General features: G+C 52.9%; 93 protein-coding genes, 3 tRNA genes and 1 other RNA gene. 76 read left to right on the top strand and 21 right to left on the bottom strand.

Annotation, left to right across the window (positions count from 1 at the left end):
• Both hisS and ABQ298_03290 read left to right on the top strand, forming a co-directional pair.
• Positions 1 to 1,357, top strand: a 1,357-nt coding sequence (gene hisS, locus ABQ298_03295; protein MEQ9823387.1) for a histidine--tRNA ligase, incomplete at its 5' end; no start/stop codon positions are given.
• Positions 1,347 to 2,042, top strand: coding sequence for a 3'-5' exonuclease (locus tag ABQ298_03290; GenBank protein MEQ9823386.1), 696 nt, complete (start codon positions 1,347 to 1,349; stop codon positions 2,040 to 2,042). The genes hisS and ABQ298_03290, both read left to right, overlap by 11 nt.
• 75 nt (positions 2,043 to 2,117) lie before the next feature.
• On the opposite strand, the gene ABQ298_03285 is transcribed toward ABQ298_03290, so the two are convergent.
• Positions 2,118 to 2,720 carry a hypothetical protein gene (locus ABQ298_03285; GenBank protein MEQ9823385.1) on the bottom strand — a complete coding sequence of 201 codons (603 nt, stop codon included), beginning with the start codon at positions 2,718 to 2,720 and terminating at the stop codon, positions 2,118 to 2,120.
• Between the two features lie 200 nt (positions 2,721 to 2,920).
• On the opposite strand from ABQ298_03285, the gene rpsL reads away from it, so the two are divergent.
• The 31 genes from rpsL (at position 2,921) to ABQ298_03130 (ending at position 21,696) form a co-directional block, all read left to right on the top strand.
• On the top strand, positions 2,921 to 3,301 hold the full coding sequence (gene rpsL, locus ABQ298_03280) for a 30S ribosomal protein S12 (GenBank protein MEQ9823384.1): 381 nt from the start codon (positions 2,921 to 2,923) through the stop codon (positions 3,299 to 3,301).
• A gap of 37 nt (positions 3,302 to 3,338) precedes the next feature.
• On the top strand, positions 3,339 to 3,812 hold the full coding sequence (gene rpsG, locus ABQ298_03275; GenBank protein MEQ9823383.1) for a 30S ribosomal protein S7: 474 nt from the start codon (positions 3,339 to 3,341) through the stop codon (positions 3,810 to 3,812).
• 48 nt (positions 3,813 to 3,860) lie between these two features.
• On the top strand, positions 3,861 to 6,002 hold the full coding sequence (gene fusA / locus ABQ298_03270) for an elongation factor G (protein MEQ9823382.1): 2,142 nt from the start codon (positions 3,861 to 3,863) through the stop codon (positions 6,000 to 6,002).
• A 31-nt stretch (positions 6,003 to 6,033) separates the two neighbouring features.
• The gene (rpsJ, locus tag ABQ298_03265) at positions 6,034 to 6,342 is read left to right on the top strand and encodes a 30S ribosomal protein S10 (GenBank protein ID MEQ9823381.1); all 309 of its coding nucleotides are present in this window, start codon (positions 6,034 to 6,036) and stop codon (positions 6,340 to 6,342) included.
• A 216-nt stretch (positions 6,343 to 6,558) separates the two neighbouring features.
• On the top strand, positions 6,559 to 7,206 hold the full coding sequence (gene rplC / locus ABQ298_03260) for a 50S ribosomal protein L3 (GenBank protein ID MEQ9823380.1): 648 nt from the start codon (positions 6,559 to 6,561) through the stop codon (positions 7,204 to 7,206).
• Positions 7,207 to 7,225: 19 nt separating this feature from the next.
• Entirely contained in the window at positions 7,226 to 7,861 is a 636-nt protein-coding gene (rplD, locus tag ABQ298_03255) for a 50S ribosomal protein L4 (GenBank protein ID MEQ9823379.1), read from the top strand.
• Complete coding sequence (rplW, locus tag ABQ298_03250; GenBank protein ID MEQ9823378.1) at positions 7,858 to 8,148, top strand: 50S ribosomal protein L23; 291 nt, start codon at positions 7,858 to 7,860, stop codon at positions 8,146 to 8,148. The genes rplD and rplW overlap by 4 nt, the downstream gene beginning before the upstream one ends.
• A 22-nt stretch (positions 8,149 to 8,170) precedes the next feature.
• A complete protein-coding gene (gene rplB, locus ABQ298_03245; protein ID MEQ9823377.1) occupies positions 8,171 to 9,013 on the top strand; it encodes a 50S ribosomal protein L2 in 843 nt (280 codons plus the stop codon).
• Positions 9,014 to 9,034: 21 nt separating this feature from the next.
• On the top strand, positions 9,035 to 9,304 hold the full coding sequence (rpsS, locus tag ABQ298_03240) for a 30S ribosomal protein S19 (GenBank protein ID MEQ9823376.1): 270 nt from the start codon (positions 9,035 to 9,037) through the stop codon (positions 9,302 to 9,304).
• 179 nt (positions 9,305 to 9,483) lie between these two features.
• Positions 9,484 to 9,816, top strand: a complete 333-nt coding sequence (gene rplV, locus ABQ298_03235; GenBank protein MEQ9823375.1) for a 50S ribosomal protein L22 — start codon at positions 9,484 to 9,486, stop codon at positions 9,814 to 9,816.
• Positions 9,817 to 9,831: 15 nt separating this feature from the next.
• The gene (gene rpsC, locus ABQ298_03230) at positions 9,832 to 10,470 is read left to right on the top strand and encodes a 30S ribosomal protein S3 (protein MEQ9823374.1); all 639 of its coding nucleotides are present in this window, start codon (positions 9,832 to 9,834) and stop codon (positions 10,468 to 10,470) included.
• Positions 10,471 to 10,494: 24 nt separating this feature from the next.
• Complete coding sequence (gene rplP / locus ABQ298_03225; protein MEQ9823373.1) at positions 10,495 to 10,911, top strand: 50S ribosomal protein L16; 417 nt, start codon at positions 10,495 to 10,497, stop codon at positions 10,909 to 10,911.
• A 24-nt stretch (positions 10,912 to 10,935) separates the two neighbouring features.
• Positions 10,936 to 11,145, top strand: a complete 210-nt coding sequence (rpmC, locus tag ABQ298_03220) for a 50S ribosomal protein L29 (protein MEQ9823372.1) — start codon at positions 10,936 to 10,938, stop codon at positions 11,143 to 11,145.
• Positions 11,146 to 11,156: 11 nt separating this feature from the next.
• Entirely contained in the window at positions 11,157 to 11,423 is a 267-nt protein-coding gene (gene rpsQ / locus ABQ298_03215; GenBank protein MEQ9823371.1) for a 30S ribosomal protein S17, read from the top strand.
• A gap of 26 nt (positions 11,424 to 11,449) precedes the next feature.
• Complete coding sequence (rplN, locus tag ABQ298_03210; GenBank protein MEQ9823370.1) at positions 11,450 to 11,812, top strand: 50S ribosomal protein L14; 363 nt, start codon at positions 11,450 to 11,452, stop codon at positions 11,810 to 11,812.
• 1 nt (position 11,813) lies between these two features.
• Entirely contained in the window at positions 11,814 to 12,068 is a 255-nt protein-coding gene (gene rplX / locus ABQ298_03205) for a 50S ribosomal protein L24 (GenBank protein MEQ9823369.1), read from the top strand.
• Between the two features lie 5 nt (positions 12,069 to 12,073).
• Complete coding sequence (gene rplE, locus ABQ298_03200; protein MEQ9823368.1) at positions 12,074 to 12,643, top strand: 50S ribosomal protein L5; 570 nt, start codon at positions 12,074 to 12,076, stop codon at positions 12,641 to 12,643.
• Between the two features lie 15 nt (positions 12,644 to 12,658).
• Entirely contained in the window at positions 12,659 to 12,964 is a 306-nt protein-coding gene (gene rpsN / locus ABQ298_03195) for a 30S ribosomal protein S14 (GenBank protein MEQ9823367.1), read from the top strand.
• 43 nt (positions 12,965 to 13,007) lie between these two features.
• A complete protein-coding gene (gene rpsH / locus ABQ298_03190; GenBank protein ID MEQ9823366.1) occupies positions 13,008 to 13,409 on the top strand; it encodes a 30S ribosomal protein S8 in 402 nt (133 codons plus the stop codon).
• A 4-nt stretch (positions 13,410 to 13,413) separates the two neighbouring features.
• Positions 13,414 to 13,950 (top strand): 50S ribosomal protein L6, encoded by a 537-nt coding sequence (gene rplF / locus ABQ298_03185; protein ID MEQ9823365.1) that lies wholly within the window; start codon positions 13,414 to 13,416, stop codon positions 13,948 to 13,950.
• Between the two features lie 13 nt (positions 13,951 to 13,963).
• Positions 13,964 to 14,326 (top strand): 50S ribosomal protein L18, encoded by a 363-nt coding sequence (gene rplR, locus ABQ298_03180; GenBank protein MEQ9823364.1) that lies wholly within the window; start codon positions 13,964 to 13,966, stop codon positions 14,324 to 14,326.
• Positions 14,327 to 14,331: 5 nt separating this feature from the next.
• A complete protein-coding gene (rpsE, locus tag ABQ298_03175) occupies positions 14,332 to 14,847 on the top strand; it encodes a 30S ribosomal protein S5 (GenBank protein ID MEQ9823363.1) in 516 nt (171 codons plus the stop codon).
• Between the two features lie 44 nt (positions 14,848 to 14,891).
• Complete coding sequence (gene rplO / locus ABQ298_03170; GenBank protein ID MEQ9823362.1) at positions 14,892 to 15,365, top strand: 50S ribosomal protein L15; 474 nt, start codon at positions 14,892 to 14,894, stop codon at positions 15,363 to 15,365.
• Between the two features lie 12 nt (positions 15,366 to 15,377).
• Entirely contained in the window at positions 15,378 to 16,883 is a 1,506-nt protein-coding gene (secY, locus tag ABQ298_03165; GenBank protein MEQ9823361.1) for a preprotein translocase subunit SecY, read from the top strand.
• A gap of 9 nt (positions 16,884 to 16,892) precedes the next feature.
• Positions 16,893 to 17,705 carry a type I methionyl aminopeptidase gene (gene map / locus ABQ298_03160; protein ID MEQ9823360.1) on the top strand — a complete coding sequence of 271 codons (813 nt, stop codon included), beginning with the start codon at positions 16,893 to 16,895 and terminating at the stop codon, positions 17,703 to 17,705.
• A gap of 48 nt (positions 17,706 to 17,753) precedes the next feature.
• Complete coding sequence (gene rpsM, locus ABQ298_03155) at positions 17,754 to 18,128, top strand: 30S ribosomal protein S13 (GenBank protein ID MEQ9823359.1); 375 nt, start codon at positions 17,754 to 17,756, stop codon at positions 18,126 to 18,128.
• A gap of 13 nt (positions 18,129 to 18,141) precedes the next feature.
• Positions 18,142 to 18,696 (top strand): 30S ribosomal protein S11, encoded by a 555-nt coding sequence (gene rpsK, locus ABQ298_03150; protein MEQ9823358.1) that lies wholly within the window; start codon positions 18,142 to 18,144, stop codon positions 18,694 to 18,696.
• 49 nt (positions 18,697 to 18,745) lie between these two features.
• Positions 18,746 to 19,354 (top strand): 30S ribosomal protein S4, encoded by a 609-nt coding sequence (gene rpsD / locus ABQ298_03145; protein ID MEQ9823357.1) that lies wholly within the window; start codon positions 18,746 to 18,748, stop codon positions 19,352 to 19,354.
• Between the two features lie 27 nt (positions 19,355 to 19,381).
• Entirely contained in the window at positions 19,382 to 20,380 is a 999-nt protein-coding gene (locus ABQ298_03140) for a DNA-directed RNA polymerase subunit alpha (protein ID MEQ9823356.1), read from the top strand.
• 35 nt (positions 20,381 to 20,415) lie between these two features.
• The gene (gene rplQ, locus ABQ298_03135; protein MEQ9823355.1) at positions 20,416 to 20,946 is read left to right on the top strand and encodes a 50S ribosomal protein L17; all 531 of its coding nucleotides are present in this window, start codon (positions 20,416 to 20,418) and stop codon (positions 20,944 to 20,946) included.
• 21 nt (positions 20,947 to 20,967) lie between these two features.
• Positions 20,968 to 21,696, top strand: coding sequence for a glycosyltransferase family 2 protein (locus ABQ298_03130; GenBank protein MEQ9823354.1), 729 nt, complete (start codon positions 20,968 to 20,970; stop codon positions 21,694 to 21,696).
• A gap of 53 nt (positions 21,697 to 21,749) precedes the next feature.
• On the opposite strand, the gene ABQ298_03125 is transcribed toward ABQ298_03130, so the two are convergent.
• The 3 genes from ABQ298_03125 to ABQ298_03115 form a co-directional block, all read right to left on the bottom strand.
• Positions 21,750 to 22,790, bottom strand: a complete 1,041-nt coding sequence (locus ABQ298_03125) for a glycosyltransferase (protein MEQ9823353.1) — start codon at positions 22,788 to 22,790, stop codon at positions 21,750 to 21,752.
• A gap of 158 nt (positions 22,791 to 22,948) precedes the next feature.
• Positions 22,949 to 23,746 carry a hypothetical protein gene (locus ABQ298_03120; protein MEQ9823352.1) on the bottom strand — a complete coding sequence of 266 codons (798 nt, stop codon included), beginning with the start codon at positions 23,744 to 23,746 and terminating at the stop codon, positions 22,949 to 22,951.
• A complete protein-coding gene (locus ABQ298_03115; GenBank protein ID MEQ9823351.1) occupies positions 23,743 to 24,489 on the bottom strand; it encodes a class I SAM-dependent methyltransferase in 747 nt (248 codons plus the stop codon). Before ABQ298_03115 ends, ABQ298_03120 begins: the two co-directional genes overlap by 4 nt.
• Positions 24,490 to 24,758: 269 nt before the next feature.
• Between ABQ298_03115 and ABQ298_03110 the strand changes: the two genes are divergently transcribed.
• The 4 genes from ABQ298_03110 to ABQ298_03095 all read left to right on the top strand — a co-directional run bounded on the left by ABQ298_03110 (position 24,759) and on the right by ABQ298_03095 (position 29,141).
• Positions 24,759 to 26,237 carry an FAD-dependent oxidoreductase gene (locus ABQ298_03110; protein ID MEQ9823350.1) on the top strand — a complete coding sequence of 493 codons (1,479 nt, stop codon included), beginning with the start codon at positions 24,759 to 24,761 and terminating at the stop codon, positions 26,235 to 26,237.
• Between the two features lie 132 nt (positions 26,238 to 26,369).
• Positions 26,370 to 27,341 (top strand): FtsH protease activity modulator HflK, encoded by a 972-nt coding sequence (gene hflK, locus ABQ298_03105; GenBank protein ID MEQ9823349.1) that lies wholly within the window; start codon positions 26,370 to 26,372, stop codon positions 27,339 to 27,341.
• Positions 27,342 to 27,360: 19 nt separating this feature from the next.
• A complete protein-coding gene (hflC, locus tag ABQ298_03100) occupies positions 27,361 to 28,326 on the top strand; it encodes a protease modulator HflC (protein MEQ9823348.1) in 966 nt (321 codons plus the stop codon).
• Between the two features lie 89 nt (positions 28,327 to 28,415).
• A complete protein-coding gene (locus tag ABQ298_03095) occupies positions 28,416 to 29,141 on the top strand; it encodes a spermidine synthase (GenBank protein ID MEQ9823347.1) in 726 nt (241 codons plus the stop codon).
• Positions 29,142 to 29,227: 86 nt separating this feature from the next.
• Here ABQ298_03095 and ABQ298_03090 read toward each other — a convergent pair whose 3' ends face one another.
• Together ABQ298_03090 and ABQ298_03085 are read right to left on the bottom strand one after the other, a co-directional pair.
• Complete coding sequence (locus tag ABQ298_03090) at positions 29,228 to 29,743, bottom strand: outer membrane beta-barrel protein (protein ID MEQ9823346.1); 516 nt, start codon at positions 29,741 to 29,743, stop codon at positions 29,228 to 29,230.
• 198 nt (positions 29,744 to 29,941) lie between these two features.
• Positions 29,942 to 31,246, bottom strand: a complete 1,305-nt coding sequence (locus ABQ298_03085; protein MEQ9823345.1) for a DEAD/DEAH box helicase — start codon at positions 31,244 to 31,246, stop codon at positions 29,942 to 29,944.
• Between the two features lie 270 nt (positions 31,247 to 31,516).
• Between ABQ298_03085 and ABQ298_03080 the strand changes: the two genes are divergently transcribed.
• Positions 31,517 to 32,239, top strand: a complete 723-nt coding sequence (locus ABQ298_03080) for a DUF2293 domain-containing protein (protein MEQ9823344.1) — start codon at positions 31,517 to 31,519, stop codon at positions 32,237 to 32,239.
• Here ABQ298_03080 and ABQ298_03075 read toward each other — a convergent pair.
• Positions 32,228 to 33,643, bottom strand: a complete 1,416-nt coding sequence (locus ABQ298_03075) for a nitronate monooxygenase (protein ID MEQ9823343.1) — start codon at positions 33,641 to 33,643, stop codon at positions 32,228 to 32,230. The genes ABQ298_03080 and ABQ298_03075 overlap by 12 nt on opposite strands.
• Before the next feature lie 281 nt (positions 33,644 to 33,924).
• Here ABQ298_03075 and ABQ298_03070 point away from each other — a divergent pair, with 281 nt between their 5' ends.
• The 15 genes from ABQ298_03070 (at position 33,925) to ssrS (ending at position 48,831) form a co-directional block, all read left to right on the top strand.
• Complete coding sequence (locus tag ABQ298_03070) at positions 33,925 to 34,554, top strand: hypothetical protein (protein ID MEQ9823342.1); 630 nt, start codon at positions 33,925 to 33,927, stop codon at positions 34,552 to 34,554.
• A gap of 22 nt (positions 34,555 to 34,576) precedes the next feature.
• Positions 34,577 to 35,410, top strand: coding sequence for a UDP-3-O-acyl-N-acetylglucosamine deacetylase (gene lpxC, locus ABQ298_03065; protein ID MEQ9823341.1), 834 nt, complete (start codon positions 34,577 to 34,579; stop codon positions 35,408 to 35,410).
• 23 nt (positions 35,411 to 35,433) lie between these two features.
• A complete protein-coding gene (gene fabZ, locus ABQ298_03060; protein ID MEQ9823340.1) occupies positions 35,434 to 35,907 on the top strand; it encodes a 3-hydroxyacyl-ACP dehydratase FabZ in 474 nt (157 codons plus the stop codon).
• A 141-nt stretch (positions 35,908 to 36,048) separates the two neighbouring features.
• Positions 36,049 to 36,124: transfer RNA gene (locus ABQ298_03055), tRNA-Thr, on the top strand.
• A 54-nt stretch (positions 36,125 to 36,178) separates the two neighbouring features.
• Positions 36,179 to 37,369, top strand: coding sequence for an elongation factor Tu (tuf, locus tag ABQ298_03050; protein MEQ9823339.1), 1,191 nt, complete (start codon positions 36,179 to 36,181; stop codon positions 37,367 to 37,369).
• 65 nt (positions 37,370 to 37,434) lie between these two features.
• Positions 37,435 to 37,510, top strand: a tRNA-Trp gene (locus ABQ298_03045).
• A 31-nt stretch (positions 37,511 to 37,541) separates the two neighbouring features.
• A complete protein-coding gene (gene secE, locus ABQ298_03040) occupies positions 37,542 to 37,757 on the top strand; it encodes a preprotein translocase subunit SecE (GenBank protein ID MEQ9823338.1) in 216 nt (71 codons plus the stop codon).
• 43 nt (positions 37,758 to 37,800) lie between these two features.
• Positions 37,801 to 38,373, top strand: a complete 573-nt coding sequence (gene nusG / locus ABQ298_03035; GenBank protein MEQ9823337.1) for a transcription termination/antitermination protein NusG — start codon at positions 37,801 to 37,803, stop codon at positions 38,371 to 38,373.
• Between the two features lie 7 nt (positions 38,374 to 38,380).
• A complete protein-coding gene (rplK, locus tag ABQ298_03030; GenBank protein MEQ9823336.1) occupies positions 38,381 to 38,806 on the top strand; it encodes a 50S ribosomal protein L11 in 426 nt (141 codons plus the stop codon).
• 20 nt (positions 38,807 to 38,826) lie between these two features.
• Positions 38,827 to 39,525, top strand: coding sequence for a 50S ribosomal protein L1 (rplA, locus tag ABQ298_03025; protein ID MEQ9823335.1), 699 nt, complete (start codon positions 38,827 to 38,829; stop codon positions 39,523 to 39,525).
• A 33-nt stretch (positions 39,526 to 39,558) separates the two neighbouring features.
• Positions 39,559 to 40,077, top strand: coding sequence for a 50S ribosomal protein L10 (rplJ, locus tag ABQ298_03020; GenBank protein MEQ9823334.1), 519 nt, complete (start codon positions 39,559 to 39,561; stop codon positions 40,075 to 40,077).
• Positions 40,078 to 40,182: 105 nt separating this feature from the next.
• Positions 40,183 to 40,575, top strand: a complete 393-nt coding sequence (rplL, locus tag ABQ298_03015) for a 50S ribosomal protein L7/L12 (GenBank protein MEQ9823333.1) — start codon at positions 40,183 to 40,185, stop codon at positions 40,573 to 40,575.
• 137 nt (positions 40,576 to 40,712) lie between these two features.
• The gene (gene rpoB, locus ABQ298_03010; protein ID MEQ9823332.1) at positions 40,713 to 44,486 is read left to right on the top strand and encodes a DNA-directed RNA polymerase subunit beta; all 3,774 of its coding nucleotides are present in this window, start codon (positions 40,713 to 40,715) and stop codon (positions 44,484 to 44,486) included.
• Between the two features lie 30 nt (positions 44,487 to 44,516).
• Entirely contained in the window at positions 44,517 to 48,632 is a 4,116-nt protein-coding gene (gene rpoC / locus ABQ298_03005; GenBank protein MEQ9823331.1) for a DNA-directed RNA polymerase subunit beta', read from the top strand.
• A 26-nt stretch (positions 48,633 to 48,658) separates the two neighbouring features.
• A non-coding RNA gene (ssrS, locus tag ABQ298_03000) (6S RNA) lies at positions 48,659 to 48,831 on the top strand.
• 31 nt (positions 48,832 to 48,862) lie between these two features.
• Here the strand turns inward: ssrS and ABQ298_02995 are convergent.
• On the bottom strand, positions 48,863 to 49,213 hold the full coding sequence (locus ABQ298_02995; GenBank protein MEQ9823330.1) for a nucleotide pyrophosphohydrolase: 351 nt from the start codon (positions 49,211 to 49,213) through the stop codon (positions 48,863 to 48,865).
• 99 nt (positions 49,214 to 49,312) lie between these two features.
• Here ABQ298_02995 and ABQ298_02990 point away from each other — a divergent pair, with 99 nt between their 5' ends.
• Complete coding sequence (locus tag ABQ298_02990) at positions 49,313 to 51,304, top strand: ATP-binding protein (GenBank protein ID MEQ9823329.1); 1,992 nt, start codon at positions 49,313 to 49,315, stop codon at positions 51,302 to 51,304.
• Here ABQ298_02990 and ABQ298_02985 read toward each other — a convergent pair.
• The 4 genes from ABQ298_02985 to ABQ298_02970 form a co-directional block, all read right to left on the bottom strand.
• Complete coding sequence (locus ABQ298_02985) at positions 51,289 to 52,524, bottom strand: pitrilysin family protein (GenBank protein ID MEQ9823328.1); 1,236 nt, start codon at positions 52,522 to 52,524, stop codon at positions 51,289 to 51,291. The two genes, ABQ298_02990 and ABQ298_02985, sit on opposite strands and share 16 nt — an antisense overlap.
• A 9-nt stretch (positions 52,525 to 52,533) precedes the next feature.
• A complete protein-coding gene (locus ABQ298_02980) occupies positions 52,534 to 53,754 on the bottom strand; it encodes a class I SAM-dependent rRNA methyltransferase (protein ID MEQ9823327.1) in 1,221 nt (406 codons plus the stop codon).
• 139 nt (positions 53,755 to 53,893) lie between these two features.
• Positions 53,894 to 55,144 (bottom strand): permease, encoded by a 1,251-nt coding sequence (locus ABQ298_02975; protein ID MEQ9823326.1) that lies wholly within the window; start codon positions 55,142 to 55,144, stop codon positions 53,894 to 53,896.
• Between the two features lie 60 nt (positions 55,145 to 55,204).
• Entirely contained in the window at positions 55,205 to 55,972 is a 768-nt protein-coding gene (locus ABQ298_02970; GenBank protein MEQ9823325.1) for an IclR family transcriptional regulator, read from the bottom strand.
• Positions 55,973 to 56,102: 130 nt separating this feature from the next.
• On the opposite strand from ABQ298_02970, the gene kduI reads away from it, so the two are divergent.
• Positions 56,103 to 56,933 carry a 5-dehydro-4-deoxy-D-glucuronate isomerase gene (kduI, locus tag ABQ298_02965; GenBank protein MEQ9823324.1) on the top strand — a complete coding sequence of 277 codons (831 nt, stop codon included), beginning with the start codon at positions 56,103 to 56,105 and terminating at the stop codon, positions 56,931 to 56,933.
• 18 nt (positions 56,934 to 56,951) lie between these two features.
• A complete protein-coding gene (locus tag ABQ298_02960) occupies positions 56,952 to 57,722 on the top strand; it encodes an SDR family oxidoreductase (protein ID MEQ9823323.1) in 771 nt (256 codons plus the stop codon).
• Between the two features lie 93 nt (positions 57,723 to 57,815).
• Here ABQ298_02960 and ABQ298_02955 read toward each other — a convergent pair.
• Both ABQ298_02955 and ABQ298_02950 read right to left on the bottom strand, forming a co-directional pair.
• Positions 57,816 to 57,891, bottom strand: a tRNA-Gly gene (locus ABQ298_02955).
• Positions 57,892 to 57,992: 101 nt separating this feature from the next.
• The gene (locus ABQ298_02950; protein ID MEQ9823322.1) at positions 57,993 to 59,384 is read right to left on the bottom strand and encodes a sigma-54 dependent transcriptional regulator; all 1,392 of its coding nucleotides are present in this window, start codon (positions 59,382 to 59,384) and stop codon (positions 57,993 to 57,995) included.
• Between the two features lie 190 nt (positions 59,385 to 59,574).
• On the opposite strand from ABQ298_02950, the gene ABQ298_02945 reads away from it, so the two are divergent.
• Both ABQ298_02945 and ABQ298_02940 read left to right on the top strand, forming a co-directional pair.
• A complete protein-coding gene (locus ABQ298_02945; protein MEQ9823321.1) occupies positions 59,575 to 61,110 on the top strand; it encodes a sialate O-acetylesterase in 1,536 nt (511 codons plus the stop codon).
• A 151-nt stretch (positions 61,111 to 61,261) separates the two neighbouring features.
• The gene (locus ABQ298_02940; protein ID MEQ9823320.1) at positions 61,262 to 62,752 is read left to right on the top strand and encodes a sialate O-acetylesterase; all 1,491 of its coding nucleotides are present in this window, start codon (positions 61,262 to 61,264) and stop codon (positions 62,750 to 62,752) included.
• Positions 62,753 to 62,807: 55 nt separating this feature from the next.
• On the opposite strand, the gene ABQ298_02935 is transcribed toward ABQ298_02940, so the two are convergent.
• From ABQ298_02935 to ABQ298_02925, 3 genes are read right to left on the bottom strand one after another with little or no spacing between them, the layout of a single operon-like run.
• On the bottom strand, positions 62,808 to 63,701 hold the full coding sequence (locus ABQ298_02935; GenBank protein MEQ9823319.1) for a hypothetical protein: 894 nt from the start codon (positions 63,699 to 63,701) through the stop codon (positions 62,808 to 62,810).
• 12 nt (positions 63,702 to 63,713) lie between these two features.
• Complete coding sequence (locus ABQ298_02930) at positions 63,714 to 64,904, bottom strand: ATP-binding protein (GenBank protein ID MEQ9823318.1); 1,191 nt, start codon at positions 64,902 to 64,904, stop codon at positions 63,714 to 63,716.
• 29 nt (positions 64,905 to 64,933) lie between these two features.
• The gene (locus tag ABQ298_02925; protein ID MEQ9823317.1) at positions 64,934 to 65,650 is read right to left on the bottom strand and encodes a phosphopantothenoylcysteine decarboxylase; all 717 of its coding nucleotides are present in this window, start codon (positions 65,648 to 65,650) and stop codon (positions 64,934 to 64,936) included.
• Positions 65,651 to 65,772: 122 nt separating this feature from the next.
• On the opposite strand from ABQ298_02925, the gene ABQ298_02920 reads away from it, so the two are divergent.
• The 8 genes from ABQ298_02920 to rplS all read left to right on the top strand — a co-directional run bounded on the left by ABQ298_02920 (position 65,773) and on the right by rplS (position 73,119).
• Positions 65,773 to 66,468 carry a VC0807 family protein gene (locus ABQ298_02920; GenBank protein MEQ9823316.1) on the top strand — a complete coding sequence of 232 codons (696 nt, stop codon included), beginning with the start codon at positions 65,773 to 65,775 and terminating at the stop codon, positions 66,466 to 66,468.
• A gap of 5 nt (positions 66,469 to 66,473) precedes the next feature.
• Positions 66,474 to 67,688 (top strand): DUF2851 family protein, encoded by a 1,215-nt coding sequence (locus tag ABQ298_02915; protein MEQ9823315.1) that lies wholly within the window; start codon positions 66,474 to 66,476, stop codon positions 67,686 to 67,688.
• A 120-nt stretch (positions 67,689 to 67,808) separates the two neighbouring features.
• Positions 67,809 to 68,831, top strand: a complete 1,023-nt coding sequence (locus ABQ298_02910) for a 3-deoxy-D-arabino-heptulosonate 7-phosphate synthase (protein ID MEQ9823314.1) — start codon at positions 67,809 to 67,811, stop codon at positions 68,829 to 68,831.
• A gap of 136 nt (positions 68,832 to 68,967) precedes the next feature.
• Positions 68,968 to 70,479: a DEAD/DEAH box helicase gene (locus ABQ298_02905; protein ID MEQ9823313.1), complete on the top strand. Its 1,512-nt coding sequence runs from the start codon at positions 68,968 to 68,970 to the stop codon at positions 70,477 to 70,479.
• Positions 70,480 to 70,561: 82 nt separating this feature from the next.
• Positions 70,562 to 71,545: a D-2-hydroxyacid dehydrogenase gene (locus tag ABQ298_02900; GenBank protein MEQ9823312.1), complete on the top strand. Its 984-nt coding sequence runs from the start codon at positions 70,562 to 70,564 to the stop codon at positions 71,543 to 71,545.
• A gap of 134 nt (positions 71,546 to 71,679) precedes the next feature.
• Positions 71,680 to 71,955 (top strand): 30S ribosomal protein S16, encoded by a 276-nt coding sequence (gene rpsP, locus ABQ298_02895; protein MEQ9823311.1) that lies wholly within the window; start codon positions 71,680 to 71,682, stop codon positions 71,953 to 71,955.
• Between the two features lie 73 nt (positions 71,956 to 72,028).
• Complete coding sequence (gene trmD, locus ABQ298_02890; protein MEQ9823310.1) at positions 72,029 to 72,718, top strand: tRNA (guanosine(37)-N1)-methyltransferase TrmD; 690 nt, start codon at positions 72,029 to 72,031, stop codon at positions 72,716 to 72,718.
• Between the two features lie 38 nt (positions 72,719 to 72,756).
• Entirely contained in the window at positions 72,757 to 73,119 is a 363-nt protein-coding gene (rplS, locus tag ABQ298_02885) for a 50S ribosomal protein L19 (protein MEQ9823309.1), read from the top strand.
• A 76-nt stretch (positions 73,120 to 73,195) separates the two neighbouring features.
• Here the strand turns inward: rplS and ABQ298_02880 are convergent, their stop codons facing one another.
• From ABQ298_02880 to ABQ298_02865, 4 genes are all read right to left on the bottom strand, one after another.
• The gene (locus ABQ298_02880; protein ID MEQ9823308.1) at positions 73,196 to 74,704 is read right to left on the bottom strand and encodes a methyl-accepting chemotaxis protein; all 1,509 of its coding nucleotides are present in this window, start codon (positions 74,702 to 74,704) and stop codon (positions 73,196 to 73,198) included.
• Positions 74,705 to 74,734: 30 nt separating this feature from the next.
• A complete protein-coding gene (locus ABQ298_02875) occupies positions 74,735 to 75,337 on the bottom strand; it encodes a hypothetical protein (protein ID MEQ9823307.1) in 603 nt (200 codons plus the stop codon).
• A 148-nt stretch (positions 75,338 to 75,485) separates the two neighbouring features.
• On the bottom strand, positions 75,486 to 77,111 hold the full coding sequence (locus ABQ298_02870) for an ABC transporter substrate-binding protein (GenBank protein MEQ9823306.1): 1,626 nt from the start codon (positions 77,109 to 77,111) through the stop codon (positions 75,486 to 75,488).
• Between the two features lie 26 nt (positions 77,112 to 77,137).
• Positions 77,138 to 78,205, bottom strand: a complete 1,068-nt coding sequence (locus tag ABQ298_02865; GenBank protein ID MEQ9823305.1) for an ABC transporter ATP-binding protein — start codon at positions 78,203 to 78,205, stop codon at positions 77,138 to 77,140.
• Between the two features lie 111 nt (positions 78,206 to 78,316).
• Here ABQ298_02865 and ABQ298_02860 point away from each other — a divergent pair, with 111 nt between their 5' ends.
• From ABQ298_02860 to ABQ298_02815, 10 genes are all read left to right on the top strand, one after another.
• A complete protein-coding gene (locus ABQ298_02860; GenBank protein ID MEQ9823304.1) occupies positions 78,317 to 78,880 on the top strand; it encodes a phosphoribosyltransferase family protein in 564 nt (187 codons plus the stop codon).
• A gap of 13 nt (positions 78,881 to 78,893) precedes the next feature.
• Positions 78,894 to 79,865: an aspartate carbamoyltransferase catalytic subunit gene (locus tag ABQ298_02855; GenBank protein ID MEQ9823303.1), complete on the top strand. Its 972-nt coding sequence runs from the start codon at positions 78,894 to 78,896 to the stop codon at positions 79,863 to 79,865.
• A 22-nt stretch (positions 79,866 to 79,887) separates the two neighbouring features.
• On the top strand, positions 79,888 to 81,186 hold the full coding sequence (locus ABQ298_02850; protein MEQ9823302.1) for a dihydroorotase: 1,299 nt from the start codon (positions 79,888 to 79,890) through the stop codon (positions 81,184 to 81,186).
• Positions 81,187 to 81,344: 158 nt separating this feature from the next.
• Positions 81,345 to 83,201, top strand: coding sequence for an ABC transporter substrate-binding protein (locus tag ABQ298_02845; GenBank protein ID MEQ9823301.1), 1,857 nt, complete (start codon positions 81,345 to 81,347; stop codon positions 83,199 to 83,201).
• 19 nt (positions 83,202 to 83,220) lie between these two features.
• Positions 83,221 to 84,222: an ABC transporter permease gene (locus tag ABQ298_02840; protein ID MEQ9823300.1), complete on the top strand. Its 1,002-nt coding sequence runs from the start codon at positions 83,221 to 83,223 to the stop codon at positions 84,220 to 84,222.
• A gap of 50 nt (positions 84,223 to 84,272) precedes the next feature.
• On the top strand, positions 84,273 to 85,148 hold the full coding sequence (locus ABQ298_02835) for an ABC transporter permease (protein ID MEQ9823299.1): 876 nt from the start codon (positions 84,273 to 84,275) through the stop codon (positions 85,146 to 85,148).
• The gene (locus tag ABQ298_02830; GenBank protein ID MEQ9823298.1) at positions 85,145 to 86,149 is read left to right on the top strand and encodes an ABC transporter ATP-binding protein; all 1,005 of its coding nucleotides are present in this window, start codon (positions 85,145 to 85,147) and stop codon (positions 86,147 to 86,149) included. The genes ABQ298_02835 and ABQ298_02830 overlap by 4 nt, the downstream gene beginning before the upstream one ends.
• A 16-nt stretch (positions 86,150 to 86,165) precedes the next feature.
• A complete protein-coding gene (locus ABQ298_02825) occupies positions 86,166 to 87,143 on the top strand; it encodes an oligopeptide/dipeptide ABC transporter ATP-binding protein (GenBank protein MEQ9823297.1) in 978 nt (325 codons plus the stop codon).
• A 1,298-nt stretch (positions 87,144 to 88,441) separates the two neighbouring features.
• Positions 88,442 to 88,648: a type II toxin-antitoxin system VapB family antitoxin gene (locus tag ABQ298_02820; protein MEQ9823296.1), complete on the top strand. Its 207-nt coding sequence runs from the start codon at positions 88,442 to 88,444 to the stop codon at positions 88,646 to 88,648.
• Entirely contained in the window at positions 88,645 to 89,040 is a 396-nt protein-coding gene (locus ABQ298_02815) for a PIN domain nuclease (GenBank protein ID MEQ9823295.1), read from the top strand. Before ABQ298_02820 ends, ABQ298_02815 begins: the two co-directional genes overlap by 4 nt.
• Positions 89,041 to 89,459: the final 419 nt, after the last annotated feature.

Raw genomic sequence — 89,459 nt, 5'->3', positions numbered from 1 at the left:
AGGTTTTTACGCCTTGGGTATGTTTGAGACCCTGCCTGGTTTTCGTGAATTTTACCCGGATGCATTTGCCGTTCGCCGTGCGCTGTTTGAATCATGGCGCCGGACACTCCAACTTTGTGGTTTTGAGGAGTATGAAGGGGCAGTGCTTGAACCGCTTGAGCTGTATGTCGAGAAATCCGGCGAGGAGATTGTTGATCAGTTGTTCCACTTCACGGACAAAGGCGGGCGCAAGGTGGCAATGCGTCCCGAGATGACGCCGACGCTGGCCCGAATGGTGGGCAGTCGGGCCAATGCGCTTCGCCGCCCGGTAAAGTGGTTCAACATCGGCGATCACTTTCGCTATGAGCGCATGCAGAAGGGAAGAACGCGCAGTTTCACCCAGCTCAACGTGGACATTCTCGGAGAGAGTGGGGTAAAGGCGGATGTGGAATCGATTTCGACGCTCGTGTCGGTGTGCCGTCGGCTGGGCTTGAAGTCAGACCAGTTTGTGATTCGTGTCAGTGATCGGGACTTGTGGTTGATGGCGCTCAGTGCGCTCGGTGTCACTGAAGCTGCGCAGACCGGAGTGTTGGCCGTGATCGACAAGGTGGAGCGCAGCACGGATGAGCAGACGTTGGAATCCCTGCGCAATGCCGTGGGGCCGGATGTCGATGCTGAGGTGATACTCACCGCGCTTCGCAGATTGTTTGCGTTAAAGGATCTCGCTTCCATGCATCAGTTTTTTGGAACCTTGCAGGATGTGGGTCCAGAGCTGAGCGAGCGCATACACCAACGTTTGTCCACCTGGCGGGAATTGATCGATGGCTTGCAATCGCTCGGGAGTTGGGACTGTTGCGAGGTCGATCTGCGCATCGTCAGAGGACTTGCCTATTATACCGGGTTTGTATTTGAGGCTTTCGAGAAGGGCCGCAGTTCCCGCGCATTGGCAGGGGGTGGCCGCTACGATCACCTCATTCAAAAACTGGGCGGTCCGGATTTTCCTGCTGTGGGCTGGGCGATGGGAGATGTTACGATGATGGACTGCCTGAACTATCACAGCCTTGCTCCGAAACTGGAATCACCTGCAAGGGTGTTTGCCGCAATGGAAGAGCAGACCACTCGTGAAGCCATGTCGGATGTTGGACGACTGCGGGATGCTGGGGTTGGAGTGAGCTATTCCTACAAAAAAGCTGGGTTTGGCAAACAGTTCAAGGAGGCAAATCAGTTGGGCTGTAACTGGCTGCTGATTTATGGCGGGGACGAGGTTTCCGCTGGAGAAGTCTTGGTGAAGGACCTTGCAACGGGGACCGAACAGCGTGTTGCGCGCGATCATTTGATTCGCTTTTTCAGGGAGCGGGGCATCGGTGATGCCAAGTGACAGGACAGACGATGCATACCGGGAGGCATCCGCCCATGCTCCAGGGGGCACAGCGGTGTATGTTGTGGATTTTGAAGGCAGTTTAAAGACGGGAGTGGTCGAGTTTGGGGTGGTTTGTCTGGAACAGGGATCGATGATCTCGACAGAAACCGGAATGTGCCGCCCGGAACGAACCCAGGATCCCCGCGATGTGTTGTTGCATGGACTACGCGATGAGATGTTGCGGAAGCAACCCGCATTTGAAGCCTATCGCGAGCAGTTTCATGATTACCGTCGCCGTGGTGTGCTTGCTGCCCACCATGCGGTTGTGGAAAATGGGTTTCTCGCAAAGTATTGGCACACGGTACCTGCGGGGGGTGCAGACGGCCACGCCTATCCCAGTCTGGGTTCCTGGGGGCCGTGGATCGACTCTCGTTTGGTGTGCCAGCGCTGCTACCGGGGACTGCCGAACTACGGGCTGATGTCGCTTATTCGACAGTTTTCGCTGCAGGCACCACTGGATGATCTGGCCGCGACGCACTGTCCTCCAGATCGACGAAAGCCTCACTGTGCGTTGTACGATGCCCTGGCATCCGCCCTGCTGTTACTTCGTGTTCAGCAGCATGCCGGACTGGGTTTGCGGGACTGGGTGAGGCTATCGCAATCCGGCGGGGAACCTGATTGTGCACAGCAGGAGTGGTTTTGAACGAAGGCGAAGAATGCGCGCAGAAAAACACTCAAGCCAGTGAGCGGTTTCCTGCGCATCCAGAATCCTGAAGCATCAATAGCGACGAATACGCTCCACAGACTTGATGGAGGTCTTTCCGTTCATGCGAATGTTAACCAGTTTGGGGTCATTGCTTTCGGTTTGAAAAACAAAATTCCACATGCCATCCCGGACCACATCATTCGAACCCGTCACCAGTGTGGCATTGAGGCAATAATAGTTCTTTTTGTCCTGCTTCTGTAACAGTTGAACCGCAGTTGAAAGCGCGGATTCCACTGAAATCGGGGGAGTGACGGTTTCAGGCCATGGGTGATCCAGCTTGATGTTGAATTCTTTGACCTTCTGAACGGACACCCGGCCATCCATGCGGACGGCGGTTGAATAGTTGTTGCCCAGTTCGGTCGAGAATCCGATCAGCCAGTAACCCATGTCTGTGTTTCCCCCTTCACCGTTGAGCAAAGTGGCATTGACGCAGTAGAGCGGGTCGAGTTCGAGGGATGCCACCTGAGTGCGACCCAGGTGAAGGGCTTCGGCCAGTGAGACCGGAGGTTCGAGTTTATCGGGCCAGATGTTTACGGCCTGCAGCGCGACAGCACTGAGTGAAATCAGCACGGCGCAGAGGAGAGAGCGAGTCAGGTTCAGTTTCATTCCATTCATACTGGGTTGAGCTTAAATTGGATTGCATTCGTTTGTAAATACGATACCTCTTCGGATTCTTTCAAAACAGGGAGCAAATCAATGACGAGAACCTGCAGGCTTTGTTCAATATTGTGTCAGAATCAAAAATTATGCTTGCAAATGGCGTATCAAATTTTAACTTCAGCTCCTTTTTACTCGAAACATAACGGTAATAACTAATGCCCACAATCAATCAGCTTGTAAATCGTCCAAGACGTCTCATCAAAGCGAAATCCAAGTCACCTGCTTTGAAGGCGAATCCATTTCGTCGTGGGGTTTGTGTTCAGGTGATGACGCGCACTCCCAAGAAGCCGAACTCCGCTATCCGCAAAGTTGCCAAGGTTCGTCTGACCACCGGAATCGAAGTCATTGCCTACATTCCCGATGAGGGGCATTCCCTGCAGGAACACAGTATCGTGCTGGTACGCGGTGGACGTGTGAAAGACCTTCCGGGGGTTCGTTACCACATTGTTCGAGGGACCTTGGACTGTCAGGGTGTTGAAAAACGCCGCCGCAGCCGTTCCAAGTACGGTGTAAAGCGCCCAAAGGCAGCTTCCTGATGACGGGCAACGTGTAAATTCCAACTTTTTTCAAATCATGTCCAGACGTAGACAAGCCGAAAAACGACCCATTCTTCCCGATCCGCGCTATAGCAGCACCTTGGTGTCCAACCTGATCAACATGGTCATGCTCAGCGGGAAAAAATCGATTGCTCAGGGGATTGTGTATGGTGCATTTGAACTCGTGAGTGAGCGCCTTGGAAAGGGCGATCCGATTGATCTGCTCATCGGCGCACTTGAAAACGCGCGTCCCAAGCTCGAGGTGAAGAGCCGTCGAGTGGGAGGTGCTACTTATCAGGTACCGCTTGAAATCCCTTATGAGCGCCAGCAGGGACTCGCGTTTCGCTGGATGGTGACTGCCGCGCGGAATCGCAAGGGGAAGCCCATGCGTGAAGCCCTCGCAGACGAGATTGTGGATGCTTACAATAACACCGGTTCGGTGGTTCGCAAAAAAGAAGAAACGCACAAGATGGCGCAGGCAAACAAAGCGTTTGCGCACTTGCGCTGGTAGTCGGATTGACCGACTTCCTCTTTTTGTTCTTTCCAAGGTTTACCGTTTATGCCCGTAGAGTCTTCATCTCTATCCAGTGCAAATGCCCCCAGACGCAAAACGCCGCTTGAATTTACCCGAAATATTGGGATCGCGGCGCATATCGACGCGGGCAAGACCACGACCACCGAGCGCATGCTTTATTACACGGGTGTGGTGCACAAGCTTGGTGAAGTTCACGAAGGCACAGCGGTTACCGATTGGATGGAACAGGAACGCGAGCGGGGGATTACCATTACCTCCGCTGCCATTTCCTGTGATTGGACTTGTCGGGTAGGTCCATTTGAAGGCATTCGCCATCAGATCAATATCATTGACACTCCGGGGCACGTGGATTTTACCGCCGAGGTAGAGCGATCCCTCAGAGTGCTTGACGGAGCGGTTGCAGTTTTTTGTGCGGTTGCGGGAGTGCAGCCGCAGTCCGAAACTGTCTGGCGGCAGATGGACAAGTATCATGTGCCTCGCATTGCCTTCATCAACAAGATGGATCGCATCGGTGCGGACTTCTATGATGCCATCCGAAGCATGGAAGTGCGACTGAATGCAAACGCGCACCCCTTGTGTTTGCCCATTGGAGCGGAGGATGATTTTCGCGGCATGGTGGATCTCGTGCGCAATGTTGCTTACCTGTATGATGAAACGGATCCGCTGGGTGTGAACTTTGATACGGTTGCAATCCCCGAGTCCATGCGACTGGAGGCTGAGCAGTACCGCGAGGGATTGATTGAGGCGGTTGCGGATCATGATGACGAGCTTGCGCACCTGTATCTGGAAGGACTCGACATTCCGGTTGATGTGTTCATGCGGGCCATTCGCAAGGCGACTGCATCGCTTGCATTTATTGGAGTGATACCCGGTACGGCTTTCAAGAACAAGGGTGTGCAGTTTTTGCTCGATTGCATAGTCGCTTACCTGCCGAGTCCGCTCGACGTTCCGCCAATGCGTGGGGAAGATTCGAATGGCAGGGAAGTTCTGATCTCACCCGATGATCAGGCAAAAGTGGCGGGTCTCGCTTTTAAGCTTTGGAACGACCCTTATGTGGGTAAACTCGTGTTTTTTCGCACCTACTGCGGCAACTTGAAAAAAGGTGCGGTTTTGTGGAATCCGCGCACGGGCAAAACGGAGCGCATCAGCCGCCTGCTGGTGCTGAAGGCCGAGAGCCGCGAAGATGTGGATGAAGTGTTTTCCGGAGACATCTGTGCGCTGGTTGGAGTGCGGGAAGTGGTCACCGGGGATACGCTTGCTGTGAAAGGGCTGGATATTCGCCTTGAGCCTCCCTCCTTTCCAGAGCCAGTCATTTCACTTTCGATTGAACCCAAAACGGTTGCCGATCAGGAAAAAATGGCGATTGGACTGCAGCGATTGGCAGAGGAAGATCCGACTTTTACTGTGAAGACGGATCCGGAAACGGGGCAGACCATCATCGCTGGTATGGGTGAATTGCACCTTGAGATTATTCGAGACCGACTCTTCCGGGAGTTCAAGGTCGGCGCTGACTCGGGACGCCCCATGATCGCCTATCGCGAAACGGTATCTGCCGCCACGCAGAGTGAGGGCAAATTTATCCGCCAATCCGGCGGGAAGGGTCAGTATGGCCATGTGGTGATTGAGATCGAACCGCTTCGCCGTGGGCAAGGCATCGAAATCGACAGTCGCATCAAGGGTGGTGTGATTCCCAAAGAATTTATCAAACCTGCGCTGGATGGTATTCGCGAGGCGGCCAACAATGGTGTGGTAGCCGGTTACCCCGTCGTCGATTTTCGGGTATCCCTGCTGGATGGTTCCTTTCATGAAGTTGACTCCTCTGAAATGGCATTCAAAATGGCGGGAATCTTTGCGGCAAAAGAGGCGTTTAAGAATGCCCAGCCCATACTGCTTGAACCGATGATGAAGGTTGAAGTCAGTACCCCCGAAGAGTTTCAGGGAGACATCATGGGCGACTTGAATCGTCGAAGGGGGCAGATCCAGCACATCGACTCGAAAAAAGGACTGAGCATCATTGAGGCAATGGTTCCTCTGGAAATGATGTTTGGCTACGCGACTGATGTGCGTTCGCTCAGCAAGGGTCGTGCGAGTTATTCGATGGAGCCGTCACACTTTGAGGAGGTTCCATCCGGAATCATCCAGCGTATCATTGATACATCCTACTAATTTATTAACCAAACAACAATAAGGGTTTCAGATGAAACAAGCAAGAATCCGTATCAGACTCAAAGGTTTTGACTATCGCGTGATCGATCAGTCATCGAGTGAAATCGTCGAGACCGCCAAGCGGTCCGGTGCTCGTGTGGCGGGACCGATTCCGTTGCCGACCCGCATCGAAAAATTCACTGTACACCGCTCACCTCACGTGGACAAGAAATCGATGGATCAGTTCGAGATCCGCACGCACAAGCGCATGATCGATATCATCGAACCGACAGCGGCCACCGTGGATGAGCTGAAGAAGCTCAACCTGCCAGCGGGTGTCGATATCACCATCAATGTCTGAGGTTGAGCGGATTTGTGAGCCGGAACCGTGTATCGGAAATCCGGCTTCGGGTCTGCAAAAAATCCAGGAAAGGTAAGTTGAATGTTCGGATCAAAATATTTTCCGAATAGAGCTTGATTTATTTAACGCCGCTGTTTTAATCAGCCGTTTTCACATTTGTTACAAACTAAAGCAGGTCTAATCGAAACGGCTTTCCAAGCCACCTGCCGCTTAGCTATGAACGTAAGTCTATTAGGTACAAAAATAGGTATGACTCAGGTGTTTGACGAAAACAATCGTCTGCACCCTGTCACTGTTGTCCAAGTTGGACCTTGCCCCGTCACGCAGGTGAAGACCGCAGAAAAAGATGGGTATAACGCAGTCCAGATCGGATTTAAGGAACAGAAGGACAGTCGCCTCAATAAGGCGAAGTTGGGTCACCTCTCAAAAGCGAAGCAGAGTGGGTTGGTTCACTTGCAGGAATTTCGCGTTGACGACGCCAGTGGCGTAAACGTGGGTGATGTGCTCACGGCTGAGTCGTTCAAGGCCGGACAGATGATCGATGTCATCGGTACCTCAAAGGGACGTGGTTTTCAGGGCGTTGTGAAGCGCTACAATTTTGGTGGAGGACCCGCCAGTCACGGTTCGATGTTTCACCGACGTGGTGGTTCTTTCGGAATGTGCCAGTGGCCTGGACACATCATCAAGGGAAAAAAGATGCCCGGACACATGGGGGATGTGCGTCGCACCGTTCAGAACCTTCAGGTTGTAAAAGTGCTGCCGGAGAAGAATCTGATTCTGGTTCGCGGTAGTGTTCCTGGTTCAAACGGTTCGTTGGTTACCGTGCGCACAGCAGTGAAGAACCGGAACAAGCAGGTTGCATAAGGGAAGGGAAAGACTCGCTATGAAATTTAAATGTTACACACCGGACGCTTCCAGTTCCTCCGACAAGGAGGTCGCAGAATGGCCTGTTCTTGAGGGAGACAAAGGAGCACACGCCCTTCGTCAGTATGTGCTGGCGGTGCGCAATAATCAGCGCCAGGGAACGGCTTCGACGAAGACTCGTGCGGAAGTCAGCGGCACAGGTAAAAAACCCTTTCGTCAAAAGGGAACGGGTGGTGCCCGTCAGGGATCCCGCCGCACCGTTATCTGGAGAAAAGGTGGCGTTGTGTTTGGGCCCAAGCCCCGCGACTACTCCGAAAAGGTGAACCGCAAGGTGAAACTGCTGGCACTCAAGCGTGCTCTCTTTGAGCGTGCAAGCGACGGACGTATCGACCTGATCGAGAGCCTCCAGACGGATGAGATTAAGACGAAGGTGATGAATCAAATCATCTCGAAAATCGCACCGGATGGTAAGGTATTGCTGATTGACGATACTTTTGATGCCAAAACGGCGCTTTCCGTTCGCAACATTGAACGCGTTGGCATGGTGGATCCGGCAAGTTTGAATCCGTTGGATCTGCTGGCATACCAGCGAATTATCATCACTGAAAAAGGGACCGATTCGTTGATCGCCCGCATCAAAGGAGCCGAATCATGATCAATGCTTCAAAAGTTCTCAAAGAATCGATTGTGACCGAAAAAGCGACCGCGCTTTCGGCGAATAACAATCAGTATTCCTTCGAAGTATATCCCGATGCTGACAAGAAAGACGTCGCTGCTGCAGTTGAACAGCTGTTCAAGGTAGAGGTCGTCCGCGTCAACATCCTCAATACCAAGTCCGTTAAGAAGCGCAGCCGGTACAATCGCAACCAGATGGGCACCAAGCGCGGAATGAAAAAAGCAATCGTCACGCTCAAGCAGGGTAGTGCGATCGAATTGGTCTGATAAGGCATAGGAGATCACAAAAATGGCTTTAATTGAAACAAAACCTGTAACTCCCAGTCAGCGCTTTTACGTGCACAACCGATCTGAGGTTGCAAAGAAGCGCCCGGAGAAAGCACTGACCGAGAGCAATCATCGGAAAAAGGGTCGAAATACCTATGGTCGTATCACTTCCCGTCGTCGCGGAGGTGGGCACAAGCGCCTTTACCGTATCATCGACTTTCGACGTGCACGCCACGATGAAGTTGCAGAGGTGATTGCGATTGAATACGATCCGAATCGTTCTTCCAACATTGCCCTCGTGCAGTATCCTGACGGAGAAAAAGCCTACATTATCGCTGCAGACGGCGTGAAGGTAGGGTCAAAGCTCGTCAGTTCCAACAAGAAGGTAGACGTTGAAGTCGGCAATTGCATGCCGTTGCGCTTCATTCCACCTGCAACCAGGATCCACTGTGTGGAATTGCTCCCAGGCAAGGGCGCCCAGTTGGCGCGATCTGCAGGAAATGCTGCCCAGCTGGTAAACATTGATGGTAAAAAGGCCATCATCAAGCTTCCCTCTGGAGAAGTTCGCATGGTCAATGCAGACTGCAAGGCGACCATCGGAAGTGTTGGCAACAGCCAGCACCAGAATGCAACGATTGGCAAAGCCGGACGCAACCGCTGGCTGGGACGTCGCCCCCGTGTCCGTGGGGTAGCCATGAATCCGGTCGATCACCCGATGGGTGGTGGAGAAGGAAGAACTTCGGGTGGTGGTCATCCGATGTCACCGTGGGGTCAACTGGCAAAGGGATATCCAACCCGCAGCCGCTCCAACCCGAGCAACAGTCAAATTCTGGTCCGTCGCAACGGCCGGAAGTTCAGTCGATAATTTCCGGAAGCATCACGAAATATGTCTAGATCAATCAAAAAAGGATTCTTTGTTGACCCGGGACTGATGAAAAAAGTCCTCGAGGCCCAGGAGACGAACTCTCGCAAACCGATTCAGACCTGGTCCCGGCGTTCGACCATCACTCCGGATTTTGTGGGATTGAACATCAATGTTCACAACGGCCACAAGTTTCTGACCGTGTATGTGACTGAAAACATGGTAGGGCACAAACTCGGTGAGTTTGCACTCACCCGAACCTTCAAGGGTCACAGCCCGCACACTCACAAATAAGGTAACCTCGTGGTTGGGATTGCAACAGCTTGCACTTGCGGGAAATCCGGCGCTGAGCTTCAGCGCACTGGACCTGCCCTGACCGTCGCAAACCATCAACCAAACTACTACGGAACAGGGTTCATCTATGCCTGAGCAAGGCCTGATGAACCATCCTTAACAATAAACTTTGCAGCAAAATGGAAATAAGAGCACTTACCAAGTATTCCCGGATTTCTCCGAAGAAGGCTCGTGAAATCACCCGTGTGATTCAGGGAAGGAATGCATCGGAAGCAGTGGATTTGTTGAAGTTCATTCCTCGCAAATCAGCTCGACTGGTGTCGAAGACCCTGCAGTCTGCGATCGCAAACGCCGAGAACAATGCAAACCTGTCGGCTGATGCGCTGACCATCAAATCCGCGATTGTGAATGAAGGCCCCGCGCTTAAGCGTTTTCGCCCGGCAGCGAGAGGTTCGGCTCATCCATACAAGAAGCGCATGAGTCACATTCAAATCGTTCTTTCTGATTCATAACCCGGAGCATTTCATATGGGACAAAAAGTAAATCCAATTGGTTTCAGGCTTTCAGTACGACGTGACTGGAGATCGCGCTGGTACGCTGGCAAGAAGGAATTTCCTGCTCTGATCGCCGAAGATTACAAGATCCGCAAGTTTCTTGACGGCAAATTGCGTTACGCATCGGTTTCCAACATCATGATCGAGCGGGCCTCGAACCGTGTGCGGGTAAAGATCTTTACGGCTCGTCCCGGATTTGTGATCGGGCGCAAGGGACAGGAACTGGACAAGCTCAAGGAAGAATTGGCAAAGCTCGTCGGACGCGATGTGATCGTGGATGTCCAGGAAGTCAAGAAACCTGAGCTGGTCGCTCAGTTGGTAGCGGCCAATGTAGCTTTACAACTGGAACGACGTATCTCGTTCCGTCGCGCAATGAAGAAAACGGTGCAAACCACCATGGCTTTGGGCGCAGATGGCATTCGTATCCAGTGTTCGGGTCGTCTTGGCGGAGCCGAGATTGCCCGGACTGAACAACAACGGGCGGGTCGTGTTCCACTACACACGCTTCGCGAGAACATCGATTATGGCTTCGCTGAGGCAAAAACCGTTTACGGTATCATTGGCGTGAAGTGCTGGATTTGTTTGCCCAACGAAGACGACAGCAACCAATAATTCCCATTCCAAACTTCTTTTCAAATGGCACTCATACCGAACAGAACCAAATACAGAAAGGTCCACAAGGGTCGCATCCGCGGGAAAGCAAAACGCGGAGATTCGATCGCCTTCGGTGACTTCGCGATCCAGACTCTGGAGCGCGGCAAACTGACTTCTCAGCAAATTGAGGCGGCTCGTATTGCGATCAACCGTCATTTGAAGAGAAAGGGCAAAGTATGGATCCGTGTTTTCCCCCAAAAGCCTGTTACCAAGAAGCCTGCGGAAACCCGCATGGGTAAGGGAAAAGGCAACGTGGAATATTGGGTCGCAGTAGTCCGTCCCGGAAACGTGCTTTATGAAGTATCCGGATGTCCGATCGGGGTTGCCCGCGAAGCCATGCGTCTGGCGGATGCCAAGTTGCCAGTGGCATGCCGCTTCATCAGCAAGGAAGAGGAATAAGACCGACAGAGGAGTACAACACCGATGGCCAAGAAAACAGAACTCAAGGAGCTCAGCATCGCAGAGCTCGAACATAAGATTCGGGAGACCCAGGATGAACTCGTTCACCTTCGCCTGCGCAAGCAGACAGGGCAGGTGGAGCATCCTCACCGTTTGAAAGAGCTTCGCAAACAGATCGCTCGCCTGAACACATACCTGAACCTCAAGAAGCAAGCCGAATCGACAGCGGCCTAACCCAATCGACCATGAGCGAAAGAAACAAGAGAAAACAACTGACAGGTGTGGTCACCTCCCGCAGTGGAGACAAGTCCATCAAGGTCGTCTATTTTTATAAGATTCCGCATGCTCTCTACAAGAAGGAGATCAAGCGCAAGACCGTTGTTCACGCCCACGACGAAAAAAATGAGTGTGCAGTAGGTGACAAGGTTGAAATCATGGAGACCCGTCCGGTCAGCAAGCTGAAGCGCTGGCGAGTGGTTCGCGTCGTCGAAAAGGCACCGATTGTCGGTTAAACACCTGAAAGAGGAGATCGTAGGTTATGATTCAAATGGAAAGTGTTTTGGCGATCGCTGACAACAGTGGTGCCAAGTCGGCAAAGATGATTCGTCGTCTGGGCCAGGCCAAGAAAACAGCGTCTGTCGGAGATGTGATTGTCTGTCACGTTACCGAGCGCGCACCGGATTCGAATGTGAAGAAGGGTGCTGTAGTGAAGGCCGTGGTCGTGCGCACGAAGGCACCGATCAAACGTCAGGATGGCAGTTCACTCCGCTTCGATGAGAATGCGGTCGTGATCATTAACGATGCGGGTAACCCGATTGGAACCCGCATATTTGGACCTGTTGCCCGCGAATTGCGTGCGAAGTTCATGAAGATTATTTCCCTCGCACCGGAGGTGTTGTAAGATGAATAAGAAGATCAAAAGAGGTGAAGAGGTTGTCGTCATCAGCGGTGCGAACAAGGGCCAGCGCGGAAAGATTCTGCAAGTGCTCCCCCGCAAGGATCGCGTCGTGATCGAGGGTGTCAATCTCCGCAAGAAACATGTTAAGGCACGCAGTGCCGAGGAAGAAGGTGGCATTATTGAACGGGAAGCACCGCTTCACAGTTCGAATGTGATGAGTGCAGAGCGTTTTGATGCACGCCAACAGAAGAAGGGATAATTCCAATGAGTAAGGTGAAGTCAGTCCTGAAGTCTCTTTATGAAGAGAAAATCGTACCTGAGTTGATGAAGGCTCACGGGTACAAAAACCTCCACGAGGTGCCCAAGGTGGTGAAGGTGGTGATCAATTCTGGTGTCGGGTCCAAGCAGGACAAACAATACCAGGATGACGCTGTGCGGGATATTGCATTAATCGCCTGTCAGAAGCCGATTGTTACCAAGGCTCGCATCAGTGTTTCCAACTTTAAGTTGCGTGAGGGAATGCCTGTGGGCGTGAAGGTGACGCTGCGTGGCGAAAAAATGTGGAATTTTCTCTACCGCTTTATCAATCTTGCGCTTCCTGCCATTCGTGACTTTCGCGGACTTTCCGCGAAGCTGGATGGAAATGGAAATTACACGATTGGAATTGCGGAGCACACGATTTTTCCGGAAATTTCTGCCGATGCCAAACACATCAATCTGGGTATGGATATCACGATTGTGACCTCTGCCAAGACCGATGCTGAAGGTCGCGAGCTGCTCGCGGCGATCGGGATTCCGTTCCGCAAGAACCAATCACAAACCCAGGCAGCATAACTTCGGAGCAACGCAATGGCTAAAAAATCAAAGATTCAGCACAATCTCAAGCGGGTTCGCCTGATCGAAAAGTACGCCGCGAAGCGGGATGCACTCAAGGCCATCATGGCTGATCCGGATGTTTCGGATGAGGATTTCTATGCGGCACAGCGCAAGTTGACAAAACTGCCGCGCAATTCCAGTCCGATTCGGGCGCGCAACCGTTGCTCGGTAACGGGTCGTCCGCGGGGTTACATCCGCAAGTTTGGATTGTCCCGTCTGACCTTCCGCGAACTGGCGAATGAAGGGAAAATCCCAGGTGTCACCAAGTCATCCTGGTAATCCATACCGTCGAACCGAAAACCCAAAAACAGGAAAACATTCGATGTCCGCACACGATACAATAGGAGATTTTTTGACCGTGCTCCGCAACGGTGCCAAAGCAGGCAAGTCGGAATTGAGCACGTCCCACTCGAACACCCGTGAAGGAATTCTTCGCATTCTGAAGGAACAGGGCTATGTCACCGATTATTCGGTGGAAGCTGCTGAAAACGGAATCAAGCAACTCAAGGTTGTGATGAAGTATAATCAGGCTGGAGTCCCTACGCTGACCGACATTCAACGGGTCAGCAAACCGGGTCGTCGCGCCTACACCAAAGTAACTGAAATCCCCAAGGTTTTGGGCGGCATTGGATATTCGATCCTGTCGACTCCGAAGGGAATTCTCAATGACAGAGAAGCTCGCCGTGAAAACGTTGGTGGCGAAGTGATCTGTAAAGTCTGGTAACAACATGAGCCGAATTGGAAAATTACCCGTTGCGATCCCTGAAAAGGTTAGTTGCAAGATTGAAGGAAATACGGTCACGATCAAAGGCCCCAAGGGCGAACTCACCAAGAGTTTCCACAGCTCGGTTTCCATTTCCGAGAATGAGGGTCAGATCGAGGTGACCCCTCGTGACAGCAGTCGCTTGGCCAAGGCCATGTATGGCACTGCCCGCTCTATTTTGAACGGAATGGTGATCGGTGTGGTTGATGGCTATTCGAAGCAGATTGAAATCTCTGGTGTGGGATTCAAAGCGGAGGTTAAAGGAGACATTCTTGACCTCTCACTGGGATATTCCCACCCGATTCACCACAAGATTCCAGAGGGCGTTGCCGTCACCATGGATGGAAACACCAAGATGAAGATCGAGGGAATCGACAAACAGGTTGTTGGTCAGCTTGCAGCGAGTGTGAAACAGTATTTCCCCATGGAGCCTTACAAGGGCAAGGGTGTTCGCATTGTTGGCGAGTTCGTTCGCCGCAAGGAAGGCAAGAAAACCGCTTAACAGGTAGCAAGTCATGAGTCTCGACCACAAAAAAGTTTTAAAGCAGAAACGCCGCTGGAGAATCCGCAAAAAAGTTCGGGGTACTCCCGAGCGCCCACGCCTCTGCGTGCATTTCAGCAATCAACACATCTATGCACAGTGCATTGATGATACTACTGGCACGACGCTTCTGTATCTCTCTACCCTCGGCAAGGATCTCAAGGAAGAGGGCATCAAGCCGAATGTGGCAGGTGCAGAGAAGCTTGGTAAACTCGTTGCTGAGCAGGCGAAAGCGAAAAACATCGAACTGGTCGTATTTGACCGTGCGGGACGCATCTACCACGGTTGCGTGAAGGCCTTTGCCAATGCAGCCCGTGAAGGCGGCCTCAATTTCTAGTCATTATGAGAAAAGCTCCACAAGTATTTGAAGAATCGGACGACACCCAGATTGAAAAGGTTGTCCACATCAATCGTTGCGCCAAGGTGGTCAAGGGAGGACGTCGCTTCAGTTTTGCGGCTCTGGTTGTGACTGGCGACGGAGCGGGAAGCGTCGGTTACGGATTTGGCAAGGCCAAAGAAGTACCGGAGGCCATCCGCAAGGGCAGCGAGCAGGCAAAAAAGCGCATGCAGAAAATCAACCTCAAGGGTGAAACCATTCCCCACGAGGTGATCGGTGAAGCCGATGGTGGACGCGTTTTGCTGAAGCCTGCTGGCGCAGGTACTGGAGTCATCGCTGGTGGTGGAGTGCGCGCTGTACTCGAGGCTGCTGGTGTGAAGAATGTGCTTTCCAAATCATTGGGTTCGAACAATCAGCTTGCCGTGGTACAGGCAACCCTGGATGGACTCAAGCAGCTTCGTACCTACGAGCAGGTCCGCGAATTGCGCGGCAAGGAGGTCGCTTCTGCTGTCGAGGCTTGACCCTTGCATCCCCTGGCTCTCAACGTTAATCGGAGATCATTATCATGGAATTGAATTCAATCATTCACAGCAACGGTGCAAACCGTCGCAAACGACGTGTCGGATCGGGTGAGGGAAATGGGCACGGAAAAACCTGTGGTCGCGGGCAAAAGGGCAGTAAGGCTCGTTCGGGCTATAGTGTACGTCCGGGCTTTGAAGGTGGCCAGATGCCCCTTTACCTGAAATCACCCCATCGCGGCTTCAACAACTATCGCCACCGCACGAACTTTGAAGTACTCAATGTTCGCGACCTTTCGAAGTATGATGCCTCTGAAACGATCAACCTGAAGGTATTGATCGAAAAGGGACACGCTCCCAAGAGTGCGCGCCATCTCAAGTTACTTTCGATGGGTGAGGTGAAGAGTGCTTACACCGTTGAGGTGACCAAAGCATCCGCAGCAGCGGTCGCAAAAATTGAAAAAGCCGGCGGTAAGGTGATCATTGTATCGCCATCTGACGACGCATCTTCCGAGTCCTAATCTTTCTTCACAATGCTCTCAGCTTTCACCAATTGCCTCAAGATTCCGCAGTTGCGGCAAAAAATCTTCTTCACGATCGCGATGTTGTTCATCGCTCGTGTGGGAGCCAACATTCCCCTGCCTGGTGTGGATCCGACTCCGATCAAGGAGTTTCTCGCCAGTCAGGCTGCCAATTCTGGCGGTGGACTGTTTGGATTGGTGAACATGTTTACCGGTGGTGCCTTGTTCAATGGTGCCATTTTTGCATTGGGAATCATGCCCTACATCAGTGCGTCCATTGCGATGCAGTTGATGGGTGCGATCGTGCCCTCACTGGCTCGACTGCAACAGGAAGGCGAAGTGGGACGGCAAAAGATCGCACAGTATACGCGCTATCTGACCCTGATCATCTGTGTTGTGCAGGGTGCGATGCTGGTGCGTGCGCTTGATGTGAATCCTGGTGTCTTGCTGGGTGCCGACTTCCGCGAATCAATTGTCATCGGAAGTGGTGTGTGGTTTTTTCTCACGTCGGTTCTGTTTTTGACCACGGGCACCATGATCCTGACCTGGTTGGGTGAGCAAATCACCCAAAATGGAGTGGGGAACGGGATTTCACTGCTGATTACCATTGGGATTCTCGCGGATCTGCCACGAGCGATGGTGATGACTTACCAGATGTTTGTGATGCCGGTTGGAGTGGATTCCCCTCAGTGGGGCGTTCCCCATGCGGTGATCATGGTGGTGCTGCTCTTCGCCGTCATCATGGGGGTTGTGGCCATCACCCAGGTGGTGCGCAAGATTCCCGTTCAATATGCCAAGCGCATGGTCGGTAAGAAGGTTTATGGGGGGCAGAGTTCCTTCATGCCGCTGAAGATCAACTATTCCGGCGTCATGCCGATCATTTTCGCAAGTGCGATTCTCATTTTTCCGGCACAGCTTCTGCAGTTGCTGGGAGGGATCAACCAGAATCTTGTCTTTCTGAATGATATTGCTGCTCACCTGACCCAGGGAGAGACATTTTATTACGTGGCGTTTGCAACGTTGATTCTCGGTTTCAGTTATTTCTGGGTTTCGCTGATGTTTAAACCCGTTGAAATTGCTGATAACCTCAAGAAGTCGGGAGGTTTCATTCCCGGTGTGCGTCCTGGTGAACCCACTGCACGGTTTCTTGATTTCATCATGACGCGCCTGACTCTTGCGGGAGCAGTATTTCTGACAGTGATTGCCGTTTTCCCAGACCTGCTTTCCTTCCAGTTTGGCATCCCTTATCTCGTTTCGAGCTTTTTTGGAGGAACTGCCATCCTGATCGTTGTTGGTGTGGCGCTGGACACCATGCGTCAGATTGAAACTTATCTACTGCAGCGTCACTACGATGGCTTCCTGAAAAAGGGACGCATCAAGGGTCGCAGTGCGGCACTCCGCAACCGCCAGCTCATGGAGGCTTCCGATGTTCGGGAATTCTGGAGAGTGTGGCGTCCGTTGATTATTTTGGCGGTAATCCTGTTCCTGTTTGGACTGGTTGCTTCCGTTATCAACTAGGCTTCACGGATGGCTTCTTCTGCATCCAGTCGAACGCTTCGTCGGGAGACGGAGTCGCGGATTCCCATCAAATCTGCTGACGAAATCAAACTGATGCGCGAGACCTGTTCGCGGGCCGCGATTGTTCTTTCCGAGATGGTTCATGCCGCTGAAGTCGGCATGACAACCTATGACCTTGATCGACTCGGCAAACGTGCCATGGATCGATTGGGGGTTGAGAGTGCCTGTTTTGGATACCCTGGGTCCAAAAATCGCTTTCCTTGCTACACTTGCATCTCCATCAATGATGAGGTGGTGCACGGGATTGCATCCTTACACCGGACCATTGAAGACGGTGATGTGGTCAGTCTCGATGTTGTCGTAAAGTACAACGGATACATCGGCGATAATGCCCGAACCATCATCGTTGGAAATACGACTGAAGCAAAACAGCAATTGCTCGAATCCACACAGCACGCCTTGAAGCGTGGAATCGATCAAGCGTTGAAGGGAAATCGAGTCGGTGACATTTCCAATGCGATTCAGCGAACGGTCGAGAAGGCCGGGTACAGCGTCATTCGAGAATTTGTGGGGCACGGGGTCGGCGTCGAAATGCACGAGCATCCGCAGATTCCGAACTATGGTCGTCGAAACACTGGTCCGAAGCTGTTTCCGGGCATGACGCTTGCCATTGAGCCGATGGTGAATATGGGTCGCAAGGAAGTTAGCATTCTCGAAGATGGATGGACCGTTGTTACAAATGATGGTTTGCCCTCCGCTCATTTTGAGCACACAGTTTTAATTTTATCTGATGGAGTAGAAATCTTGACAAATGCAGATTAGTCCGGTTTTCTATCCCTTTTTTTCATATCAACCTGTCTACAATCACGTATGCCAAGAATTTTAGGAGTCGACATTCCCAATAACAAGCGGATCGAATACGCGCTTCGCTACATTTATGGAATTGGGCCAACTCGTGCAGCAAAGCTCGTCAAGGATGCTGAAATTGATCCTGCTACGCGCTCCCACGAATTGAGTGAAGAGCAGCTCAACAAGCTGACTTCTTTGATTACTGAGCAGCGCATGATGGTGGAAGGTGACCTGCGCCGTGAAGTGCTTGGCAATATCAAGCGACTTCAGGCAGTCAAGTGCTACCGGGGAATGCGCCACATCCGTGGACTCCCCTGTCGCGGGCAGAGAACCAGTACAAATGCACGGACTCGCAAGGGAGGTCGCAAGACGGTCGGTGTGGTACGTAAAAAATAACTTTTGAACGAAAATGTCCGAAAAAGATAACAAGGAAGTCGAAGAAAAGGCAGCCGCCGAGGGTGCCGAAGAAGTGGAATCTGCAGAAGCATCGAAGCCCGAGCGTGAACTCACTGCGGACGAGAAGCTTTTTGAATCTCGCAAGGCCGAGAAGGAAACTGCTGCGGATCTGCTAAAGGACGAGGTTGACCTCAAAATCCGTAAGGCAAAGGGCAGCAAGAACGTTACCCATGGAATTTGCCACGTTTTGGCAACGTTCAACAATACCAAGGTTTCGTTTTCGGACATGCAGGGTAATGTCATCTCCTGGTGTTCAGCTGGAAAGTGTAATTTTCGCGGTTCCCGCAAGTCCACTGCCTATGCTTCCCAGGTGGTTACGCAGACAGCGGGACGCGTCGCCATGTCGCATGGCATGAAGGAAGTCATCGTGAAGATCAAGGGACCCGGGATGGGCCGTGACAGTGCTGTCAGAGCGATTCAGGCCCTGGGCTTGACGGTGAACAGCATCATTGATGCAACGCCAGTCCCACATAACGGGTGCCGCCCCAAAAAGCGTCGTCGCGCCTAATTCAGCCACCGGAGCGCTGCAATAGATTTCAACTCAATTTTAGCATACCATGTCGAGATACACTGGACCCACTACCCGCATGAACCGCAAGTTCGGGATGCCAATTTTTGCACCCAACAAAGCGTTCGAACGTCGTTCCTATCCTCCCGGACAACACGGTCCGCGCCTGCGTCGTAAGATGTCCGACTATTCGCTCGGACTGAATGAGAAGCAAAAGCTCCGCTACATGTACGGCCTGACTGAAAAACAGTTTCGCCTGACATTTGATCGTGCGAAGAATAAAAAGGGTGTCACGGGCGATATTTTTATCCAGATGCTCGAGACGCGCCTTGATAATGTGATTTATCGCGCAGGACTCGCACGTTCCCGCCAGGCGGCACGACAGTTTGTCACTCATGGCCACATTCTGGTCAATGGACAAAAAGTCGACATCCCCAGTTTCCAAGTAAGTGCGGGTGATGAAATTGAAGTGCGTGATCGCTCGTCGTCACGGCAACTCGGCACGCGCAATGTGGAAGACAGTCAGTACCGTCCGGTACCACCCTGGCTCGCGCTCAACGCTGACGCGCTGAAAGTTAATGTGAGTCGTCTGCCCAATGCGGACGAGGCTGATGCTTCGATCAACGTTCAGCTGATCGTGGAATTCTATAGCCGATAACCCTCTGTTCCCGATATCCTTATAGTTATGGCCAAACGTCTTGCAAAATTCGAGCTTCCGAAAATCCTTTCAAAGGTTGAGGAAACTGCTTCTGAAACCTACGCTCAGTTCATTGCCGAACCGTTCGAAACCGGTTATGGACATACTCTGGGCAACGCGATTCGTCGGGTGCTTTTGAGTTCCATTGAAGGTGCTGCAATCACGTCGATCAAGATCGATGGTGTTCAACACGAATTCCAGAGCATTGATGGCGTGCTTGAGGATGTAACCGATATCGTTCTCAACCTGAAGAAGGTCCTTGTCTCGTCTGAGAAGAAGGAACCGGTCATGCTGACTTTGGATGTCGAACGGGATGGAGTCATTACGGCTGCAGACATTCAGGAAGTGTCGGGTGTATCGATTCTGAATCCCGAGCAGGTAATTTGTCATCTTGACCGCAAGATGCGCTTTTATGCGGAAATCACGGTTCAGGTGGGTCGTGGATTTGCGACTGGTGAAGACAACAAGGAAGAAGGTCAGGCCATCGGCGTGATCGCTATCGACTCCCTGTTCAGCCCTATCCGTCTGGTGAAATATGCTGTTGAAAATACGCGTGTGGGCCAGATGACCGATTATGACAAATTGCTTCTGGAAGTAACGACGGATGGGCGAATCACTCCTGATGATGCTGTCAAACATGCCGCATCGATCTTGAAACATCACTTGGATGTCTTCGATGAAGTCAGCAACGAAGAAGTCGAGTTTGAGAGTGAAAACAAGGAGATCAGTGAAGAGCAGAACCGTTTGCGCAAACTGCTCAACATGAGTGTGAATGAAATTGAACTTTCAGTTCGTGCTGCAAACTGTCTCAACAATGCGAACATCACGACAGTCGGCGAATTGGCGATGAAGGGTGAGCAGGAAATGCTCAAGTATCGTAACTTCGGGAAAAAGTCTCTCAACGAAATCAAGGCAAAACTTGAGCAGCTTGGCCTTTCACTGGGCATGCAGATAGATGAGCGTTTGCTCGATAAAAAGGGTGAATAACGCACCCGAATCTTTAACCACTTAATTTCAGAACAATGCGTCATAATAAGCATCGTCATATCCTTGGTGTAAAAAAAGAGCACCGTGCTGCTCTGATGGCCAATCTAGCGAGTTCCCTGATCATTCATGGTCGGATCGAAACGACGCTGGCAAAAGCCAAGGCACTCCGTCCTTTTGTTGAGAAAATCATCACGCTCGCAAAAAAGGCAAAAACCAGCGAGAATCGGGCAGCGGCAGTGCACTACCGTCGCCAGGCGATTTCCAAAATCCGCAATAAGGACGCAGTAGCGGTTCTTTTCAATGAAAAGGTGGATGCATTTTTGGAACGCAAAGGTGGATACTCCCGCATCTATAAGTTGGGTCATCGCATCGGTGATGCTGCGGAAATCGCCATCATTGAACTGATTGCAGCGGACGATGAGGGTTACTCCAAGCCGAAGACCAAAAAGCAGGCAAATCAGTCCAAGAAGGAAGAGAAAGCAGAAGTCAAACCGGCTTCCGAAGCACAAGCATCTACTGAAGCTGAAAATGATGCTGAACCGGTAGCAGAAGAGAAACAAGACTAATTCCATCGGGAGCGCGGCGCATTGACTGACGCATCTCAGATTTTAAATCAGGAATGGCGACCGAAACTTTCGGTCGTCATTCCTGTGTACAACGAAGAGCGCACCTTGGCGAGCTTGGTCACTGCCGTAATGGGGTGTGGCACGGAAATCCATGAAATTGTGATTGTGGATGATTGTTCGACGGACTCGACCCGCGATGTGATTGAGAAGTTGGCGCAAAATCCACTTATCCGCCCCTTTTTTCATGAGCGTAACCAGGGAAAGGGTGCTGCGCTGAATACCGCCTTTGCTCAGGTTCGTGGGGATGTCGTTGTCATCCAGGATGCGGATCTTGAATATGATCCGACCGAATACCGCAACCTGCTCAAGCCCATTTTATCGGGCAAAGCTGACGTTGTTTATGGCTCGCGGTTTTTGGGTGGAGGTCCTCACCGAGTGGTTTTTTTCTGGCACATGATTGGGAACAAGTTCCTGACGTTCCTCTCGAACATGTTCACCAATATCAACCTCACGGACATGGAAACTTGTTACAAGATGTTCCGTGTTGATGTCATCCGCGATATCAAAATCGAAGAACCCCGTTTTGGGTTTGAACCGGAAATTACCGCGAAAATTGCGAAGCGAAAGTGCCGCATTTACGAAGTCGGCATTAGCTACTCCGGAAGAACCTACGAGGATGGTAAAAAAATCAACTGGAAGGATGGTGTGCGGGCAATCTACGCGATTGTGAAGTACAACCTCTTTCGTTGAGTGGGCCTCACCAGATCGATGAAAATGGGAGCTTATTGGCGGCCCCTTCAAGTTCAAACAATTGGGGATCTGCCCGCAGCATGATTGATGCGGTTGTATAGTGAAGCAATCTGGGATTCGAAGTAGTCAAAATGATATCGGGATTGCAGAAGGGATTTTGCATTTCTTGCGAGTCTGTTTCGCAACGTTTCGTCACCTGATGCCTGGAGGATCGACTTGGCAAATGAAGCTGAATCGGGTGAACTGAGCAAGGCGACATCTTCATTGAGGATTTGTCGATTGGCGGCATTGTCTGTGGCGATGATGCATCGTTCCGCTTTTAAGTAATCAAGAACTTTCAGTGGAGAATTTCGACCAGAGATTCGTGGTGATAGCAGCAGGTCTGATGCTGCAAGGTAAGCGGGCAGTTCATCGGGGTGAACAAATCCCAAAAACTTAACGCGATCTGAGACTCCCTGTTTCTGCATTTGTTGGGTTCGTTCCTGAATTTCATGCTCCTTCCCTCCGATGATGATCAATACCAGATTGGGGTCACCTTTCAGAGCCAGGCTCATTGCATCAAAGAGTAAATCGATGCCTTGGTAGACCGCAAATGAACCGACATAAGTTGCAAGAATCTGTCCTTGGTGAGCGAGAGAATCCCGCAAAGTTGAAATGGTGGCCGGATCTGGAATGCTGAGGGATGACGGAATATCCGGAATAATCCATGCATCTGCTTCGGGGGCAACTTCATGAACTTGCTGAACCAGCTCATCACCGGTTCCGATGATCGAGTGGGCCTTGCGAATGACAATCTGCTCCCATTGTTGGTAGGCACTCAGGATAAGGTTCTTGAAGAATTTTCCTGATTGCTTGTAGGAACCGGGGTCGGAGTGTTTTTCAAAAACAAGTGGCAAACCAAAAGTGCTAGCGAGAAGATAACCGGGCAGACAGGAATCTTCGACTGCATGAATAACTTTCAGATCTGAATGCTTCGATAGCAGGTGAATTCCGTAGCAGAGATGAATCAGGTCGTAGATGAATTTTGCGATGGACGGCCCAATGGCGTAGTGCTCTCTCACTCCGGGCAAAGGAATGCATCGTAGGATGCTCACGTTTTCTATTTCACGGGTCTTGCCATGAGGAATTGTGAGAAAGCGAACCAACCACCCGGCCCGGGTAAGAGCCATCAGGTCAAACCCGACTCGGATGGGAGATCCTCTCCATTCGAAAAACGGCTGGGAGCAGATAAACAGGACTTCTTTTTTGGAGTTCACTGAGTGGAGTTCTGAGATCGTTTGGCGAGCGTGTGTGCGATCATTCGGTTCATGACTCCCAGGATGGAGTTGGGACGCCGACTGGGTTGTACTACCAGCGTTCCGGTGTGGAATTGTTCCCACAGGCTGGCGGCAGGCGTGTCGGGATTGAGATCCGTTATTCCAAAATACGAACCGACTTTCGTAGATTCACCACTAAAGGGAAGGGGATCAGAGCCGGGGAGAATCACATAACCACTACGCAGTGCTTTGGAAAAGACGGTTCCACCGGAGAAATATCTCGGGCGTAGTGAGGTATCCCCGAGCGCGATTTGTTGGGGTGATGCATGATTGAGCAGGGCCTGCACCACGCGGCGGCGTTTGAACATCCACTTTCCCGGAGCCCACGCTACGACGGGAAGACCCTTTGCGGCTTGAATGGATGCGAACAGTTGCTCGGAATTGAGACCATCAGGTTGGTCAAGATCAACGCCAAGGCAGAGCATCTCGATGCGTTCGGCAGTGACAAACTGGCGACCTGCGATGAGAATCATGGTGTGATCCCTGCAGGATATCTTCAGACTGCGACCAGGTTCCAGTGGAGCTACCTGCCAGGGTGAATTGAGCGTGATGTGTCCGGATTCAAGTTGGTTGAAGACATATTGTCCCTGACGCTCCACGAGGCACATGAGCGTAAGGCATTGGTGGTCATCGACATCAAGCAGTGGTTGGGTTCGGTTACAGAAGGCATGCAAATAGGACTCGATTCCATACTGCGGGTAGAAGTGAACATGAAAGTCGACGATGGCCTTCATTGCACGGGTGATTTTTCGAAACAACTGATAACGGGAGACGCAAAAAGATGGCTCAGTCCGAGCAGACGGCACAAGCCCTCAATCCCTTCAGCGAGGAATTTCATTTTATGTGCGCGATGCAGTGCCATGGGAAACACAAACTGGGCGTAGCGAGAGCGCAGACGGAAGCCCTCTGCTTTGAATGCGTCGATCACTTCCTGCTCCCGGAAGACATGATAGCGTCGTGTATTGCGTTCGACTCCTTTTTTCCAACTGAACAGCCAGTCGTTCAAACAGTTGAAGCTGCGTTGTGTAGGGTAGTCGACAATCACGCGGTGACTGGATACACGGGTTAGTTCGGCAATGAACCCTTTCCAGTCCTCAAGGTGTGTCAACATGCGGTAACTGATCACAATCTCATGCGAGGCATCAGCAAATGGCAATTGAGTAAGGGGGCAAATCTCAAATCGAATGCGATTTGAAGCGAGATAGGATTCGAGTCGACTGGAACAGGATGAATGACTTCCGGTGACCGTGACCTGATGTCCGAGTTCGAGCAACAATTCGATGGATTGACCATGCCCCCCTCCAACGTCGATGACCCTGCACGGTTGGGCTGTCTTGAGGTGGTGTTGGGTGCCTTGATTTTGAATTTTCAGAAACCACTGCCCCACAGATCCATTGAAGCGGGTTGCGTAGTCGTCGCTGGAGGATGCGACATCAGGAGCGATTTCGAAGGGTGATTCTAATGCAAGATTTGACATGACAAACGACGATGCGGGCGTTGGCCCATCGTCTTAAAGCTGTGCATTTGCTGAATTTCGGTCAACGCAATAGTCGCTTGGGTCGATTCCAAAGCGAGAGGGAGCGCCATTGCTGGAGAGACCAATCGGAGGGATGCCAATACCGCTTTGGAGTTGCCAATGCATCGGCAATTCAGAAGCATAAGTGATTTTACGGATTTCACTGCCACGCGTCCCCACCATCATTCAGAAGTCAAACTGTTTTGCGGGCGTATCTATCTCCTATTCTCATGTCCAAAAATGTCGTTATCATTGGAGCGGGTCCCGCCGGTATTACAGCTGCGTACGAACTTGCCAAACGTGGTCATCAAGTGTGCGTGCTGGAATCATCCTCCCAGGTGGGAGGGCTTTCCCGAACCGTTGAACTTTGGAACCAGAAGGTGGATTTGGGGCCTCATCGTTTTTTCAGCAAGGATCCCCGCATCAATGCAGTCTGGCTAGAGGTGCTTGGGCGCGATTATGCGATGGTAAATCGCCTGACCCGAATTTACCACAATGGGGCGTTTTATCATTATCCACTCAAGCCCGTAAATGCGTTATTGACGATGGGACCCTTCAAAGCATTGCAGTGTGTCTTGAGTTACATGGCAACCTGGCTTCGCAAAACCGACTCATCACAGCAGACCTTTGAAGATTGGGTGATCGCCCGCTTTGGACGCAAGCTCTACGAAATGTTCTTCAAAACCTACAGTGAGAAGTTGTGGGGAATCCCTTGTACGAAGCTGGATAAGGATTTTGCGGCACAGCGCATCAAGAAGTTTTCCATGGGAGAGGCCATCAAAAGCGCATTCGGATGGTCCAAGACCAAACACAAGACGTTGGTGGATTGCTTTGCGTATCCGATTGAAGGTTCGGGAATGGTCTATGAGCGCATGGCGACGGCAGTCCGTGCCGCTGGGGGACGAGTCGAACTGGAATGCCCGGTTGCAAAGGTGTGTCTCAAGGGTGATCGGGTATCGGGAGTGGAGTTGCAGAATGGCACCTTCATTCCGGCAGACGAGGTCATTTCCACGATGCCATTGACGCTCATGGTTCGTTCACTGTTCACGCAATTGTCAGAAGATCTCAAGGCTGCTCTGGATGCGTTGCGGTACCGCAATACCATTCTGGTTTATCTCAAAGTTAATCGTGAGGATCTGTTTGCAGATCAGTGGCTCTATTGCCATTCGGAAGGTATTGGGTTTGGAAGGATTACCAACTTTCGAAACTGGGTTCCCGGACTTTATGGTGATGAGAGCGGTACCATTCTTGCGCTGGAATACTGGTGCAATGATGACGATGCGATGTGGTCTGAGTCTCCTGCCATGCTGATCCGGCGTGCGGAGCAGGATTTGCGCAAGACGGGACTGATCGAAGGTGCTGATGTGCTGGATGGAAAAGTAATTCCCATTCCCCGATGCTATCCGATATACGAGATCGGATATTCCGCGCATGTTGAGACAGTCATTCGTCATCTGGAACCCATCACAAATCTGACTCCGATCGGTCGATACGGTTCCTTCAAATACAACAATCAGGATCATAGCATCCTGATGGGTTTGCTTGCTGCTGAGAACATTGATCTCGGCTATCGAAAGCATGACCTTTGGTCCGTAAATACCGATTATGATGATTATCAGGAGCAATGTGTGATCAACGAAACCGGACTGGTCTTTGACAATGCTGCCACCCGGGATACAACGACGGGATCGCCCACGTTGTCGCAATAAAAGCAGTATTTCGGAACTGGGTGAAAATGCGCTTCGTTTCAAGTGACGAGTTCGATTGTTTCGATATCGATTGCAATCGTTGAGGTCCAGTTTAGCGTAGGGCCATGCGTTATAACCCTCAGTCTGATTATCATGTCTAAAGAAATTGTCATACCAATCAACCCCAAGGCCCAGATCACACGGGTAGCATCCATTGTGCTGGGGCTGGCACTGGTGTATGGGGTATACTCTTCCTTTTACACCGTGCAGTCGGAAGAGCAGGCGGTCGTGTTGCGATTTGGGAAATTTCACACCATTGCGGATCCGGGTCTGCATTTCAAAATCCCGTTTGGAATCGACAGGGCCTATCCCATTGCGACTCGAAGACAGCATCGGGAGGAGTTTGGCTATCGCACCCGAAATGTGCAGCAGAGTGGACCTACCCGCTATGATTCACAGAGTTACCTTGCCGAATCCCTGATGGTGACGGGTGATCTCAATGCTGCGGAAGTCGAATGGAGTGTGCAGTATCGAATCGAGGATCCCAAGGCATTTCTGTTCAACGTTCGTCAACCGGTGACTACCATGCGCGATGCGTCCGAGTCGGTCATGCGACAGGTTGTGGGAGACCGCACAGTCGATGAAATCATCACCGTAGGTCGCCAGAGCATGCAGGCGCGTGCCCAGGAACGTTTGCAGATGCTCATGGATGAGTATGGTATGGGAATCAGCATTGATCAGGTTGTGCTTCAAAGCGTCAGTCCTCCTGCCCAGGTTGCCCCATCGTTCAACGCGGTCAATGAATCGCAGCAGCAGCGGGAGCGTCTCATCAACGAGGCGAAGTCCCAGTACAACCAGGCAGTTCCGCGCGCACGGGGGCAGGCGGAGCAGCAGATTGAAGAAGCGCGAGGTTACGCTACTGAGCGAGTGAACCGAAGCAAGGGAGACGTCAACCGCTTTAACGCCATGCTCGAAGAGTATCTCAAAGCACCGGATGTTACGCAGCGACGAATGTATCTCGAAACCATGCAGCGCTTGCTCCCCGAGATGGGTCGAAAGATTATCGTGGACCAGGAGGCCCAATCGGTCCTGCCCTTGCTCCAGCTTGGAGAAAACAATCCCTGAATCTTGACCCCTATTTGATATGAACCGATTTTTAAACACCCTCATCGCTGCCGTTGTTGTACTCGTTTTGGGCATCATCGTGCTTTCGCAGAGTCTGTACATCGTGAACGAAACCGAACAGGCGATCATCACCCAGTTCGGCGAAATTCAGGGTGAACCTGTGACCGAGGCGGGACTGCATTGGCGCACCCCGTTCATCCACAAAGTGAATAAACTGGATCGACGTGTGCTTTCCTGGGACGGAGAAAGCAGCGAATTACCAACCAAGGATAAGTTGTTCATCCGCATTGATTCTTATGCACGCTGGAGAATTTCCGATCCGAAGCAGTTCTTCTTGCGCTTGCGCAACGAATCTACCGCGCTTTCGCGATTGGATGACCTGCTCGACAGTGCGGCGCGTGAAGCGATCGCAAACCACGTTTTGCTTGAAATCGTTCGTTCAGAAAACCGGGAGGCGCGACTGGATGAGCAGATGAAACAGTTGGATTCCGACGTGATCGGCAAACTCGAAGACATTTCTGTGGGGCGTGATCAGATCGAGCGTATGATTGTTGCAAGTGCCCAGCCGACGCTCACAGGTCTCGGTATTGAGCTATTGGATCTGCGCATCAAGCGATTGAATTACAATGAAAACGTTCAGCGACAGATTTTTCAGCGCATGATCAGTGAACGCGAACAAATCGCAGCCCGCTTTCGAAGTGAAGGTGAAGGTGAAGCCGCCCGTATTCTTGGACAGCGTGACCGTGAGTTGCGCAACATTCAGTCCGAAGCCTACCGACAAGTTCAGGAAATCATGGGTGCTGCAGATGCGGAGGCCTCTGCCATCTATGCACAAGCGTATGGAAGTGGTGAGGATGTGGAAGCGTATTACGAGTTCATCAAGAGTATGGAAACCTTGGAGGCAACGCTTTCGAAGGATACCATGATCATTCTTTCGACGGACAGTGATCTCTTCCGGTTTCTCAAGGGTTTGAAACAGCCCTGAGGGCTATTTCAATATCTCCACCGATCCTTTGGGGGCTGCGAAGGCGAAGTTGCGCACGCAGCCCCTTTTTTCATCCAGTATTCAGCGAAATGGCAATCTTGTATCGAGGGCTTGATTATGTTCCGACACCACTTGGTGATTTGATGTTGCGCTGGCGACAGTCGCCACAGTTGCCGGGGATTGACATCTACGAGGTCAAGTTGGGCGAGCACTTTCTGATGTCGAGTTTGTTTCATGAGGCGGAGACCCAATTGGCCGAATTGTCACTGTCGAAGGTTTCAGAATCTTTGGGCAAGCTGGACGTTGTTGTGGGAGGACTCGGGTTGGGGTATACCGCAGCTGCAGCACTTGAAAGTGGTAGGGTGGATCGCTTGGTTGTAATCGAAATGCTTGAACCCGTGATTGCGTGGCACCAGCGTGCTTGGGTTCCTCTGGGTGAACAGTTGTGTGGTGATCCCAGGTGCAATCTGCGACAGGCTGATTTTTTTGCATGCGTGCTTGATCCGAACGTCGAGTGGTTCCCTGGAGAACCTTCACGTCGTGTGCACGCGGTATTGCTGGATATCGACCATTCACCCCGTCATTGGTTGCACCCATGCAATGCATCATTTTACAGCGAACAGGGGCTGACTGCGATGCGCAAACACATCCTGCCCGGAGGTGTGTTCGGACTATGGGCAGATGGAGAGACTGACGAAGCATTCACGGCCCGGCTTGGTGCAGTATTCCAGACGGTGGAGGCCCATTGTATTGAGTTTGAAAATCCGGTTACGGGAGGAATTTCAAGGGGGAGTGTTTACGTGGCTGGCTGCTGATACAATACTACCACTACTGTAAAAAAAAGCAGCAACGTCGCGAGAAACGCAACGTTGCTGCAATAGAACATGATGAGGGAGCAGGATCAGAATACAAACTGCATGCCAACTCCAAACTCGAGGTCGTTGTCGGCCCCAACGGTTTCTCCACGGATTTTGATGTCACTTGCATCGATGAAGCGCAATCCGCCAATCGCGCTCAACTGTTCAGTGAGTCGCATTCCAAGTCCTCCGAATACCTGCCAGGCAAATCCATCTCCATCACCCTCAAAACCTGCAAATTCAACTTCGATCTTTACACTGCCTAGACCTGCTCCCGCATAGGCAAAGAAGGTGTCGTCGATATCGATTTCACCGCGGTAATTGATCATGCGGGGCAGCATGTCGACTTCGTAGATTCCAAAGTCTGCGGAACTCACTCCAATTTCCCCCTCGATGGAGTGACGGATGCCTGCGTATTCTCCAATTTGGTAGCCCACTCTGGCAGAAAACAGGGGTTCCTTCGCATCCGAAAGATACCCGACTGAACCGCCGACATAGAGCGATGCTTGGGCGAGTGTCGCAGATGCGAACAATGCGATGAACAGGATCGTTTTTTTCATAGGTAACAGAACTAATGTGTAGTGTGTTTAGATTATAGACCAATCTCGCCGGATGGGGGAGCAGCAAGGCACGGCCCTGCTCATCCGGAAGCGCGTGAGTCAAGCAAATCCCGATCAGCTTTGCAACCGATATTTCGTGCACAGTCCGATGCAATTTGGTTGTCGGAATGCTGTTTGAAAAGGGAGGTTTTGTCGGGCTTACGCCGTGCGGTAGCCTCCACGTTGAAATCGGCGTTGTGGGGAGCGTCCTCGTGAGGAAGGTTGCCTTCCATTTCGCTTCGCCCGATTCCCGGAAGCAGCGGTCTGTCCGCGATGCTTGCCTGCTCGTCCCGACTGATACTCCTGGACAAGGGATTCGTCGTGATAGGGCTGTTCGTCATCGATGCGAATGGATTGCTGGATCAGGCGTTCAATTTGGGAAAGTTCCTTGAACTCCTCTTCGCAACAGAAGGAAAGGGCGCGACCGCTCTTTCCAGCCCGGGCAGTGCGTCCGATACGGTGCACGTATGCCTCGGGTTCGACTGGCATGTCGAAGTTCACCACCAGCGTAACATTTTTCACATCAATGCCACGAGCGGCGACATCCGTGGCTACCAGTACCCGGGTACGACCACTTTTAAACTCATCCAGTGCGCGTTGCCGTGCTCCCTGTGATTTGTTTCCATGAATGGCGTTGGCCCTTACTCCGGCCTTGTCGAGTTCACCGACCAGTTTATTGGCTCCGTGTTTGGTCCTTGAAAAGACCAGGCAAAGTGAATCCGGCTGCTGCTTTTGTCCCTGGAGCAGCACCTTGAGCAGGTTGCGCTTTTCCCTCTTGCGAACAAAACAAATATCCTGTTCGACCTTTTCTGCGGTTGAAGAAACCGGATCGACTTTGACCTCGACAGGTTGCTTCATCAGAGAAGAAGCCAAGGCCATGATGGAGTTGGGCATTGTGGCTGAGAAAAGAACAGTTTGTCGGCGATTCGGAATGTCGGCAACGATGCGCTGCACCTCTTTGGCAAACCCCATGTCGAGCATGCGGTCAGCCTCATCAAGCACGAGGTATTCGATGGCGTCGGCCTGGTAAAATCCCTGTTGACGCAGGTCGAGCAGGCGACCCGGGCAGGCAACCAGGATGTCGGTGCCTTTCTTCATCGCAATCTTCTGGGCACCAAAGCCAACTCCGCCAAAGACCTGAGTCACGGTGAGATGGAGTCCCTTTCCGTAGATTTCAAAGTTGTCTGCGATTTGTGCAGCAAGCTCTCGTGTTGGCGTCAGAACCAGCACTCGGGTCGAGTAAGGTGTGCGGCGAACAGGTTTCGCGGCGAGACGATGCAAAAGCGGAATGGCAAAAGCCGCAGTTTTTCCGGTGCCAGTCTGTGCGCAACCCAGCAGGTCTTTCCCCTCCAGAATGTGGGGGATGGCGTTTGCCTGAATGGGTGACGGAGTCGTGTAGCCCTTGTTGCGCAGGTTTTCTTGGATCTGCGGGTGCAGGTCCAGTTCGTGGAATGCTTCAATCATGATCAGTATACAGCCGTCAATTCACGGCCTAAGCGATGGAGTTTTTTCCAAAACCTACACCATCGCTGTATACGTTCAGGGGCCTTTGGCGGACGTTCCGCAATGCCAAAGCTTGCAGAGCAGGACAGATCCGGATCGGGTTCGCAAGGAAATTCTTCGTGCTAGTTTTCAGATGCGCATTCGGCCTGACGTTGCTTTGGGCAAATGCAGATCACGGTAGGACATTCACATTCGCATTGGCAGGAGACGCTCCATTCGTAGTTTGGACAGATGCCTGTGAGTCTTGAAGTTCGTCCCTGTCCAAAACCCGGACACGTCCTGAGTCCGGAAGGAAAGGTGATGGCCGTTCCCGAAGGCTGGGTGTTGTTGGAACCCGGGGATGCGATGTTGACGCGTCGTGCGAAGGCGACATTGCCCTGCTGGTCCATGAAGCGGTGGCGCAAGGGCAGGTTTGAAAGCCTGGGACTCTGGGCGGATGCCGGGTCACTGGATCGACTGCGGAGCGAGGTCCGTGCAGCACGGCAGGGTGATGCCTATCAGGAACGCCTGCTTGCCTCGCGGCGCCGTCGAGAACGGACTCAGCAACGCTACGCGCAGGATTTTGAATCCGCAGTGCGTGATTTCCTCGGTTTTGCAAGCGAACATGCCGACCTGGCGGATCGTTTGTCCCGTGCGATCAGCGAACACGCTGTTCCCGTTGGGAGCGGTACTGTCGCCCGAACCCGTCGGATTTCGATCGAAAAGCGTGCCGAGGCGGCGACACTGGCGTGGTTGCGCCACCACACCACTGACTATGATCACATGCATGTGCCGCATGTGAAGGGACGGCGTCGGGAAATTCGCCAGCAACTGGCACGCTCTTCGCGGCAACTGCTTCAGCACTACCGGAAGGGTGAACCAGCAGGTGTTGGGGGTTGCCCGCTGGCGAAAGCGTTGGACAACTGGGATCGGATCAAGGAAACAGGCCCACAGGGGACGGGATCAGCTGAGTAGAAAATTGACCACGTCTGCTGCGGTGTATCGGGTTTGGTTCGGCTTCACAAAATTGCCAAGGTGCAGCACTTCATCTCCCGAAGTCAGAATCGGGATTTCCACACCATCCTTTCGCTGTTGGCCGAATCCCACTGTGGATGCCAGTCCGTTGCAAAGACAGGCTCGTCCGGCAGCATCGGCTTCCGTTCCACCTTTTTTCACGAAGTCCTTAATGGGTTCTGCAGGGCATCGCCAACCGATGTTTCCTTCGGGGTTCACATAGGCGGTGCGAAGGTACCCCATGTCGCAGACGCGTGTGCGAGTTTCAAGTGCTTCAAAGGTGTATCGCTCTCCTGCGAGCCTGACGATCTTGAATGGATAGCCAGTTGGTGATGCGGTGAAGTTGGTATCGATTTGCAAGGTCCCTGCAACGGACTGGCGAATGACCTCGTCCTTGATGTCCCGGTCCATGCCGGATTCATCACAGTAGGCAAAGGGAGTTCCTACTTGAACTCCCTGGGCACCTTCGGCCAAGGCTTCTTTCAATTTCTCAGGAGTCGTGAACTGTCCGGCCAGCCAGAAGGGCTTCCCGATCTGGCGAATTTTTTCGAGATCGGGCATATCCTTGTCTCCGTAGGCAGGTGCGGCATCTGGCTGCGTTCGGTCTCTGCGCGGGGGAGCGTTGTGGCCACCAGCAAAGTAGTTTTCGACGACGTATCCATCAACATAACCGGAGGCTTTGCGTTCCATGGTTTTGGCCACAATGTCGCTCGAAACGATGGCATAGAACTCCGGGCGCTGAATGGCTGGCATCTCCCCTTCAATGTAGTCCTGAGGGTCAAAGTGGGCGAAATATTCATCCTTGGACGGATTGTCTTCGACATAGATCTTGAGACTGACAGCTTTTCCTTCTGCCAATCCGTCAAGAACGCCCGGAATTGCGGTTGGAATTCCTGCTCCCATCAAAACCACATGCACGCCTGCCAACATTGCCCCAAAAAGAGAGGGCAGGGTAGGAATCTGTATTTTTTCGAGATAGTTGATCCCAATTTTTCCGTGGTGTCCCTCGCGTGCGAGAAAAACCTCAACATAGTTGGCGACGATCAAGAGTTCTTCTCTCGCGCGGGTCATGGTCAGATGAGGCATGCCGATGCCCTTGAAGGGCTTGTGTTCGGCTTTCCCATCGGCAATGAAAAATCGATCCTTAACTCGCTCCGCCATGTCCCGGAACGGGAAGTGATCGAGGGCGCGGCGAACATGTCCTCCAGTGTCCCCAAGCTGCAGCACGCGGCTGACAATCGTGTCGATGGCGGTCCCTGAGACAACGCCCATTTGACCGGTTTCAGCGACGGCCCTCGCGAGTTTCCAGGAGGACACATGGATGCCCATGCCTCCCTGGATGATAGTTGGGTGTGTTGATTTCATGAAATTGAAAAATGGAAAGCGGCAATTGGCCCTATCTGGGGGGTATTGCTGAGCTAACCATCCAGTAAAGTGAGGGAAAGCCAACTCTATTCGGGCAATGACTTCGCTTTTTTTGCATCGGAGAACCTGTGAAAATGGACTGAATCGAGGGAGATGCGGACAGGTGCTGTGAAGCATGGCTGCTTCCGTGATGCACAGAAGAGCAGTGAATTTATCCCCTTGAACATTTGTCGTAGGGTCCGTTTGCTGGATTGATGCCTCGTTTCTTCCTCCCCGTTCTTATGAGTGTGTGGCTTGTGTCGCTTTCGGCACATGCTGACTCCGGTCCTTCGGATGCCCTGTTGCATGAACTGATTGTAGAGCATTATGGATTGAAGGTCATTCCCTGGGCGGGCGAAGGCAGTGAAATGATGCGTTCGGCGCTTCAGGCAATGAGCATTCGATTTCACCGCAGTGCCCCTGAGGTGGATCGCATGAATGAAGTGGGCTTGCAAATTGAGCAGATGCTGATGGAGGCCCTTGATGCTCAGGGTGCGCAGGTCCAGCGACCCAGGACGCGTTCGGGGCGCGGCCAGTCGAGTGGATATCCTGACTTGTGGATGCAATGGCAGGGGCAGTCTTTTTATGTGGAGGTCAAGACCTTTTCATCACACACGTTGAGGTCTTCTCAGCGAACGTTCTATTTTTCCGTTTCGGAGGATCCGAAAGTAACGGAGAGCGCGATTCATTTGCTTGCCGGTTTTGAAATAGAAAAAAGGGATGACTCCCATCACCGGATTGTGGCCTATCATCTGGTGGATCTCCGAGAATTGCCTTGCAAAGTGAAGGTAGAATACAACGCTAGCAATCGAGAGCTGTATGGGAATCCCCAACTTGGCTTTCAAATTCACGAACGGGTGCCGTTCGATTGACCGATCCCGCATGCACGCAACCATGTCAACTTCACAACAGACTCTTGCCCAATCCGTATCTGACTCCGGAATTTCTCTTCACACGGGAGAAGTCGTGAACCTTTCGATACTGCCCGGAGAACCGGACACAGGCATCCGGTTTCGCCGGGTGGACCTGCCCGGCAAGCCGGAAGTAAAGGCACGAGTGTCGAATGTTTCGGACCTGCTGCGCAATACAACGCTCGAGTCTGGTGCGGCGAAGGTTTCCACTGTGGAGCACGTCATGAGTGCGCTTCATGGACTTGCGGTCGACAATGCAGTGGTGGAACTCGACGGTGGTGAACCTCCCATTTTTGATGGGTCGGCCCAGCGCTTGGTTGAGATGATTCAGTCCGCAGGCATGGTGCAGCAATCGAACCCGAGACAATTGCTTTCCCTGCAATCTCCGGTGAGTGTGATGGAGGGTGATCGCATCCTGATTGCATTGCCGCATGAGGGGTTTCGCATCTCTTGTACTTTTGCCGATGAGCGAGGTCGCATGACGCAGTATTTCAGCGTGGATGTGGATCCAGGGCAGTATGTGAAACAGATTGCACCCGCGCGCACCTTTACCTTTGCGGAGGATATTGAACCCCTTGTTCAGCAGGGCAAAATCAAGGGAGGAAGCATTGACACAGCTATCGTCATTAAGGGAGAGACCATCCTTTCCAAGGAACCCCTGCGCTTCCAGGATGAATTTGTTCGTCACAAAATACTTGATATTATCGGTGATATCGCCTTACTCGGTTGCCCTTTGCGTGCCCATATTGTGGCGATTAAGCCTGGTCATGCGATCAACTCGAAACTGACCCAAAAACTGGCGGAACTTCTCGCCTAAGTCTCTCACATCTCAACACAGCCGTGACCGATATTTCTGCAAACTCATCGGAGAAAACCCTTCCCGTTCTGGACATTCAGGCAGTGATGCGAAAGCTGCCGCACCGTTATCCTTTTCTGCTTGTTGATCGTGTGATCGAAATGGGTGAAACCACGATTACCGCGATTAAGAATGTGACGATCAACGAACCCTATTTTAATGGACACTTTCCGGGGAAACCCGTGATGCCAGGTGTTCTGCAGGTGGAATCCATGGCCCAGGCAGCCGGTATTCTCATGTTGCATATCATTGGAGCGGAGGGGAAACTCGCACTCTTCATGAGTTGTGACAAAGTGAAGTTTCGCAAAATGGTCGTTCCTGGCGATCAGCTGATCATCCGGGCAGAGCTGCTCAAAAATCGTGGAGGAAGAATGGGCATCGCATCAGCCACATGCAGTGTGGATGGGGTGACAGTGTCCTCTGCGGAGTTAACGTTTGCGTTGGTTGATGACCTTTGAGCATCAACCGATGTGATTGTTGTGCAAACCCGAATAATTTCAGGATTTAGTCTTGACGGACCGGAGATCGGATTTCATTTTTTGAAGTTTATCCTTATTTCAATCAACTGAAGTTTTAACAAAAACGCGTTGGATAACGATGCCCATGTAGCTCAGTCGGCAGAGCGCGTCCTTGGTAAGGACGAGGTCGGCGGTTCAAATCCGCTCGTGGGCTCCAGTGCTTCGACGTTAATTCTTTTCAAAATCAAACTTAAACTCCATACGACCATTCATGGCTAAGGAAACATTCCAAAGAACTAAACCACACATCAACGTTGGAACGATCGGACACATCGACCACGGTAAAACTACGCTGACGGCAGGTATTCTGGCGGTGCAATCCTCCAAGGGGTTGGCAGAAGCCAAGAAGTATGCCGACATTGCCAAGGGTGGAACTGTGCGTGACGCGTCCAAGATCGTGACGATTGCTGTTTCCCACGTGGAATACGAATCTGAAACCCGTCACTATGCCCACGTTGACTGTCCGGGTCACGCTGACTTCGTGAAGAACATGATCACGGGAGCAGCACAGATGGATGGTGCCATTCTGGTGGTTGGTGCGGACGATGGTCCGATGCCTCAGACCCGCGAGCACATTCTTCTGGCAAAGCAGGTGGGTGTTCCCAACATCGTGGTATTCTTGAACAAGGTTGACTTGCTCGATGACGAGGAACTTCTTGAGCTGGTTGAAATGGAGATTCGTGACTTGCTCAGCAAGTATGAGTTCGACGGTGACAACATCACAATCGTTCGGGGTTCGGCACTGGCTGCGCTCAATCTTGAGGATCGCGGCAAGCAGGACATTCAGAACCTCATGGATGCGATCGACAAGGACATCCCTGAGCCTGAGCGTGCCACGGATAAGCCCTTCATGATGTCGGTGGAAGACGTGTTCACGATCACAGGTCGTGGAACGGTTGCGACTGGTCGTATTGAGCGTGGTGTGGTCAAGGTTGGTGAAGAAGTGGAAATCGTCGGAATGGGCGATACCCGCAAGACCACCTGCACTGGTGTGGAAATGTTCCGCAAGCTGCTCGACCAAGGTCAGGCCGGTGACAATGTTGGACTGCTGTTGCGCGGTGTTGAAAAGAAGGATATCCAGCGCGGTCACGTGATTGCAAAGCCGGGTTCCATCAAGCCTCACACCAAGGCCACTGCACAGATTTACGTTCTGACCAAGGATGAAGGTGGACGTCACACTCCGTTCTTCAAGGGATACCGTCCCCAGTTCTTCTTCGGAACAGCTGACGTTACCGGAATCTGCGAACTTCCCGAAGGCGTGGAAATGGTAATGCCGGGCGACAACTTGAAGATTGTGATCGATCTGCAAAAGAAGATCGCAATGGAAAAGGGTCAGCGCTTTGCGATCCGTGAAGGGGGTCGCACGATCGGTGCGGGTCAGATCACGGAAGTCATTGCCTGATCGGCCGTCAGATTTTATGGACACGAGCCCATCCAATGATTGGTTGGGCTCACGTTCGTTATCCAGGGTGAATAGTTCAATTGGTAGAGGAGCGGTCTCCAAAACCGCAAGTTGGGGGTTCGAATCCCTCTTCACCCGCCATTTTTCAAATTGAATACCAGTCAGGACAAGTATGCTTAAAAAAATCGGAAGTTTCTTCAGGGGGATCCGGCATTTCTATGGTGAAATGATGACGGAGCTCAAAAAGTCCGCTTGGCCTACCTGGAAAGAACTCAAAGACTACACCATCGTCGTGTTGATCGCTGTAGTTATTTTAGGAACCTTTATTACGGTTGCCGACTTTTCGTTGAATCAATGGGCTGAGTTTTTCACTGGCCTGGTGCGTTGATCGCAGATTCCACATCAGTCGAGCTTCCAGCATCGAAACACACATGAACGCATCATTAAAGAACGGACCAGCTTGGTATGCTGTGCAGACGCTTTCCAATCAGGAAGCGAAGGCCAAAACCTATCTGGACAAGTTTATCGAAATCGAGGAGATGGGTGACTATGTGTTCGATGTACTCATGCCCACGGAAGTGGTAAGTGAGGTAAAAAACGGTAAGAAAACCCAACGTGTCCGCCGGTTCTACCCAGGTTACATCTTTGTACACATGAAGTTGTATGATGATGAAGGGAAGTTGAACCAGAAGGCATGGTACTTTGTGCGCGACGCCCAGGGAGTGATCAATTTTGTCGGAGGTGAAAACCCCGTTCCGCTTAAGACGGAAGAGATTGATCGCATCCTCAAGCAAGTCGAGGACTCACAAGGCAAAGAAAAGCCCAAGGTCGAGTTTGAAGTGGGCGAAGAAGTAAAAATTGTCGACGGACCCTTTGTCGATCTCACCGGAAAGGTGGACGAAATGGATCCGGAGCATGGCAAACTGAAGGTTTCAGTTTCCATATTTGGGCGTTTCACTCCAGTAGAACTCGAGTACTGGCAAGTTGAAAAGCTAGAGGAATAAACCATCCATGGCAAAAAAAGTTGTAGGACAAATTCGGCTCCAGCTACCCGCTGGTGCCGCAAATCCGGCACCACCGGTTGGACCGGCACTAGGTGCGCAGGGAGTCAATATCATGGCTTTCTGTAAGGATTTTAACGCAAGAACGAAGGACCAGGCAGGCTTGATTCTACCGGTCGTGATCAGCGTATACGCTGACCGATCTTTCAGTTTCATCCTGAAGTCACCTCCGGCTGCAGTGCTGCTGAAAAAGGCAGCCGGCATTGCAAAGGGGTCTCCGATTCCCAACCGGGATAAAGTCGGAAAGGTAACCCGTAAACAGATCGCAGAGATTGTTGAGACCAAGAAAAAGGATCTCAATGCATCCGATCCCGAACAGGCCATGAAAATCATCATGGGAACGGCCCGCAGCATGGGCCTCGAAGTGATCGACTAACCGTTAGCGAGGACTGTCATATGGCCAAGATGAGTAAACGCCTGCAAAAGGCACACGAAATTGCCAATCTCGAAGCAACCTACACGTTGGATCAGGCAATCGAAATTCTTCAAAAATTTCCAGCTGCAAAGTTTGATGAGACCGTTGAGGTTTCGGCTTCGCTTGCGGTGGATCCGAAACAGAGCAATCAAATGGTTCGCGGAACCGTCAGCCTGCCACACGGTAGTGGAAAGAAGGTATCGGTGATTGTGTTCACCGAGAACCCGCAGGAAGCGCTTGACGCGGGTGCGGACGTTGCTGGTCTGGACGATTTGATCGCAAAGATTCAGGAGGGGTGGCTCGATTTTGATGTCGCGGTTGCCACGACTTCGGCGATGGCAAAGGTTCGTCCGGTAGCACGCGTACTCGGTCCGCGTGGATTGATGCCAAATCCCAAGTCTGGAACGGTTACAGATGATGTGGCCGCAGCCATTACTGCGGTCAAAGCAGGGCGAGTCGAGTTCAAGATGGACAAGTCTGCGAACGTCTCCATCGTCGTCGGCAAGCGATCCTTTTCAAAGGAGAATTTGACTGAGAACGCGAAGGAAGCGCTTTCGACACTGGTGAAGTCCAAACCTGAAACGGTAAAGGGCAAATTCATCAAGAACGTCACCATCAGTTCCACGATGAGTCCGGGAGTTCGCATTCTCGGCAGTGAAGTCACTGCGATCAGTGCTTAACCGGAAACCGAGAACCGATCAAACAACGAAATCATGAGACCTGAAAAACAATACCTGGTCGAAGAAGTCACCAATCGGCTCAAGGAGTCTGATTACCTTTTTCTGACGAACTATTTTCGGATCACCGTTGCGGAAACCGCAGACTTGCGTGCTCGCCTGGCCGAGCAGGAAGCAGAGTTCCACGTGGTGAAAAACACGATTCTGCAACAGGCAGTGAAGCAATTGGATCTTCCCGAGCTGGATGAGATGCTCGACGGGCAGATTGCCATTGTTTCGGGTGGAAAGAATCCATCGGAAGTTGCGAAGATTCTGAAGAAGTTCCACAAGGAGAAAGACAAGGTGGATGTGAAGGGCGGCGCCCTCGGTCCACGCTTACTCTCCGCAGATGAAGTTGACGAACTTTCCAAGCTGCCCTCACTGGATGCGCTTCGCGCGCAGTTCATGGGACTGCTCAATACGCCGGCAACTCAGTTTGTGGGTGTTATCAACGCAGTGCCACAGGCGGTGGTTACCGTGCTCAAGGCCTATGCCGACAAGAACGAAGCCGCTTGAGGCGGTTGCAACCCGAATTTTCAATCACACTACATTAATCTTAACGCCCGCGTTAGGGGTTTCACTCTTAAATGCTGATAAGCGCTAACAGGGCAAGGAGACAAAATGGCTGATATCACTAAAGAACAAGTAATCGAATGGTTAAGCTCACAGTCCGTGCTGGAAATCGCAGGACTGGTTAAAGATCTCGAGGAGAAGTGGGGCGTCAGTGCTGCGGCACCGGTCGCTGTTGCCGCTGCTCCTGGTGCTGCTGCTGCAGGTGCGGATGAAGCCGCTGCTGAGGAAAAGACGGAATTTGACGTCATCCTCAAGAGCTTCGGAAGCAACAAGATCGCTGTCATTAAGGAAGTCCGTGGCATCACGGGTCTCGGCCTTAAGGAAGCAAAAGACCTCGTCGAAGGTGCTCCCAAGCCGCTGAAGGAAGCGACCACCAAGGACGACGCAGAAGACATCAAGAAGAAGCTCGAAGCTGCTGGCGCAGAAGTCGAGATCAAGTAAGCATTGGCTTATTCTTATTCAAAATCTGTCTTTCCGAAACCAGTGTTGGAGACTTAAGGTGCTCCAACACTGGCTTTCGTCGTTTTCAATCCTCTCCCTGATTACCGTCCAACTCTTATTTTTAAGAAATCCATACCATGAGTGTTCGTAAAAGCTTCGGAAGAATTAAAGAAGTCATCCAGCCACCCAATCTGATCGAGCATCAGACCCATTCCTTTGAGGAATTTCTTCAGGCGGATGTGCCACCATCCCAACGAAGCACCAATGGGTTGCAGGCGGTCTTTCAGGAGGTTTTCCCGATCGAGAGTTATGATGGTCGTTGTGTGCTCCAGTTCCTGGAATACCGGCTGACGCCATCACCGCACTCGGAAATCGATTGCATCCGTGAAGGCATCACCTATTCCATCGCGCTGCATGTAAAGCTGCGCCTTCAGGAAGAAGACCAGATCAAGGATGAGGAGATCTACATGGGTGAACTGCCCATGATGACCGAACGCGGCAGTTTCATCATCAATGGTGCGGAACGCGTGGTTGTGAATCAACTGCACCGCTCTCCGGGACTTTGTTTTGAAGAGGCAACGCACACCAGTGGAAAGATTTTGTATTCCTTCCGCATCATCCCGGATCGCGGCACCTGGCTCGAAGTGCAATTCGACCAGAATGACTTGCTCTATGTTTATCTCGACCGCCGTCGCCGTCGCCGCAAGTTTCTGATCACGACGTTGTTGCGTGCTTTCGGATACAGTTCGGATTTCGACATTCTCAATCTCTTTTATGAACTCCAGGACATGGAAGTGTCCGAGGCACTGAAGCTCGACAATGTGTCGAACTTTGTGCTGGTGGAGGATATTGTTGACGCGGAAAAAGGCGTTGTGCTCGCCCGCGCTTTTGAACCGCTGACCAAAACCATCATCCGGTCATTTGACCGCGCTGCAATTGGGACGGTTCGGGTGATCGACACCACGATTGATGATGGTGTTATCATTCGCTGCCTGAAGAAGGACCCCACTCGCAACGAGGAAGAAGCACTCAAGGACATTTACAAGCGTCTGCGCCCAGGGGAGCCACCGACAGTTGCAAATGCCAAGGCACTGCTCAAGCGCCTGTTTCAGGACCCCAAGCGCTACGACTTGGGTCGAGTGGGTCGATACAAAATCAATCAGAAGCTTCGCCTAGAGACATCCTTGGAAACCCGCACGGTCAATGTGGAGGATATCGTGGAGTCCACCAAGTACCTTACCCGTTTGAAGCGGGGTGATGGATATGTGGATGACATCGACCACCTCGGTAGCCGCCGCATCCGCACGGTTGGCGAGTTGCTGGCCAACCAGTGCCGCCTCGGACTTGCGCGCACGGAACGGTTGGTGCGTGAGCGCATGACGCTGTTTGATCAGAGCATCGACACGATCACGCCTCAGAAGCTGATCAATGCGAAGGCCTTGACCACAGTGATCCGTGATTTCTTTGCACGCAGCCAGTTGAGCCAGTTCATGGATCAAATTAATCCATTGGCGGAGTTGACTCACAAGCGTCGACTTTCGGCACTTGGACCGGGAGGGTTGAATCGTGAGCGTGCCGGATTTGAGGTTCGCGACGTTCACACATCCCACTACGGTCGAATCTGTCCAATTGAAACTCCGGAAGGTCCCAACATCGGTTTGATCAATTCGTTCAGCACCTATGCGCGGGTAAACGAATTCGGATTTATTGAAACCCCCTACCGCAAGGTGGTGGATGGACGTGTTCTCGATGAAGTGGAATACGTCAATGCAGACCAGGAGGAACCCTACACCATCGCTCAGGCGAATTCAGAACTCGACGAAAAGGGACGCTTCATTGGGAAAGTCACCTGCCGTCATCGCGATGAGGTTTTTGAAACGACGGGTGACAAGGTTCACTACATGGACGTTTCTCCAAAGCAGCTGGTTTCCATTGCGGCGGGAAGCATTCCCTTCCTGGAGCACGATGACGCCAATCGCGCACTGATGGGTTCGAACATGCAGCGCCAGGGTGTTCCACTGCTCAAGACCGAAGCGCCGCTGGTCGGCACGGGCATTGAGCACATTGTTGCGAGGGACTCCAAGGCCATCATTCTTTCTGATATCGATGGGGTGGTTGCCAGTGTGGATGCACGCCGCATCGTTATCACCGAAGATGGATCGCTGCCAAAGCACTTTGACCGCAAGTCGAAGAGTGATCCGAAAAAGGGAATTTATGTGTATGAACTGCGCAAGTTCATGCGTTCCAACGCGGGCACCTGTTTTAACCAGAAGCCCGTTGTCCAGAAGGGCCAGCCCGTTAAGAAAGATGATGTGCTCGCTGATGGGGCGGCAACAGATCAGGGAGAACTGGCACTGGGACGCAACGTACTGGTTGCCTTCATGCCCTGGAACGGGTATAACTTCGAGGACGCCATCCTGCTCAGCGAAAAGATGATCAAGGATGACGTCTACACCTCGATTCACATTGAGGAATTTGAAGTCACGGCTCGTGACACCAAGCTCGGACCTGAGGAAATCACCTATGATATTCCCAATGTTGGGGAAGAGGCTCTCAAAAACCTCAACCACGATGGGGTGATCCGCGTGGGTGCGGAGGTCAAACCCGGAGATATCCTCGTGGGTAAGATCACGCCGAAGAGTGAAACCGAACTGGCACCGGAGGAGAAACTGCTGCGCGCCATCTTTGGTGAGAAGGCTGCGGACGTGAAGGACTCCTCGCTCACGGTTCCGTCAGGCGTTACGGGCATCGTAATGGATGTCAAGGTTTCCAGTCGCGTGGATGGTGAGCTTGAAAAGCTGTCACCCTCGGATCGTCGTCGTCAGATCAAGAAGATCAACGAAGAGTATCGTTCGCAGGCAGACAAAAAGCGTGAGGAACTGACTGAGTCGCTTTCCAACATTCTGCTCGGTGAAAAAATTCCTCTGGATGTTCGCAATTCAGACACCGGTGAGATCATCATTCCGGCCAATCGCAAGATCACCAAAACGCTTCTGCGTCGTCTGGCCGCAGTCTCCAAACACATCGAAATCGATCCCTCGCCGGTTCGCATTAAGGTGATGGAAATTGTGCGCAACTTCCAGAGCAAGTTTGATGAACTGGATCGGGAGCGGGAACGCAAAATCGATTCGGTCGAGCGTGGGGACAGTGTGGATCAGGGCGTGATCAAAAACGTGAAGGTCTATGTTGCCACCAAGCGCAAGATTGAAGTCGGTGACAAAATGGCGGGCCGTCACGGGAACAAGGGTGTGATTGCACGCATTGTTCCGGAGGAAGACATGCCTTACCTTGAGGATGGTACGCCGATCGAGATCTGCCTCAATCCACTGGGAGTTCCCTCCCGCATGAACGTGGGGCAGGTTCTGGAAACTCACTTGGGCTGGGCCTGTAAAAAGCTTGGCATCAAGGTTGCCACACCGGTCTTTGACGGTATTTCCGAAAAGGATGTGCGCCAGTATCTCATCGATGCGGGGCTGCCCGAAAGTGGTAAGGCCTATCTCTACGACGGACGCACTGGAGAACGCCTGGACCAACGCGTGGTCGTCGGCTACATCTACATGCTGAAGCTCAACCACCTGGTCGCGGAGAAAATCCACGCCCGTGCGGTGGGTCCCTACAGTCTTATCACGCAGCAACCTCTGGGCGGAAAAGCACAGTATGGTGGCCAGCGTCTTGGAGAAATGGAGGTTTGGGCACTGGAAGCTTATGGAGCGGCCTACATGTTGCAGGAACTGCTCACCGTGAAGTCGGATGACGTTCAGGGTCGAACCAAGATTTACGAGTCCCTCGTCAAGGGTGACCGCAGCTTGGTTGCAGGCACACCGCAGTCCTTCAACGTCTTGATGAAGGAAATTCAAGGTCTGTGTCTCGACATTCGCCTGGAACAGGACGATTTCGATTTCAACAGCTGATTCACCCAACCGAAACGAAAGATTTAAAGTATGAGCACCCAAGAATTAACTGAAACTCTCGGTTTGGAAAAGGACCGTTCGCTCAAAAGCGTTGCAATTTCGATCGCCTCTCCGGACACGATCCGTGAGTGGTCGCGTGGGGAAGTCAAGAACCCGGAAACAATCAACTACCGCACGTTCAAGCCCGAACCGGGTGGACTGTTCTGCGAACGCATCTTCGGACCTGTTCGCGACTACGAGGCCGGCAAGTACAAGGGGATCAAATACAAGGGCATGATTGATGAGCGCACCGGCATTGAGTGTACGGTGGCACGGGTTCGTCGGGAACGCATGGGTCATATCGAACTTGCAGTACCGGTTACCCACATCTGGTTCCTGAAAAGCATGCCCAGCCGCATCGGCTTGATGCTGGATGTGACAGCGCGTAATCTCGAGCGGGTGATCTATTACGAGAATTACATGGTCACCGATCCGGGCAAGACTCCGCTGGAGGCCAAGCAGTTGCTGACCGAGCAGGAGTTCCTGCAGGCACAGGACGAATACGGATACGATGCCTTCACCGCAAAGATGGGGGCTGAAGCGATCCGCGATGTGCTTGCGAGTCTGGACCTTGAATCCATGGTTGAGGAATTGCACGAGCAGATGCACGCCACGCGTTCCAAACAGATCAAGAAGAAGGTCGCTAAGCGTCTGAAAGTGATTCAGGGCTTCATGACATCGGGTTCACGCCCGGAATGGATGGTGCTCGAAGTGCTTCCGGTGATCCCACCGGATCTGCGTCCGTTGGTTCCACTGGAAGGAGGCCGTTTTGCAACTTCCGACCTGAATGACCTTTACCGTCGTGTGATCAACCGTAACAACCGGTTGAAGAACCTGCTGCAGCTGAAAACTCCGGATGTGATCATTCACAATGAGAAGCGCATGCTTCAGGAGTCGGTGGATGCACTCTTCGACAATGGCCGTCATGGCCGTGCCATTACCGGTGCCGGTAATCGCCCGCTGAAGTCGCTCAGTGACATGCTGAAGGGCAAGCAGGGACGCTTCCGTCAGAATCTGCTCGGAAAGCGTGTGGACTATTCGGGTCGTTCCGTGATCGTCATCGGTCCGGACCTCAAGCTGAACCAGTGCGGACTTCCCAAAAAGATGGCGCTGGTACTGTTTGAACCGTTCATCATCCGTCGCCTGAAGGAACTGGGTTTTGTTCACACGGTTCGGGGTGCGCGCAAGATGATTGAAAAACGTTCACCGGAAGTGTGGGACATCCTCGAAGAAGTGACGAAGGGACACCCGGTTCTGCTGAATCGCGCCCCAACATTGCACCGACTCTCCATCCAGGCGTTTGAACCCGTCTTGATTGAAGGAAATGCGATCCGCGTTCACCCGTTGGTCTGTACTCCATACAACGCGGACTTTGACGGTGACCAGATGGCGGTACACGTACCGCTCTCCCTTGAGGCGGTCATGGAGGCAAAACTGCTGATGATGGCGACGAGCAACATCTTCTCGCCCTCGAGTGGAAAACCGATTCTGACCCCGTCTCAGGACATCGTATTGGCATCCTACTATCTTACCTTTGAGCCTCAGCAGAAGCCGGAACCCGGACGTCACATTCCATTGCTGGGATCGATTGAGGAAGTCATGCTCGCAGAGGCGGATGGAGTGTTGAAGAAGCACGACTGGATTGAAATTCGCAATCCGGACTATGGGAACGAAAACACGGCTTTTGGAAACAGTGAGCGCAAGGTTCTGCGCACGACTGTGGGACGTGTGATGTTCAACACCATTTGGCCGGAAGAAATCGGCTATGTGAATTTCCCGGTTGCCAAGGGCAAACTGGGTGACCTGATTCTGGAAACCTATCGTGCCGTGGGAACCGAGCGCACCATTGTGGTGCTCGACGAACTCAAGGAAATGGGTTTCCGCATGGCAACCAAGGCGGGGATTTCCATTGGAATCGACGATATGATTATCCCTGATTCCAAGCCGGCGATTGTGCAGTCCGCTCGCAAGCGCATTGACGAGGTAGACAATCAGTATCGCATGGGTGTCATCACCCCAGGCGAACGCTACAACAAGATTGTGGAAGCCTGGACCAAGGCGACCGACGAGATTGCCAAGGAGGTATTCCGTAACCTGCAGGAAAACAAGGGACGCGACGAGATCAATCCGGTCTATATCATGATGGACTCGGGTGCACGCGGTAACCGTCAGCAGGTTCGCCAGTTGTGTGGTATTCGCGGACTGATGGCCAAACCGTCGGGCGAAATCATTGAGCGTCCGATTATTGCTTCTTTCCGTGAAGGGCTTTCAGTTTTGGAATACTTCATCTCCACTCACGGTGCTCGAAAGGGATTGGCCGATACCGCACTGAAGACGGCGGATGCGGGATACCTGACGCGTAAGCTTTGTGACGTGGCCATGGATGTGGTGATCTCCGAGATCGATGATGGAAACCGCAATGGAGTCTGGAAGGAAGCCATCATGGACGGGGATGATGAGGTCGTGAGCCTCTCGGATCGCATCGTTGGTCGCTTTGTCTGTGAAGACATTCGCAACCCGTTGGATCCCTCTGAAGTCATCGTGGCTGCTGGGGAGATGGTGGATGAACTCGCTGCAAAACGCATTGAAGCCATGGGCGTGGATCGCGTCAAAGTGATGTCTCCGCTGACCTCTCGTCGTCGCAATGGCATTACGGCAAAGGAATACGGAATTGACCCGGCTACGAACGAACTTGTCGAGATCGGAAGTGCGATCGGTATTGTTGCCGCGCAGTCGATCGGTGAACCCGGAACTCAGCTGACCATGCGTACTTTCCACATCGGAGGAATCGCGAGTCAGGTACTCAAAAACCCGGAAATTCGGGTGCGTTATGCAGGTAAGGTTCGCTTCTCCAAAGACTTGCGTTCGGTGAAAATCAAGGACGGTGCCCGCATTGTGACCAACAAGACGGGTTCGGTGGTGATCCTCGATGAAAACGACAATGAACTTGAGAACTACAAGATCGTTGTGGGATCTGTGATCCGATTTGATGATGGCGACATGATCAAGGAAGGAGAGCGCCTCGCTGTTTGGGATCCCCACAACATCCCGATTATTTCGGAAAAGGAAGGGATCATTTCCTTCCACGACATGATTCCGGGAGTAACCGTTAAACGGGATATTGACGAGTCCACGGGTCGCATCGCAACGACGGTGACGGAGCACAAGGAAGACTTGAATCCGCAGGTGCAAATCCGCGACGATAAGGGTACCCTTGTGGCAACCTACAGCATCCCGACCGGTGCTCAGGTTGCCGTGAACGAAGGCGACATCATCGAGCTGGGTGCTCTGCTGGCGAAAACTCCACGGCAAGCTTCGAAGACACAGGACATCACGGGTGGACTTCCGCGAGTTGCGGAGCTTTTTGAAGGACGTCGTCCGAAAGAAGCCGCTGAAATGGCCAAGATCGATGGCATTGTATCGCTCGAGGGAACCGTGCGCGGAAAGCGTCGCCTCATCGTTGAGGATTCGGACACCAATGAGCGTGAGGAACACCTCATCCCTCACGGTAAGCACATGATTGTGCAGCCGGGAGACTTGGTGACTCGTGGTCAGCACTTGACCGAAGGTGCCGCAGATCCGCACGAAATTCTGGAGATTCTCGGACCCAACGCAGTTCAGGAATACCTCTTGTCGGAAATTCAGAAGGTTTACCGCTTGCAGGGGGTTTCGATCAACGACAAGCACATCGAAACCATCCTCTCACGCATGCTCTGCAAGGTTCGCATCACCGATCCGGGTGATTCGGAATACTTCTGGGGTGAGCAAGTGGACCGCTATGAGTTCATGGACATCAATGAGGCCATTGTGGAAGCGGGGGGTAAACCCGCCGAAGCTGAACCGTTGCTGCTCGGAATCACCAAGGCTTCGATTGAGACCGAAAGTTTCATCTCGGCCGCTTCCTTCCAGGAAACAACACGGGTGCTCACCGATGCCTCGACGTTGGGTAAGATCGATCGACTCAAGGGCTTCAAGGAGAATGTCATCATGGGGAACCTGATCCCTGCCGGAACCGGACTTCCGCAGTATCGTCATCTCAAGATCGATACGCTGGGTGCCGAACTGGGAGAGGATTTCCGTGACATCGACTCGGAGCACGCAATCTGATCGACGACTCTCACGTTCTTTTTTTGGGGTCCCTGAGGTGTTCGGATTACACAGGTTTCTTTTCCTATGTTATGAATACCCGGGGCTGGCCCTTCTCTGTTCAATGTTGAGCCGTAAACCGGATAATTGCGAACGGAGAAGAAAGCCCCACCTAGTGAGGACCGGGTTAAGAACCTAACGACGGCATCTCGGAGACCCCGCTTTTTCCAATCCAAAAAACCTGAACTACGTCAGCTCTCAAGCTCGTCGTATTTCAGGTTTTTTCCTTTGGAAAGGGATACAGGGTATTTTTTCCGGTTGTGCTCAAGTTTGCGCCGGATGATGGTTTCAAGATCGAGTCCCATCACGTCGACCAGATCGAGCAGATAGATGGCAATGTCAGCAACTTCTGCTTCGATGGCATCCCTTTTTTGGGTGCAGACCGATTGGGTTTCCTTCGCGTCCTTCCAAAGGAAAAGTTCAAGGAGTTCGGCACTTTCGATGGAGAGTGCGATGGCGAGATCCTTGGGATTGTGGAACTGTCGCCAATCCCTTTCGTTGCAGAATTCTCGAATTTCTTCAATCAGGTCCACTGACTTCATGAATGGGAGTCCGGAGATAGGGTTAATTTTCGGAGAAAGCTGCCGATGAATGTAGCAAGCTGACCCTGTCTGCCAAACCCTAGTCCTGAATCTGCGAATATGGAAGCATCAATTCCCGGAAGCATCGAGCCGGACACACTGTTCCACGCACTTGCGCTGAATGGAACTTCCCTTCTCGTATTGGATCAGGAAGGCATCATCACCTGGGCGAGCCATGCTGCGCATGTGTTGTTTGATTGTCAGCAAGACGGGGCATTGCAGGGTGTGCAGTGGTCAGAACTGATCCAGATCGAGGGTCGATCCGTCTGGGATTCGGCGCTGGATCGGGAGTATGCAGAGTCGGGCATGTTGAAAACGGACGGATTCTGTGATGCGGGATCGCGTGGGCGCATCGCCATGGAAGTCGTGATGTACCCGAACCGCAGCACCGGTGAGCGCTTGGTCGTCATTCGCGATATAACGGAACGGAAATCGTACGAACTGCAGCTGGAGGATGAAAAACGGCATGCCGAGTCGCTTAACCGGGCACTGCAAAATGAGATTTCAAAAGCGAACGAATTGGCGGTGATGGCAGAGCGCTCCAATATCGCCAAAAGCGTGTTCCTGACAAGCATGAGTCATGAGTTTCGGACTCCGCTCAACGGTGTGCTGGGCTATGCGCAGATCCTTTCAGGTAATGAATCTCTGCCTCTGGATTGTCGTCGAGCCGCAGAGACAATCGAGCGTTGTGGACAGCATTTGCTTTCCATCATCAACGATGTGCTCGACCTGTCAAAAATTGAAGCGGGCAGGGTTGAGGTCATTGAGGAGACCTTGCACCTTCCCAATTTGGTGAATGAGGTGATCGAGGTCTTTCAGGCCAGGGCGGATGCCAAGGGATTGGTGCTTCATGTGAAATTTGGTAACAGCTCGGCGCATTTGCAGTGGATTTTGGGAGATGGCAAACTGATCCGGCAGGTGCTGATGAATCTGATCAGCAACGCCGTCAAATTTACAGACCAGGGAATGGTTACGCTTTGGGTCGAAGTCCGGGCAAATTCGTCTGCAACGGAGAAGCAAGCCGCATCCCGGCTGCACCTGATGGTTGAAGATACGGGACCTGGTATCGAGCGACATCATTTGCATCAGGTGTTTGAGGAATTTTATCAGACAGAAGCGTTTTCCGGACACAAAGGAGGAACGGGACTGGGGTTGTCGATCAGTCGAAAGCTTGCGGAGGCGATGGGGGGACGGTTGACAGTGACGAGTGAGCAAGGCAAAGGCAGTCGGTTTCTGCTGGATCTTCCCTGCCGTCCGATTGATGACCCAAAAGTTATGCAAGCCACAACGGAGGAAGATGTGCGGCACCTCTGCATCAGGAAGGATCGGGACGTCGGCTTTATTCGAGCATTTCGCGATGAATTGGACCGCGGGGTGTTGAAGAGTTTCTGGGAGAGCATCGCATTGTCGCCCTCATCGAACTATGGGATCGAAACCTCTTTGTTTGAGATCGAACCGAGTCGGCATGAGAACTGGTTTGTTGGAGCTTCAGCTGAAGAACTGATGAGCGATAATGCGAAGGAACTCATGAAATGGGCGGGCATGGCAACAGGTCGAGTGACCGTGTTGTTGTATCTGGATTGCAATGAGGGCGCTTGTGAAACCATGCTGAAGTGCCTTCAACAGAAGGACATGCTTGTGATTCCAGTGGAGATTCCCATCGAGTTTGGCAAGCTCAAGCAAGCGCTGGCCGAAGCCTGTGCCGATGTGTTTGAGCGAATCGGCGCAGAGGAATCAACATCCAGTCCCGCTGTTGCAGAGCAACAGCTGCCCGATGCGGTTTCTGATGAAAAACCGGACCACGAAACGCTGCTCCAGATGCTTCGGGCAGCACAGATGGGAGACATGCGGGAGTTTGACCGCAGGTTGCGCTCGTGGGTCGACGACCACGCCCAGGAAACCCGATTTGAACAACGCGTAAGACGTTGGGTTACCGCTTTTCAAATCGATGAGTTGTGCAGCTACCTTGAGTCCCTTGTGTTTTCCTCTGAAACGTTAGTCAAGGAGGGGGTGGAACGACGTCGAAACAGAACGCCTCACACGGGGAGTTGAGCATTCACAACTGCGGTTTTGGGTTGGGTCAGGTAGGTTCTGATGAATTGCTGAACTTCGGAAATCGTGCACGACTGAATACCTGCGCGATATTCATCGAATGCGATCAACTGGTTGCCATTCTCAAAATACCCGTCGGCTTGGGCACCTACACCGGATGCGGTTTCGGCAGACCGCGAACGCCCAAACAGGAGGTTGGATTTGGCGGTTTCGAAAAGCTCCGGATCGATGCCGTTTTCCAACTTCGAAAACTCCTCCAGCACCGCATGGTAGGCAGTCTTGACGTTGGCTGCATCGAGCAATGCGTAGACGGAGTGGTATCCTTCAGAACAGGGAGTCATGTATTGCATGCCCACTGCATAACAAAGTCCCAGGCGCTCGCGGATGGATTCAAAGAGAATGGAATGCATGCCTCCACCAATGAGGTTCACAACCAGCTCGGGCAGGAACCGCAGGGAGCGACATGTCGCTTCGTTCACAGTAGGAAATACCATGAACAGCAGGGATTGTTTGGAGTTGGGATTCTCAAGCTGGAAAGGTTGAGTCTGGAAGTGCACGGAAGGTTGGTAGAGCTTCTCATCCGCGACTTGCACGTTTGCAGGACGGATGTGGGTTTCCAGTGAAGACCACAGCAGCGAAGGATCGACGTCGCCCGTAATGACAAACAGGGTGCGGGCTGGGTGGTAGTAGCGCTGTTTGAATGCGACGAGATCGTCGATTTGCATGGACTCAATTGATTCCCGGGTTCCGATCGTTGGATGCAAACTGTCCCCCCACGTGTCCCAGTTGATTTTCTTCACTCCCCATGAGATCGGATTGTCTTCGGAAGATTGGAATTCCTCCAGAATGACGCCCCGTTCTTTTTCGAATTCCTCTGGTGGCATTTTGGCATCAAAAAAGAGTTCCAGAAACAGTTCGAGTGCCGTATCGATTTTTTCGGGCAATGTCGTGAGGTAGAAGACCGTGCGCTCCAGCGTCGTGTAGGCATTGACATCGCCAAGTTGGGCAAATTGGCGGTTGATTTCGGAGTAGCTGCGCTGGTGGGTTCCTTTAAAGAACATGTGTTCCAGAAAATGGGCGACTCCGTAGTGACGTGGATCCGATTCATGCGCGCTGCCTGCGTGAACAACGGCCCGAATGTTGACGGTTTGGGCTGACGGTTTGGGTTGGAACAGGACGTTCCAGCCATGAATGGTTCGGAAAATGGGTTTCAGAGACATCGGTATGTGCTATTGTTTGCGATACACGAATCCTTTCAAATAATAAGATTCAGGTATGTGTGGAACGACAGGGTGGTCGAGGGACTGGCGTTGTGACTCCAGCTCAACAAGATGAGTATGCGTATCGAGCGCAGCTTCAAAGGCGATGCTTCGCAGAAGGTCTTCGCTGATGTGATGCGAACAGCTGTAGGTGAGCAGCAATCCTCCGCTGCGAAGCAGCTTCAACGCCCGCACATGCAATTCCTTGTACCCACGAATGGCTCCGTCGATGGTGTGCCGGTTTTTGGTAAAGGAGGGTGGGTCGAGAATGATGCAATCAAATGAGCCGAGGGCAGAGTCAGACTCGGACTGGGTGCGCAACCATTCAAAAACATTGGACTGAATGAACTCGGTTTGGGATTCCACCTCATTGAGCGCGGCATTGTGCCGTGCCTTGTCAATGCATTCTGCGCTTTGATCGATGCCGATGACCTTCGCCTGTGGATCTGCCATTGCCGCAGCGAGTGAAAATCCACCGATGTAGGAAAAGCAGTCAAGCACGCGCGGAGCCGGGTAGGCGGCAAGCAAGGCGCGCAGTCGCTGATGGTTGTCAATCTGATCAAGATACAGCCCCGTTTTGTTTCCTTCGATCAGGTTGAGCTGATATCGCGTTCCCTCAAGCTGTATGGGGTAATCGCGCAGCTCGGCTTCGCTGCTCCCGCCGTCACAATGAATCTTTCGAATCTGGGTCAACCCCTCCCACTTTCGATTGGGAACATCGTTTCGCTCGATCAGAATGGCAGGTTTGAGCACGTCGTGAATGGCGGAGATCAGTGCGTCCTTGTGGCGTTCAATTCCGACGGAAGTGATCTGGAAAAGGGTTGCGGCCTCATAGCAGTCGATAATCAGACCGCTGAGTCCGTCGCTTTCTGCACTGATGAGTCGAAAGCACGTGCGGCGTGGTAATAGTTGCCTGCGGTATTCGAGCGCACGTGAAAGGCGCTCTGCAAAAAATGCAGAATCGAGCGCAATGTCGATCCGAGGATCCACGATGCGGAGACGAATCTTGGATGAAGCATTGTAGATGGCAGTGCCGAGTTGCTCCTGCCTCGGGCCTTGCACCGATACCAGTGTGCCGTCTTGCAGTTCATCCGGAATGGAAGCAATGGAGCGTTCATACACCCAGGGATGTCCCGCCCGAATGCGTCGAAACTCAAATCGATTTAGCTGAACGATGGGATGTGATGGCATAGTGGAGTGGGCCTGGGTGATACATGCAAAGCGGAGACGCTACTGGAGAAGAAAGGTTGCGTGCAAGCGCATCCTTCCAAAATTCCGATCATCTGACGAGGGCTTCGTTTTGCGAATACCGCCTGGGATCACTTTGGGATTAGCGAATGTCAAGCAACTGATATCCGGCTGCTTCGAGCTTGGTTCGGATTTGATCGCTCTCGATACGGGTGGCTTCAAGGCTTACCCGTTTTTGTTCCAGATCGACCTGAATGTTGCGATGGTGATGCGATGACTCGAGGATACCAGTTACCTTTGCAGCACATTTGGAACAACTCATTCCCTCGATCTCAAGTTCAACAGATTGCCAGTTATCGGATTCTGAAACCGCGACTCGCGAGCGCTGAATCTTTCGATAGGTTCGCAGCAGAGGGTCGGCGAGCATGGATGTGAGAAAGACGGCGATGCAAATCCATTGGAAGGGTGTGATTCCGTGGTCGTGTATGTGTGATAGGGAAGTTGCGAGTTCGATGCCGAACCAGTTTGAATCGACGATAAATGCGGCACCCCAGGCCATGGCGTTGAGCGAAATCAGAAAGAAGATCGAATTTTTCCATCCGATGATGCTGATCATGGTAATGACGGTAACAATGCTTGTTGCGGGTCCTGCTACCAGAAAAAGCAGTGCCGCACCAGGGGTGAGTCCAGAGGCGATCAGTGCGATGGCGATGGGGATGGAGCCGGTTGAGCAGACATAGAGAGGAATCGCGAGTGCGGAAATTCCAAGGTAGGTCAACCATCTCGGTTGATCGCTTGTGAAGCTGGAAACATCCGGGAGCAGCAGGGTGATGAGCGCAGCAATGAGCAGACCCGTTGTGAGCGAGCGACGGATATCGGATGGCAGTTCGATGAGAGCGTAGGAGAGGATGGCCTTGAGGGAGCGGCTGGAGCGGGCAGTTGCGTTTGACGACTCGGTAACGGGCTGATGTTTCGTGGGTTGGCGATCCAGCAAACCAATGATCGTACCCGTGAGAATTCCCGAAACAAATGCCACGATCACGCGAATCACGGCGAAGGGAAGTCCAATCAACCCGGCGGTAGCGACGATGCTGTCAACACCGGTTTGTGGGGTGGAGGTGAGAAAGGATGCGACTCCTGCGTTGCTGGCACCGTTCTTTTTCAACTCCTTGGCAAGAGGGATAACTCCGCAGGAACAGACTGGCAGTGGGACACCAATGAGGGAGGCCTTGAGGCTCTGCATGAGGCCACTGCCACCCAGATGGCGTTTGATGAAGTCCTTTGGAAAAAATGCATGTGTGATGCCTGCGGTGAGGAATCCAAGCAGGAGGTATGGAGCCATTTCCGCCGTGAGCGAAAGCAGTGACTGTCCGTAGTTCTGAATCAGATCCATAGCATTATCATACAGGGCACTGAGGGGATCAGTGAAGTACGAAAACGATGATGCTCATGACTATTCGGTTGATAGCCCGAGGGATGCGGCAATGCTAAGCTCCCGGGACGCATTTTGGAGCAGGTTGAGCATGGTGGGGATGCGATCCTCTGTGAAACGGTAAATGGATGCAGTGATTCCGATGGCGTGACAGACGCTTCCATCTGTTGAAAATACCGGAGTTGCCATGCAGCGAACACCAAGGTGATATTCCTGTTCGTCGATGGCATACCCTTGATGTCGCACCTCCTGTAGTTCCTTCTTCAGATCACGTGCCCGCGTCAGGGTATGCGGTGTACGTGCATGCAGCGGAATTCGGGCAAGACAAGCTTCTCGTTCCGCTTCCGGAAGATAGGCCAGCAGTACTTTTCCTGAGGCTGAGCAGTGCAAGTCGGCAAGCGTGCCCTTCCTGGAGTGGGCGCTCATGGGGTGCGGACTGGCACAGACCTGCAGAATGAGGGCTTTGTCATTGACCAGTGTCACCAGGTGGCTGGTCTCTTCAGAATCCTGGGTGATGGACGCCAGGAGTGGCTGGCATTCTTCGAGCAGTGAGTGCTGTCCACCTGCAGCGGTTCCGAGAGGAATGAGTGCCATGCCCAAGAGGTAACGTTTTCCGATGCGTCGCACAAAGCGCTGTGCCTCAAGGGTACAGAGGATGCGCAATACCGTACTGCGGGGAATATCAAGTTGGTTCGCCAGCTCAGCATTGCTCATGGCATCCTTGCACTGCCCGAGGCAATCCAGGATGCGACAGGCATTTTTCAGATTGGGTATGGTGTAATCTGGCATCCTTATTAAATTCCAAATATGAAACAATACGTCAAGTTTGGAATTCCGTTGACCTGAGTTTCTCGGATGGGTTATGCTGCAGCGTTCTTGGCTTGGTATAAGCCGCTTTGATTTACTGAACCTTACCCACATGATGAACATTCACGCCGTCGCTTCCATGAACGAATATCAGCGCATGAACACCGATGAACTGCGCTCGCGTTTTCTACTGCAGGATCTTTTCCAAACGGGTTCCTTGACGTTGAACTACTGTGACATCGATCGCGTCATTGTCGGTGCAGCTTGTCCGGGGAAAAGTGAACTCACGCTGGACGCTGCCGAGGAATTACGGTCCGCAACATTTTGCGAGCGTCGCGAGCTTGGCGTCTTGAACATTGGTGAGGCGGGACAGGTTGTGGTGGACGGCGAAGTGTTTCCTCTGGAGAACCGCGAGTGTCTCTACATTGGCCGGGGCAGTGAATCGATCTCTTTTGCAAACGCTCCGGGGAAAGCCGCAAGGTTTTACCTGATCAGTTATCCGGCGCATCAGTGCTATCCAACTCGAAAGGCAACCCTCAAGGATGCGAATCAGGTGCATCTTGGCTCTTCTGAAACAGCGAATGAGCGTGTCATCTATCAGTACATTCATGAGAACGGCATCCAGAGTTGCCAGCTGGTCATGGGGTTCACCGAGCTGAAACCGGGAAGCGTATGGAACACCATGCCGCCGCACACGCACACCCGCCGCAGTGAGGTTTACCTGTACTTTGGCATTCCCGAGGACAATGCAGTATTTCACTTCATGGGTGATCCTCAGCAGACTCGTCATCTTTGTGTGGCCAACTGCGATGCTGTGTTGTCTCCAGCGTGGAGTATCCATTCGGGTTGTGGGACTGCCAACTATACTTTCGTCTGGGCAATGGGGGGAGAAAACCAGCGATTCGACGACATGGATCCCGCGCCGATCCGCACGCTTCGGTAAGCTCGAAACTGGGATATCATGATGAAAAACGAACTGTTTTCACTGGAGGGTAAACTTGCGCTCGTCACGGGATGCAAACGTGGAATTGGTCTTGCGATGGCCGAAGCGCTTGCAGAAGCAGGAGCAGATGTCATTGGGGTTTCGGCTTCGCTCGAAACCGGGAGCAGCGAAGTGAGGAAGCGTGTGGAATCGTTGGGTCGACGCTTCTGGGCATACCAATGTGATTTTCGTGACCGGGAGGCAGTGAAGCGCTTCGCGGAGCAGGCGATGAAGGAGGTTGGAACCCCTGACATCCTTGTGAACAACGCTGGTACTATTCAGCGCGCACCCGCTGCGGAGCATGGCGATGCGCTGTGGCAGGAGGTCATTGATACGAATCTCAACGCCCAGTTTTACCTGTCCCGTGCCATTGGGGGTCAAATGTTAAAGCGGGGTTCGGGCAAAATCATTTTTACGGCTTCACTGCTGACGTTTCAGGGCGGAATCACCGTTCCCGGATATGCTGCGAGCAAGGGTGGCATCGGACAGCTGACAAAAGCACTGGCAAATGAATGGGCTGCAGGGGGAATTCAGGTGAATGCCATTGCTCCCGGATATATCGCGACAGACAATACTGAGGCTCTGCGCAATGATCCCGTGCGCAGCGAGCAAATCCTTGCCCGCATTCCAGCTGGAAGATGGGGACGCCCGGAAGATTTCAAAGGTCCCATCGTGTTTCTGGCAAGTGCTGCCTCCGATTATGTGAACGGGGAAATCCTCGTCGTGGATGGAGGCTGGATGGGGCGCTGATGAACTTCGCCCACAGGTATCCAGACTTCATTCTGAATCGGGTGTGGTGGCGGCTGTACACCAAAAATCCCCATTGAAAGGGGACTTGAAAATTGGAGCGGGCGAACGGGTTCGAACCGTCAACATCCACCTTGGCAAGGTGGTACTCTACCAATTGAGCTACGCCCGCTCATCGGTGGTCATGAAGCATTGATTTAAAGCGAATGATTTTTTTCAAGTCAATGGGAAATCTTGAAAAAACATGAAAATCGAAAGCAATGCGAATCCGGGTCATTCCTGCGCTTCCGATTTTGATGCACGGGAATGGGTATCGAGGTCCGGCCATTGAAGCAGCTTGCGGTGCAGGGTGCGTCGGCTGATGCCCAGCAGCTTGGCCGCCTGCGTGCGGTTGCCCTTGCTTTGCACCAGAGCGTTGTGCAGCAACCGTTTTTCATTGGCTTCGACGGAGAGTCCGGGTGCCGGAAGTGGGGTCGTCGATACGGTATTGCCAGTATCCGAGTGGAATCGACTGTCCAAATCGTATTCTCCGATCACGCGTCCAGGGTTGAGCACCACGAGGTTTTCGCAGACATTGCGCAGCTCGCGGATGTTGCCTGGCCAACGGTAGTTTTGCAGGATTTGAAGTGCCTCTGGGGTAAGTTGCGCCATGTCGAATCCATTTTCCTCAGAGAAGGATTTGAGATAGTGATTGAGCAACAGCGGGATGTCCTCCTTGCGTTCCCGCAAGGGAGGCAGGTTGAGGGTCACGGTATTGAGACGATAGAGCAGGTCATCCCGGAACTCACCCTTCTTGGCCATTTTTTCGAGATCCCGATTCGTCGCGCAGACCAACCTCACGTCCACCTGGATCGGCTTGATGCTGCCGAGACGTTCGAAGGTCTTGGTATCGAGAAAGCGTAGGAGTTTGACTTGGGTGGAAGGCTCGATTTCTCCAATTTCATCAAGGAAGAGCGTGCCACCGTCGGCGGCTTCAAATCTCCCCATCCGACGTTCGGTTGCACCCGTGAACGCCCCTTTTTCATGCCCAAACAATTCGCTTTCAAGCAGATTGCTGGCAAGTGCGGCGCAGTGCACTGCAATGAAGTTGTTTTTCGCGCGGGGACTGTTCTGGTGAATGGATTGGGCAACCAGCTCCTTTCCCGTACCGGTTTCACCCTGAAGCAAAACGGCCGCACGGGAGGGTGCCACCAGTTTGACGCGATCCAGCACCTGGTGCAGGGCAGGGGAGTTGCCGATGATGCCCGTCAGACTGAATTTGTGATCGAGACGTTCGTGGAGGATTTGGTTCTCCACTTCGAGTTCTTTCGATTTGAGTGCCCGCGCGATCATGATCTCAAGTTTCTCGAGATTGACCGGCTTGGTCATGAAATCATACGCACCCCGCTTCATCGCCTCGACTGCGGTTTCGATGTTGCCATAGGCGGTCATCATGATGCAGACGGGCTGATAGGTTTTTTTCAGGGCATGATCGATCACCTTCATCCCCGATTTTCCCGCCATGCGCAGGTCGGTGAGCACCACATCGAACGATTCGGAGTCGAGCAGATTGAAGGCCTCATCGGCATCACTGGCCAGATAGATTTCGTATTGATCCTCGAGTGCGGCCTCGAGTCCTTCGCGGGTGTGACGTTCGTCGTCGACGATCAGAATAGTTGCAGGCATGAAACAAATGGGATTGAGTGATGATCAGCTTTGAGCTTGCGGAATTTTCACAGTCGACGCAATGGTTTTGCAGAAGTGGCAAATGGGCTTTTGCAACACATGATCAGAAGGGAAGGATTGCGAGCTGCAGAATTGAACCTTTGAACAGATTTTGAGGTCTATGAACAGAAATATGGCAGGCGGTAGTTTCATGAAAATGGGATTCGAAAAGCAACGCGTCGGCGCATGGCGCCGCGCATGGATTTCGTTCTGGATCGCGACAGGTGTTGCGGGCATTTCACCTGTGCTATGGGGGGAAGCTGCAACCCTTCCGGAAGACCCTGGCAAATTTCACATTTTTCTGCTCATGGGCCAATCCAACATGGAAGGTGGGCAGTCTGTGGATGGTGAGATGGATACGGAATCGGATCCGCGCATCCTCAAGCTCAATGCCTCCGGCTGGGCGGTTGCCAAAGATCCGATCACCAACAATTACAGCGAAGCAGTCGGCCCCGGATTTCAGTTTGCCAAGGAACTGATCGCAGAAGATCCCGATATCACGGTGGGCCTCATCCCGCTTGCGGTGGGGGGCACTCCGATTGCGTTCTGGTCCAAACCCGGTATGCAGTACCAGACGGTCTTGTACTACGCCAACCGTGCGCGACAGGACGGCACGTTGAAGGGAATCCTCTGGCATCAGGGCGAGGCGGACACTGGCAGCTCGGTATTGGCTGATAGCTACGACCGCAAACTCATGCGCCTGATTGATAACCTCCGCCTGGATCTGCAGGACGCCTATCTTCCCTTTCTGGTGGGCGGCATCACCACCGACGCAGAACTCATCAAGAAAAACCAATTGCGCAAGCGGGTATGGGACCGACAGAAGTGGGTGGGTTCGACGTTTTTTCGCGCTGCCTATGTTTCCTCAGTTGACATTCCCTACATTGAGGATGACCCCATTCACTTCAGTTCGGAAGGGCAGCGACAGATGGGGCAGCGCTATGCGCGTGAGTATCTGCGACTGGAAGGACACTGGACGGCGAAGGGAAAGCAATGGCTGGACGCCGAGGCCATCGACAACGGAGATGGCTGGAAGTACCACCCGGAACTGGGGATTTATCATGACGCACACTGGCCAATCCTTAAACATGCGCAGTTGGGTTGGTTGCAGGTGGATATCGATCCCGATCACGTGATTCGCCTGGACTCTCCCTTTATTGGCAAGTTTCGCATCACGCAGAATGATGGGTTTGAGAATGCAATCTACATTTTTACGGAAAATACGGAAGATCCGGATAACCCGACGTATGGGATTCCATACTATGTCTCCCTTCTGCGCGAGCCGGGCGATGCCTTGGCGTTCTATGATCACAGCATTAATGCCTACCTCGACCGCCTTCCCGGTATGACGGTGGTGCAGGATGCCTGGGATCTGAACAGTCTCGTGGAGGCGGAATTTTACCAGACTCAGGTCGCGGCTCAGGAGTTGCGCAATCAGATTGCAGCGGTGGATTCCGATTCGTTTTACTGGAGCAACATGCGTCGCTTGGTGGATGAAGTGGTGTATCATCGCAACTACACCAACACCATTGGATGGGAGGGTTACCATTTTGCACGACAGAATGCGATTCCGTTCCGCCAGTTCTGGATGGACAAGTTTTTTGAGCGCCTGTTTTTCATCGATGACTATGTGGTGCAGGCCCAGCATGAGTTTCAGGCGGCGACCGATGTCCTGCTGACCCGCTGATTGCCCTTGTTCTGAACATGCGACCTTTGGGTTTTGAGGGCGCGTCGATTTTTGTCGGTTTTGCTTGGCAGATTTTACAAGATTGTTTTAATCGTTCCCCATTAAGATGATCGGGATTTTTACTATGAGGTGTGTTTTTCCTTTTCGGTCCGTGGCAAAATTTGCATGGCTTTTGGCTTTGCTTGGCGCATCCCTTCAGGCTCAGGTGGCTTCGATCCCGGAAGATCCGGAAAAGTTTCACATCTTCCTGTTGATGGGGCAGTCCAATATGGAAGGCGGGCAATCTGTGGACGGTGCCATGGATACCGAAACCGACCCGCGCATCCTCAAGCTGAACAAGTCCGGTTTTTGGGAGGTCGCCAAAGATCCGATCACAAACAACTATTCCAAGGCTGTGGGGCCGGGATTTCAGTTTGCGAAAACACTCATCGCCGAGGATCCGGACATCACAGTAGGTCTGATTTCCCTCGCTGAGGGTGGCACGCGCATTGCCTACTGGTCAAAGCCAAGTGGCAAGTATTTTGAGGTCCTGCATGCCGCTGCGACTGCGCGCCAGATCGGCACTTTGAAAGGCATCCTCTGGCACCAGGGGGAAGCCGAAACGGGGGATACTTCGCTGGCTTATGCCTATGACCGCAATTTGCGCACCCTGATCGATGGATTGCGGCTGGATCTGCAGGACGCCTCTCTGCCCTTCATTGTGGCTGGCATTACGTCAGATCCGCAATTGATCGAAAAAAATATTCTTCGTAAAAGAGTATGGGATCGACTGAAATTTGTGGGAACTACCTTTTTTCGCACGGGTTATGTGACCTCTGCGGACATTCCCTACATTGCCGATGATCCCGTTCATTTCAGCACAGAGGGGCAGCGATTGCTCGGTGAGCGCTATGCCCGGGAGTACCTGCGCATGCAGGGTCACTGGACCGCGAAAGGAAAGGAATGGCTGGACTCCGAAGCTGAAGACAATGAGGACGGCTGGAAGTATCACCCGGAACTGGGAATCTATCACGATGAGAATTGGCCCATCATCAAACACGCGCAACTGGGATGGCTGAAGGTTGAGATGGATGCGGACCGTGTCATTCGTATCGATTCCCCTTTTATCGGCAAATTCCGCATCATGCAGGATGATGGATTTGAGAATGCGATCTACATTTTTACGGAAAATTTTGATGATCCGGAGATTCCGACGTATGGAGTTCCCTACCAGGTGAGCCTGTTGCGCGAACCTGGCGATCCCGATGCATTCTACGATCACGCCACCGAATCACATCTGGACCGGCTTCCCGGCATGACTGTGGTTGAGGATGCGTGGGATCTCAATAGTCAATTGGAAGCCGAATTTGTGCAAACCCAGCAGGCAACCCAGAATTTGCGCAATGAAATCGCGCGCATCGGATGGGAGGGCACTTACTGGAGCAATATGCGCCGCTACGTGGATGAGGTCGTTTATCACCGCAACTACACCAACTACATCGGATGGGAAGGTTACCATTTTGCGGACGAGAATGAAACCGTTCACCGTGATTTCTGGATGGGCAAATTCTACGAGCGAATGGTGTCCATCGATCAGTACGTGAGGCAGACACAGGATGAATTTGAGGCGGCGACGACCGTTATCCTGGACGAGAGGCATTGATCGTGCAGAGTCCCCGGGACTGACATTGGACCGGGGCGAATTGGATCGCTAGCGATTACTTGTCTTCAACCCCAAGGAATTCGAGTTCACCGAATTCCACACGAGCGGGTCGCAAGTGACGCTGGAGGCGTTTGGAGTCGGTCCCCATCACACGACTGCTGGCCAGGGCCATGTTGCGCAGTTCTTCATCGAAGCGCCGACCCTTGGCATGGATGCTGAAGCGTGTGGACCAGAGCATGACGCGGGTTCCATCCTGAAACCATTTCTGGAAATCGTAGGCCTGCAGTATCACGAAGTAGCGCGGAGACTCGAGTTCGAGCATGAGGTCGTCATGAACGCTGCGCATGGGGGCAAAGGTTTGCATCAGTTCCGTTGCATGGCGTAGGGAACGATGGTAGCCGAGCAGCTGAGCATTCATGGCGTTTGCGCGTCGGCGCTGCTGCTCAGCCATGTCCTGCAGCATCAGCATTTGGTCGAGTCTGCCCTCCAGTTCACTCTGCATGGAGGTAGCTGCATCCGACTCTCCTTCACCGAGCTGACTGAGTTGGGTCATGGCATTCATGGCTTCGCTGAGACCATTCCTTGCGATGCTGCCCAGACCATCGTCCTGCGGCATGGTTTTGCCCCAACTCAACACAATGAGCAGATCGGTTTCTTCGGGAGAGGGAGTCGGAACATAGTCGGCTTCGAGCAGAGCTTCGGCGATGATTGTCGCCATTTCGCGAAAGCTAAGTGAAGTGAGCGAGGGATCTTTTCCGCTTCGGTCGAACAAAATGCCCTCTCCGAATGCATAGGTTTCGGGTTGATAGCGGCCGGAATCGAGCCGAACGCGCTCGTAGTTTGGACTGACCTCTGCAAACGCGGAAGTGGCTGCGGGTTTGGCAGCACTGCAGACGACTGCGGGAGCCAGGGCAATCCAGATCAGGAAGGGGTTGTAAAACGAACGCATGAGCAGGGTAGTTTAGGGTTTGGGTTGATCCTTCAGCAGGCGAACGCGGCGGTGTTTTTGTGGAAACTGCAGCGTCACCACAGTGCCCTTGTTCTTTTTGCTGTCGATGCCGATTTTGGCACCGTGGGCACGGATGATGCGGTTCACGACCATCATGCCCAGGCCGTGGCCGCTGTCTTTGGTGGAAAAGTAGGGGTGGAAGATTTTTGACAAATCCTCCTGATCAATGCCCATGCCCGTGTCGGCGATCATGATGTAGACAAACTCATCGTCGGCCCGGGGTTTGATCTTGATGACACCGCCACGCGGCATCGCCTCCATCGCGTTTTTGAGAATGTTGTAGAAGACCTGCTTGATCTGGTTTACATCCGCCAGAATGATCGGAGTGGGGCTTTCAATCTCGATGTTGATGTCGATCTTGTTGGTCTGGAGGGACTCTTCCATCAAGCGCACCACTTCCTCGATGAGCACGAGCAGATCCACGTCCTGAAAATCGGGCGGCGTGTTGCGGATGGCTCCGAGAAAATGATTGAGAATGCCATCGAGCCGGTGCACCTCTTCGGTGCAGACATCGATGGATTTTGCGATCTTTTTTGTATGGGAATTGGATTCGAGCTGATCAAGTCTGCGCTGGATGAGTTGCAGGTGGATGGTCAGGGAATTGAGCGGGTTTCCAATTTCGTGGGCAACCCCGGCTGCGAGCAGCATGATGGAGGCGATTTTTTCACTTTCGATGGTTTCTTCGGTGCTGTCTTTTTCCTCAGTGATGTCGGTGAGTACGATGAGGTAGCTGATTCCGCTCTTGATGGTACTGAGGTACATCGGCATCAGAAAGAGGCGTAGCACGCGTCGCTGGGGGTAGGTCATCTCTATCTCCCGGGACACCGCCGAGTCGGGATCTTTTGGGTTGTCCAGACTGTGAAAGTCGATCCAGCGGTTGAGGTCGGGCCACTTGTCCGTGAGCACGGTGAATCCAATGTCGCTTTCGTCCAGTCCGATGAGTTCCAGACTGGGGCGGTTGGCGTATTGGATGGTGCCCTCACCGTCGAGAACGAGGATGCCGTCATGGATGGAATTGAAGACTTTTTCCAGCAGTTCACGTTCGCGAGCCAGGCGCTGCACGAGAATGGTGAGATTGGTGCTGTCGAGATTGTCCAGACGACCGAGGATTCGGTTCAGGGAACTGCTGGTGCGACGGTGCATGGTCAAACAGGAGTGGAAGTGAGTGAGAATCAGTGGGTAAACGTTCCCTTGGCATCCATGATTTCGAGGATGTCGATGGCGAGGGATTGTTTGCTGGTGGGACCCAGGGTAAGGGATTCACCCTGCCTTGAGAACAGCTGAACCCGATTTTGGTCGGAGGCAAATCCCAACCCCTTCTGGCTCACGTCGTTTGCCACGATCCAGTCGAGTTGTTTTTCCTCAAGTTTGCGCCGGGCGTAGGACTCAAGATCCTGCGTTTCTGCTGCAAAACCGACCAGAAGCTGGTGGGACTTGCGGGCAGCGAGGCTTTTGAGGATGTCCACGACCGGTTCGAACGCAACGGTCCATTCGATGGAATCCTTCTTCTGCTTCTGGGTGAATGTCCGGACCGGACGCATGTCCATCACTGCCGCGCACATGATGAGCACGTCACAGTCGTCAAACAGTGAACTGCAGGCTTCATACATTTCCTGACCGCTGACCACCCGCTTCAGGCGAACTCCCTCGGGAACTGGCAGTTCCACCGGACCGGAAACCAGGTCAACAGACCATCCCCGCCTTACCGCAGCCTGTGCCAGCGCATAGCCCATTTTCCCGCTCGAGGGGTTGCTGATGAAGCGAACGGGATCAATGAACTCGCGGGTGGGACCTGCGGTAATGAGACAACGGATCGGGAGTTGCATGGCTGTGGTCGAGAAGTCGGGCGGACGATGCACTTGAGCCGTATTGAAGAGAGGGAAACTCATGGAGACAATTCCCTTTTCGAATCAATCCGTGCAAGAAAGATTGAAGTCTGTCGCCGGATCCCTTTGATGCGGAGGATATGACAGCAAATTCACCTGCCCGTGTGAAGAAGGATTCTCCATTCATGGATCTGATCTTCAATTTTCTGATCCCGATCCTTATCCTCAAAAAAGGCGACAGCTTGCTCGGGTTGGATCCCGCAATCATCCTATTAATTGCACTGGCTTTTCCCATCGGGTTTGGGCTGAAGGATTTTATTGCTGCACGAAAAATCAACCTGTTTTCGATTTTGGGTTTTGTGAGCGTGTTGCTCACTGGCGTCATCGGCTTGTTTGAGTTGTCACCGATCTGGGTTGCGGTCAAGGAAGCAGCGATTCCCGGTGTTCTTGGAATTGCGGTGGTGGTTTCCATGTGGACCCCTTATCCGCTGGTGAAGACCCTGCTTTACAATCCGAAGATCCTCAAGGTGGAGTTGATTGAGTCGCGGTTGCAGGACCATCACTCGAAGCAGGCGTTTGACCTGGCCCTCAACCGCTCGACGTGGCTGCTTGCAGCATCGTTTCTGCTCAGCTCCATTCTCAATTTTGTATTGGCCCGCATCATGGTGACCACTCATCCCTCGGTGGACAAGGTGGCCTTCAACGATCAGATTGGCTCGATGTGGGGCTGGAGTCTGGTAGTGATCGCGATTCCGAGCACGCTCGTGATGGTTGTGGCACTTTGGATGATCATTCGCGGGATCAAGCAGCATACAGGGTTGACCCTTGAGCAGGTCATGGTTGGGATGGATGAGGATACGGTTTCCTCCTCCAACTCCTGACCTCCATGACTGCCTCATCTCCCGATCATGTTGCCGAACTCGAAGGGTTCTACGGTTCCCTTCACATTGCCGAACGGTTTCTCCAGGAAGTATGGGAGAAGCAGGATTTTGATGGTGAGCGGTTGCGGTTGAGGGATGGTCGAAAGATTTCCATTCTGAGTCCGGGCATTTGGAATCATCAGGAAGGGCCGGACTTCCGGGACGCCACACTGCGCATTGGTGATTCCAGGGTGATCGGTGATGTTGAACTGCACCTGTATCCGCAGGACTGGGATCGCCACGCACATGGCAGCGACCCCAACTATGAGCGCGTCGTGTTGCATGTGACGCTGTTTGATGGTCCTGCGCCCGCGACGCTTTCGCCACAGGTAGCCTTGTTATCCTTGCTGCCGTTTTTGCGGAGTGATCTGGAGGGCATGCTGACCCACTATGCCCTTCGGCAGACCCTGGCCGTTGATCCCCGTGAGGAGCCGTGGGTAGAGCGATTGATGCGGGATTGTGCAACACCGGAGCAGGCACACCTAAAGCTGATGCAAAAAGCCCGTATTCGCTGGGAGCTGAAATGCCAGTTTGCACAGGTCCGACTGCGTCGATACGGGTGGCAGCAATCGGCACATCAGCTCTGCCTTGAGGTGTTGGGTTACCGGCGCAATCGAGCACCCATGCATGCGATCGCCTTGGAGCATCCCCTGCGTGCGGGACAACCCGACTGGGAACCGGAGCAGGTCTTCGAATCCCGCCGAGGCGAGTGGAAACTGCAGGGGATTCGTCCGGCGAATCAACCCTTTCGTCGACTCTGTGCGTATCACGGACTGCTTTCGGAATACCCGAATTGGCCAGAGTTGCTGCTCGCGCTCCTGCAGCAGTTTGAGAGCGTCGACGGCGATGTTTTGGAACTGCATGAGGTTCCCGGAAATGTGCAGCGCTTCCGGAAACAATTCGGTGTGCGCGAGATTTTGAAAGCACTGGAGTCAACCCTCTTGAAGGGACGCATCGGCGGGAGTCGGTTGCACACGCTGTGTTGTGACGCCTTTTTGCCGCTATTTGCTGCGCAATCGGGGCAGGATGGTTTCAGCCGTTGGACGGTTTGGCATGCTGGAGACATGCCGGCATTTCTGGATCAAGTGCTGTCCCTGCTTCGCTTGCAGCAAATCAACGGGGCAGTGAAGTGCAACGGGTGGATGCAGGGCATGTTGCAGCTGGCGATTGAGCAGGAATGATCCAGGTTCGAGGCTCCTTTGCATGGGTTCAGGAGAACAGGGAAGGAGAAGCTGCACTTTTGCATTTGCCAACCAGTAGCTGGTGGCGCGAAACTCTGAAGTTTTTCAGGAGAAACCCGCATGATCATTTCCAAAGAACCCAAGTTGACGGATGCTCAACTGGCAGAAGTCCAGTCTATTGTCGAAGCCTATGATTGCCGAATTCAGGTGATTGTGGGGGCTCATCGCTGTGTTTATGCGATTCTGGGTGACGAGCAGCATGAACTCATGTTCAACCGGTTGATTGGGTTGCCCTATGTGGACCGGGTGGATCGCATTGAATCCCCGTTCAAGCTCATGGACCTTCGCGCGGAGTTGGCTTCACAACAGGTGGAGATTGGCGGATGCCGGCTCAAGCAGGATTTGCTCGTGATTGCAGGACCGTGCACGGTGGATCCGCAGAACCCCAACGCATTGTTTGAAACGGCGGAGGCGGTGAAGGAAGCGGGCGCTCACATGCTTCGCGGAGGTGTTTGGAAACCGCGAACAGTTCCATACTCGTATCAGGGACACAGCAAATGCATGGAACTGATGGTGGAGGCACGTGCGCGCACCGGGCTGCCCCTTAACGTTGAAGTTATGGACAGCGCACAGTTGGAAATTGCCTTGCAGGCAGAGGTGGAGATGCTGCAGATCGGCACACGCAACGCGCTCAACTACTCCCTGCTGAAGGAGATTGGACAACGCACACAGGATCTGCCAACGGCAGTGCTGCTCAAGCGTGGCCGCCACATGGCACCCATCGATGAATTTATCGCTGCTGCAGAGTATGTGGTGGCGGCAGGCAATGCGAACGTGTTGCTGTGCCCACGGGGAACTTTGCCGGGATTGGACGGATACCGCAACTATCCGGACGAATCCATCATCCCCCTGCTCAAGGAGAAGACCTGGGCACCGGTGGTGTATGACGCATCGCATGCCGTGGGCAAAGCGGTGCATGTGCCGGCGTGCTGCAAGGCTGCGGTAGCATACGGGGCCGATGGGCTGAACATTGAATGCAATATTCGTCCTTCCATGGGCATTGGAGACGATCCGAAGCAGGCCATCACGCCTGAGCAGTTGAAAAAGCTGATCGCGGATTTGCAGGTGATCCGGTCGCTCTAGGTCGGAAACGGTTTGCGGCGAACACAAGCCCTACGCATGCCCTTTCGTTTTCCGCTTGCGTTTTGAAATGCGGTGACGACAGTTGCGGGTCCGCTGTATGATGGGGCTTTCGAGACAGCCCGCAGAATTTATTGGAATGACTGAAACCACCTTTCAAGAACTGGGCCTGTCCCAACCCCTGCTCAAAGCGATCCAGCTGCTGGGTTATGAAACGCCATCACCGATCCAGGCAATGACGATCCCGACCGCACTTGCCGGTGAGGATATCTTGGGGATTTCGGAGACGGGTTCGGGCAAGACCGCTTCATTTGGGTTGCCCGCCCTGCAGCAAGTGAACTTGGATTTGCGGGAGCCGCAGGTCCTCATCCTCTGCCCGACCCGTGAACTTTGTGTGCAGGTGTGCGAGGAAATTCACCGACTGGGCAGTCAATTGAACGGGTTGCGCGCAGTTCCGGTTTATGGAGGTGCGCCCATGGATCGCCAGGTTCGTGCGCTGCGCGCGGGAACTCACATTGTTGTGGGTACCCCGGGGCGCCTCATGGACCTCACGAATCGCCGCGTATTCAAGACGGACCATGTGCGTTTTGTGGTGCTGGATGAAGCAGACCGCATGCTCGACATGGGATTTGTGGATGACATGACCCAAATCCTTGGAGGTTTGCCGCAGCCACATCAGAGCCTGTTTTTTTCGGCGACGATGAGTCGTGAGGTGGAAAAACTGATTCAGAACTTCGGCAACCAGCCGAAACAGCTGCGCGTGCAGAAGAAGCAGCTGACGGTGTCCACTATTGACCAGTGCTATTATGAAGTCCGCAGTCGCTCCAAAGTGGAAGTCCTGACGCGCCTGCTCGACTCGGAGGAAACGCGATTGGCCGTGGTGTTTTGCAATACCAAGCTGATGGTGGATGAGTGCTGCGAGGCGCTGATTGCGCGGGGCTATGCGGCAGATCGCATTCATGGCGACATTCCGCAAAACATTCGGGAGCGCGTGATCAAGCTGTTTCGCGAGGGAACCATCGAACTGCTGGTGGCGACCGATGTGGCCGCAAGAGGCCTCGACATCGAAAATGTGGATGTGGTTTTCAATTATGACCTGCCTCATGATCCGGAGGACTATGTGCATCGCATCGGACGAACGGGACGAGCCGGGCGTTCAGGGCGGGCCGTGAGTTTTGTATTTGGTCGAGAGATTCATCGCCTGGAGGCGATTGAGCGCTACTCCCGTCATCGCATCCGCCGCGAGCGCATCCCGTCGGTCGAGCAGATCGAAGGTTTGCGTGCAAACCGGCTCTTTGAAACGCTCAAGACGCGCCTGGAAGCGGGAACTTATGAGCGCTATGGATCGCTCGTGGACCGCTTGCTGGAGCAGGGGCATACTCCGACGGATGTGGCAAGCGCACTGTTTACCCTGCTCAAGGAGAAAGAATCCCGTGAGAGCCAGTCCATTGAAGAGGATTCCGAAAAAGGAGGGGAAAGTTTTCGGGATCACCAGAATCGACAGGGTTCCGAGCGCGGGCGTGGAAAGGGCTTTCGCGCTTCAGGCAAGCGTTCTTCGCGGCCGCCCGCAGCTCAGGGCAAACGCCGCGCCAAAGAAGGAAAGCGCGGGAAAGGGGACTCCTTTCGCAAGTCGGGCAAACGTCACCGCTGAGTTTTTCACGACTCTGTCTGCATTGGTGTTGGGTGTGGGTTTGCTTGCATTGTTGGCTTGGGATTTGTCATGCTTTCACAACATGACTCAACGCATCGATACAGACGTTCCCTCCATTGTGGTGCTTGATGGACACACGCTCAATCCCGGGGATTTGAGCTGGCATCCGCTCGAGCAGCTGGGTTCATGTGTGGTACATGCTCGAACTGCACCCGGTGAAGTGGTGGGCCGGTTGGGGCAGAGTGCGATTGCATTGACGAACAAAGTAGTCATCGATTCCAATGTCATGGATGCCTGCCCGACACTTCGTTATATTGGTGTGATGGCTACCGGCACCAATGTTGTGGATGTGGCAGCGGCTCAGGAACGCGGCATTGTTGTGACGAATGTTCCGGGCTACAGCACAGCTTCGGTTGCTCAGATGGTGTTCGCTCACATTCTGCATTTTACGCATTCGGTTGCCCTGCACAGCGAATCTGTGCACCGGGGGGAGTGGTCGGATCAGCCTGATTTCTGTTATTGGCTCAACCCGCTTCGGGAACTCGACGGGCAGACGATGGGACTGGTTGGATTTGGAAAGATTGCGCAGGCGGTTGCAACCCTTGCGCAGGCCTTTGGCATGCGAGTGTTGATGCACAAGCCCTCCCGTGCAGACGGGCTTCCGGAAGGCGTGTCGCAAGTCGATATGAGAACCCTGTTTGAGCAAAGTGATTTCCTTTCCCTGCACTGCCCACTGACGCCGGATACGCATTGTCTGGTGAACCGGGAGCGCCTTGCGTGGATGAAGGCGGGAAGTGTTCTGATCAATACCGGACGCGGTGATCTGGTGGATGAAGCGGCGCTCGCTGAAGCACTGCGCACCGGGCATCTTGCGGGGGCGGGGATCGATGTTTCCCAAAGCGAACCCATTTCGCCGGATTCACCTCTGCTTGGACTCACCCAATGTTCGATTACACCTCACATTGCATGGGCGACCTGCGCCAGTCGCCAGCGGCTGCTGCAGAGGGTTGCGGAGAATCTGAGGAACTTTTTGCAGGGAAATCCCGTCCATGTCGTGCGTGCTTAGCGGGGATTGGGAAACGGCTCGTGTCAGTGGTAACATGAACCGGGTGATATTGAAAAATTCCTGCATTGACAACTGGGGAGGAGTGGGTTGAATAGGCTGTTTTTATTTGTAACAGGGACTAATTTATCAATTCCATGGCTTTAAAAATCAGACTTCAAAGAAAAGGTTCACGGCATGCCCCGGTTTACCGCATGGTAGTGGCCGAATCCACCGCGACTCGTGATGGTCGTTTTGTCGAGATTCTCGGAACCTATGCACCGCAGGCACGGGGGCAGGATAAGGAACGCAATCTCAAGCTGGATCGCGTGGACTACTGGCTGAGCGTGGGCGCTCGTCCGACTGACACTGCGAACGATCTGATCCGCAAAGCCCGCCGATCTGCAGCTGCTGAAGTTGCCGCTGAGTCCTGATTTTCAGGATTTGGCTCTATCCGGAGCTTGGCTCGTTTTTGTTCTTTCCCAATTTGTTTTGCTGACTCGCATCATGGGCGCCCCGCTGGTGATCGATTTGTTGACCTTGTTCCCCGAAATGGTGGAAGGTTACTTTTCGTGCAGCATGCTGGGACGCGCACGCCAAAACGGCTTGCTCGATATTCGGGTGCACAACATTCGCGACTGGGCCACCGACAAGCACAAGGTGACCGATGATCGTCCGTTTGGAGGAGGTGCCGGCATGGTGATGAAGCCTGAACCCATCGTCGCTGCGATCGAAACGCTTCGCACAGAAACCTCGCAAGTCATATACCTTGCACCGGATGGGCAGACCCTTACCCGTGAGCTTGCGGAAACGCTCGCAACCGGATACACGCATCTCATTCTGCTCAGTGGTCACTATGAAGGAATTGACCAACGCATCCGCGACCATTGGATCGACCAGGAAATCAGTATCGGTGACTATGTGCTGACCAATGGCACCCTTCCAGCTGCAGTGCTGATCGATTGCATGGCCCGCTTTATTCCGGGGGTGTTGGGTGAGCCGACATCCGTTCAGGATTCGTTCACAGACCAGCAGCTGAGCTATCCACAATACACCCGCCCCGCCGAATTTCGTGGATTGAAGGTCCCGGAAGTGCTGATGAACGGACACCACGCGGAAATTGAGAAATGGCGGCAGCAGCAACAGCAGAACAAAACCCGGGAGCGCAGACCCGATCTTTTCGCCCCCAAGCCTTAACCTTCCAGAATTCCATCCATTTAACAAACGTAACGATAATGAACCAAATCATCAACGAGATTACCCAAGACCAGTTGGTCGAGGGCAGAGAGACCTTCAAAGTAGGCGACGGTGTTCGCGTACACACCCGCGTTCGTGAAGGGGACAAGGAGCGCATTCAGGTATTTCATGGCATCGTCATCAACCGCAAGGGTTCGGGGATTCACGAATCCTTCACCGTTCGTCGCATTGCATCCGGCGTGGGTGTTGAAAAAGTTTTTCCCGTGCACTCCCCGAACATCGAAAAAGTCGAAGTCGACCGTGAGAGCGTGGTGATGAAGGCTCGCATGTTCTACCTGCGTGATCGTGTCGGTAAGCGTGCCAACAAGGTGAAGGAAAAGCGTTTGGTGGAGAACCATTGATAACGCCTTCCTGGCATCAGATTTAAATACAAGGCGATACTTCGGAAACGAGGTATCGCCTTGTTGCGTACTTCGCTCAGATCTTGAATCGTCCGACGATACCGTCCAGTTCGGTCGATACTCCTGAGAGCAAATCCACATTGGCACTGGCATCCTTGTTTCGTTCGGAGGTGATGCTCACGCGCTCTTGGAGTTCAATGACCGCATTCTTCATCTCCGTGAATTCATCTACGGACTGCTTGACCAGCTGGGAGACCGAGTCTGACTCTTGTGCAAGCCGGGTGATCTGACTGCTCACTTCATCAATCGTGCTGGACTGTTCTTCGATGGCTGCTGCGATATTATGCGTATACTGATTCACCTGCTCGAGTGAACTGCCGATGGATTCCATGCTTGCAAAGGATCGATCTGCGTCGGCGACGATGCGCTCGATTTGTTCATTGATCTTCTGGGCTGCCTGCGAACTTTTGAGAGCGAGTTCCTTAACTTCACCTGCGACCACGGCAAATCCCTTGCCGGCTTCACCTGCACTTGCGGCTTCAATGGTGGCATTGAGGGCGAGCAGATTGGTTTGAGTCGAGATCTGGGTGATGAGATCGGCCATTGCGGAAATGCCCTTGATGTTCTGATTCTGCTCTCGAATGATGGTCAGACTCTCCTGACTGTGTTGGTTGGCGTTGGATGCCACTTCGGACGCATCTGAACAGCTGCGTGCAACTTCGCGTATGGACGCACTGATTTCTTCAACGGATGAGGCGATCATTGCAGTGTTGTCATTGATAGCATGGAGTCCGCTCGTTGCGTTGAGCATTTCTCCGGAAAGCGTCTCTGCATTTTTCGAAACATCCGAACTCGCGAGTTCCATATGAGATGCGTTATCTGCGGTGTCTTTTGAGAAGACACGAAGATCGTTAATGGCAGTGGCGAGGAAGCGTGTCTTTTCACCAACCTCCTGCATGCTGTCACTCAGGCGTTGTTTTTCGAGTTCCACGTTGGACTGAAATGCAGCATTGTGCAGTGCCTGTTTGCGATTCATGGCAATCATGATGATCAGCACTGCATCTTCAAAGACCACGTAAGCAACGTGTTCCAGGGTGCGCAGTATGCTGGCATCCATGACTCCATACATTGACATGGGATAAAAGAATCCGCGTAAGAGGTGATCGGCTCCTGTGACGAGTGTTGCGACGAGGATTACCCGCCAGTCCAAGTACATCGAAAGAATCGCCAGCGATGCAAAGATGTGAAAGTGACCCTCGATACGACCTCCTACCAAATGAATGAGTAGCGACGAGACCAGCAACTGACCAGCGGCAACTACAAGTCGGGTCGCATATCGCTCGGCATGAAAGAATGCCAGATAGGTCGGAAAAAGTGTGACCAGTCCACCGAGCAGAATGGACAGATATACGTGCATGTGGGGTTTGGATGCACTGCCTACCCAGGTCAGTGGCGTGTATGCCAGTGCCACCAGAATAAGAACAACCCATTGGAACAGCAAGAGGTAGCCCATAACGCGACTGACTCGCTTGGCAGTTTCGATCTGGATGTGGTTGAAAATCTGGAAAGTGCGTTCGTAGTTCATGGTGGAAAGAAGAAAAGGGGAAATCAGTATTCAGATTGATGCATTTGCATCGAGGATTTCGCATCCGTACACGGGTGTTTGGGCCAGAGTTGAAGGCGTGCTCGATGATAGAATGGCATTGCGGATCGCTACCTGCCCGGCTGAGGGACCCTCATGTCCGCGAGAAGCGGTCACGCCGCCAGCAAACGCAAGTTGACCGTTTGGATCGTATAAAAAACACGCTCCTGAAGTGTATGCTTCCATTGCAGATGCAATTTGGGCTTCGAGGTCCAGTTTGACGGTCCAGTTCGCATTGCGCATTGCCTTCTGGTAGAGTGTAGATTGCAGGGTCTGCTCGCGAGGCAACCGTGTACTGATGTAGATGGCAACCTCCATGTGAGCACCGAGATCGCGCTCGAGGCGGGTGAGTTCTTCCAGGGAGGCTCTCGAGCAAGTGCACTCGGGATGAAGGAATACCTGCAGCTTCCATGAGTTTGAATCCTGTGTAGGTCCGTTGATTGCCTGCGAGACTTCAGAATCCGGAATGCCCATGGCACCCGGGTTCATCTGGTAGCGAAGCACCATGGCAAATCCTCCTGTGACCAGAAGAATCCAGATGCTGAGCATCATACGAAATGGAGTGATGAATGCCATCGTGGAATTGATTCAATGAATGTCTCCCTGATATTCGGCAAGAAACAAGGCTGGTTCAGTGACAGTTTGTCAGAAGTAGCGTCTTTGCAATCAGTGTATGGAGGATATGGCTGTTCCTTATGCTTCCCTGGCCTTGCCCGGGATGGCCTTACTGACCATTGGCGATTTGAGTGGCGCGCTGATACTGGTCCCGGAAATGCAGGGTTAATGTGCGCGCGAGTTGCACCTCTTCAATTTTGGTTCGCTTGTTCAAAATAGATCCAATGTGTGTGGCTGCCTGCTCGTAGTGAATCTTGTCCAACTCGGAAAACACGGCGAGTGCGCGGTTGGCATCATCTAGACGGCCCTGTTGGCGCGCGCTTTGGATGGCGGCCCATGCCTCGGATAGTTCCTGATGAGGATCGATGAAGGCGGTCTTGATGATGAAGCGCAAGGGGCTGAAGAGGCGACCTGTCCACTCCGGGTGATACACAAAGGAACCTGCTTCGGAGTAGGGGTTGATATGGGGATCGGATCGCACGTCTGCATACTTCGCATCGTAGAGCTGTCGCAGCATGGGACTGCGTCGAAGCGCATAGGTTTCAGGTCCATCAGGAGTTCCCGGTTTCCAGTTCCATAGCTTCTGACCCTGTTCGGACAGAACGAACTGAATGAACAGAGTTGCCATTTCAGCATGAGGGGCGCCCCTCAGCAAGGCGATGGGATCGACCGAAACCGTGGAGCCGCCCACGGGAGTGATGTAGGAGAAGCGGTCCGAGCCGGTTCGGTTTTGAAGGGTCTCTGCCTGAAATCGCCCATAGAAATCAATGCTCATGCCAGCTGCACACTCACCAGCTGAGACGTCGATCGAAGGTTTTTTGGATGAGTCGGTGAAGTAGCGTGCATTGGCACAGATGCGCTGAATCACCTGCATGGACTGATCCCAGCCTGCCTTCACCTCCCGCAGTGTTTCCTGCTCGCTCAGTTCCGCGCCAGCCTGTTGCACGCGACGGAGCATTTGTTCCTGCACGATCATCTCGAACGCCTTGGTTGAGGAACCGCTTTGAATGGGATCGGAGATGGCGAGTTCGCCGAGGTATCGTGGGTCCGTAAGATCTTCCCAGCTTGAAGGAATGGTTGGGATATCCAGGCGCTGCAACGAATGCAGATTGTAGATAATGCCAAACTGGGAGAGCACGGCGCCTGCCCAGAGTGCCTGTTTGTCGTAGAACGGTTCTCCTGCAAAGCGGAGAGGAACGGAGGATTTAGGCAGCATGGTTGCCAGTGCTTCGGGAGATGCAAATGGAACCAGGGTTCCCGCAGCGGCTTGCTGAATGAAATCATAACTTCCTCCTCCGAAGAGGATGTCGATGCCACAGGTCACATTGGAATTCAGAAACGCCCGCTTGGCAGCTTCTGCAGGAGTGTCATCCTGAGGGCTGTCATCCAGCGTGATCCGGCGGTTCATGAAGCTGTTCTGAACCTCGGCATTCCATGGTTTTCCAAGTTCGTTTTCCCAGTAGTTTCGGAAATTGTTGGTGTAGGTGGACTGGATGTAGCGAATGATTTCGCTCGTGCCCCCGATCACCCGCCAGTCGATGTCGATTGTTCGCCCGGTTGTTTCGAGGTAATGCGCGGCAAAGGCGACCTCAAATTCGTGGCGAATGCCCTCGTCGTGAGGTGTGATCACGATGAGCGTGTCATCTGAGCGAACGACCGTCTGGTTTTGCTTACGCAACAGAAAGGGCAGAGCGATCACGATGGTGATGGCAAGCAGAATGGGAAGGTTTTTCATGGAACCTTGGTGCGGGTTGGATAATCTCAGTCGTTGAGCACCACAATGTCTTCGGAATCGGCCCAGGCAAAATGGGACCCCTTGCTCAGTCGGGCAAAGCGGGGGTTGAGTTCGGAGATTTTGATGCGCACTCCTGCACATTCCATGACGTAGTGGGCAACTTCTCCGTAATAAACCGCTTCCTTCACTTCACCGCGAAACCCGTTTTCTTCGCAGGACTCATTTTCGAGGTGGATGGTTTCGGGGCGAATGGACAGAAAAACGCGAGCCCCTGGTGCGGGGGGACGGTTCGGATCTGCCAGTGCCCCGCAGAGTGTACCGAGGCTGCATTCCACGATGGCCTCACCCACAGCGGTTCGCAGCACCGTGCCCTCCAGGATGTTTGATTCGCCGATGAAGGTGGAGACAAAGGCGTTTTGTGGGCGTTTGTAAACCTCGAGCGGAGCACCAATCTGGATGATTTCACCCTTGTCCATCACGGCCATGCGGTCGGCGATGGAGAGAGCTTCCTTCTGGTCGTGGGTCACATAAACGGTGGTGAGCTGGTGGCGTTTGCAGATATCGCGTATCTCTGTGCGCATCTCGTTGCGCAGTTTGGCATCGAGGTTGGAGAGTGGTTCATCGAGCAGCAGACACTTGGGACGCACCACGAGTGCACGGGCGAGCGCTACGCGCTGTTGTTGTCCGCCTGAGAGTTGGTTGGGCTTGCGTTCCGCATAATCTTCCATCTGGACCATGGCGAGGGCATCCTTCACGCGGGTTTGGATTTCTGCCTTGGATACGTTGCGCTGTTCCAGACCAAAGGCGACATTCTGAAAAATCGTCATGTGTGGCCAAAGCGCATAGCTCTGAAACATCATGCCCGTCTCCCGTTTGTGGGGAGGGAGCTGGGTAACGTTGCTCGATCCAAAGTGAATCGATCCCGCTTCGGGAATGTAAAACCCTGCGATGCTTCGCAATAGCGTGGTTTTGCCGCAGCCACTCGGTCCGAGCAGGAAAAAGAGTTCGCCTGCCTCGATCTTGAGGCACACGTTTTTGAGTGCAAGCGTTTCACCAAATCGCTTGGTAACATCATGAATTTGGACGGGAAGCACGGTGTCGGTCGGTTAGAATTGTGTTGCATGTTGGCACTTTATGGAGGATGGTCAACCGCTAAGCGAAAGCCGCCGAAATGGTGATTTTGGAACCACCTCAACGACTCAAAAATGGAGATCATTCGTGTCCCGGAAGACGTAAATCGTGCTATCGATTCTCTGGTTGACTACATGCAAGGCATGGTGACCGATGGAGAATCGTGGCTGCTCATTGGCATTGCCAACGGTGGCATTGCCCTGGCTGGGGAATTGCAGCGACGCTTTGCAACGGCAACGGGATTGCAACTCCCCATGGGTGAGTTGAATGTGAGCTTTCACCGCGATGATATTGGAAGCCGACCGATTACCCGACCGAAGGAACCCACGCGCCTGCCTGACGAAGTACACCATCGCTCGGTGATCCTGGTTGATGATGTGATCCACTCTGGGCGGACCATTCGGGCAGCACTGGATGAATTGTTTGAACATGGCCGTCCCAAACGGGTGCGACTGCTCACCTTGGTGGATCGGGGCCATCGCGTGGTGCCCATCCAGCCAGACTATGCGGCCATCAGCTTCGATATGGATGAAACGCGCAAATTGCATGTCGTGATCGATCCGGATGACGCCCATGGCAACCGGATATGGGTTCAGTCGACCCAGCAGGGCAATGAGGTCGGGGTTTTGAATACGTGAAGGGATGCAAGGCATGGATGCGGTAGGAAATTGGACACGAAAACACCTGCTCGGACTTGAAGATCTGTCGAGGGATGAGATGGATATCATTTTGTCGACGGCGCGCTCATTCAAGGAGACGATTTCGCGCAGTCGGAAGAAGGTGCCTGCGCTGCGTGGAAAAACCATCGTCAATCTCTTTCTCGAACCCAGCACGCGCACCCGCGTAGCATTTGAAGTTGCGGCGAAGCGTTTGAGCGCGGATGTGGTCACGGTCCAGGGTTCCACGAGCAGCCGGGTGAAGGGGGAGACGCTCAAAGATACGGCGCTCAACATTGAAGCACTTTCTGCGGACATGATCATCATGCGTCATTCGGCCGCTGGAGCGCACCAGTATCTTTCCAATGTCGTGGATATCCCCATCCTGAACGCGGGAGATGGAGCCCATGAACATCCCACGCAGGCATTGCTCGATGTATTCACCATGATTGAGCATTTGGGAGATTTGAAGGACAAGCGTGTTACCATTCTGGGGGACATCCTGTTCAGCAGGGTGGCGCGTTCCAATATCTGGGCGTTGAACAAGTTGGGTGCCAAAGTGACCCTGGCGGGGCCATCGACGCTGGTTCCCGAGCGATTTCGCAGCCTGGGCGTGGAGGTCTGTCACGACCTTCGGACATCTGTGACTGATGCCGATGTTGTGATGCTGCTGCGCATCCAGCACGAGCGACAGACATCGACGCATTTTCCGAGCTTGGGAGAATACACCGCACTGTTCGGACTGAACAAGAACCGGATGAACTGGCTCAAGCCGGAGGCGTTGATCATGCACCCCGGACCCATCAACCGCGGCGTGGAAATTGATTCGGATCTCGCTGACTCGGGGCGGTCGGTGATTTTGGAACAAGTGACCAATGGCATCGCGGTTCGCATGGCGGTGATCTACCTGTGCATGGCCGCCGCTGAGCGCGAACACGGAGGCATGCCCGAACCGCTCCCTCATTGATTTTCTCTGCTGCATCTTGATCATGGATACCTACCCAACTCCAAGCGCAATCTGGATTCACGCCGGCACGGTGGTCGACCCCTACACTGGTAAGGAAGCGCAGCGTGATGTGTTCATTGAAAACGGGGTGTATGTGGAGTCTCCGGAGGAAGGGTTTTTCTCCCATGCGCACAAGATCGATGCCACTGGCATGGTGGTGGCCCCGGGACTGACCGAACTGCAGTCGCATCTTCGGGAACCGGGCGAGACACACAAGGAAACCATTGAAACCGGTTCCCAGGCGGGGGCCAAGGGTGGGTTCACCCGTTTGGTGTGCATGCCCAATACCAAACCTCCCTGCGACAATCCGGGAAATCTTCGACTGATCCACGATGCGATTGAGCGAGGAGCGTGTATTGAAGTGTTCCCAACTGGCTGCATTACCATGGGTTCAGAGGGGCAGAGTCTGGCACCGATGGGATCGCTTAAGCGGGCGGGGGCAGTTGCCATTTCCGATGGGGGAAAGTGTGTGCAGAACAATGAAGTGATGTGTCGGGCGATGGAGTACGCCCGCATGATCGACATGTGCATCCTCACCCATTGTCAGGACTACTCGCTGACTGAAAATGCGGTCATGAACGAAGGGGACTGGTCGTTCAAGCTGGGATTGCGTGGGTGGCCTCACGAGGCGGAGGATCTGATGGTCGCTCGGGATGCCATCCTGTCGGAAAAGACGGGCGCACCTGTTCACTTGCAAAACATCTCTTCAGGTTCCGCGATCGACATCATCGAGCGGGTTCGCAGCAGGGGAGTTCCGATTACCTGTGAAGTGACGCCCCACCATTTTACCCTCACGGATGCGGTGCTGCAGAACTATGAAACCTGCTACAAGATGAATCCGCCCTTGCGCAGTGAAGAGAACCGCCAGCGCATCCTGCAGGCACTCAAACAGGGTGTGATTGATTGCATCGCCTGCGATCATGCCCCGCATGCTGACGACGACAAGGATGTGGAGTTTGACTATGCTCCGTTTGGAGTGATTGGTTTGGAAACTTCACTTGCGGTTACGCTGACGGAGCTGCATCACAAGGAGGGATTTTCACTGATGCGCATCATGGAGCTCATGTCCGCAGCACCCGACCGCATACTCGGATTTGCGAGCAAGGCAATGACCGCCGGAAATGTGGCCGATTGTCTGGTTTTTGACCCCCAGGAAACGTGGGTGGTGGACAGGCATGGATTTGCCAGTAAGTCCAAGAATTCTCCATTCCTCGGCAGAACGCTCAAAGGACGCAACAAGGTGACAATTCACCGGGGAAAACTTGTTTATTCCGAAATTTGAGTATGATAGGGTCGGACAGGGCACAGAACCCGGGTTTTGACGGTTGAAGTGTTCTGTCCATCGCAGCATGCCCCAGACGTACGAAGTCGATTTTGCTTCGCAAACGTGGCTTTTTCGTACTTTTTTAAAACTGTCATCGAAATTGCTACCGGATACGGATGAGGTTGCATGCCATCGAGATGTTTGTTGAGAACCGTATGATGAAGAGTTTGAAGAAGGTCTTGGGAGTTCTGGTGGGAGTGGGTTTTCTGCTCCTGGTGGCGGGTTGTCAAAAACCATTCAGTGATCGGGCACAGGATCTTTCGGTTTTTCGATTCTCGGACAATGGTGCTCCCGTCAGTATGGATCCGGTGCAGGCTGCCACCCAGTATGGCAACCTGATGGTGACGTCGATTTTTGATCAACTCTACGAATACAAATACCTCGCGCGACCCTACGAATTGAAACCCAGGCTCGCTGCCGCGATGCCCGAGGTCAGTGAAGATGGGCTGGTGTATACGATCCGCATCAAGCAAGGCGTGCGTTACAGTGACAATGCCTGTTTTCCCGGTGGAAAGGGGCGTGAGGTGGTTGTGCAGGACTTCATCTACGCGATGAAACGCATGTTTGATCCGGCAAATCTGCCGCAGGGAGAATGGTTGTGGCAGGGGAAAATCAAGGGGCTGGATGAGTGGAAGGATGCAGGCTCGGATTACTCCCAGGACATTGAGGGCCTGCGCGCGCTGGATCCCTATACGATTCAGATCACGCTCAATCAACCCTACCCGCAGCTGACCTATACACTCGCCATGGGTTACTCTTCCTTTGTTCCCAGGGAGGCTGTTGAGCACTATGGAAAGGAGTTTGGCATCAATCCCGTTGGCAGTGGTCCGTATCAGCTGGTTTCGTTCAACACGAAAAAAGCGGTGCTTCGCCGCAACTCGAATTTTCGTGAGGAATTTTTTGATCTGGAGTACGAGGGCTATGATCCGGAAACCCAGGCCTGGGCCAACCTCGAAAAGCTGCAGGGCAAGCGCATTCCAATTTCCGAAAACGTTGAGGTGTATTTCATGAAGGAAACCATGACGCGCTGGAACTCTTTGAATAAGGGGACCGAGATTCAGTTCGGCTCGATTCCAGTGGAACTCACGCACATGGTCGCCGAGGAACTCAAGCCACTCAAGCTCCGTCCCGAGTATGCGAAAAAGTTCACTGGCATGAACATGCCTGATTTTGGATTTGTCTACTTCAGTTTCAACATGGAGGATCCGCGCATCGGCAACCACCCCGATCCTGAGCAAAACCGCCGCAACCACTTGCTGCGCCAGGCGATCCGCGCCGCTTACGACTGGGATCAGCGCAATCGTCGCTTCTATAACGACGTCGGCGAAATCTTTCCCGGAGTCATTCCGCCCGGACTCGATGCACACGATCCGGATCTGCCCGATCACTACATCAAAGCCGATTATGACAAAGCCAAGGCCCTGCTTGCGGAAGGAGGCTGGACGGCTGAAAATCTGCCCGTACTGGAATATTCCGGTGTTGCCAGCGTTATCAATTCGCAGTTCTACGAGCAGTTTCGCGGATGGATGGAAAAAATGGGCTACCCCCGTGAGAAGATTACCTACAGTCCTTATGCCTCGTTCGGAGACTACAACCGTGCACTCAAACGCAAGGAGTTGATGACGATCGGCATGGGCTGGGGACTCGACTATCCCGATAGTGAAAACACACTGCAACTTTTCTACGGACCCAACAAGAGTCCTGGATCCAACTCCGCGAACTACGACAACCCGGAGTACAACGAGTTGTTCCGCAAAACCAAGACCCTGTTGCCCGGACCCGAACGCACCGCCTTGTACCGACAGATGAACCAAATGATCCTTGAGGATGTGCCGACGATTTCAGGGCTGATGCGTAACAATCCTGTCATTTGGCATCGCAATGTGGTGTTTTACCCCTCCCGCAACCCACACGGCAGTCTGCTGCACTACGCCTACGTGTTTCCCGAATCGGAGCTTGAATCCGCCAACTAATCCCGTCTGAGACTGATCCATGGAAACCCTTCAATACGCGATTCGCAAATCCGTCTATTCGATCCCGCTGCTCTTTGGGGTGACCCTCATCAGCTTTGTGCTGATGGTGTATTTTGGTCCGGACCTCACTTACACGATTCTGGGTAAGAACCCGACCCCGGAGCAGATCGAGGAAATTCACGCACAGCTGGGTTACGATCAACCGTTTCTGGTTCGCTACGGCATGTTTCTGAAGGAGATTGTGACCCTTGATTTTGGGTCATCCCTATCGTCAGGCGAGCGCGTGTCTTCCATCTTGGCGAAAAGCGTCCCCGTGTCGGTCGCAGTGGCGATACCTTCCTTTATCCTGTCAAATCTGCTGGGCGTTACGCTGGCACTGCTCGCGGCCTATCACCGTGGCAAACTCTGGGACAAGTCGATTATGGTTTTTGCTGTTTTTGGCATGAGCATCAGCTACCTGATGGTGGTGATCGCGTTTCAGGTTATTTTTTCCACGAGCTTTGGATTGAACTGGTTCCCGGTGCAGGGTTGGGTCGAACCTCCGCCTGACTACCCGGACGCCACGTTTTTTGAGATCATCTACTACTACTGGTATTACTACTGGACCTACGTGACGGTGCCGACACTCGCAAGTGTGTTTGTGGCACTGGGCTACAATACGCGCTTTTTCCGGGCGGTGATCGTGGAGGAACTCAACCGTGACTATGTGCGCACCGCGCGTGCCTACGGCGTGTCGGAGTGGAAGATCATGATCAAACATGTGCTCAAGAATGCGCTGATTCCGATTTCCACCCGCATCATCATCACCCTGCCATTTGTGATCATTGCAGGCAACCTGGTGCTCGAAAAGTTCTTCAATATTCCAGGCATCGGCCTGATCACTTATGACGCGATCACCAACGGCGATCTTCCGATCGTAAAGGCGGTGGTGACTTGCACCGCCGTGCTCTATGTGCTCGCCCTCATTTTGACGGATATCGTTTACAAACTGATCGACCCGCGCATCTCCTATGCAAAATAGGAAACACGTTTCGAATTTCTGCCGCTACCACCCATTGACGCACCCGAATCATGAAATCTGACGACCGGACCGGAAAAGAATCCCTTTGGAGCAAGAGCCTTCGAAAACTGATGCGCGACCGATTGGGGGTCATTGCAATGGCCGTTGTCGGCATCTATGCGCTGGTTGCAGTGGGCGTATGGATGGGCGTGCTGGGCCAGAACTGGAGTGCACTCGGAGAAGAGGGCTTTGGTGGCATCTCGTCACAGCACTGGTTTGGCACCAACATCAACGGTCAGGACATCTTTTCGCGTGCGATTGCAGGTACCAAGACTGCCTTTGAGGTAGGCCTGATCGTGGCGATCAGCGCCACCGCGATTGGCGGGTTGCTCGGAGCGATTGCAGGCTTTTTTAATGGCACGATTCTCGATGAGATCATCATGTGGATCTATGGCTGTGTGGATGCCATTCCGTTCTACCTCTTTGTGGCGGCTGTCGGATTTGCGCTCAAGGATCAACCCTATGCGATGCATGTGGCCATGATTGCCACATTCTGGTCGAGCACCTGTCGCATCGTCCGTGGGGAGGTGATCAAAATTCGCGGGCTCGAATACGTTCAGGCCGCCCGTGCGATTGGGGTGGGGCCGTTTACGATCATCCTGCGCCATATCGTGCCCAACACCTTTCACATCCTGCTGGTTCAGTCCACAATCGCGTTTGTGGGAGCGATCAAGAGTGAAGTGATCCTCACCTTTCTGGGGCTTGGCGTGAAGGATGGTGTCAGCTGGGGCACGATGCTCTCCGAATCCACGAACGATGTGCTGCGGGGACATTTTGGGAACTTCGCCGCTGCATCAGGTTTTCTGTTCATCCTGGTGATCGCCTTTAACATGTTTGCGGATGCGCTGCAGGATGCGCTCGATCCGAAGAAAGTCACCAGTTCATGAACCCGAACGCAGGAACCCAACCGATGAAACCGGAATCACCCGTTTTGCGCATTCGCGACTTGGTCGTGGAGTTTCGCACGGAAAAAGGCATTATTCGCGCGCTCGATGGCATCAGTTTTGATGTGCATGCCGGTGAACCCCTTGGCATTGTGGGGGAGTCGGGCTGTGGCAAGTCGGTTACCGCGCTTTCGATCCTGCGCCTGATTCCGAACCCACCGGGCCGCATCGTATCCGGCAGCATCGAACTTGAGGGTGTGGAAGTCACCCAGCTCAGCGACGATGCCATGCGCAAGGTGCGGGGCAATAAGGCATCGATGATTTTTCAGGAACCCATGACCGCGCTCAATCCGGTCTACAGTATCGGAAACCAGATGACGGAGGTGATCCGAGTGCACCAGAACGTCTCTAAAAAAGAGGCTCTGGAGATTGCGCTCAAGATGCTGCGCACGGTTGATATCGAGTCCCCCGAGAAGCGCCTCAACCAATACCCGCATGAGCTTTCCGGCGGCATGCGCCAGCGCGTGATGATTGCCATGGCGCTCTCGTGCAACCCGCGACTGTTGATCGCAGACGAACCGACTACCGCGCTCGATGTGACCGTGCAGGCGCAGGTCATGGACGAGATCGAGCGCTTGCAGAAGCAGCTGGGCATGGGCTTGATCCTTATCACGCACGATCTCGGTGTCATTGCAGAGGCCTGCAAGCGTGTGGTGGTCATGTACTGTGGAAAAATTATTGAAATTGCAGATACAAAAGCACTCTTTGCGGCTCCGCGCCATCCCTATACGCGCGGCTTGCTCGACTCGATCCCGCGGGTAAGGGAAAGCAAGGTTGAAAAATTGCCAACGATTCAGGGCATGGTGCCCGATTTGGCGAGCCTGCCCAAGGGCTGCCGTTTTGCGGATCGCTGCCCAAAGGTGCAGCCCAAATGCAGGGAACAGGAACCCCCGCTGGAGTCTGCAGGTGAAAACCGTCAGGTGGCCTGTTATTTCCCCAACTGATAAGCGACGCGATACCATGGAAAATCCACTTGTTCAGGTAAAACATCTCAAGACCTACTATCCCATTCGCGGCGGACTGGCCAATCGGGTCGTGGGGCATTTGAAGGCGGTCAATGATGTGAGTTTTGAGATCGAGAGCCATCAAACCTTTGGGCTGGTCGGTGAATCCGGTTGTGGGAAGTCCACACTGGGACGCTCCATTCTCCGCCTGCAGCCCGTGACTGATGGTAGCGTGATCATTGATGGCAAGGACATCCTGTCGCTCGACCGCAAGGCGCTGATCCAGGCGCGTTCGATGATGCAGATCATTTTTCAGGATCCCTACGGCTCGCTCAATCCACGCATGACCGTGCGGGAGATCGTGAGGGAACCGCTCGATACCCACCGCGTGGGTGATCCTGCCTTTCGCAATGATGAGGTCTTTCGCCTGCTTGAGGTGTGCGGTCTGCGCAAAACCGTTGCCGACCGATACCCACACGAGTTCTCTGGTGGTCAGCGCCAGCGCGTTGGCATCGCGCGTGCCCTGGCGCTCAATCCGAAATTCATTGTGGCGGACGAACCCGTTTCCGCACTCGATGTCTCCGTACAGAGCCAGATCCTCAACCTGATCTCGGATCTGCAAAAGGAGTTTGGCATCTCGTTCCTTTTCATCTCGCACGACCTTGCGGTGGTGCAGCACATTTCCCATGAAGTGGGCGTCATGTATTTTGGGAAACTGGTGGAACGCGCCCCCGCAGAGCAGCTCTACGCCCATCCGAAGCATCCTTACACCCAGTCGCTGCTCAGTGCGATCCCTCAGCCCGATCCCACCTACGTCAAGCAGAGCAAGCCCGTCAAGGGTGACATCCCCTCCCACCTCAATCCCCCGAAAGGTTGCCCTTTTCATCCACGCTGCCCGGTCGCCAAGCCCGAATGCAGTCAGATCGAACCCGTGCTCAAGGTGATCGACCCCGCTCAACCCAAGCACCAGGTCAGCTGCCACCTGTACGAGTGAGTCAGCGAGGACGGTCCCGCATTGCGTCAGCCTTCGCCATCGCAGCTCCGCTGCACCCCTCATCATCTGAGAAATCTGTGCAATCGGTGGTTCACATTCTTTCTTTCTAAACCTCAGATTTCGTAGAAAACACAGATAGAATTGAGTCGAGACCCATCGCCCAACCCCGTTCTTGTAGCATCTTCTCTCATGGCGATTCCCCTCTCTTGCGTAGGGCTCCCGCTCGCCGGGAGCCGCCGTTCCACCCCGCCATGCCCCTCCCAAGCCATCGATTCCCCCCGTAGCGGAATTTGGAATAATTTCGACCCCTGGACACTCGAAAACCTCAACAGTTCCACCTTCCCCAGCAACAGGATCAGAACCACCCTCAAAAAACCTGTTGCGCGCAGCGCATCCTGTTGGACTGGCCCCGCCAGTCCATCCAGTGAAGCACAGCTGAACGATGTTCCAACTCACTGCAGTGCGTCAGCCTTGCCAGGCAAGACCGATATTGAAAGAACCATACCCAGACATTTACTAACCACAAGGTGTCAACTTTTGATCAGGACGAGAGACTTGTCCCATAACCTATCGCCTATAACCTATAACCACCCAAGCTAACACCGTTCGTCCTACGGACTCTCTTGATCCGGCTTCGCCGGAGCAGGATACACGTCGTCCCTCCGAGTAGCAGGTTCAAAAACAATCTCTTTTGTTCCGTAGCGGAATTTGGAAAAATTTCGACCCCTGGACATTCGAAAACCTCATCGGTTCCACCTTTCCCAGTAACAGGTTCAAGACCCACTCACAAAAAACCTGTTGCGCACAGCGCATCCTCTTGGGCTGGCACCGCCAGTCCATCCAGTGAAGCGCAGCTGAACGATGTTCCATCCTCAGCAGTGCGTCAGCCTTCTCCATCAGGCATTTCCCATTCGCCATTGCAGCTCCGCTGCACAGTGCCACAATCCAGATGAAAAGCTTCAACCACAAAAGGCACAAAACACACAAATCCCAAAGGGTTTATGTCCCCGACTCGTCTGGGTTTTTGCAGCTCCGATGGATCGGAGCGTTTTGAGTTCGGCATCTGCCGAACGGTGTGTTGAGAAATCCTGAGTTCAGTATCTGAACCAATCATTCGTATCAGCGATTATGGATCGGGATGTATGCCGAACCCCGGATTCTCGAAAAGATCCAAAAACAATCAAAAAGGAACTGGAAGCGAACCAAACGGTTGGAGACTACTCGTGATCGCTCCGCGAATACTCTTCACGTTCTGAAAATGAATTTGATAAATACACCTATTTGGATATTTTTGGTGTATGAGTAGGACAAACATCGTTTTAGATGACACCCTTGTTTCGAAGGGATTGAAGATCACGGGACTCAGAACCAAAAAAGATCTCGTAGATTTGGCTCTTCGTGAACTCGTAAGAAAAGAAGATCAAAAATCCATTCTCTCACTCGAAGGTAGGTTTCGTTGGCAGGGTGATTTGAATGAAAATCGGAAAAATAGATTTGAAAGATGATCCTAGTCGATACCAGTGTTTGGATCGATTTTTTCGAGGGAAACGATCATTGGACCAAAGAAAGATTGAAAGAAAAAATATATGAAAGAGAGTCCATCGCTTACGTGGACTTGATTCTGCTGGAAATCATTCAAGGTATTCGTAGTGAAAATGATAGAAAAGAATTAGAAAGCTATTTTTCACATTTCATCCTCCTCAACCAAACTCGATCATCCATTCTGCTTGCGGCGGAAATTTTTCAAGAATTGCAACGAAGGGGTATTCGAATCCGAAGCATCATCGATTGTTTGATTGCAGCGATCAGCATCGAAACCAGAGCAAGAATTTTGCACAAAGATCGCGATTACAATCCCATTGAAAAGTATTATCCCATTATCACCGAGAAACAATAATTCACAACACGGCAGGTGTGTGGAATTACTTCCTCGCTCCGCTTCCTCGTAATCCCTCCCTTTGACGTGGTAGGGGGAAACTCGAGGGGGTCAGACGCGAAAGATAAAGATTTTTGCCTATTTTTGTGGGTTCATTTCCGGTAAATTTGGATCTGTCTCAAGGCATACCTGAGCGAAGCCTGCGAGCGTTCCTTGCTCAGGGAAATGTAAAAAGGGTTCAATGGTTCATGATTTTGGAATCTTGAACTAGAGCGACGGTCCGAATTCTCCCGAATCCGGCTAGTGCGATTACACATACATGACATCAATAGGTGAAAGTCCTGATCGCTCCAAGACGAGCACTGGAGAAGCAGCTGAAAGCAACTGCGTCGCTGAGAGGCGGGGTGGGGAGCAGCTGGAAGCGGACCTGCGGTCCCAAA

Source organism: Puniceicoccaceae bacterium, assembly GCA_040224245.1.
Taxonomy (GTDB): Bacteria; Verrucomicrobiota; Verrucomicrobiia; order Opitutales; family JAFGAQ01; genus JAKSBQ01.
The sequence above is the reverse complement of the archived record's forward strand: the minus strand, read 5'-3'. Positions and strand labels throughout refer to the sequence as shown.

Coding starts and splice junctions, on each gene's coding strand:
- rpoB (MEQ9823332.1), top strand. CDS start 40,713: ATGAGTGTTCGTAAAAGCTTCGGAAGAATTAAAGAAGTCATCCAGCCA.
- ABQ298_02910 (MEQ9823314.1), top strand. CDS start 67,809: ATGATCATTTCCAAAGAACCCAAGTTGACGGATGCTCAACTGGCAGAA.
- rplS (MEQ9823309.1), top strand. CDS start 72,757: ATGAACCAAATCATCAACGAGATTACCCAAGACCAGTTGGTCGAGGGC.
- ABQ298_02930 (MEQ9823318.1), bottom strand. CDS start 64,904: ATGCACCGTCGCACCAGCAGTTCCCTGAACCGAATCCTCGGTCGTCTG.
- ABQ298_02975 (MEQ9823326.1), bottom strand. CDS start 55,144: ATGGATCTGATTCAGAACTACGGACAGTCACTGCTTTCGCTCACGGCG.
- ABQ298_03095 (MEQ9823347.1), top strand. CDS start 28,416: ATGGCAATCTTGTATCGAGGGCTTGATTATGTTCCGACACCACTTGGT.
- ABQ298_02900 (MEQ9823312.1), top strand. CDS start 70,562: ATGACTCAACGCATCGATACAGACGTTCCCTCCATTGTGGTGCTTGAT.
- ABQ298_02950 (MEQ9823322.1), bottom strand. CDS start 59,384: ATGCCTGCAACTATTCTGATCGTCGACGACGAACGTCACACCCGCGAA.
- kduI (MEQ9823324.1), top strand. CDS start 56,103: ATGATGAACATTCACGCCGTCGCTTCCATGAACGAATATCAGCGCATG.
- ABQ298_03120 (MEQ9823352.1), bottom strand. CDS start 23,746: ATGAAGGCCATCGTCGACTTTCATGTTCACTTCTACCCGCAGTATGGA.
- rplC (MEQ9823380.1), top strand. CDS start 6,559: ATGAACGTAAGTCTATTAGGTACAAAAATAGGTATGACTCAGGTGTTT.
- rpsL (MEQ9823384.1), top strand. CDS start 2,921: ATGCCCACAATCAATCAGCTTGTAAATCGTCCAAGACGTCTCATCAAA.
- rplN (MEQ9823370.1), top strand. CDS start 11,450: ATGATTCAAATGGAAAGTGTTTTGGCGATCGCTGACAACAGTGGTGCC.
- ABQ298_02920 (MEQ9823316.1), top strand. CDS start 65,773: ATGGATCTGATCTTCAATTTTCTGATCCCGATCCTTATCCTCAAAAAA.
- rplB (MEQ9823377.1), top strand. CDS start 8,171: ATGGCTTTAATTGAAACAAAACCTGTAACTCCCAGTCAGCGCTTTTAC.
- ABQ298_03110 (MEQ9823350.1), top strand. CDS start 24,759: ATGTCCAAAAATGTCGTTATCATTGGAGCGGGTCCCGCCGGTATTACA.
- ABQ298_03290 (MEQ9823386.1), top strand. CDS start 1,347: ATGCCAAGTGACAGGACAGACGATGCATACCGGGAGGCATCCGCCCAT.
- rpoC (MEQ9823331.1), top strand. CDS start 44,517: ATGAGCACCCAAGAATTAACTGAAACTCTCGGTTTGGAAAAGGACCGT.
- rpsP (MEQ9823311.1), top strand. CDS start 71,680: ATGGCTTTAAAAATCAGACTTCAAAGAAAAGGTTCACGGCATGCCCCG.
- tuf (MEQ9823339.1), top strand. CDS start 36,179: ATGGCTAAGGAAACATTCCAAAGAACTAAACCACACATCAACGTTGGA.
- rplX (MEQ9823369.1), top strand. CDS start 11,814: ATGAATAAGAAGATCAAAAGAGGTGAAGAGGTTGTCGTCATCAGCGGT.
- ABQ298_02990 (MEQ9823329.1), top strand. CDS start 49,313: ATGGAAGCATCAATTCCCGGAAGCATCGAGCCGGACACACTGTTCCAC.
- nusG (MEQ9823337.1), top strand. CDS start 37,801: ATGAACGCATCATTAAAGAACGGACCAGCTTGGTATGCTGTGCAGACG.
- ABQ298_02880 (MEQ9823308.1), bottom strand. CDS start 74,704: ATGAACTACGAACGCACTTTCCAGATTTTCAACCACATCCAGATCGAA.
- ABQ298_02815 (MEQ9823295.1), top strand. CDS start 88,645: ATGATCCTAGTCGATACCAGTGTTTGGATCGATTTTTTCGAGGGAAAC.
- ABQ298_02820 (MEQ9823296.1), top strand. CDS start 88,442: ATGAGTAGGACAAACATCGTTTTAGATGACACCCTTGTTTCGAAGGGA.
- ABQ298_03075 (MEQ9823343.1), bottom strand. CDS start 33,643: ATGAAATCAACACACCCAACTATCATCCAGGGAGGCATGGGCATCCAT.
- rpsS (MEQ9823376.1), top strand. CDS start 9,035: ATGTCTAGATCAATCAAAAAAGGATTCTTTGTTGACCCGGGACTGATG.
- rplK (MEQ9823336.1), top strand. CDS start 38,381: ATGGCAAAAAAAGTTGTAGGACAAATTCGGCTCCAGCTACCCGCTGGT.
- ABQ298_02945 (MEQ9823321.1), top strand. CDS start 59,575: ATGAAAATGGGATTCGAAAAGCAACGCGTCGGCGCATGGCGCCGCGCA.
- ABQ298_02980 (MEQ9823327.1), bottom strand. CDS start 53,754: ATGCCATCACATCCCATCGTTCAGCTAAATCGATTTGAGTTTCGACGC.
- rplE (MEQ9823368.1), top strand. CDS start 12,074: ATGAGTAAGGTGAAGTCAGTCCTGAAGTCTCTTTATGAAGAGAAAATC.
- ABQ298_02935 (MEQ9823319.1), bottom strand. CDS start 63,701: ATGCGTTCGTTTTACAACCCCTTCCTGATCTGGATTGCCCTGGCTCCC.
- hflC (MEQ9823348.1), top strand. CDS start 27,361: ATGAACCGATTTTTAAACACCCTCATCGCTGCCGTTGTTGTACTCGTT.
- rpsQ (MEQ9823371.1), top strand. CDS start 11,157: ATGAGCGAAAGAAACAAGAGAAAACAACTGACAGGTGTGGTCACCTCC.
- rplW (MEQ9823378.1), top strand. CDS start 7,858: ATGATCAATGCTTCAAAAGTTCTCAAAGAATCGATTGTGACCGAAAAA.
- rplA (MEQ9823335.1), top strand. CDS start 38,827: ATGGCCAAGATGAGTAAACGCCTGCAAAAGGCACACGAAATTGCCAAT.
- lpxC (MEQ9823341.1), top strand. CDS start 34,577: ATGTCAACTTCACAACAGACTCTTGCCCAATCCGTATCTGACTCCGGA.
- rpsM (MEQ9823359.1), top strand. CDS start 17,754: ATGCCAAGAATTTTAGGAGTCGACATTCCCAATAACAAGCGGATCGAA.
- hflK (MEQ9823349.1), top strand. CDS start 26,370: ATGTCTAAAGAAATTGTCATACCAATCAACCCCAAGGCCCAGATCACA.
- rplR (MEQ9823364.1), top strand. CDS start 13,964: ATGAGTCTCGACCACAAAAAAGTTTTAAAGCAGAAACGCCGCTGGAGA.
- trmD (MEQ9823310.1), top strand. CDS start 72,029: ATGGGCGCCCCGCTGGTGATCGATTTGTTGACCTTGTTCCCCGAAATG.
- ABQ298_02985 (MEQ9823328.1), bottom strand. CDS start 52,524: ATGTCTCTGAAACCCATTTTCCGAACCATTCATGGCTGGAACGTCCTG.
- ABQ298_02915 (MEQ9823315.1), top strand. CDS start 66,474: ATGACTGCCTCATCTCCCGATCATGTTGCCGAACTCGAAGGGTTCTAC.
- ABQ298_02850 (MEQ9823302.1), top strand. CDS start 79,888: ATGGATACCTACCCAACTCCAAGCGCAATCTGGATTCACGCCGGCACG.
- ABQ298_02825 (MEQ9823297.1), top strand. CDS start 86,166: ATGGAAAATCCACTTGTTCAGGTAAAACATCTCAAGACCTACTATCCC.
- rplD (MEQ9823379.1), top strand. CDS start 7,226: ATGAAATTTAAATGTTACACACCGGACGCTTCCAGTTCCTCCGACAAG.
- ABQ298_02870 (MEQ9823306.1), bottom strand. CDS start 77,111: ATGAAAAACCTTCCCATTCTGCTTGCCATCACCATCGTGATCGCTCTG.
- rpsE (MEQ9823363.1), top strand. CDS start 14,332: ATGAGAAAAGCTCCACAAGTATTTGAAGAATCGGACGACACCCAGATT.
- rplV (MEQ9823375.1), top strand. CDS start 9,484: ATGGAAATAAGAGCACTTACCAAGTATTCCCGGATTTCTCCGAAGAAG.
- ABQ298_03090 (MEQ9823346.1), bottom strand. CDS start 29,743: ATGAAAAAAACGATCCTGTTCATCGCATTGTTCGCATCTGCGACACTC.
- map (MEQ9823360.1), top strand. CDS start 16,893: ATGGCTTCTTCTGCATCCAGTCGAACGCTTCGTCGGGAGACGGAGTCG.
- ABQ298_02860 (MEQ9823304.1), top strand. CDS start 78,317: ATGGAGATCATTCGTGTCCCGGAAGACGTAAATCGTGCTATCGATTCT.
- ABQ298_03070 (MEQ9823342.1), top strand. CDS start 33,925: ATGAGTGTGTGGCTTGTGTCGCTTTCGGCACATGCTGACTCCGGTCCT.
- rplJ (MEQ9823334.1), top strand. CDS start 39,559: ATGAGACCTGAAAAACAATACCTGGTCGAAGAAGTCACCAATCGGCTC.
- fusA (MEQ9823382.1), top strand. CDS start 3,861: ATGCCCGTAGAGTCTTCATCTCTATCCAGTGCAAATGCCCCCAGACGC.
- rpsJ (MEQ9823381.1), top strand. CDS start 6,034: ATGAAACAAGCAAGAATCCGTATCAGACTCAAAGGTTTTGACTATCGC.
- ABQ298_02855 (MEQ9823303.1), top strand. CDS start 78,894: ATGGATGCGGTAGGAAATTGGACACGAAAACACCTGCTCGGACTTGAA.
- rpsC (MEQ9823374.1), top strand. CDS start 9,832: ATGGGACAAAAAGTAAATCCAATTGGTTTCAGGCTTTCAGTACGACGT.
- rplQ (MEQ9823355.1), top strand. CDS start 20,416: ATGCGTCATAATAAGCATCGTCATATCCTTGGTGTAAAAAAAGAGCAC.
- ABQ298_02960 (MEQ9823323.1), top strand. CDS start 56,952: ATGATGAAAAACGAACTGTTTTCACTGGAGGGTAAACTTGCGCTCGTC.
- ABQ298_03115 (MEQ9823351.1), bottom strand. CDS start 24,489: ATGTCAAATCTTGCATTAGAATCACCCTTCGAAATCGCTCCTGATGTC.
- secY (MEQ9823361.1), top strand. CDS start 15,378: ATGCTCTCAGCTTTCACCAATTGCCTCAAGATTCCGCAGTTGCGGCAA.
- ABQ298_02875 (MEQ9823307.1), bottom strand. CDS start 75,337: ATGGCATTCATCACTCCATTTCGTATGATGCTCAGCATCTGGATTCTT.
- ABQ298_02905 (MEQ9823313.1), top strand. CDS start 68,968: ATGACTGAAACCACCTTTCAAGAACTGGGCCTGTCCCAACCCCTGCTC.
- ABQ298_02840 (MEQ9823300.1), top strand. CDS start 83,221: ATGGAAACCCTTCAATACGCGATTCGCAAATCCGTCTATTCGATCCCG.
- rplL (MEQ9823333.1), top strand. CDS start 40,183: ATGGCTGATATCACTAAAGAACAAGTAATCGAATGGTTAAGCTCACAG.
- ABQ298_02995 (MEQ9823330.1), bottom strand. CDS start 49,213: ATGAAGTCAGTGGACCTGATTGAAGAAATTCGAGAATTCTGCAACGAA.
- ABQ298_03285 (MEQ9823385.1), bottom strand. CDS start 2,720: ATGAATGGAATGAAACTGAACCTGACTCGCTCTCTCCTCTGCGCCGTG.
- secE (MEQ9823338.1), top strand. CDS start 37,542: ATGCTTAAAAAAATCGGAAGTTTCTTCAGGGGGATCCGGCATTTCTAT.
- ABQ298_02970 (MEQ9823325.1), bottom strand. CDS start 55,972: ATGCCAGATTACACCATACCCAATCTGAAAAATGCCTGTCGCATCCTG.
- rplF (MEQ9823365.1), top strand. CDS start 13,414: ATGAGCCGAATTGGAAAATTACCCGTTGCGATCCCTGAAAAGGTTAGT.
- rpsN (MEQ9823367.1), top strand. CDS start 12,659: ATGGCTAAAAAATCAAAGATTCAGCACAATCTCAAGCGGGTTCGCCTG.
- rplO (MEQ9823362.1), top strand. CDS start 14,892: ATGGAATTGAATTCAATCATTCACAGCAACGGTGCAAACCGTCGCAAA.
- ABQ298_03085 (MEQ9823345.1), bottom strand. CDS start 31,246: ATGATTGAAGCATTCCACGAACTGGACCTGCACCCGCAGATCCAAGAA.
- rpsG (MEQ9823383.1), top strand. CDS start 3,339: ATGTCCAGACGTAGACAAGCCGAAAAACGACCCATTCTTCCCGATCCG.
- rplP (MEQ9823373.1), top strand. CDS start 10,495: ATGGCACTCATACCGAACAGAACCAAATACAGAAAGGTCCACAAGGGT.
- rpsH (MEQ9823366.1), top strand. CDS start 13,008: ATGTCCGCACACGATACAATAGGAGATTTTTTGACCGTGCTCCGCAAC.
- ABQ298_03080 (MEQ9823344.1), top strand. CDS start 31,517: ATGCCTGTGAGTCTTGAAGTTCGTCCCTGTCCAAAACCCGGACACGTC.
- rpmC (MEQ9823372.1), top strand. CDS start 10,936: ATGGCCAAGAAAACAGAACTCAAGGAGCTCAGCATCGCAGAGCTCGAA.
- rpsD (MEQ9823357.1), top strand. CDS start 18,746: ATGTCGAGATACACTGGACCCACTACCCGCATGAACCGCAAGTTCGGG.
- ABQ298_02925 (MEQ9823317.1), bottom strand. CDS start 65,650: ATGAGTTTCCCTCTCTTCAATACGGCTCAAGTGCATCGTCCGCCCGAC.
- ABQ298_02845 (MEQ9823301.1), top strand. CDS start 81,345: ATGAGGTTGCATGCCATCGAGATGTTTGTTGAGAACCGTATGATGAAG.
- rpsK (MEQ9823358.1), top strand. CDS start 18,142: ATGTCCGAAAAAGATAACAAGGAAGTCGAAGAAAAGGCAGCCGCCGAG.
- ABQ298_02835 (MEQ9823299.1), top strand. CDS start 84,273: ATGAAATCTGACGACCGGACCGGAAAAGAATCCCTTTGGAGCAAGAGC.
- ABQ298_03140 (MEQ9823356.1), top strand. CDS start 19,382: ATGGCCAAACGTCTTGCAAAATTCGAGCTTCCGAAAATCCTTTCAAAG.
- ABQ298_02830 (MEQ9823298.1), top strand. CDS start 85,145: ATGAACCCGAACGCAGGAACCCAACCGATGAAACCGGAATCACCCGTT.